The 110,289-nt window shown below is 58.9% G+C and carries 116 protein-coding genes and 1 riboswitch (2 of these 117 running past the window's edge); of the genes, 58 read left to right on the plus strand and 58 right to left on the minus strand.

Annotation, left to right across the window (positions count from 1 at the left end; all coding sequences use genetic code 11):
* A protein-coding gene (locus ACR1XU_RS17045; protein ID WP_170614729.1) for a hypothetical protein crosses the window boundary here: on the minus strand, window positions 1-194 show its beginning. It extends 268 nt beyond the left edge of the window; the window shows 194 of its 462 coding nt (coding positions 1-194); its start codon is at window positions 192-194; its stop codon lies beyond the left edge, outside the window.
* Between the two features lie 355 nt (window positions 195-549).
* Here ACR1XU_RS17045 and ACR1XU_RS17050 point away from each other — a divergent pair, with 355 nt between their 5' ends.
* On the plus strand, window positions 550-1,128 hold the full coding sequence (locus tag ACR1XU_RS17050; RefSeq protein WP_480907512.1) for a thymidine kinase: 579 nt from the start codon (window positions 550-552) through the stop codon (window positions 1,126-1,128).
* On the opposite strand, the gene ACR1XU_RS17055 is transcribed toward ACR1XU_RS17050, so the two are convergent.
* The 5 genes from ACR1XU_RS17055 to ACR1XU_RS17075 all read right to left on the minus strand — a co-directional run bounded on the left by ACR1XU_RS17055 (window position 1,125) and on the right by ACR1XU_RS17075 (window position 4,337).
* Window positions 1,125-2,075 (minus strand): 2-hydroxyacid dehydrogenase, encoded by a 951-nt coding sequence (locus ACR1XU_RS17055; protein WP_480907514.1) that lies wholly within the window; start codon window positions 2,073-2,075, stop codon window positions 1,125-1,127. The genes ACR1XU_RS17050 and ACR1XU_RS17055 overlap by 4 nt on opposite strands.
* Complete coding sequence (locus tag ACR1XU_RS17060; protein ID WP_170614732.1) at window positions 2,075-2,413, minus strand: tRNA-binding protein; 339 nt, start codon at window positions 2,411-2,413, stop codon at window positions 2,075-2,077. Before ACR1XU_RS17060 ends, ACR1XU_RS17055 begins: the two co-directional genes overlap by 1 nt.
* Window positions 2,406-3,221 (minus strand): pyrroline-5-carboxylate reductase, encoded by an 816-nt coding sequence (gene proC, locus ACR1XU_RS17065; RefSeq protein ID WP_480915639.1) that lies wholly within the window; start codon window positions 3,219-3,221, stop codon window positions 2,406-2,408. The genes ACR1XU_RS17060 and proC overlap by 8 nt, the downstream gene beginning before the upstream one ends.
* A 39-nt stretch (window positions 3,222-3,260) precedes the next feature.
* Window positions 3,261-3,761 (minus strand): type III secretion system chaperone family protein, encoded by a 501-nt coding sequence (locus ACR1XU_RS17070; protein ID WP_480907518.1) that lies wholly within the window; start codon window positions 3,759-3,761, stop codon window positions 3,261-3,263.
* 327 nt (window positions 3,762-4,088) lie between these two features.
* Window positions 4,089-4,337: an accessory factor UbiK family protein gene (locus tag ACR1XU_RS17075; protein WP_480907520.1), complete on the minus strand. Its 249-nt coding sequence runs from the start codon at window positions 4,335-4,337 to the stop codon at window positions 4,089-4,091.
* 98 nt (window positions 4,338-4,435) lie between these two features.
* Here ACR1XU_RS17075 and lgt point away from each other — a divergent pair, with 98 nt between their 5' ends.
* From lgt to ACR1XU_RS17095, 4 genes are all read left to right on the plus strand, one after another.
* Window positions 4,436-5,323 (plus strand): prolipoprotein diacylglyceryl transferase, encoded by an 888-nt coding sequence (gene lgt, locus ACR1XU_RS17080; RefSeq protein ID WP_480907522.1) that lies wholly within the window; start codon window positions 4,436-4,438, stop codon window positions 5,321-5,323.
* A complete protein-coding gene (locus ACR1XU_RS17085) occupies window positions 5,320-6,387 on the plus strand; it encodes a class I SAM-dependent methyltransferase (protein ID WP_480907524.1) in 1,068 nt (355 codons plus the stop codon). The genes lgt and ACR1XU_RS17085 overlap by 4 nt, the downstream gene beginning before the upstream one ends.
* Window positions 6,384-7,142, plus strand: a complete 759-nt coding sequence (pgeF, locus tag ACR1XU_RS17090; protein WP_480907526.1) for a peptidoglycan editing factor PgeF — start codon at window positions 6,384-6,386, stop codon at window positions 7,140-7,142. Before ACR1XU_RS17085 ends, pgeF begins: the two co-directional genes overlap by 4 nt.
* 736 nt (window positions 7,143-7,878) lie before the next feature.
* Window positions 7,879-8,661 carry a Hint domain-containing protein gene (locus tag ACR1XU_RS17095; protein ID WP_480524323.1) on the plus strand — a complete coding sequence of 261 codons (783 nt, stop codon included), beginning with the start codon at window positions 7,879-7,881 and terminating at the stop codon, window positions 8,659-8,661.
* A gap of 117 nt (window positions 8,662-8,778) precedes the next feature.
* On the opposite strand, the gene ACR1XU_RS17100 is transcribed toward ACR1XU_RS17095, so the two are convergent.
* Window positions 8,779-9,279, minus strand: coding sequence for an Lrp/AsnC family transcriptional regulator (locus tag ACR1XU_RS17100; protein WP_170619551.1), 501 nt, complete (start codon window positions 9,277-9,279; stop codon window positions 8,779-8,781).
* A 227-nt stretch (window positions 9,280-9,506) separates the two neighbouring features.
* On the opposite strand from ACR1XU_RS17100, the gene trxB reads away from it, so the two are divergent.
* From trxB to ACR1XU_RS17115, 3 genes are all read left to right on the plus strand, one after another.
* The gene (trxB, locus tag ACR1XU_RS17105; RefSeq protein ID WP_170614740.1) at window positions 9,507-10,448 is read left to right on the plus strand and encodes a thioredoxin-disulfide reductase; all 942 of its coding nucleotides are present in this window, start codon (window positions 9,507-9,509) and stop codon (window positions 10,446-10,448) included.
* Between the two features lie 124 nt (window positions 10,449-10,572).
* Window positions 10,573-12,243 carry an adenylate/guanylate cyclase domain-containing protein gene (locus ACR1XU_RS17110; protein WP_480907528.1) on the plus strand — a complete coding sequence of 557 codons (1,671 nt, stop codon included), beginning with the start codon at window positions 10,573-10,575 and terminating at the stop codon, window positions 12,241-12,243.
* A gap of 206 nt (window positions 12,244-12,449) precedes the next feature.
* On the plus strand, window positions 12,450-14,168 hold the full coding sequence (locus tag ACR1XU_RS17115; RefSeq protein ID WP_170807918.1) for a bifunctional sulfate adenylyltransferase/adenylylsulfate kinase: 1,719 nt from the start codon (window positions 12,450-12,452) through the stop codon (window positions 14,166-14,168).
* 56 nt (window positions 14,169-14,224) lie between these two features.
* On the opposite strand, the gene ACR1XU_RS17120 is transcribed toward ACR1XU_RS17115, so the two are convergent.
* The 4 genes from ACR1XU_RS17120 to ACR1XU_RS17135 all read right to left on the minus strand — a co-directional run bounded on the left by ACR1XU_RS17120 (window position 14,225) and on the right by ACR1XU_RS17135 (window position 16,738).
* A complete protein-coding gene (locus ACR1XU_RS17120) occupies window positions 14,225-15,097 on the minus strand; it encodes a glycosyltransferase family 10 domain-containing protein (protein WP_480907530.1) in 873 nt (290 codons plus the stop codon).
* Window positions 15,094-15,981, minus strand: coding sequence for a PhzF family phenazine biosynthesis protein (locus tag ACR1XU_RS17125; RefSeq protein ID WP_480907532.1), 888 nt, complete (start codon window positions 15,979-15,981; stop codon window positions 15,094-15,096). The genes ACR1XU_RS17120 and ACR1XU_RS17125 overlap by 4 nt, the downstream gene beginning before the upstream one ends.
* A gap of 113 nt (window positions 15,982-16,094) precedes the next feature.
* Window positions 16,095-16,319 carry a DUF1150 family protein gene (locus ACR1XU_RS17130; protein WP_170614745.1) on the minus strand — a complete coding sequence of 75 codons (225 nt, stop codon included), beginning with the start codon at window positions 16,317-16,319 and terminating at the stop codon, window positions 16,095-16,097.
* A gap of 5 nt (window positions 16,320-16,324) precedes the next feature.
* Entirely contained in the window at window positions 16,325-16,738 is a 414-nt protein-coding gene (locus ACR1XU_RS17135; protein ID WP_010441788.1) for an Hsp20 family protein, read from the minus strand.
* A 164-nt stretch (window positions 16,739-16,902) separates the two neighbouring features.
* Here ACR1XU_RS17135 and ACR1XU_RS17140 point away from each other — a divergent pair, with 164 nt between their 5' ends.
* From ACR1XU_RS17140 to ACR1XU_RS17150, 3 genes are all read left to right on the plus strand, one after another.
* Window positions 16,903-17,127, plus strand: coding sequence for a YdcH family protein (locus ACR1XU_RS17140; protein WP_037308505.1), 225 nt, complete (start codon window positions 16,903-16,905; stop codon window positions 17,125-17,127).
* Window positions 17,128-17,191: 64 nt separating this feature from the next.
* Window positions 17,192-17,680, plus strand: coding sequence for a 5-(carboxyamino)imidazole ribonucleotide mutase (purE, locus tag ACR1XU_RS17145; RefSeq protein ID WP_170614746.1), 489 nt, complete (start codon window positions 17,192-17,194; stop codon window positions 17,678-17,680).
* Window positions 17,673-18,740 (plus strand): 5-(carboxyamino)imidazole ribonucleotide synthase, encoded by a 1,068-nt coding sequence (locus tag ACR1XU_RS17150; protein ID WP_480907535.1) that lies wholly within the window; start codon window positions 17,673-17,675, stop codon window positions 18,738-18,740. Before purE ends, ACR1XU_RS17150 begins: the two co-directional genes overlap by 8 nt.
* Window positions 18,741-18,807: 67 nt before the next feature.
* On the opposite strand, the gene ACR1XU_RS17155 is transcribed toward ACR1XU_RS17150, so the two are convergent.
* From ACR1XU_RS17155 to ACR1XU_RS17180, 6 genes are all read right to left on the minus strand, one after another.
* Entirely contained in the window at window positions 18,808-19,959 is a 1,152-nt protein-coding gene (locus tag ACR1XU_RS17155) for an alpha-D-ribose 1-methylphosphonate 5-triphosphate diphosphatase (RefSeq protein ID WP_480907537.1), read from the minus strand.
* On the minus strand, window positions 19,956-20,729 hold the full coding sequence (locus ACR1XU_RS17160; RefSeq protein WP_480907539.1) for an alpha/beta fold hydrolase: 774 nt from the start codon (window positions 20,727-20,729) through the stop codon (window positions 19,956-19,958). Before ACR1XU_RS17160 ends, ACR1XU_RS17155 begins: the two co-directional genes overlap by 4 nt.
* Window positions 20,730-20,767: 38 nt before the next feature.
* On the minus strand, window positions 20,768-21,610 hold the full coding sequence (locus tag ACR1XU_RS17165; RefSeq protein ID WP_480907541.1) for a DMT family transporter: 843 nt from the start codon (window positions 21,608-21,610) through the stop codon (window positions 20,768-20,770).
* Window positions 21,611-21,848: 238 nt separating this feature from the next.
* The gene (gene groL / locus ACR1XU_RS17170) at window positions 21,849-23,489 is read right to left on the minus strand and encodes a chaperonin GroEL (protein WP_170614751.1); all 1,641 of its coding nucleotides are present in this window, start codon (window positions 23,487-23,489) and stop codon (window positions 21,849-21,851) included.
* Between the two features lie 55 nt (window positions 23,490-23,544).
* Window positions 23,545-23,832: a co-chaperone GroES gene (locus tag ACR1XU_RS17175; protein ID WP_170614752.1), complete on the minus strand. Its 288-nt coding sequence runs from the start codon at window positions 23,830-23,832 to the stop codon at window positions 23,545-23,547.
* 174 nt (window positions 23,833-24,006) lie between these two features.
* A complete protein-coding gene (locus tag ACR1XU_RS17180) occupies window positions 24,007-24,681 on the minus strand; it encodes a DUF2161 family putative PD-(D/E)XK-type phosphodiesterase (protein ID WP_170614753.1) in 675 nt (224 codons plus the stop codon).
* A gap of 121 nt (window positions 24,682-24,802) precedes the next feature.
* Here ACR1XU_RS17180 and ACR1XU_RS17185 point away from each other — a divergent pair, with 121 nt between their 5' ends.
* The 7 genes from ACR1XU_RS17185 to ACR1XU_RS17215 all read left to right on the plus strand — a co-directional run bounded on the left by ACR1XU_RS17185 (window position 24,803) and on the right by ACR1XU_RS17215 (window position 30,979).
* A complete protein-coding gene (locus ACR1XU_RS17185; protein WP_480907543.1) occupies window positions 24,803-25,783 on the plus strand; it encodes a TraB/GumN family protein in 981 nt (326 codons plus the stop codon).
* Between the two features lie 108 nt (window positions 25,784-25,891).
* Window positions 25,892-26,812: a manganese-dependent inorganic pyrophosphatase gene (locus ACR1XU_RS17190; RefSeq protein ID WP_480907545.1), complete on the plus strand. Its 921-nt coding sequence runs from the start codon at window positions 25,892-25,894 to the stop codon at window positions 26,810-26,812.
* 240 nt (window positions 26,813-27,052) lie between these two features.
* On the plus strand, window positions 27,053-27,928 hold the full coding sequence (locus ACR1XU_RS17195) for an HAD family hydrolase (RefSeq protein ID WP_480907547.1): 876 nt from the start codon (window positions 27,053-27,055) through the stop codon (window positions 27,926-27,928).
* A gap of 102 nt (window positions 27,929-28,030) precedes the next feature.
* Window positions 28,031-28,474, plus strand: a complete 444-nt coding sequence (locus ACR1XU_RS17200; RefSeq protein ID WP_170614757.1) for a MaoC family dehydratase — start codon at window positions 28,031-28,033, stop codon at window positions 28,472-28,474.
* A gap of 68 nt (window positions 28,475-28,542) precedes the next feature.
* Complete coding sequence (locus tag ACR1XU_RS17205; protein ID WP_480907549.1) at window positions 28,543-29,475, plus strand: bifunctional riboflavin kinase/FAD synthetase; 933 nt, start codon at window positions 28,543-28,545, stop codon at window positions 29,473-29,475.
* Window positions 29,472-29,945 carry a YcgN family cysteine cluster protein gene (locus tag ACR1XU_RS17210; protein ID WP_480907551.1) on the plus strand — a complete coding sequence of 158 codons (474 nt, stop codon included), beginning with the start codon at window positions 29,472-29,474 and terminating at the stop codon, window positions 29,943-29,945. Before ACR1XU_RS17205 ends, ACR1XU_RS17210 begins: the two co-directional genes overlap by 4 nt.
* Window positions 29,945-30,979 carry a threonine aldolase family protein gene (locus tag ACR1XU_RS17215; RefSeq protein ID WP_480907553.1) on the plus strand — a complete coding sequence of 345 codons (1,035 nt, stop codon included), beginning with the start codon at window positions 29,945-29,947 and terminating at the stop codon, window positions 30,977-30,979. The genes ACR1XU_RS17210 and ACR1XU_RS17215 overlap by 1 nt, the downstream gene beginning before the upstream one ends.
* A 35-nt stretch (window positions 30,980-31,014) precedes the next feature.
* On the opposite strand, the gene ACR1XU_RS17220 is transcribed toward ACR1XU_RS17215, so the two are convergent.
* Entirely contained in the window at window positions 31,015-31,839 is an 825-nt protein-coding gene (locus ACR1XU_RS17220; RefSeq protein ID WP_480907555.1) for an alpha/beta fold hydrolase, read from the minus strand.
* Window positions 31,840-31,841: 2 nt separating this feature from the next.
* A complete protein-coding gene (locus tag ACR1XU_RS17225; protein WP_480907556.1) occupies window positions 31,842-32,438 on the minus strand; it encodes a DsbA family protein in 597 nt (198 codons plus the stop codon).
* A gap of 107 nt (window positions 32,439-32,545) precedes the next feature.
* Here ACR1XU_RS17225 and ACR1XU_RS17230 point away from each other — a divergent pair, with 107 nt between their 5' ends.
* Complete coding sequence (locus ACR1XU_RS17230; RefSeq protein WP_170614763.1) at window positions 32,546-33,565, plus strand: ribose-phosphate pyrophosphokinase; 1,020 nt, start codon at window positions 32,546-32,548, stop codon at window positions 33,563-33,565.
* 67 nt (window positions 33,566-33,632) lie between these two features.
* On the plus strand, window positions 33,633-34,082 hold the full coding sequence (gene rpiB, locus ACR1XU_RS17235; RefSeq protein WP_480907558.1) for a ribose 5-phosphate isomerase B: 450 nt from the start codon (window positions 33,633-33,635) through the stop codon (window positions 34,080-34,082).
* 60 nt (window positions 34,083-34,142) lie between these two features.
* On the opposite strand, the gene ACR1XU_RS17240 is transcribed toward rpiB, so the two are convergent.
* The 7 genes from ACR1XU_RS17240 to ACR1XU_RS17270 all read right to left on the minus strand — a co-directional run bounded on the left by ACR1XU_RS17240 (window position 34,143) and on the right by ACR1XU_RS17270 (window position 40,515).
* Window positions 34,143-34,493 (minus strand): H-type lectin domain-containing protein, encoded by a 351-nt coding sequence (locus ACR1XU_RS17240; RefSeq protein WP_170614765.1) that lies wholly within the window; start codon window positions 34,491-34,493, stop codon window positions 34,143-34,145.
* A 117-nt stretch (window positions 34,494-34,610) separates the two neighbouring features.
* Window positions 34,611-35,021 carry a F0F1 ATP synthase subunit epsilon gene (locus ACR1XU_RS17245; protein ID WP_170817178.1) on the minus strand — a complete coding sequence of 137 codons (411 nt, stop codon included), beginning with the start codon at window positions 35,019-35,021 and terminating at the stop codon, window positions 34,611-34,613.
* Window positions 35,022-35,033: 12 nt separating this feature from the next.
* Window positions 35,034-36,458: a F0F1 ATP synthase subunit beta gene (atpD, locus tag ACR1XU_RS17250; RefSeq protein ID WP_170614767.1), complete on the minus strand. Its 1,425-nt coding sequence runs from the start codon at window positions 36,456-36,458 to the stop codon at window positions 35,034-35,036.
* An 18-nt stretch (window positions 36,459-36,476) separates the two neighbouring features.
* Window positions 36,477-37,355, minus strand: coding sequence for a F0F1 ATP synthase subunit gamma (locus ACR1XU_RS17255; protein ID WP_170614768.1), 879 nt, complete (start codon window positions 37,353-37,355; stop codon window positions 36,477-36,479).
* A gap of 12 nt (window positions 37,356-37,367) precedes the next feature.
* Window positions 37,368-38,906 (minus strand): F0F1 ATP synthase subunit alpha, encoded by a 1,539-nt coding sequence (gene atpA / locus ACR1XU_RS17260; protein WP_170614769.1) that lies wholly within the window; start codon window positions 38,904-38,906, stop codon window positions 37,368-37,370.
* Window positions 38,907-39,467 carry a F0F1 ATP synthase subunit delta gene (locus tag ACR1XU_RS17265; RefSeq protein ID WP_480907560.1) on the minus strand — a complete coding sequence of 187 codons (561 nt, stop codon included), beginning with the start codon at window positions 39,465-39,467 and terminating at the stop codon, window positions 38,907-38,909.
* A gap of 313 nt (window positions 39,468-39,780) precedes the next feature.
* Window positions 39,781-40,515, minus strand: coding sequence for a class I SAM-dependent methyltransferase (locus ACR1XU_RS17270; RefSeq protein ID WP_170807897.1), 735 nt, complete (start codon window positions 40,513-40,515; stop codon window positions 39,781-39,783).
* A 61-nt stretch (window positions 40,516-40,576) separates the two neighbouring features.
* On the opposite strand from ACR1XU_RS17270, the gene gloB reads away from it, so the two are divergent.
* From gloB to ACR1XU_RS17285, 3 genes are all read left to right on the plus strand, one after another.
* On the plus strand, window positions 40,577-41,344 hold the full coding sequence (gene gloB, locus ACR1XU_RS17275; RefSeq protein ID WP_480907562.1) for a hydroxyacylglutathione hydrolase: 768 nt from the start codon (window positions 40,577-40,579) through the stop codon (window positions 41,342-41,344).
* A 174-nt stretch (window positions 41,345-41,518) separates the two neighbouring features.
* Window positions 41,519-43,843 carry an ATP-dependent Clp protease ATP-binding subunit ClpA gene (gene clpA, locus ACR1XU_RS17280; RefSeq protein ID WP_480907564.1) on the plus strand — a complete coding sequence of 775 codons (2,325 nt, stop codon included), beginning with the start codon at window positions 41,519-41,521 and terminating at the stop codon, window positions 43,841-43,843.
* 78 nt (window positions 43,844-43,921) lie between these two features.
* The gene (locus ACR1XU_RS17285) at window positions 43,922-44,530 is read left to right on the plus strand and encodes a DJ-1/PfpI family protein (protein WP_480907566.1); all 609 of its coding nucleotides are present in this window, start codon (window positions 43,922-43,924) and stop codon (window positions 44,528-44,530) included.
* A 10-nt stretch (window positions 44,531-44,540) separates the two neighbouring features.
* On the opposite strand, the gene ACR1XU_RS17290 is transcribed toward ACR1XU_RS17285, so the two are convergent.
* From ACR1XU_RS17290 to ACR1XU_RS17300, 3 genes are all read right to left on the minus strand, one after another.
* On the minus strand, window positions 44,541-46,220 hold the full coding sequence (locus ACR1XU_RS17290; RefSeq protein WP_480907567.1) for a peptidoglycan -binding protein: 1,680 nt from the start codon (window positions 46,218-46,220) through the stop codon (window positions 44,541-44,543).
* 3 nt (window positions 46,221-46,223) lie between these two features.
* On the minus strand, window positions 46,224-47,402 hold the full coding sequence (locus ACR1XU_RS17295; RefSeq protein WP_480915640.1) for a biopolymer transporter ExbB: 1,179 nt from the start codon (window positions 47,400-47,402) through the stop codon (window positions 46,224-46,226).
* Window positions 47,403-47,471: 69 nt separating this feature from the next.
* Complete coding sequence (locus ACR1XU_RS17300; RefSeq protein WP_170680946.1) at window positions 47,472-48,002, minus strand: gamma-glutamylcyclotransferase; 531 nt, start codon at window positions 48,000-48,002, stop codon at window positions 47,472-47,474.
* A gap of 67 nt (window positions 48,003-48,069) precedes the next feature.
* Here ACR1XU_RS17300 and ACR1XU_RS17305 point away from each other — a divergent pair, with 67 nt between their 5' ends.
* Together ACR1XU_RS17305 and ACR1XU_RS17310 are read left to right on the plus strand one after the other, a co-directional pair.
* On the plus strand, window positions 48,070-49,071 hold the full coding sequence (locus tag ACR1XU_RS17305) for a DUF2125 domain-containing protein (RefSeq protein WP_480907123.1): 1,002 nt from the start codon (window positions 48,070-48,072) through the stop codon (window positions 49,069-49,071).
* Window positions 49,072-49,129: 58 nt separating this feature from the next.
* Complete coding sequence (locus ACR1XU_RS17310) at window positions 49,130-49,987, plus strand: FkbM family methyltransferase (protein WP_480907122.1); 858 nt, start codon at window positions 49,130-49,132, stop codon at window positions 49,985-49,987.
* On the opposite strand, the gene ACR1XU_RS17315 is transcribed toward ACR1XU_RS17310, so the two are convergent.
* The 4 genes from ACR1XU_RS17315 to ACR1XU_RS17330 all read right to left on the minus strand — a co-directional run bounded on the left by ACR1XU_RS17315 (window position 49,984) and on the right by ACR1XU_RS17330 (window position 54,308).
* On the minus strand, window positions 49,984-50,829 hold the full coding sequence (locus tag ACR1XU_RS17315; RefSeq protein ID WP_480907120.1) for an extensin-like domain-containing protein: 846 nt from the start codon (window positions 50,827-50,829) through the stop codon (window positions 49,984-49,986). The genes ACR1XU_RS17310 and ACR1XU_RS17315 overlap by 4 nt on opposite strands.
* Window positions 50,826-51,746: a prephenate/arogenate dehydrogenase family protein gene (locus ACR1XU_RS17320; RefSeq protein ID WP_480907118.1), complete on the minus strand. Its 921-nt coding sequence runs from the start codon at window positions 51,744-51,746 to the stop codon at window positions 50,826-50,828. The genes ACR1XU_RS17315 and ACR1XU_RS17320 overlap by 4 nt, the downstream gene beginning before the upstream one ends.
* Window positions 51,743-52,828, minus strand: coding sequence for a histidinol-phosphate transaminase (gene hisC, locus ACR1XU_RS17325; RefSeq protein WP_170614782.1), 1,086 nt, complete (start codon window positions 52,826-52,828; stop codon window positions 51,743-51,745). The genes ACR1XU_RS17320 and hisC overlap by 4 nt, the downstream gene beginning before the upstream one ends.
* Before the next feature lie 64 nt (window positions 52,829-52,892).
* Window positions 52,893-54,308 (minus strand): aminotransferase class V-fold PLP-dependent enzyme, encoded by a 1,416-nt coding sequence (locus ACR1XU_RS17330; protein WP_480907116.1) that lies wholly within the window; start codon window positions 54,306-54,308, stop codon window positions 52,893-52,895.
* Between the two features lie 103 nt (window positions 54,309-54,411).
* Here ACR1XU_RS17330 and ACR1XU_RS17335 point away from each other — a divergent pair, with 103 nt between their 5' ends.
* On the plus strand, window positions 54,412-54,873 hold the full coding sequence (locus ACR1XU_RS17335) for an Lrp/AsnC family transcriptional regulator (RefSeq protein ID WP_480524263.1): 462 nt from the start codon (window positions 54,412-54,414) through the stop codon (window positions 54,871-54,873).
* Window positions 54,874-54,997: 124 nt separating this feature from the next.
* Here ACR1XU_RS17335 and rpsD read toward each other — a convergent pair whose 3' ends face one another.
* A complete protein-coding gene (rpsD, locus tag ACR1XU_RS17340) occupies window positions 54,998-55,618 on the minus strand; it encodes a 30S ribosomal protein S4 (RefSeq protein ID WP_170614785.1) in 621 nt (206 codons plus the stop codon).
* 219 nt (window positions 55,619-55,837) lie between these two features.
* Window positions 55,838-56,290, minus strand: coding sequence for a hypothetical protein (locus ACR1XU_RS17345; protein WP_480907113.1), 453 nt, complete (start codon window positions 56,288-56,290; stop codon window positions 55,838-55,840).
* Window positions 56,291-56,633: 343 nt separating this feature from the next.
* On the opposite strand from ACR1XU_RS17345, the gene ACR1XU_RS17350 reads away from it, so the two are divergent.
* Window positions 56,634-57,056 (plus strand): hypothetical protein, encoded by a 423-nt coding sequence (locus tag ACR1XU_RS17350; RefSeq protein ID WP_480907111.1) that lies wholly within the window; start codon window positions 56,634-56,636, stop codon window positions 57,054-57,056.
* Window positions 57,057-57,272: 216 nt separating this feature from the next.
* The gene (locus tag ACR1XU_RS17355; RefSeq protein ID WP_480524256.1) at window positions 57,273-57,635 is read left to right on the plus strand and encodes a hypothetical protein; all 363 of its coding nucleotides are present in this window, start codon (window positions 57,273-57,275) and stop codon (window positions 57,633-57,635) included.
* A 115-nt stretch (window positions 57,636-57,750) separates the two neighbouring features.
* Here the strand turns inward: ACR1XU_RS17355 and ACR1XU_RS17360 are convergent, their stop codons facing one another.
* Window positions 57,751-58,554 carry a glycoside hydrolase family 25 protein gene (locus tag ACR1XU_RS17360; RefSeq protein WP_480812328.1) on the minus strand — a complete coding sequence of 268 codons (804 nt, stop codon included), beginning with the start codon at window positions 58,552-58,554 and terminating at the stop codon, window positions 57,751-57,753.
* A gap of 389 nt (window positions 58,555-58,943) precedes the next feature.
* Between ACR1XU_RS17360 and rplS the strand changes: the two genes are divergently transcribed.
* Window positions 58,944-59,327 (plus strand): 50S ribosomal protein L19, encoded by a 384-nt coding sequence (gene rplS, locus ACR1XU_RS17365; RefSeq protein WP_170328369.1) that lies wholly within the window; start codon window positions 58,944-58,946, stop codon window positions 59,325-59,327.
* A gap of 11 nt (window positions 59,328-59,338) precedes the next feature.
* On the plus strand, window positions 59,339-59,560 hold the full coding sequence (gene rpmE, locus ACR1XU_RS17370) for a 50S ribosomal protein L31 (RefSeq protein ID WP_170428949.1): 222 nt from the start codon (window positions 59,339-59,341) through the stop codon (window positions 59,558-59,560).
* Window positions 59,561-59,627: 67 nt separating this feature from the next.
* Here rpmE and ACR1XU_RS17375 read toward each other — a convergent pair whose 3' ends face one another.
* Window positions 59,628-59,999 carry a VOC family protein gene (locus ACR1XU_RS17375; RefSeq protein WP_480907109.1) on the minus strand — a complete coding sequence of 124 codons (372 nt, stop codon included), beginning with the start codon at window positions 59,997-59,999 and terminating at the stop codon, window positions 59,628-59,630.
* A gap of 367 nt (window positions 60,000-60,366) precedes the next feature.
* On the opposite strand from ACR1XU_RS17375, the gene ACR1XU_RS17380 reads away from it, so the two are divergent.
* Window positions 60,367-61,176, plus strand: coding sequence for a division plane positioning ATPase MipZ (locus ACR1XU_RS17380; protein ID WP_170614791.1), 810 nt, complete (start codon window positions 60,367-60,369; stop codon window positions 61,174-61,176).
* 36 nt (window positions 61,177-61,212) lie between these two features.
* On the opposite strand, the gene ACR1XU_RS17385 is transcribed toward ACR1XU_RS17380, so the two are convergent.
* The gene (locus tag ACR1XU_RS17385; RefSeq protein WP_170614792.1) at window positions 61,213-61,749 is read right to left on the minus strand and encodes a winged helix-turn-helix transcriptional regulator; all 537 of its coding nucleotides are present in this window, start codon (window positions 61,747-61,749) and stop codon (window positions 61,213-61,215) included.
* Window positions 61,750-61,789: 40 nt separating this feature from the next.
* Here ACR1XU_RS17385 and ACR1XU_RS17390 point away from each other — a divergent pair, with 40 nt between their 5' ends.
* Window positions 61,790-62,167, plus strand: coding sequence for a VOC family protein (locus tag ACR1XU_RS17390; RefSeq protein ID WP_170614793.1), 378 nt, complete (start codon window positions 61,790-61,792; stop codon window positions 62,165-62,167).
* Between the two features lie 34 nt (window positions 62,168-62,201).
* Here ACR1XU_RS17390 and ACR1XU_RS17395 read toward each other — a convergent pair whose 3' ends face one another.
* Window positions 62,202-63,437, minus strand: coding sequence for an adenylate/guanylate cyclase domain-containing protein (locus tag ACR1XU_RS17395; protein WP_480907107.1), 1,236 nt, complete (start codon window positions 63,435-63,437; stop codon window positions 62,202-62,204).
* Window positions 63,438-63,498: 61 nt separating this feature from the next.
* Complete coding sequence (locus ACR1XU_RS17400; RefSeq protein ID WP_170614795.1) at window positions 63,499-63,951, minus strand: MarR family transcriptional regulator; 453 nt, start codon at window positions 63,949-63,951, stop codon at window positions 63,499-63,501.
* Window positions 63,952-64,008: 57 nt separating this feature from the next.
* Between ACR1XU_RS17400 and hmgA the strand changes: the two genes are divergently transcribed.
* Genes hmgA through fahA form a run of 3 tightly spaced genes read left to right on the plus strand, consistent with a single transcriptional unit; the run spans window position 64,009 to window position 67,289 of the window.
* Complete coding sequence (hmgA, locus tag ACR1XU_RS17405) at window positions 64,009-65,364, plus strand: homogentisate 1,2-dioxygenase (protein ID WP_170807879.1); 1,356 nt, start codon at window positions 64,009-64,011, stop codon at window positions 65,362-65,364.
* Window positions 65,365-65,370: 6 nt separating this feature from the next.
* Entirely contained in the window at window positions 65,371-65,994 is a 624-nt protein-coding gene (locus tag ACR1XU_RS17410) for a LysE family translocator (RefSeq protein WP_480907105.1), read from the plus strand.
* A gap of 38 nt (window positions 65,995-66,032) precedes the next feature.
* Window positions 66,033-67,289, plus strand: a complete 1,257-nt coding sequence (gene fahA / locus ACR1XU_RS17415; protein ID WP_480907103.1) for a fumarylacetoacetase — start codon at window positions 66,033-66,035, stop codon at window positions 67,287-67,289.
* Window positions 67,290-67,388: 99 nt separating this feature from the next.
* Here the strand turns inward: fahA and ACR1XU_RS17420 are convergent, their stop codons facing one another.
* Window positions 67,389-68,270, minus strand: a complete 882-nt coding sequence (locus tag ACR1XU_RS17420; protein WP_480907102.1) for a LysR family transcriptional regulator — start codon at window positions 68,268-68,270, stop codon at window positions 67,389-67,391.
* A gap of 103 nt (window positions 68,271-68,373) precedes the next feature.
* Here ACR1XU_RS17420 and ACR1XU_RS17425 point away from each other — a divergent pair, with 103 nt between their 5' ends.
* From ACR1XU_RS17425 to ACR1XU_RS17485, 13 genes are all read left to right on the plus strand, one after another.
* Window positions 68,374-69,816 carry an aldehyde dehydrogenase family protein gene (locus ACR1XU_RS17425; RefSeq protein ID WP_480907100.1) on the plus strand — a complete coding sequence of 481 codons (1,443 nt, stop codon included), beginning with the start codon at window positions 68,374-68,376 and terminating at the stop codon, window positions 69,814-69,816.
* The gene (locus ACR1XU_RS17430) at window positions 69,816-70,793 is read left to right on the plus strand and encodes a membrane dipeptidase (protein ID WP_480907098.1); all 978 of its coding nucleotides are present in this window, start codon (window positions 69,816-69,818) and stop codon (window positions 70,791-70,793) included. Before ACR1XU_RS17425 ends, ACR1XU_RS17430 begins: the two co-directional genes overlap by 1 nt.
* Complete coding sequence (locus ACR1XU_RS17435) at window positions 70,790-72,475, plus strand: hypothetical protein (RefSeq protein WP_480907096.1); 1,686 nt, start codon at window positions 70,790-70,792, stop codon at window positions 72,473-72,475. Before ACR1XU_RS17430 ends, ACR1XU_RS17435 begins: the two co-directional genes overlap by 4 nt.
* Window positions 72,472-73,059, plus strand: coding sequence for a DUF3726 domain-containing protein (locus ACR1XU_RS17440; RefSeq protein WP_480907094.1), 588 nt, complete (start codon window positions 72,472-72,474; stop codon window positions 73,057-73,059). The genes ACR1XU_RS17435 and ACR1XU_RS17440 overlap by 4 nt, the downstream gene beginning before the upstream one ends.
* Before the next feature lie 10 nt (window positions 73,060-73,069).
* On the plus strand, window positions 73,070-74,080 hold the full coding sequence (locus tag ACR1XU_RS17445; protein ID WP_480907092.1) for an Ldh family oxidoreductase: 1,011 nt from the start codon (window positions 73,070-73,072) through the stop codon (window positions 74,078-74,080).
* Window positions 74,081-74,181: 101 nt separating this feature from the next.
* On the plus strand, window positions 74,182-75,348 hold the full coding sequence (gene iadA, locus ACR1XU_RS17450) for a beta-aspartyl-peptidase (protein ID WP_480907090.1): 1,167 nt from the start codon (window positions 74,182-74,184) through the stop codon (window positions 75,346-75,348).
* A 56-nt stretch (window positions 75,349-75,404) separates the two neighbouring features.
* Complete coding sequence (locus ACR1XU_RS17455) at window positions 75,405-76,292, plus strand: cyanophycinase (RefSeq protein WP_170614806.1); 888 nt, start codon at window positions 75,405-75,407, stop codon at window positions 76,290-76,292.
* 23 nt (window positions 76,293-76,315) lie between these two features.
* On the plus strand, window positions 76,316-79,117 hold the full coding sequence (gene cphA, locus ACR1XU_RS17460; RefSeq protein ID WP_480907089.1) for a cyanophycin synthetase: 2,802 nt from the start codon (window positions 76,316-76,318) through the stop codon (window positions 79,115-79,117).
* A gap of 15 nt (window positions 79,118-79,132) precedes the next feature.
* On the plus strand, window positions 79,133-80,869 hold the full coding sequence (locus ACR1XU_RS17465; RefSeq protein WP_480907087.1) for a Mur ligase family protein: 1,737 nt from the start codon (window positions 79,133-79,135) through the stop codon (window positions 80,867-80,869).
* Between the two features lie 108 nt (window positions 80,870-80,977).
* A riboswitch (cobalamin riboswitch) is annotated at window positions 80,978-81,180 on the plus strand.
* Between the two features lie 101 nt (window positions 81,181-81,281).
* Complete coding sequence (locus ACR1XU_RS17470) at window positions 81,282-81,638, plus strand: DUF1636 family protein (RefSeq protein WP_480907085.1); 357 nt, start codon at window positions 81,282-81,284, stop codon at window positions 81,636-81,638.
* Complete coding sequence (locus ACR1XU_RS17475) at window positions 81,635-82,420, plus strand: ABC transporter ATP-binding protein (protein ID WP_480907083.1); 786 nt, start codon at window positions 81,635-81,637, stop codon at window positions 82,418-82,420. The genes ACR1XU_RS17470 and ACR1XU_RS17475 overlap by 4 nt, the downstream gene beginning before the upstream one ends.
* Before the next feature lie 18 nt (window positions 82,421-82,438).
* The gene (locus ACR1XU_RS17480) at window positions 82,439-83,386 is read left to right on the plus strand and encodes an ABC transporter substrate-binding protein (protein ID WP_480907081.1); all 948 of its coding nucleotides are present in this window, start codon (window positions 82,439-82,441) and stop codon (window positions 83,384-83,386) included.
* Between the two features lies 1 nt (window position 83,387).
* On the plus strand, window positions 83,388-84,395 hold the full coding sequence (locus ACR1XU_RS17485; protein ID WP_170681002.1) for an iron ABC transporter permease: 1,008 nt from the start codon (window positions 83,388-83,390) through the stop codon (window positions 84,393-84,395).
* A gap of 54 nt (window positions 84,396-84,449) precedes the next feature.
* Here the strand turns inward: ACR1XU_RS17485 and tcuB are convergent, their stop codons facing one another.
* The 3 genes from tcuB to ACR1XU_RS17500 are packed head-to-tail and all read right to left on the minus strand — an operon-like array spanning window position 84,450 to window position 87,593.
* A complete protein-coding gene (tcuB, locus tag ACR1XU_RS17490) occupies window positions 84,450-85,517 on the minus strand; it encodes a tricarballylate utilization 4Fe-4S protein TcuB (protein ID WP_480907079.1) in 1,068 nt (355 codons plus the stop codon).
* The gene (gene tcuA, locus ACR1XU_RS17495; protein ID WP_480907077.1) at window positions 85,507-86,901 is read right to left on the minus strand and encodes an FAD-dependent tricarballylate dehydrogenase TcuA; all 1,395 of its coding nucleotides are present in this window, start codon (window positions 86,899-86,901) and stop codon (window positions 85,507-85,509) included. Before tcuA ends, tcuB begins: the two co-directional genes overlap by 11 nt.
* A gap of 11 nt (window positions 86,902-86,912) precedes the next feature.
* Entirely contained in the window at window positions 86,913-87,593 is a 681-nt protein-coding gene (locus ACR1XU_RS17500) for a GntR family transcriptional regulator (RefSeq protein ID WP_170681015.1), read from the minus strand.
* A gap of 122 nt (window positions 87,594-87,715) precedes the next feature.
* On the opposite strand from ACR1XU_RS17500, the gene ACR1XU_RS17505 reads away from it, so the two are divergent.
* Window positions 87,716-88,735: an AbrB family transcriptional regulator gene (locus ACR1XU_RS17505; RefSeq protein WP_480907075.1), complete on the plus strand. Its 1,020-nt coding sequence runs from the start codon at window positions 87,716-87,718 to the stop codon at window positions 88,733-88,735.
* On the opposite strand, the gene ACR1XU_RS17510 is transcribed toward ACR1XU_RS17505, so the two are convergent.
* The 5 genes from ACR1XU_RS17510 to ACR1XU_RS17530 all read right to left on the minus strand — a co-directional run bounded on the left by ACR1XU_RS17510 (window position 88,704) and on the right by ACR1XU_RS17530 (window position 94,266).
* Window positions 88,704-89,684 (minus strand): D-2-hydroxyacid dehydrogenase family protein, encoded by a 981-nt coding sequence (locus tag ACR1XU_RS17510; RefSeq protein WP_480907073.1) that lies wholly within the window; start codon window positions 89,682-89,684, stop codon window positions 88,704-88,706. The two genes, ACR1XU_RS17505 and ACR1XU_RS17510, sit on opposite strands and share 32 nt — an antisense overlap.
* Entirely contained in the window at window positions 89,681-89,917 is a 237-nt protein-coding gene (locus ACR1XU_RS17515) for a hypothetical protein (RefSeq protein WP_480907071.1), read from the minus strand. Before ACR1XU_RS17515 ends, ACR1XU_RS17510 begins: the two co-directional genes overlap by 4 nt.
* A gap of 51 nt (window positions 89,918-89,968) precedes the next feature.
* On the minus strand, window positions 89,969-91,057 hold the full coding sequence (locus tag ACR1XU_RS17520; RefSeq protein WP_480907069.1) for a 4-oxalomesaconate tautomerase: 1,089 nt from the start codon (window positions 91,055-91,057) through the stop codon (window positions 89,969-89,971).
* Between the two features lie 8 nt (window positions 91,058-91,065).
* Window positions 91,066-93,096, minus strand: a complete 2,031-nt coding sequence (locus ACR1XU_RS17525; RefSeq protein WP_480491578.1) for a tripartite tricarboxylate transporter permease — start codon at window positions 93,094-93,096, stop codon at window positions 91,066-91,068.
* A gap of 81 nt (window positions 93,097-93,177) precedes the next feature.
* Window positions 93,178-94,266, minus strand: coding sequence for a tricarboxylate transporter (locus ACR1XU_RS17530; protein ID WP_321254578.1), 1,089 nt, complete (start codon window positions 94,264-94,266; stop codon window positions 93,178-93,180).
* A gap of 139 nt (window positions 94,267-94,405) precedes the next feature.
* Here ACR1XU_RS17530 and ACR1XU_RS17535 point away from each other — a divergent pair, with 139 nt between their 5' ends.
* Together ACR1XU_RS17535 and ACR1XU_RS17540 are read left to right on the plus strand one after the other, a co-directional pair.
* Entirely contained in the window at window positions 94,406-95,074 is a 669-nt protein-coding gene (locus ACR1XU_RS17535) for a response regulator transcription factor (protein WP_480907066.1), read from the plus strand.
* A complete protein-coding gene (locus tag ACR1XU_RS17540; RefSeq protein ID WP_480907065.1) occupies window positions 95,071-96,438 on the plus strand; it encodes a sensor histidine kinase in 1,368 nt (455 codons plus the stop codon). The genes ACR1XU_RS17535 and ACR1XU_RS17540 overlap by 4 nt, the downstream gene beginning before the upstream one ends.
* 184 nt (window positions 96,439-96,622) lie before the next feature.
* On the opposite strand, the gene ACR1XU_RS17545 is transcribed toward ACR1XU_RS17540, so the two are convergent.
* Window positions 96,623-97,468 (minus strand): LysR family transcriptional regulator, encoded by an 846-nt coding sequence (locus ACR1XU_RS17545; RefSeq protein WP_480907063.1) that lies wholly within the window; start codon window positions 97,466-97,468, stop codon window positions 96,623-96,625.
* An 86-nt stretch (window positions 97,469-97,554) separates the two neighbouring features.
* On the opposite strand from ACR1XU_RS17545, the gene ACR1XU_RS17550 reads away from it, so the two are divergent.
* The 3 genes from ACR1XU_RS17550 to ACR1XU_RS17560 all read left to right on the plus strand — a co-directional run bounded on the left by ACR1XU_RS17550 (window position 97,555) and on the right by ACR1XU_RS17560 (window position 99,981).
* Window positions 97,555-98,022 carry a c-type cytochrome gene (locus tag ACR1XU_RS17550; RefSeq protein WP_480907061.1) on the plus strand — a complete coding sequence of 156 codons (468 nt, stop codon included), beginning with the start codon at window positions 97,555-97,557 and terminating at the stop codon, window positions 98,020-98,022.
* Window positions 98,023-98,035: 13 nt separating this feature from the next.
* On the plus strand, window positions 98,036-98,944 hold the full coding sequence (locus ACR1XU_RS17555; RefSeq protein WP_480907058.1) for a c-type cytochrome: 909 nt from the start codon (window positions 98,036-98,038) through the stop codon (window positions 98,942-98,944).
* A gap of 206 nt (window positions 98,945-99,150) precedes the next feature.
* Window positions 99,151-99,981, plus strand: coding sequence for a hypothetical protein (locus ACR1XU_RS17560; RefSeq protein ID WP_480907056.1), 831 nt, complete (start codon window positions 99,151-99,153; stop codon window positions 99,979-99,981).
* A gap of 75 nt (window positions 99,982-100,056) precedes the next feature.
* Here ACR1XU_RS17560 and ACR1XU_RS17565 read toward each other — a convergent pair whose 3' ends face one another.
* The 3 genes from ACR1XU_RS17565 to ACR1XU_RS17575 all read right to left on the minus strand — a co-directional run bounded on the left by ACR1XU_RS17565 (window position 100,057) and on the right by ACR1XU_RS17575 (window position 102,605).
* A complete protein-coding gene (locus ACR1XU_RS17565) occupies window positions 100,057-100,704 on the minus strand; it encodes a response regulator (RefSeq protein WP_480907055.1) in 648 nt (215 codons plus the stop codon).
* Window positions 100,701-102,104, minus strand: coding sequence for a sensor histidine kinase (locus tag ACR1XU_RS17570; protein WP_480907053.1), 1,404 nt, complete (start codon window positions 102,102-102,104; stop codon window positions 100,701-100,703). Before ACR1XU_RS17570 ends, ACR1XU_RS17565 begins: the two co-directional genes overlap by 4 nt.
* Window positions 102,105-102,206: 102 nt before the next feature.
* Window positions 102,207-102,605 (minus strand): MerR family transcriptional regulator, encoded by a 399-nt coding sequence (locus tag ACR1XU_RS17575; RefSeq protein ID WP_170807854.1) that lies wholly within the window; start codon window positions 102,603-102,605, stop codon window positions 102,207-102,209.
* 99 nt (window positions 102,606-102,704) lie between these two features.
* Between ACR1XU_RS17575 and ACR1XU_RS17580 the strand changes: the two genes are divergently transcribed.
* Together ACR1XU_RS17580 and ACR1XU_RS17585 are read left to right on the plus strand one after the other, a co-directional pair.
* Window positions 102,705-103,028: a PQQ-binding-like beta-propeller repeat protein gene (locus tag ACR1XU_RS17580; RefSeq protein ID WP_170807853.1), complete on the plus strand. Its 324-nt coding sequence runs from the start codon at window positions 102,705-102,707 to the stop codon at window positions 103,026-103,028.
* A gap of 4 nt (window positions 103,029-103,032) precedes the next feature.
* Window positions 103,033-103,251 (plus strand): GDCCVxC domain-containing (seleno)protein, encoded by a 219-nt coding sequence (locus ACR1XU_RS17585; protein ID WP_480442187.1) that lies wholly within the window; start codon window positions 103,033-103,035, stop codon window positions 103,249-103,251.
* Window positions 103,252-103,320: 69 nt separating this feature from the next.
* Here the strand turns inward: ACR1XU_RS17585 and ACR1XU_RS17590 are convergent, their stop codons facing one another.
* The 4 genes from ACR1XU_RS17590 to ACR1XU_RS17605 form a co-directional block, all read right to left on the minus strand.
* Window positions 103,321-104,358, minus strand: a complete 1,038-nt coding sequence (locus tag ACR1XU_RS17590; protein ID WP_480907052.1) for a glutathione S-transferase C-terminal domain-containing protein — start codon at window positions 104,356-104,358, stop codon at window positions 103,321-103,323.
* Window positions 104,359-104,368: 10 nt separating this feature from the next.
* Window positions 104,369-104,935 carry a hemerythrin domain-containing protein gene (locus ACR1XU_RS17595; protein WP_480907050.1) on the minus strand — a complete coding sequence of 189 codons (567 nt, stop codon included), beginning with the start codon at window positions 104,933-104,935 and terminating at the stop codon, window positions 104,369-104,371.
* 74 nt (window positions 104,936-105,009) lie between these two features.
* On the minus strand, window positions 105,010-106,542 hold the full coding sequence (locus ACR1XU_RS17600; RefSeq protein ID WP_480812359.1) for a glutamate synthase-related protein: 1,533 nt from the start codon (window positions 106,540-106,542) through the stop codon (window positions 105,010-105,012).
* 3 nt (window positions 106,543-106,545) lie between these two features.
* Complete coding sequence (locus ACR1XU_RS17605; RefSeq protein ID WP_480907049.1) at window positions 106,546-107,526, minus strand: glutathione S-transferase family protein; 981 nt, start codon at window positions 107,524-107,526, stop codon at window positions 106,546-106,548.
* A 146-nt stretch (window positions 107,527-107,672) separates the two neighbouring features.
* On the opposite strand from ACR1XU_RS17605, the gene ACR1XU_RS17610 reads away from it, so the two are divergent.
* The gene (locus ACR1XU_RS17610; RefSeq protein WP_480907127.1) at window positions 107,673-108,584 is read left to right on the plus strand and encodes a LysR family transcriptional regulator; all 912 of its coding nucleotides are present in this window, start codon (window positions 107,673-107,675) and stop codon (window positions 108,582-108,584) included.
* Window positions 108,585-108,871: 287 nt separating this feature from the next.
* On the opposite strand, the gene ACR1XU_RS17615 is transcribed toward ACR1XU_RS17610, so the two are convergent.
* Complete coding sequence (locus ACR1XU_RS17615; protein WP_170614835.1) at window positions 108,872-109,765, minus strand: LysR family transcriptional regulator; 894 nt, start codon at window positions 109,763-109,765, stop codon at window positions 108,872-108,874.
* A 157-nt stretch (window positions 109,766-109,922) separates the two neighbouring features.
* Between ACR1XU_RS17615 and ACR1XU_RS17620 the strand changes: the two genes are divergently transcribed.
* Window positions 109,923-110,289 carry the 5' portion of a GFA family protein gene (locus ACR1XU_RS17620; RefSeq protein ID WP_321254612.1) on the plus strand. Its footprint extends 44 nt past the window's final position, so only the first 367 of its 411 coding nucleotides appear in the window; its start codon is at window positions 109,923-109,925; its stop codon lies beyond the right edge, outside the window.

Below are 110,289 nucleotides of genomic sequence, written 5' to 3' on the forward strand. Positions count from 1 at the left end.
GGAAAGCCTGCCACCGTCTCAAGCCGCGCTACGGCGTCCACCGGCATGAACCGGTCGCTGTGTTCGGCGTTGTCTGAATAGTACCGCCCAAGTGTCGCTTTGGACTTGCCCGTTATCTTACAGGCAGATTCGATTCCCACATCTTTGACCAGTGCTTCGGTATGCTTTTTCAGATAGGCCCCGATATCTGCCATTGTTTTACCTTTGTTACCTGTAATCACCCTTCAGCCGACCGCATTTGGGGGAAAGGGTGGGGAAATTTCCCATATTCGATTCATAATTGAAATGTCATATATTGGCTATCCCTCAGATATGCGGGGATTTTGTGAGTGAGTGGCGGCATTTCAAGCCGGTAATGAGTGATCGCGGAGCTGATTTTTGGCTCCGCTCTGTTTAGGCCATATGTTGGCCGACGGCGTCGTTGTTGTGGGCGCGCGGGTTCCATCCCCAGAGAGCATCTGCTCGGCCCATGCAACCGCAACGGCGACGTCGCTTCCTCAATGCCATTGATGACTTGCCCCCTTGGTTCACCCGATTTAGACCCGGCCCATGGCAAAACTGTATTTCAACTATTCCACCATGAACGCGGGCAAATCGACCGTGTTGCTGCAGGCGTCGCACAACTATCGCGAGCGGGGCATGGATACCTATCTGATGACCGCCGCGCTGGACGGACGGGCCGGCGTCGGTCGCATCGCTTCTCGCATCGGCATTTCCGCCGAAGCGGATGTGTTCGCAACGGAAGACAACGTTTTTCAGATGATCCAAGATCGCCGGAACAAAGGCAAAATCGCCTGCGTCTTCGTCGATGAGGCGCAGTTTCTGACCGAGGATCAGGTATGGCAACTGGCCCGCGCGGTGGACGATCTGGATGTTCCCGTGCTGGCGTATGGGTTGCGGGTCGATTTTCTGGGAAAGCTGTTCCCGGGCTCGGCCGCCCTGCTGGCTTTGGCCGACGAGATGCGCGAGGTGCGCACCATCTGCAGATGCGGACGCAAGGCGACCATGGTGATCCGGCAGGACGAAAACGGCCAGGCCATCACCGAAGGCGCACAGGTGCAGATCGGCGGCAACGAAACCTATGTTTCGCTGTGCCGCAAACACTGGCGCGAGGCGGTGGGCGTCTAAACCGGGTTGGGCAACGGACGCCCCGCAACAAAGGCCGCGACATTGTCCAGCGCCATCTGCCCCATATCGGTACGCACCTCTTCGGTGGCCGTGCCCAGATGCGGCAACAATGTCACGTTTTCCATATTACGAAGGGCCTGAGGGACGGTCGGTTCGAATTCGTATACGTCCAGACCCGCGCCAGCGATTCGGCCGTCTTGCAGGGCCGCGATCAGGGCGGCCTCGTCCACAACCTCGCCCCGCGCGATGTTGATCAGCAGGCCGGACGGCTTCATCGCCTCAAGAACCTGCGTGTTGACCAGATGCCTCGTTTGCGCGCCGCCGGGGACGGCAAGCACCAGGAAATCGACAGACGCAGCAAGGTCGGTCAGTTTGGGGATGTAGTCCGCGGGAAAATCGACGTCCTTTGGGCTGCGGGACTGATAGGCAACCTGCATACCGAACCCGAAATGACAGCGCCGTGCGATGGCCTGCCCGATACGGCCCATGCCCACGATGCCGACCCGCTTGCCGGTCACGTGGTGGCCCAGCATCTGGGTCGGGTGCCACCCCCGCCAGCCAGCCGATCGGACCAGCCGCTCACCCTCGCCCGCACGGCGAGCAGTGGACAGCAGAAGGGTCATGGCGATGTCAGCGGTGGCGTCCGTGACAGCGCCAGGCGTGTTGGTAACGGCGATACCTGCCGACCGTGCCGCATCCACGTCGATATGGTTGTAACCCACGCCGAAATTGGCCAGCAGCTTGCATCGCGGTGCGGGCACCTCACCGATGATCTGTGCCGAGAACTGATCGCCCAGCGTCGGCACCACCAGATCGAACTCGGTCAAGGCTCGATGCATTTCGGCGCGGTCAAGCGGAGTGGTTTCAGCCCTGATCTGGACGTCGAACTCGGCGCGGGCGCGGGCTTCGACGGCGGGCGTCATCGGTCGGGTGATCCAGAGCTTCATCAGTGCATCCGCCCGCCCAGCGGGACCTTGCCGTCAGGGCCGATCAGAACGATTTCGCCATTCTCGTCCGGCAGGCCAAGCACCAGAACTTCGGACATGAAACGTCCGATCTGGCGCGGCGGAAAGTTGATCACGGCCATCACCTGTTTGCCGACAAGCCCGGCCGGGTCGTAATGGGCCGTGACCTGAGCCGAGGTTTTGCGCTCGCCGATCTCGTCGCCGAAGTCGATCCACATCTTGATCGCGGGTTTGCGGGCCTCGGGATATGGTTCCGCGCGCACCACCTGACCCACGCGAATATCGACCTTGAGAAAGTCGTCGAAGGAAATCTCACTCACGCGACAGCTCCCTTGACCGGTTGGTTGCAGCGCCGACGGCGCGGTGCAGAAGATCCGGGAACCCGGTTTCCTCGTGCATCAGAACCTCAAGCGCGGCCTGCGTTGTCCCGTTGGGCGAGGTGACATTGATGCGCAGTTGTGCGGGGTCTTCCTCGGCTGCCATGGCCAGCGCACCGGCCCCGGCCACGGTGGATTTGGCCAGCTTCATCGCCAGTTCGTGCGGCAAGCCATGCGCCTCGCCCGCCTTGGCGAGCGCTTCGATCAGGTGGAACACATAGGCCGGACCCGACCCGCTGAGGCCGGTTACGGCATCCATCTGGTCCTCACTCTCCAGCCGGACCGTCTGTCCGATGGCCGAGAGCAGGGATTCGGCCAGATCCGCATCGGCGTCTGTGGCGTTGGCGTTGCCGATCAGCGCGGTAATGCCCTGGCGGATCGCGGCGGGCGTGTTCGGCATGGCGCGGATAATCGGGGTGCCCTGCCCCAGAACGTCCTCGAACGTCGCCAGAGAGGTTCCGGCCGCAACAGAGATGAACAGGCTGGTGCCACCGCCCAGCGCCTTGATCGCGGGCAGCGCGTCGCCCATCATCTGCGGTTTGACGGCAACAAGCACCACGGCGGGCGCTTCGGGCAACGGTGTGTTGATGTTCACGCCCTGCGCCTTGAGCCAGTCGGAAGGGTAAGGGTCGATAACCCAGACCGAAGATGCGGGAAGACCATACTCAAGCCATCCGGCGAGCATGGCGGACCCCATCTTGCCACATCCCAAAAGCACAAGCCCCTGATCGGCGACGCGTGACATATCCATGATTGCCCCTCTCGTAACGTAACGATTCAGGGCAAAGCTTTACGCGCGGCCGTAGGCCTCTGCAATGGCGACCTGAATGGCCTCTTCCGGGGTACGGTTGCCCCACGTGACCAGTTGTATCGCCGGGTAATACCGCTCGGCGCTGAGTACGGCGGCGTTGATCATCGTATCGATCTGCTCGGCGCTGGCCATCTGGCCGCCCGCCAGCACCAGACCATAGCGGTAGACCATCAGTTTCTGGTTGGACCAGTAGGTAAAGGCCCCAGCCCAGCACTGATCATTCATCTTGTTGAGCAGCTCGTAAAGCTGCATTTCCCGTTCGGCCGGCGGTTCCATTTCGAACGAACAGACCATACGCAGTGTTTCGTCATAGTTGGACCAGGCCAGCGTGATCGAATAGGTCCGCCACTGGCCTTCGACGGCCATGGCAATCTGGTCATCGCCGATGCGGTCAAAATCCCAGTCGTGGTGTTCGGCCAGATGTTCAACAATATCAATCGGATGAAGGTCTTCTTCTAGAAACTGTTCGGAAAGGGCCATAATGCCACCTCGCTCCTTCTCTAGCATTTCGGGGCTGGCAGCGCCCCATTGCTAGTTGCCTGCTCTACAAGCCGGGCTTCCCCCTTGGGCCTGTACTAAATATGGTGCGATGTGGTTGATATTCTGACAACCCCCATTCTTGGGGATAACAGCAATAAGTTGTGGACAGCCTGCAACGGCATCCAAAATATTGGCACTTTGCCCAGCTTTTTCTTGATTAAATTCTGCGACGCGTCAAAATACACCGCATCGCACAACCCGTTAATTCGGATTGCGCGGCAGAAAATTTTGTCCTGAAAACTTGGTCAACGCGGCGCGAATGGAACGTTACTTGTCCAGTTTCGCCTCAAGCGCTGCAATCCGCGCTTCGAGCGCCGCATTTTCTTCGCGCGCTTTCTGGGCCATGGCACGGACGGCATCGAATTCTTCGCGGGTGACGAAATCGCGGTCGGCCAGCCAGCGGTCGATTATCGACTTCATCGCGTTTTCGGCCTCTTCCCGCGCGCCCTGCGCCACGCCCATCGCGTTGGTCATCAGCTGGGATACGTCGTCCAGGATTTTGTTGCGGGTTTGCATGTCTCTAACTCCGGTTTCGCGGTTGGTCCCTATATGGGTAAAGAATGAGCCGGACTCAAGGTTGACTTGTCCTGCAAAGCCCGGGCAATGAGACGCACATGCAGGCTGTTCTGAATTTTCCCGATCTGTCGCCCGAATTGTTCTCGATCTCGCTGTTCGGGATGGAGTTCGCGCTGCGATGGTACGCACTGGCTTATATCGCCGGCATTCTGATCGCGTGGCGGATGGCGCTGTCCGCGTTGCGTCGCCCTGCCCTGTGGCCCGGCGAGGCGCCGCCTTTGCGCAAGGAGCAATTGGAGGATCTGGTCACTTGGATCATCCTTGGCGTCATTCTGGGCGGACGGCTGGGGTTCGTGCTGTTCTATCAGCCCGGATACTACCTGTCGCATCCGCTGGATATCCTGAAAGTCTGGCAGGGGGGTATGGCCTTTCACGGCGGATTGCTGGGCGTGGTTATCGCCGCATATCTTTATGCACGGCGGCACAAAATACCGGCGCTGTCGCTGGCCGATCTGATCGCCCACACCGTGCCGCCGGGATTGTTGCTGGGGCGGCTGGCCAATTTCATCAATGCGGAACTCTGGGGGCGGCCAAGCGATGCGCCATGGGCCGTGATCTTTCCCGGCATGGCCGCGCAGGACTGCACCGGCGTTATGGCGGGCATGTGTGCGCGCCACCCTTCACAATTGTATGAGGCTGCACTTGAAGGCATCCTGCTTGGCGCGCTGCTGCTGTGGCTGGCCTATCGGCGCGGGGCGTTCCGCAAACCCGGCCTGATCATGGGCGTGTTTCTGGCCGGATACGGCGCGTCGCGTTTTATAGTCGAGTTCTTCCGCCAGCCGGATGCGCAGTTTGTTTCTCCCGGCAACCCGTTGGGTCTTGCGTGGCATGTGGGCGGCTATGGGCTGACGATGGGACAGTTGTTGTCTCTGCCGATGATCGCTCTTGGCCTGTGGTTTGCCCTGCGTGCCCGGGCGGCGAAATGACCCTGACCGATCACCTGCTGGCACGGATCGGGCAGGACGGCCCGATGACGATTGCCGATTACATGAGCGAATGCCTGCTGCATCCTGATTTGGGATACTACACAACCCGCGACCCGCTGGGCGTGCAGGGCGATTTCATTACCGCACCCGAAATAAGCCAGATGTTCGGAGAAATGCTCGGCTTGTGCCTGGCGCAAAGCTGGCTGGAACAGGGAAGTCCGTCGCGGATTGCATTGGTAGAACTCGGTCCCGGTCGCGGAACCCTGATGGCCGATATCCTGCGCGCGACGCGGGAGGTTCCCGGCTTTCATGACGCGGCGCGGGTGGTGTTGCTGGAGGCATCACCCACACTGCGCGCCATGCAGGCGGAGACTCTGAAGGACTACGCACCCGTTTGGATCGACGCGATCGATGAATTGCCAAGCCTTCCCACTTATCTTGTAGCTAATGAGTTCTTTGATGCCCTGCCCATCCGGCAATTCCTGCGTGACGGCGAGGGTTGGCGTGAGCGTCTGATCGGCGCGGATCAGGGTGCGCTGCATTTTGGTCTGGGGCCATTGGGGTCGCAAATTGCCCTGCAAGACCGGCTTGAGGATACAATGGATGGCGATTTGGTCGAGCTTTGCGCAGCTGCGGCGCCTTATCTCACCGAAATTGCCGGTCGCATAGCGGCGTATGGAGGAGTTGGCCTGATCGTGGATTATGGCGACTGGCGATCGCTGGGCGACACGTTGCAGGCGCTGCGCGGGCATCAGCGGTCAGACGTGCTGACGGATCCGGGCCAGGCCGACCTGACGGCTCATGTTGATTTCGAACCCCTTGCAGCGGCCAGCCGGACAGCGGGCTGTGCCCACACGCGCCTGACCCCACAGGGCGTTTTCCTTGAGCGGCTGGGCATAACGGCACGCGCGCAAAGACTGGCTCAATCATTAACCGGTCCGGCGCTGGATTCGCTGGTCTCGGCACATCGCCGGTTGACGCATCCCGAGGAAATGGGAAACCTGTTCAAAGTGCTGGGCCTCTATCCGGCAAACGCTTCTCCACCACCGGGACTGGAACCATGACGCTCGAGATTCTGACATCTGATCTTCTGTCCCCTGTCCGACATGGGTTTTTCAGCCGCCGCGGCGGGGCGTCATCCGGAATCTTCTCGGGGCTGAACTGCGGGTACGGGTCGTCTGACCAGACCGACGTTGTAACCGTGAACCGCAGCCGGGTGGCCGATGCGATGGCAGTTGCCCCCGACGCGCTGATCGGTGTGCATCAGGTGCATTCCCCGACCGTCCTGACGGTCGATGCCCCGATTACCGGAGAGAAGCCAAAGGCGGACGCGGTTGTGACCGCAACGCCCGGGCTGGTCCTGACGATCCTGACGGCCGACTGCCAGCCAGTGCTGTTTGCTGATCCAAACGCAAATGTGATCGGGGCCGCACATGCCGGGTGGCGCGGTGCCCTGGATGGTGTGCTGGAAGCCACGTTGGAGGCCATGGTGGCCTTGGGCGCGCGCCGCGAAGACACCATTGCGGTGATCGGCCCCACGATCTCGCAACGCGCATATGAGGTCGGGCCGGAGTTTTTGGATGACTTTGCCGCGGACTCGCCCGATAACATGCGGTTTTTCGCAAATGGGCAAGGCGATCGGCTTCATTTCGATCTGCCCGCCTTTGGCCTGCACCGGCTGCGGGCGGCGGGTATCGGGCAGGCTGAATGGACACGGCATTGCACCTATTCCGACCCCGAAAGGTTCTATTCCTACCGCCGGTCGACACACGCCAAAGAGGCGGACTACGGGCGCCTGATTTCCGCGATCAGATTGTAGTTTTAGGCAAGATTAAGGCAATTTTGCCGCTTTTCCGCCACATTTGTGGTGTTTATTCCAATCAGAATCGAACGGAAATTATTGTCCGCTGTCAAACAGTTATACGTTTTGACCTTTGATTGGCGCGGCAATGTTAACAAAAGGGAACCGCTTACCTTCAATTTGTCCTCAATTGATCCCGGATCAGCCTTATCGGTGCCGCAAATCAGCGTCACAAATGGTTCACACAAGGGAAAACGGGCCTAAGCCCCAATAATTGAGCAGGACAAAGTTATGAAGACGAGATCACGCTTTCTAAGCGCTGTTTTCGCGGCGATCAGGGATCAAAACCCTGACATGCCATGGAAGCGAGTTTCCGGCAGATCTGTCAGAGTTGCACGCCGTCTGGCGGCGCGGCGCTGATCATGAACGCCCGAGGAACCATGCTGCCGGTTCCAAGGGCTAATACGTGCAACGGGAGGGTGCTCCGGCCCGATGCACGAGCTGCCACGACCATACTGCGTGGCGCTGATACGGGGCGTGTGTGCGTGAACAATTTCAGTTTGCGTTTGTGTGAGTTTGTCTGGGGGGTCAATGTGTTGACCAAAGTTATGCGATATTGCGTCGCGACGCGCGGGAATTCCGACTGCCGTCCTGTGGTCTCTCGTTTCATTCAAGACAAAGAACGACACCGATCTGGTGGGTCTGCCCTAGGGTTCGGCCTGCATGACCGGTATTTAGAGGGGACGGAATAAATATGACTATTCCAAATTCATTGGCGCGCGCCGCCAGAAATGCCGTCGAAACGTCGGCGATGCTGCGCGAAGCCCAACAACCGCCAGTAAAGGCAAAGGCGCAGCTGCGGCGCTACGAAGTCAGCACGTTGCTGAAAAACGGTGAAGTTTCGCAAACCCGCCACATCGCACCGGCGCTGCCCATGTTCGAGGACGCGTTCTGCGCTTTCACGCGCGGTTCGCTGGTCGATACCGAACACGGACCGATTGCAATCGAAGATCTGATGCCGGGGGATACGGTCCTGACACAGGATGGCACCTCGGAAACCGTGCTGTGGAAAGGATCCGTCACGCTGATTCCAGGACGCGAAGATTCTCGCGGCCGGACGCGGCCATTGACCCGGATCATGGCCGACACGTTCGGGATGCAGAAACCGATGTCCGGTGTCATCGCCGGACCAGCGGCCCGGCTGCTGGGCTGCCCGGCCCATTTGCGCCACCTGCATGGCGGCGCGCCGATTCTGGCACCGGTTCGGGAGTTCCAGGACGGAATGGGCGTTATCGAAACATTGCCGCCCACTCCGGTCGAACTGTTTCATATCTGCCTCAAACGGCATTCGGTGATAAGTGTTGATGGGTTATCTTTTGAGTCTTATCATCCAGGTGTTAATGCTGTTCGGATGATCAGCCACTCTTTGCGGTCGATCTATTTGAACCTGTTTGCTCATATCGAGTCGCTCAACGATTTTGGCCCGCTGCTGATGCCGCGCGCCGGAGATGGAGAGGTGGACGCGATATCAGCGTGAAATGTTAACGATTACTGCATAGTGGGGGCATAATGCAGCTAATACTCAGTTGGATCTTATCTTTGGCGGTCGCCGCAATGCTGCCGCCGGTTACGGCACATCCAAAACGCGCGGGGGTTACGCCGTCCGGTTCATTCGTTCTTCCAGAACGTCGAAGGGCACGCCGGGCTCGTCTTTTGCGCCGCGGATGACAAGCGACGTCTTGACGCTGGCCACGTTCGGCGTGGTCAGCAAGTCGCCTGTCAGAAACTGCTGAAAGCTGCTGAGATCTGGCGCAACGCATTTCAGGATGAAATCGACTTCGCCGTTCAGCATGTGGCATTCGCGGACCAGTGGCCATTCCCGGCACCGATTTTCGAACGCGCTGAGTTCGGATTCGGCCTGGCTTTCGAGCCCGACCATGGCAAAGACCTGCACTTCGAACCCAAGTTCGCGGGCGTTGACGTCGGCGTGGTAGCCGTGGATCAGGCCTGATTCCTCGAGCGTGCGCACCCGGCGCAGACACGGCGGGGCCGATATTCCCACGCGTTTGGCCAGTTCTACATTGGTCATGCGACCGTCTGCCTGCAATTCCGCCAGAATTTTGCGGTCAATCTCATCCAGCCGTGTGGCGACCATGGAATGCTCCTGAATTTTCAGTTGTTATATCAGCGCCCAGCTAATGCGCAATATTATTTCACCGCCGCGCAATATTGTTTATTTGTAATGCAAAATTGATCGGCATCGCCTGAACTGCCTGCCGTACAGGAACCGTCAGGAAGGGGCTTTAAGCCCGATCAAGCGGTCGCTATATCCATCCTCAACGGGCCGAGCGCCCACATCAGGCAGATCGAGTTGGGGGTACCATGGCCGACACAAAACACACCAAGGTTCTGATCATCGGGTCGGGACCGGCCGGATACACGGCCGGCGTTTATGCCAGCCGGGCAATGCTGGAGCCGATCCTGGTACAGGGCATCGAGCCCGGCGGCCAGCTGACCACCACAACCGATGTCGAGAACTATCCCGGTTTTACCGAGGTGCAGGGCCCCGACCTGATGATCAAGATGCAGGAACACGCAGCAGCGATGGGCTGCGAGATCATCGGAGACATCATCAGCGATCTGGATATCAGCAAGCGCCCGTTCACCGCGAAGGGTGACAGCGGCACGGTTTATACGGCAGACGCGGTCATTCTTGCCACTGGCGCCCGCGCCAAATGGCTTGGCCTGCCCTCGGAAGACAAGTTCAAGGGCTTTGGCGTATCTGCCTGCGCCACCTGCGACGGGTTCTTCTATCGTGGACAGGAGATCGTGGTGATCGGTGGCGGCAATACCGCCGTCGAAGAGGCACTGTTCCTGACCAATTTTGCCAGCAAGGTCACTCTGATCCACCGCAGGGATGAACTGCGGGCAGAAAAGATTCTGCAGGACCGCCTGTTCAAAAACGAAAAGATCGAGGCGCTGTGGTTCCATGAACTGGACGAGGTGATCGGAACCGATGCCCCGCTGGGCGTGGAAGGCGTGCGCGTGAAGAACGTGAAAACCGGCGAGATCACGGAAATTCCCTGCAAGGGCGTATTCGTGGCCATCGGTCACGCTCCGGCCAACGAATTGGTCAAGGACACGCTGGAAACCCATATGGGTGGCTATGTCGTGACCAAACCGGGGTCCAGCGAAACCTCGGTTCCCGGTGTTTTCGCTGCGGGTGACCTGACGGACCATATCTATCGCCAGGCCGTCACCAGCGCCGGTATGGGCTGCATGGCCGCACTGGACGCCGAGCGTTTCCTGGCCGAACAGGAATAAGCAATTGGCTGAATTCACCAGCGACGCCCGGTGAATTCAGTCGTTCGCCCGATGGCCGTCTTGACCGCCGCCCTACCCCGTATCAGACTTTGGGGGCACGAAAGGCCGGATATGGGTGGCATCTTTGAGTAACGTTCTGTGGCGCGGCGGATGGGCTACCCGTCTTCGGATCGGCAGCGGCCTTGTCCTGTTTACCTTTGCCTTCTTTCATTTCATCAACATCGGCCTGGGCCTGTTTCACACGGATTACCTGCATGGCATGCAGGATGGGCGTCAGGCTGTAACCCGGCACGATGCCGGGGCAATCCTTCTGTATGCGGCGTTGTTCACCCATGCCGGTCTCGCGCTTTATTCCATCGCCCAGCGCAGAACCCTGCGAATGCCGTTCAGCACAGGATTGCAGGTTGTTCTGGGGTTGCTGATCCCGCTGCAGCTGATCTCTCACATTGTTCATACACGGTATGCGCACGAGATTTTCGATGTGAATGACGAGATGGGCTATATCATCATCCTGATGTGGCCCAGCATCGCGATCTGGATGCAAAGCCTGTTGCTGTTGTTGGTCTGGATACATGGCTGCATCGGTTTGCATATGTGGCTGCGCCTGACCCGTTGGTGGTCACGGGCCGTACCCTATCTGATTGGATTGGCCGTATTCATCCCGACTTTTGCGCTTGCGGGGCTGCTGACCGAGGGTCGGCGACTGTGGTTGGATTTCGCTGATGACGACCTGCGCGAGCAGTATATCGAGCACTACAACTGGCCCTCCCCCGAAGCTTTCCAAACCATGTTCGGTGTCAAGAACACCTCGCTACTGGTGTTTTGGATTGCCCTTGGGGCGACGCTGCTGATCTATTTCGGGCGCAAGATGTGGCGGCGCAGGCATTCGGTGCGTGTCCGGTATGTGGACGGCCCCGAGGTAGTGGCAGAGAAAGGCATGACCCTGCTTGAGATTTCTCAGGCCAACGGCATCCCGCACACCGCATTGTGCGGCGGCAAGGGGCGTTGCACCACCTGCCGCGTGATTGTCGAGAAAGGCGCCGACGATCTTCCGTCCCCCAGTGCAGTCGAGGCACGTAGTCTGAGCGCTGTAAATGCGCCGCAGGGCGCGCGCCTGGCCTGTCAGATTCGCCCGACCGAACCCGCAACCGTGTTCCGCATGTTCCGCCCTGAAGGCCGCCGCGGGCGCGCGCATGCCAGTCAGGGAAAAGAACGCCAGCTTGCCGTGCTGTTTCTGGACATGCGCGGGTTCACCGCGCGCACGACCGGCCAGTTGCCGTACGACATCGTGTTCCTCCTGAACCGGTTCTTTGACGCGATCGTGCCGCCCATCTCTGCCCAGGGCGGTGTTGTCGACAAATACATGGGCGACGGGCTGCTGGCCGTGTTTGAAACACCGGATACCGCAAGCTCGGCCCGGGCCGGGCTGAAGGCCGCCGCTGAAATCAGTCAGGCGCTGCAGCAGTTCAACCGTCAGCTTGAGGGCGAAGGCGCACCGGGTGTTCGGATCGGCATGGGGTTGCATCTGGGCGATCTGGTTTTGGGCGAGATCGGCGCTGCCGGTTCGGCTTCGCGTACCATTATCGGGGATGCCGTGAACGTGGCCAGCCGGTTGGAAGCCGAAACCAAGGCACTGGGTGCGGAACTGCTGGTGTCCGAGACGCTTTTGCAGGCGGCAGAGTTTGATTACAGCGTTTCAGACATCCACTTTTTCGAGTTGCGCGGCGTGAGCCACCCGGTGCCTGCCCTGACCGTCAAACGTGCATCGGAACTCGAGCTGAGCGTCGCAGCATAGGAACACATGCGCTGAAAGCGGCGGAATTGTTGCCAATTTGAAGAACCGTGATCGCAAATGCATTCCAAACATGGAAAATCCTTCCAATCCGGGAAAATTCGACGCATATCGTCCTTTGTTTCATGAAGGTATATGGACTCCGGACTTGCATCGGGGCACATGCGCCGCGACGACAGGCAACACCACACTGTAATAAGAGTATTCTGATGACGATGTTAAGCAATCTGGCACCGATCCCTGAACTGTACGTATCCTATGACTCGGCCCAGAAACTGAAGGTCGAAGCCGCCGATCTGACAAGCTGGGATCTGAGCCCGCGCCAGATCTGCGATCTGGAGCTGCTGATGAATGGCGGGTTCAACCCGCTCAAGGGTTTCCTGTCCGAGGCCGACTACGACAACGTCGTGGAAAACATGCGCCTGGCTGACGGCACCCTGTGGCCGATGCCGATTACGCTGGATGTCAGCGAAGATTTTGCCGAGAACATCGAACTGGGTCAGGACATTGCCCTGCGCGACCAGGAAGGCGTCATTCTGGGCACCATGACCGTGACCGACCGTTGGACACCGGACAAGGCGCGTGAGGCCGAGAAAGTCTTTGGCGCGGACGACGACGCGCACCCGGCCGTGAACTATCTGCACAACGTGGCCGGCAAGGTATATCTGGGCGGCCCCGTGGTCGGCATTCAGCAACCGGTCCACTACGATTTCCGCGCCCGCCGCGACACCCCAAACGAGCTGCGCGCCTATTTCCGCAAGCTGGGCTGGCGCCGCATCGTGGCGTTCCAGACCCGCAACCCGCTGCACCGAGCGCATCAGGAACTGACCTTCCGCGCCGCCAAGGAGGCGCAGGCCAACCTGCTGATCCATCCGGTTGTCGGCATGACCAAGCCGGGTGATGTCGATCACTTTACCCGTGTCCGCTGCTACGAGGCGGTACTGGACAAGTATCCCGCATCCACCACATCGATGTCGCTGCTGAACCTGGCGATGCGCATGGCCGGCCCGCGCGAGGCGGTCTGGCACGGCCTGATCCGCGCCAACCACGGCTGCACCCATTTCATCGTGGGCCGCGACCATGCCGGCCCCGGCAAGAACAGCCAGGGCGAGGATTTCTATGGCCCCTACGACGCGCAGGATCTGTTCCGCCAGTTTCAGGACGAAATCGGCGTCGAGATGGTCGACTTCAAACACATGGTCTATGTACAGGAGCGTGCTCAGTACGAGCCGAATGACGAGATCCTGGACAAGGACAAGGTCACGATCCTGAACATCTCGGGTACCGAACTGCGCCGCCGTCTGGCCGAAGGTCTGGAAATCCCCGAATGGTTCAGCTTCCCCGAAGTCGTTGCAGAACTGCGCAAGACCAAGCCGCCGCGCAGTCAGCAGGGCTTTACCGTGTTCTTCACCGGTTTCTCGGGCTCGGGCAAATCCACCATCGCCAACGCGCTTATGGTTAAGCTGATGGAAATGGGCGGCCGCCCGGTGACTCTGCTGGACGGTGACATTGTGCGTAAGAACCTGTCATCGGAACTGGGCTTCTCGAAGGAACACCGGGATCTGAACATCCGCCGCATCGGCTATGTCGCGTCCGAAATCACCAAGAACGGTGGCATCGCCATCTGCGCGCCGATCGCGCCCTACGCCACAACCCGCCGCGCGGTTCGCGAGGAGATCGAACAATTCGGCGCGTTCTGCGAAGTTCACGTGGCCACTACGATTGAGGAATGCGAGCGCCGCGACCGCAAGGGCCTGTACAAGCTGGCGCGGGAAGGCAAGATCAAGGAATTCACCGGCATCTCGGATCCTTACGACGTACCGCAGAACCCGGAACTGCGCGTCGAAACCGAGAATGTCGAGGTCGACAACTGCGCCCACCAGGTACTTCTGAAACTGGAAAGCATGGGCCTGATTGCCGCGACCTGAGCCGGTTTCAGAACCTGAACACGGAAGCCCCCGGTCTATGCCGGGGGTTTTTTCTCTCAACTTCCGGAATTCAGTTCCGCGCGCAGCGCCTCGACTGCGCGGCGCTCGAAGGCGCCAAATTCGGCGGCTTTGGCTTGAATGGCCTGCACATGCGGCAGACGGGCGGTGAAATCCTCTGGCGATGCATCCGCAATCGCCTGCTGAATCTCAACCTTGGATTCGCACAGGATCATGCCCGAAGTGTCCATGAAATCGCCGATATTCGGGCATCCCCAGTAGATCGGCACGGTCGAACACAGGATCGCATCGATCAGCTTTTCCGAGAAGTAGTTCCGTTCCCGGACGTTCTCGATAACCACCGAGTACCGGTATGGGGCCAGACCATCGGACTTGTTTTCAAACGGTTTGTAACCCCGGCCCATTACATCGACATCCGCGCCACTTTCCCGGACCCAGTCAATCAGTTCGTGCCGCAATTCATGCCCAACCTGATCCCGTTTGGCCGACGCGATGAGGGAACAGGAGCGTTTTTTTTCAGTTTTCAGATCCTGCCAGTCCAACACCTGCGTATCGCCGTAGGGCAGGAACACGGCGTTCGGGATGGTCTGCAGAAGGATGTCGTGAAAGGTGAACACCCGGAAAAAGCGGCGATGGGTCCAGCGCAGCATCCGGTCGTGCTTGGCGTGAATGGCCGAAGGTTCCCCCATCATCAACGAAATGCGCGCGCGTGTGCCGCGGCGCAGGCGCAGATGTACGGTAGAGTTGGGGTACATGATCAGGTGATCGGTGCGCTCGAGATCGCCGATGGTCTTGCCGGTCAGGCGCTCTGGGCAGCCCTCGGGCCAGATGAGATCGGACAGGGGAACTGCCCCCAGTTTCGGCCCAAGACGGTGGCCGTATGGCAAAATGGCAATCGCGGGACGGGTCATTGCAATGTCTCTGGCAGGTCGACCTGACCACGCATCAGGACATGGCCGCGACCGGCAACCCTGATCCCGGTCATCGCGTCCGGGGGGCCAATTCGCGTGACAGTCGCCTGTCCGGGGCGGCCCATGTCGTGCCCCTGCTCGGCCACAAAGGTGTCCTTCGGCATCAGGCCGTATTTCCACAGGTAAGCCGCCATGGCGCCCGTGGCCGAGCCGGTGAACGGATCCTCTGGCGGGCTGGGTGGCGCCAGCAGCAGGCGCGAGAATGTGTCACCTTCAGACGTTGCACCCTTCAGCGTCACAAGGAAGGGTTCGGCCATATCTGAGCCCGAAAAACCTGCCTTCTCGGCCACCTTGCGCAGAGGCTCTTCGGACAGTTTTGCGGCCCGCAGGGCATCATGATCGCGCAACACGGTGATGCAGAACGGCAATCCGGTCGACACGAACTGGGGCGGGGAGATGATGGCGCTTTCCGAAAGGCCGATCGCGGCGGCAACAAGTTCCGCCGGCACGTGCTGGCCAAATTGGGGGGCAACCTGCGTCATCTCAATTTCATCGCCGCTCAAGCGGATCGATACGATCCCTGCCCCGGTTTCCAGCATCAGGCAGTCACCTTCGAACAACCCGCGCGACCGCATGGCTGCTACGGTGGCGATGGTGGGATGCCCGGCAAATGGGATTTCGCGACTGGCCAGGAAGTAACGCACATGCACATCCGCGACTTCCGAAGGGCCGGTGAAGGTGCATTCCACAAGCGAGGTTTCGCGGACGTAGGCCATGCACACTTCCTGCGACAGTACAGCACCACCGTGGACCACGGCACAACCGTTTCCGCCAAATGCCCGGTCGCTGAAGGCGTCTACCCAGTCAAAATCGAACCAGCTCATGCGTCACTTTCCCCGAACCATATGAATTACGGGCGCATCCGGCCCTACCGGTTCGCATATGTCGCCGCTATGGCGGTCATTGTCACGCTAAAAACAGCCGGAGGCGGGGCCGTTCAGTGAACGGCCACCGGTGAAAAGTCATGTTCACGGGCCAGGACAAAGGCCAGTTTCCGGTCGGCGACCAGCGCCAATTGCTGCCCGTCGGAATCGTGAACCGCATAAAGCTGATCCAGATCACCAGCCTGCTCACGCACTTCCAAGGGAAGATCGGCAACATCGACCGCTTTGACATACACGATCCGGTCGCCTTCGGTGTTAATCTCAATCGGTGTATTCATTGCTCTTACCCCTTCTTTATGTTGATCGTCTGCACCACGGTTTCCGGCACGGCGCGGGTCAGATCCACGTGCAGCAGACCGTTTTCCATGATCGCCTCGCCAACCTCGACCCCATCAGCCAGCACAAACATGCGTTGAAACTGACGCGCCGCAATGCCTCGGTGCAAAAAGATACGCCCCTCGCTGTCGTCGCGTTGACGGCCCCGGATCACCAGCTGGCGATCCTCGATGGTGATCGACAGATCTTCTTCCGCGAACCCAGCCACGGCCAGGGTGATGCGATACGAAAAATCCGATGTCTGTTCGATGTTATAGGGCGGGTATCCTTCGTTGCCAGCCTTTGCAGACCGTTCCAGAAGTCGTTCCAACTGCTCGAACCCCAAAAGATGCGGGTATGAGCCAAGAGTAAGTTTTGACACGTTTTCTCGTCCTTTTATGTCAAAGCGACGGGTGGTGCGGCCCCGTTGCGGCAACCGCGTGTAATAGAATATGGGAATATGCAGGGATGTCCACAAGGTCTGGCCCGATAAACCCTGACACACTATCTTGTGTGGAAAGCACCACAACTACGACTGAGTCGCCTATGAATGCGCCTACCGATCTTTCCATGAAAACTGATGAGGTTTTGCGGGTTGAACTTGAGGTGTTCCGACGTCAGCACCGCGATCTGGACGAAGCGATCGAGGCGCTGCAGGCAACGGGTACCTCGGACCAGCTGACCATCAAACGTCTGAAAAAGCAGAAACTGCGGCTGAAGGACATCATCCGGCTGATCGAGGACCGCCTGACCCCCGACATCATCGCCTGACGCATTGCCAGACAGGTGGATTTGGCTATAGTGCGCGCTCTTTGAAAAGCCGGGGAAAATGCGGATGGGTGAGATCAAGGTAGGCATCATCATGGGCAGCCAGTCGGACTGGCCCACGATGAAGGAAGCCGCGGATATTCTGGACGAACTGGGTGTTGCCTACGAGGCGCGCATCGTGTCGGCCCACCGCACACCGGATCGCCTGTGGGACTACGGAAAAACCGCTGTGTCGCGCGGCTTGCAGGTGATCATTGCGGGTGCCGGCGGGGCCGCACATCTTCCGGGCATGATGGCTTCGAAGACACGGGTTCCGGTGATCGGGGTGCCGGTTCAGACGCGGGCCCTGTCGGGTGTCGATTCCCTCTATTCCATCGTTCAGATGCCGAAAGGGTTTCCTGTGGCGACCATGGCCATCGGATCGGCGGGTGGTGCCAATGCCGGGTTGATGGCTGCTGGTATCCTGGCCCTGCAGGATGCCGAACTGGCCGGACGGCTGGATGCCTGGCGCGAGGCCCTGTCGGCCTCTATCCCCGAGGAGCCTGCCGATGACTGAAGCATTGCAAACCGGGGCTCGGATCGGAATCCTGGGCGGTGGCCAGCTGGGCCGGATGCTGTCGGTCGCAGCGGCCCGACTGGGGTTTGTCACGCATATATTTGAGCCGGGCGCGAACCCGCCTGCTGGCCACGTCGCCGACCGCGTGACCACTGCCGCCTATGACGATGCCGACGCCCTGCGTGCCTTTGCCGAAGACGTGGATGTCATCACCTATGAGTTCGAGAACATCCCGACTGAGGCACTGGATCTGCTGGAAGCGCATCGCCCCATTCGCCCGGGCCGCGAAGCCCTGCGGGTCAGTCAGGACCGGCTGACCGAGAAGAGCTTTCTGCAGGGACTGGGCCTTAAAACGGCACCCTTCGCCGACATCACAGATCTGGACAGCCTGCGCGCAGCGATTGATGAGATCGGCACACCCGCCATTCTGAAAACCCGCCGGTTCGGCTATGACGGCAAAGGTCAAGCCCGGCTGCGCGCGCCCGGCGACGCCGAATCCGCGCTGGCCGATATGGCGGGCGCGCCTGCTATTTTGGAAGGCTTCGTGGATTTCTCGCACGAGGTGTCCGTCATCGCCGCCCGTGGTCTGGACGGTCAGGTTGCCTGTTTCGATCCCGGTGAAAACGTCCACCGTGACGGTATCCTGCATACAACGACCGTACCGGCACGGCTGTCGCCGTCGCAGCGAACGGATGCCGTGCTGCTGGCGGCCAATATTCTGAACGCGCTGGATTATGTCGGGGTGATGGGCGTTGAACTGTTTGTCACGGCCGAGGGTCTTATCGTCAACGAAATCGCCCCGCGTGTTCACAACTCGGGACATTGGACCCAGAATGGATGCGCCGCGGATCAGTTCGAACAGCACATCCGCGCTGTCGCAGGGTGGCCTCTGGGGGATGGTCAGAGGCACTCCGACGTGGTCATGGAGAACCTGATCGGCGCCGATATGGACCGTGTGCCCGATCTGGCCCGCGAACGGGATGTGGCGCTGCATCTCTACGGCAAGGCCGACGTCAAGGCAGGCCGCAAGATGGGCCATTTCAACCGGGTCATCCGCTGAAGGTTATCGGGCCGACGTGCGATGCCTCAGTCGAAGCTATTCCTGAACGATAGAAAACGCAGCGCGCTTATGCCACCAGGCGCGCCGCGATGTCCCCGGACATGTAGCTGACGCGCCCGCCTGCCAGAGTGGCCGCGACACGGTTGGTGGCGGTTTCCAGGATCACCAGATCGGCCCGTTTGCCCGGTGCAAGCGTGCCGCGATCCCTCAGACCCAGCACCTGCGCAGGCCCTGACGAGACCAGCGCCCAGGCCCCGGCCAGATCCAGCAGACCGCTTTTGGCCAGCATCAGGGCCGCGCGGCGCGGGCTGGGGTAATGGTAATCCGACGCCAGCGCGTCGCACAGCCCCATCGTGATCAGGTCAAGCGCGCTGGCATTGCCTTTGTGCGAGCCGCCCCGCACCACGTTCGGAGACCCCAGTATGACGTGATCACCGGCAGCACGGGCCGCCTCGGCGGCTTCCAGCGTTTCGGGAAATTCTGATATCCGGGCCCCACGCGCGCGCCAGTCTGCCCGGGCCCGGGCCGTGGCGTCGTCATGACTGCCCAACCGGACACCGCGATCGGACAGCGTGGCGCATAGCCGTTCCAGCGCTGCCGGTACTTCCCCTGACCGGGCATGCATTTCTTGCAGCATTTCGAGATGCGCTTCGGGGCTGCGCCCGGCCTTGAGCGCCTGCCCGGTCAGACGCGGCGGTGTGCGTCCTTGCGCCAGGCGGTCATGCGGCAGATGGTCATTGAACACCACATAGGGCACCTGCCACCGGGCAATACGCTCGGGCAGGTCCGCATAGTCGTCCAGCATGTGGGTTTCGAACCGCAATTGGGGCAACAGATCCGTCACGACGATATCCCTGACCCCGGCAATCGCGTCAAAGACCTGGCCCGCAAATCCCGGGCCGCGCACGCCGCCCTCCCAGCTATGGAACTGGGCCAGCACGGCTGTGGTAATACCATTGGCGGCCAGTTCCGCCTCGGCCGACACCAGACCTTCGGCCATTTGCTTCATCGCGCCGCGACGCGGCGCAAGATGACGCTCGAACCCGTCCCCGTGCAGATCGACGATCCCCGGCAGGATGGTGTATCCCGACAGATCGATCTGCCGTCCGGCCCCCGAGGACTGAATGATCCCGTCCGCCACGGCCAGTTCGGTTCGCGTCACTTCGTGACCCGACACAAGAACATCCGCCCGGGTGAAGGTCAGTTCAAGTGCGGTCATCGCGTCGGCTCCGACGGAGGTTCTGAACAGTCCTCTCCGATACAGATCTCGTCAATGACATTCATGACACCGTCGAGCCAGGTGATCTGCGGATCAAAGCGGCCAAATTCGATAAAATGCAGCGCCTGCGCCATGACCCGGGGGTTGTTCATCATGAAGGTATGGGTCACCGGCAATACGATGTGATCGGCCATGCCTGCGACACGGGTGGTTCGCACTGACACCTTTCCATCATCCCGCCCCTCGATCATCGACGAAAACAAAGGGTTCAGCGAGTTCTCTCCCGCGATTACGCCAAGATCGAATTCGACCGGCGGCAACTGGCCCGGAATACCCTCCGGTCCCGTTCCCAGCGCCAACCCGGCGGGACCGTTGAGCATACCGAAAACCTCCCATGAGCCTAGTTCATCAACCAGTTGGCTGCCCTGGTTTGGCGGGCCCAGCATGACCACGCGGCCCAGGTTGTCCGGTGTATTGTCCTGCAGCCAGTACCGCAGAAGAATTCCGCCCATCGAATGGGCCACGACATTTGCGGTCTCGTCCCCGCAGGCGGCAAGGGCGCCCGGCACGGTTTGCCGGGCCAGTTCGGGTATGGGCAGATCCGTTGACGGGTAATCCGGACGCACGACTTTGTAGCCGTGGGCGCTAAACAATTGCTCCATCACCGAAAACGAAGCCTTGGTGCGCGCAAGCCCATGCAGCAAAACAACGCATTTCGCGCTGGCAAAAGATGGAGCGAGGCAAAGAAGCAATACGACCAGAAATCTCATAGCCGCCAGATAAGGCTTATCGTGGATCGTGAAAACCCCTACCCGGTCTTCCGTCGCGATACGGCCATCGCAATGCCGCCCAAAACCGCGACGGTGCCAACAGCCAAACGCAGGCCTGCCGTTTCCCCCAGCAGGGCAATTCCAGCCGCGATGGCGATGATCGGAACGCTCAGTTGCACCACGGCCGCAGTCGCAGGCAAAAGCTGCGGCAGAACCCGATACCACAGCGCATAACCCAGCCCCGAAGTCACGGCGCCGGACAAAATCGCCAGCGCATACCCCGCGGGTGCCATCTGCCAAACTCCGCCCAACAAAAACAGCGCAACGGCCGTGACCGGCAGGGCCACCACGAAATTGGCAGCTGTCCCTTGCAACGCGTCGGGCTCGGACCGGCCTGCCAGCGAATAAGCGGCCCAGCCCACACCCGCCGCTGTCATCAGCGCGGCGCCGGACAAGTCGACCTGAACAGCACCAGATGGCCACAACACATACCCAAGTCCGAAAAGCGCAATCCCCGCTCCGGCCAGCTGGCGCGCGGTGGGACCCGAACCTGACACGGCGCCAAAGGCAAACATGGAAATCTGTACAACCCCGAACAGGATCAACGCCCCCAATCCCGCATCAAGCGTCAGGTACGCCATCGAAAACCCGATCATGTAAAGCGACAGTGACCCTGCCCCGATAACCCTGCGCTTGTGAAATACCGGCAGATGCCCGCCTTGTTGCCGGACCAGCACCACCAGCATCAAGGCCCCAGACAAAACCCGCACCACGGCAAATCCCGCCGGATCGGCGGCCCCGCTGTCGATTGCCAGCCGGTTCAGGATCGAGTTCGCCGCGAAGGCGCACATGGTCAGGGTGGTCAGCAGGAACAGTCTCATATCAACCGCATAGCCGGTTCGCCGCGAACTGGACAGTCCTTTCCGCAAACACCCGGCGCTTCATCTTTTCCCAAATACTCCCGCCGGAGGCATGGCCGCATCGCTGCCATCGAAACCGAAACGGGGCCGCCCGAAGACGACCCCGTTCCTTTGCACTGTGCGCCCCCTTGAAGCCGCCTGGCCATGGGGCCTGGCACCTGTCGGGGCCGTCAGAATTCGCCGGAGCGAATTCGACGTCTTACATCATGCCGCCCATGCCGCCCATGTCGGGCATGCCGCCGGCGGCAGGTGCGTCTTTCTGCGGCTTGTCTGCAACCATCGCTTCGGTGGTGACCAGCAGACCGGCAACCGATGCCGCGTCTTCCAGAGCGGTACGGACAACTTTGGCCGGGTCGATCACGCCGAACGAGAACATGTCGCCATATTCTTCGGTCTGAGCGTTGAAGCCGAAGGCAGCGTCCGAGGATTCGCGAACTTTGCCTGCAACAACCGCACCGTCGACACCTGCGTTCTCGGCGATCTGGCGCAGCGGCGCTTCGATAGCTTTGCGAACGATGTTGATGCCTGCATCCTGATCAGCGTTTGCACCCTTCAGAGCTTCCAGTGCTTTACCGGCCTGAACCAGAGCAACACCACCGCCCACAACGACGCCTTCCTGAACGGCAGCGCGTGTTGCGTTCAGAGCATCGTCCACACGGTCCTTACGCTCTTTCACTTCAACTTCGGTCATGCCGCCGACGCGGATAACAGCAACACCGCCTGCCAGTTTGGCAACGCGCTCTTGCAGCTTCTCGCGGTCGTAATCCGACGAGGTTTCTTCGATCTGAGTGCGGATCTGGGCAACACGTGCTTCGATCTCGGCTTTCTCGCCAGCACCGTCGACGATGGTGGTTTCGTCTTTGGTGATTTCGATCTTCTTGGCGGTGCCCAGCATGTCCATTGTGACAGACTCGAGCTTCATGCCCAGATCTTCGCTGATGACCTGACCGCCGGTCAGGATTGCGATGTCCTGCAGCATGGCTTTGCGGCGGTCGCCGAAGCCCGGTGCTTTGACAGCAGCAATTTTCAGGCCGCCGCGCAGTTTGTTGACAACCAGAGTTGCCAGCGCTTCGCCTTCAACGTCCTCGGCAATGATCAGCAGCGGCTTTTGCGACTGGATCACCTGCTCGAGCAGCGGAACCATCGGCTGCAGCGAGGACAGTTTCTTTTCGTGCAGCAGGATCATGCAGTCGTCGAGTTCTGCGATCATCTTGTCTGCGTTGGTGACGAAGTAGGGCGACAGGTAGCCACGGTCGAACTGCATACCTTCGACAACGTCGGTCTCGGTTTCCAGACCTTTGTTTTCTTCGACGGTGATAACGCCTTCGTTGCCAACCTTCTGCATCGCGTCTGCGATCTGCTGACCGATTTCGGCTTCGCCGTTGGCCGAGATGGTGCCAACCTGAGCAACTTCTGCCGAGTCTTTGACTTCGCGCGAAGCGGCCTTGATGCCTTCAACAACCTTGGCGGTTGCCAGGTCGATGCCGCGCTTCAGGTCCATCGGGTTCAGGCCCGCTGCAACCTGCTTCAGACCTTCTTTAACGATGGCCTGTGCCAGAACGGTTGCAGTGGTGGTGCCGTCACCGGCTTCATCATTGGTGCGGCTGGCGACTTCTTTCACCATCTGCGCGCCCATGTTTTCGAACTTGTCTTCCAGTTCGATTTCCTTGGCAACCGAAACACCGTCTTTGGTGATGCGCGGCGCGCCGAAGGATTTGTCCAGAACCACGTTGCGGCCTTTGGGGCCCAGGGTCACTTTAACCGCGTCAGCCAGGATGTTCACACCCTTCAGCATACGGTTGCGGGCATCGGTGTCGAACTTGACGTCCTTTGCAGCCATGTCGTTTCTCCTTGAGAAATATGTTGGAAATGAAGATCAGAGAAAGCGCGTGGGCTTACTCGATGATCCCCATGATGTCGCTTTCTTTCATCATCAGCAGCTCTTCGCCGCCGACGTTGACCTCGGTGCCCGACCATTTGCCGAACAGGATCTTGTCGCCGGCTTTTACGGCCATTGCGATCAGTTCGCCGCTGTCCTTGCGTGCGCCTTCGCCGGTTGCAACGACTTCGCCTTCGCTGGGCTTTTCTTTTGCGCTGTCAGGAATGATCAGGCCGCCTGCTGTTTTCTCTTCGCTTTCAACGCGACGGACCAGCACACGGTCATGAAGCGGTTTCAATGCCATCTTTGCAGCTCCTTGGGCTCAAAGTTTGTTTATCCTCCCCTCACCTAACGGCGAGGCGTTAGCACTCGGGTCATCCGAGTGATAACGACGCATAGCTAGGGAGTTGGAAAGGCCGAGTCAACAAGATGTGAGAAACTTTTTGCGTCCGGGATTCCAGCGGGGCCGTTTCGGGCTTCAGTCCTGCTGTTCCCAGCTGTAGGCCCAGTGCTTCAGCCCCTCGGATCCACAGGCCGACAATTGGTAGACCCCCTTTTCGACTTTTTCGAACCAGCCATAGTGATTGTCGCGCATGATGCGCGTCGCCCCGGTAACTCCGGTTGCGCTGGCCACGTCAGATCCCTTGGTCGCGCCGCATTCCGCCAGATGGGCCGCACATTTCAGGGCGTCTTGGCGGTACCCGGTCACGATTCCGTGCCGCGTGGCCCCGCCCGCATTCGGGTCTCCTTGCAGCCGGTCGAATTCCCGCAACAACCGCGCGGCCCTTACCTTGTTCTTGCGAGGCGCGTACGGCCCCGGGTCGCAATGCACCTCGGCCCGGCCATCTTCCCGGACGGTAATCAGGCCCAAACCCAGCCTGCGGCATAAGGACAGATTATCCCTCAGCGCCCGCCTTGCGGTCCGGCCCTTCGGTTTGCGCACACCGACATAGACCTGATCGGTTACTTTCAGGCGCGCGATCGCCTGATGAAACAGGGCCAGCGAAAACCCCAGCTTCAGCTCGACAATGACCGGATCATCGCCGTCGCGCGCGGCAACGATATCGGCTGCGCCGACCTCGCCCTTGACAGTGTATCCCTGACGCTCAAGCAACGCCTTGATCGGCGGGTATAGGTCCTGTTCGCGCTTCATCTCACCATGCTAGGCTATTCGGCCGGGATTGCCAGACGTTGCCAGTCCCTTCAGCTTGCGCATCGCCGAAAGGAAAGGCAATGTCGCGCCCGGTAGGATGACCGTCAAAGCAGGGAAAACGATGCGCCTTCTTATATTTCTGTTGTGCCTGATCTTGCCTGCCAGCCTTCACGCCGCTTGCGAAGGCCGCGACCTGAGGGCGGACATGACACCCGAGATGGCGACCCGCCTTGAACACGCCTTGGACGGCATCCCCTTTCCCGAAGGCAACCACTGGGTTGCCGTGAGGGGCGACACGGTAATGCATCTGATCGGAACCCTGCACGTCAATGACCCGCGCATGTCCGCCGTGGTCGAGCGGTTGGAACCGCTCCTGAAAGACGCCGACGCCTTTTTCTTTGAAACCTCGCAGGCCGAGATGAAAGCGTTCGAGCAGGCTCTGGCCAAGGACCCCAGCCCTTTGCTGATCACATCGGGGCCGACTCTGATTGATCTGATGTCGGCCGAGGATTGGGCCGCCCTGTCAGCCACCTTGGCCAAACGCGGCATTCCCGCCTGGACAGCCGCCAAGTTGCGCCCCTGGTTTTTGAGCCTGACATTGGGCGTGCCATCCTGCGTCGCCCAGACCCCGGACGGAGACCGCGGCATGGATGCACGCCTGTCCGAACTCGCCGATACTCACGGTATCCCGCAGCATTCGCTGGAACAGGTCGAAGATGTCATTGCGATGTTCGAAAGCCATCCGATCGAAGAACAGGCCCAGTCACTGGCCCGGCTTGCCGGCGCGCTGGAGGCCAGCGAAGACCAGTTGGCCACGATGACCAACGCCTATCTGGAAGAAAAACATGCCGAAATCATCCAGCTTTCCTTGCTGCAGGGGTTCGACGCATCAGGTCTGACGCAGGAAGAATTTGATGCCGAATGGAAGGCGTTCGAGCAGCAATTGCTGATCCAGCGCAACGACAACTGGCTGAAGCACATTCTGGAACTGAAGAACCAAACGGCCGTCATCGCCGTGGGTGCGGGGCATCTGGCAGGTCAGCAGGGGTTGCTGCATCAATTAAAGCTTGCGGGCTTCACACTGACCCGCGCGCCCTTTTGATCTGACAGTCAGGTTTGACGAACAGTCGCATCTGGCGCACAGCCGGGTGACAAGCCTGTCTGTCCACCCTATAAGGCCCGCAAAATCCCATTTCTGCAGGACACTGACATGACAATCCAGGTTTTCGGCCACAAGTCCCCCGACACTGACTCGACCGGCTCGCCCATTCTGTGGGCCTGGTATCTGAACGAAATCCAGGGCGAGAAAGCCGAGCCCGTGCTGCTGGGCGAGCCCAATACCGAAGCCGCCTTCATGCTGCGCCACTGGGATCTGCCGAAACCGCGGATCATCGATGACGTGAGTGAGGGCGCTCCGGTCGTCATCGTCGACACCAACAACCCCGCCGAGCTGCCTGCCGGTATCAACGGCGCCGATATCCGCGCCATCATCGACCACCACAAGCTGGTCGGCGGCCTGGAAACCAAAGGCCCGATCGACATTACCGTTCGCCCGCTGGCCTGCACCGCAACCATCATGATCGACCTGATCGGGGATGACGCGGCCAAGATGCCTGACGCCATCAAAGGCGCGGCGCTGACTTGCATCCTGTCCGATACGCTGGAGTTCCGCTCGCCGACCACAACACCGCGCGATCGTGCGGTCGCGGAAAAGCTCGCCGCCGAGCTTGAGCTGGATATTACGGAATACGCTGCCGACATGTTCGCCGCGAAGTCGGACGTTTCATCCTTTTCCGACGCGGAACTGATCCGCATGGACAGCAAGGAATACGAGGTCGACGGCACCAAATTCCGCGTCTCAGTTCTTGAAACCACCGCGCCCGGTGTGGTTCTGGACCGCAAGGACAGCCTGGCAGGTTCGATGGCGGAAGTCGCCAAGGAAGATGGTGTGGATCAGGTTCTGCTGTTCGTTGTGGACATCCTGAACGAAGAAGCCACCTTGTTGGTTCCGAACGATCTGGTCAAATCCGTCGCCGAAAAAAGCTTTGGTGCCTCGGTCGACGGCGATGCCGTGGTTTTGCCCGGCATCATGAGCCGCAAGAAACAGATCATCCCGAACCTCAAGGTCTGACACCGAACTCTTTACAGAAAGTCAGGCGCCTTTATCGGGCGCCTGTTTTTTTGCGAGGCTCTGCCTCGCGCTCCGGGATATTTTTGGCCAGATGAAGTTTGGATCCCCTGCTTCATCTGGCTGAAAGTATCCGGGGGGAGACGCCCGAAGGGCGGCGGTGGCAAAGCCCCTACTGGCCAAACCGGTATTCCTCTGCCATAGGCTTTGATGACTTTCCCACCGCGTCAACAGGGGCCTGACATGACACAGATCATCCAATCGCTTGCCGTGGTTTCCGACCGCTACAAAGCTCTTTTCGTCGACCTGTGGGGCTGCGTGCACAATGGCATTACAGCCTTCCCCGAAGCGGTTGCTGCGCTGCAATCTTACCGCGCGTCGGGTGGTTTGGTGGTTCTGGTCACAAACTCACCAAAACCCCGTGCCGGTGTGGCAGTGCAACTGACGCAGTTCAACGTACCGGCCGACGCCTATGACACCATCGCCACCAGTGGCGACTCGGCCCGGTCGGCCATGTTCCGCGGAACGGTTGGTCAGAAAGTCTTTTTCATGGGCGAATGGGAGCGCGACGAAGGGTTCTTTGAACCGCTCAAGCTGTTGCATCACCCAATCCAGATCGAACGGGTGCCGTTGGATGAGGCCGAAGGGATCGTTTGCTGCGGCCCGTTCGACCCCATGGCGGACCCGGCGGTCAACCGGGCCGATTTTCTGTACGCCAAACAAAAAGGGCTGAAGCTGCTCTGCGCAAACCCCGATATTGTCGTGGATCGTGGTGAAGTGCGGGAATGGTGTGCAGGGGCTCTGGCCCGCCTTTACACCGAAATGGGCGGTGAGAGCCTGTATTTTGGCAAGCCTCATCCGCCGATTTACGATCTGGCCCGGCGCAGGCTGCAGGAACTGGGCGCAGACATTGCCGATGCCGATATTCTGGCAATCGGTGACGGTCCACATACGGACATCGCCGGCGGCATGGGGGAAGGGATTGATTCCCTGTTCATATCCGGCGGTCTGGCTGCATCCGAGACAAAAACGTCATACCAGCCTGACCCGGATGCGCTAAACAGCTATATTGAAAAAGAAAAAATAAACCCAACCTATTCGATCGGCCGTCTGAGGTAATAAAAATAGGGCTTGATTTTCTGCACTTGCGAAGTAATAAAGTTGCCAATCGATGGCTACGGGCGGTTTTTTATTTCTCCGCCAACTGCAAGTGAGGGCAACATGTTGGACAATCTTCCGCGCGGAACGATCTGTATCGAAGACATTGAAATGGGCATGAGCCGCCACCTGCGCAAAGTGGTGACGGACGAGGACATCGAGATGTTTGCCCAGGTGTCGACCGACCGGAACCCGGTTCATCTGGACGACGATTATGCCCGCGACACGATTTTCGAAGGGCGCATCGCGCATGGGATGCTGACGGCCGGCCTGATTTCGGCGGTAATCGGTGAGCAGCTGCCCGGTCACGGTACCGTATACATGGGGCAGTCGCTGAAGTTTCTGGCTCCGGTCCGTCCCGGGGACATGGTCTATGCCGAGGTCAAGGTCATCGACATCGACTTTTCGAAGCGGCGCGTCAAGCTGGACTGCCATTGTTCTGTCGAAGGCAAAAAGGTTCTGGTTGGCGAAGCCATGGTTCTGGCCCCCTCGCGGAAATTCGACTGAGGCGAACTCTGACTGGTCCGGTATCGGCAGGTCTTGAACCCGCCTCTCAGTCCCGCTAGGCAGACGCCATGCGCATCATCCGGGATTTTCAGTTTGTCGAGCCTCAGGACCGGGGCGCCAGCGTGGCGATCGGGAATTTTGACGGCGTTCATATCGGCCATCAGTCGGTCATCGAACTGGCGCGCAAAGCCGCGCCGGATGCGCCCTTGGGTGTCATGACGTTCGAGCCGCATCCGCGCGAGTTTTTCGCGCCGGACAGCCCCCCCTTTCGGCTGATGCGCGGCAACAGCAGAGCGCATCGGCTGCAAAAGCTGGGGGTGCAGAAGTTGTATGAGCTGCCCTTCAACAGTGCGCTGGCCGGCCTGACCCCCGAGGAATTCGCGCGCGATGTCATTTGCAAAGGCTTGGGTCTGGCGCATGTGGTGGTGGGGGCCGATTTCTGTTTTGGCAAGGGACGCAGCGGCACAGCCGATGACATGGTCCGGTTTGGCCGGGATATGGGGTTTGGTGTCACCATCGCGCCGCTGATGGAACGGTCCGAGCATGTGGTCTCATCCACCGCGATCCGACAGGCGCTGAGTGACGGACGCTCGCGCGACGCGGCCTCGATGCTGGGTCACTGGCACCGGATCGAAGGCGAGGTCATCGGCGGGGAACAACGCGGACGCGAACTGGGTTTTCCGACGGCCAACATGTCCATCGAAGGGCTGCACCCACCGAAATTCGGCGTCTACGCGGTGCTGGTTGACGTTCTGGATGGACCCAATCAGGGCAGCTATCGCGGTGCCGCATCCGTTGGGACACGCCCGATGTTCAATGGCGCAGTGCCGAATATTGAGACCTTTCTGTTCGACTTCTCGGGCGATCTTTACGGGGCCACATTGTCGGTGGGGCTGGTGGACTATCTGCGCCCGGAAATGACGTTTGAGGGGCTGGACGGGTTGGTCGCGCAGATGAATGCGGATTGTGCCCGTGCCCGCGAGATTCTGGCGGGCCAATGAAAAAAGACCCGATCGAACGCGGCGGCCTGCCGCATCGTTTTTGGGAGCGTAAGCCCCTGCGTCGCCTGAATCAGCGCGAATGGGAGGCCCTGTGTGATGGCTGCGGCAAATGCTGCCTGAACAAGCTGGAAGATGAAGACACGGGCGAGGTCGCCCTGACCTGCGTCGCCTGCCGTCTGCTGGACGACGAAAGCTGCCGCTGCACGCAATATGAAATCCGCCATCAGTTCGTGCCGGAGTGCATCGTGATGACCCCGGACAATATTGACGATCACGCCTATTGGCTGCCGCAGACCTGTGCCTACCGGCTGCTGTGGGAAGGCAAGCCCTTGTATGACTGGCACCCCTTGATATCGGGGACGCCGGACAGCGTTCATGCGGCCGGGGTTTCCGTTCAGGGGCGCACCGTTTCCGAATTCGAGACCCCTCTGGAAGAGTGGGAAGACCATATTATCGAGGAGCCCGTCTGATGTTTTTCGCCTCTGACAATTCCGGACCAGTCCATCCCGAAGTGCTGACCGCGCTTAGTGAAGCCAATCAGGGCTATCAGATGGCCTATGGCGCCGACACGCTGATGAACGAGGTGCGCGACCGGATCCGGGGCGTCTTCGAGGCGCCGGGCGCGGCGGTATACCTGGTGGCGACAGGCACGGCTGCAAACTCGCTGGCGCTGGCGACACTGGCGAACCCTTGGGACACCGTCTTTTGCTCGCCTGTCGCGCACATTCACGAGGATGAGTGCAACGCGCCCGAGTTCTACAGCGGCGCCAAGCTGACGCTGGTGCCCGGCGGCGACAAGATGCAGCCAGAGGCATTGCGCAGCAGCATTCTGAGCGAGGAGACCCGCGGCGTACATGGTCCGCAGCGCGGCCCTGTATCAATCACTCAGGTGACCGAGCGCGGGTCTGTCTATTCGCTCGCCGAATTGCAGGGGCTGTGCGGTGTGGCACGGGAATACGGCCTGCCGGTGCATCTGGACGGGGCACGGTTCGCCAATGCTCTGGTCGCGCTGAACTGTTCCCCTGCCGAAATGACGTGGAAAGCCGGGGTGGACGCCGTAAGCTTTGGCGGCACCAAGAACGGGCTAATGGGTGTCGAGGCTGTCGTTTTCTTTGACGAAAGCAAAGCCTGGGAATTTGAGTTGCGCCGCAAGCGGGGCGCGCATCTGTTTTCCAAACACCGCTATCTGTCCGCGCAGATGGCGGCCTATCTGCGGGATGATCTGTGGCTGCGCGCAGCCCGGCAGGCGAACGCGAATTGCGCAAGGCTGGCGGCAGGATTGCGGGCGGCCGGTGCGGATTTCCTGCACGAGCCGCAAGCCAATATCGTTTTCGCCCGTTTCCCGAGGCACCTGCATCGTCGATTGCACGAAAAAGGCGCGGTCTATCACATGTGGGGTGATGAACTGGACGGGGCGGACGAAGACGAAATGCTGGCCTGCCGCCTTGTCTGCGACTGGTCCATCAGTGCGGAACAGATCGACCGGTTTCTGGCCCTTTTCTGACGGTTGTCGGGGGCGTCGCCCCCGCCGCAGCAAATTCAAACAGAAGAAGCCAACGGAATTCGGAAGAACTCCGACAGGCTGCGCGCCGTCTCTTTTGGATGGGAAATCGGCAGCATGTGCCCTGCCTCCGGGATGATTTCGGTGGTTGCCGCAGGCAGACGGCGTTGCAGGCTGTTGCATATTGCGGGGATGACCGGGTGCGTCAGCGATCCGCTGAGGATCCGGACCGGCATCTGGGCGCGTTCCAGTTTTCCCGGTTGCAACAGGCCCGCACCGTCCTCGTATAGGGCATTGTTGGAGGCCGGGACTACATGCACCCCGCGGATCATTGCGGCGCGGGTACGGTCCGGCAGATCCGCCCAGCGGGGGCTGTCCTGTGTGCTCCACATGCGGTTGAACAGGCGGGCTGCCTGCGATGCGTTGCCTGCGGCGAGCGCGGAGACAAAGGGTTCTGCATCTCGCTCATGCTGAGCGTAGAGGTCCGGGGCGTCCAGCTTTGCCAGGGCAAAAAAGACCGGCTCGATCAGGATAGCGCGGCGCACGAGGTCGGGGTGTTCGACCGCCAGACGCAACGCAATCATTGCACCAAAGGAGTGGCCGATCACATCCATCGGATTTTGCAGCTGGCTGGCCGCCAGTTCGGTCATCCGATCAAAAAAGTCGCCGCGCCCGTCCCAATCGGGGCTGCGGCCGTGTGACAGCATGTCCGGCGCAATCAGGCTTGCCGGCCCGCTCAGCGCAGTTGCAAGGCCCGACCAGGCGCCGGAATGGGCAATGGTGCAGTGCAGGGCGAGCATCTGGTGCGCGCCCTTGCCCAGTGTTCGCACAAAGACTTCTTGCGGCAGGGTACGGCCTGTCATGCCTACAGCGTCGCCAGGTGCCGGTCCAGATCGTCCAGCCTGTCCTGCCCCCAGAACCTCTGGTCATCCGGGGTGATATAGAATGGCGCGCCGAACACGCCGCGATCGACGGCCTCTTCAAGATTGGCGGCGTAGGTTTCCGCACCCACAAGCAGGCCGCTGTCGGCAAGTCCGGGATCAAACCCGGCCTGTGACAGGCAATCCCGGATAACTTCGTCCTGGGCGATGTCCTTTTCCTCGGCCCAGCAGGCACGCAGGATCGAATGGCAAAGCTGCCCGACATCGCCGGACCCATCCTGAATGGCGGCGATCACGGCGTAGGATGAGGGGGCCATATTCGTTGGCCAGTGCGCGGGTTGCAGGTTGAATTCCATTCCCAGGTTTCTGGATTGGCGCAGCAATTCCTGAGCCCGGTATTCGATGCGAGAGATGTGCCGATCCTTCGGCGGAACCCCACCAGTGCGCGAGAACAGAGCGATAATGTCCAACGGCTTGTAGTTGATCGTCGCACCGTGCTTTGCCGCGATCTCTTCCAACCGGGTTCCGGCCAGATAGGAATAGGGCGAGAGTGTCGCAAAATAGTAGTCAATCTGGGTCATGTGCACTTTCTCCGCTGCGTTACCTTTGCGGGACGGTAAGGCCATGCTAAGCGGTGTCAACATCACGAATCTGTCACATTGCCATTGCTGCCCGGGGACCTCAGCCGATGCCGACACTTCACGAACCCAAGCTAATCGCTGGGAACGCCAACCTTCCGCTTGCCAAAACCATAGCCCGCCGCATGAGCCTTTACCGCGGCGTCGATCAGGGGCTGGTCGATGCGCGGGTCGAACGGTTCAACGATGGCGAGATCTTCGTCGAGGTGTTCGAGAATGTGCGCGGCGAGGACATGTTCATCATCCAGCCGACCTCGAACCCGGCCAATGACAACCTGATGGAACTTCTGATCATCGCTGACGCCCTGCGTCGGTCGTCGGCCCAGCGGATCACTGCCGTGATCCCCTATTTCGGTTATGCCCGTCAGGACCGCCGCACAAAGGCGCGTACGCCGATCTCTGCCAAGCTGGTCGCCAACATGCTGACCGGCGCCGGAATCGAGCGGGTCCTGACCATGGACCTGCACGCGGCCCAGATTCAGGGCTTCTTCGATATCCCGGTGGACAACCTCTATGCCTCGCCGATCTTTGCCCTGGATGTGAAGCACCAGTTCAAAGACAGCCTGGATGAGATCATGGTGGTGTCGCCCGACGTCGGCGGCGTGGCCCGTGCGCGCGAACTGGCCAAACGGATCAACGCCCCCCTGTCGATCGTGGACAAACGCCGCGAGAAAGCCGGTGAAGTGGCCGAGATGACCGTAATCGGCGACGTCAAGGACAAGATCTGCCTGATCGTGGACGACATGTGCGATACCGCCGGCACGCTCTGCAAAGCGGCGCAAGTGCTGCTGGATAATGGTGCGAAAGAGGTTCACTCGTACATCACCCACGGCGTCATGAGCGGACCGGCGGTCGAACGTGTGACCAACTCGGTCATGAAATCGCTGGTTCTGACCGACACGATCCAGCCCACCGACGCAATCGCCAAGGCCAAGAACATCCGGATCGTACCGACGGCACCGATCTTTACCCAGGCGATCCTGAACATCTGGAACGGCACAAGCGTCTCTTCGCTGTTCGAAGACAAGACACTGACACCAATCTACGAATCCCTGTATCAGATGAACTGACCGGAAAGGGGCGCCTGGACAGGGCCCACCTTTCTTACACGCGCATCTCAGAACGGACAGCCTTTTCATGACTGACAACAAACGCGTCGTCCTTTCCAGTGACCATGCCGCCATCGGACTGCGCCGGGCAATCGCCGCACATATCGCGTACGCCGGGTGGGAGGTCCTGGATATCGGCCCGACCACTCCGGAAAGCACACACTATCCCCTGCATGGCAAGGCCGCTGCCGAGCGCGTCGCCTCGGGCGATTGTGCGCTTGGCATCCTGTTGTGTGGCACCGGTCAGGGCATCATGATGGCAGCCAACAAGGTGCCGGGCATCCGTTGCGGTGTGTGTTCCGACACATTCTCAGCCCGGATGATCCGGCAGCACAATGATGCCAACATGCTGTCCATGGGCGCGCGCGTCATTGGCGAAGGTCAGGCGCTGGATATCGTGGACGCGTTTTTGGGGGCCGCGTTCGAAGGTGGCCGCCACGCAACACGCGTGGACATGATCGAAGGCACCGACGCGTAAGAAACGGGCTTCAGGTGAGCAGTTGACGACAAGAGCGCGGCTTCCGTTCTGAAGGTGCGCTCAGGATATATGCCAGTCATCCTCGTGCGGCACCTCGCCAATCGCGGTCCACGAGGCGCGGATGCGGGCAACGCGCGTATCCGACCAGGTGCGGAAGACGGCGCAGAACCCTTCGGGCGTAATGTTCTCGGCCTTGATTTCGGCGCGCAGCGCCGAGGACGTGTCCACATCCCACAGCGAAATGCCGATCTGTACCATCGGCGCCGAGCGAAACGGTTGGCTGAATGCGACGGTCGTCCGGCGTTCCCGCGCCCCCTCACCTGTCCACATTTCACCGCCATTGGCAAAATCGGAAAACAGCAGGGCTTCGCCTTGGTCAATACCAATCGGATGGGTTTGAAAAGTTTTCATTCTGTCGTCGTTGTTCTTGAATTCCCGCAACTTATTCCGGCAATCGGGCAAAAGCACGACAAAAAAACGGCCCCGCAAACGCGAGGCCGTTCTAATTCATAAACGATCAAGCCCGCGTTACAGGCTCATATGCGTTCCAAGCGCTTCCATGTCGGCCAGCAGTTTGGCGGCGTCGTCGACGATGGTCTGATCGTCGCCACCTTTGGCCGCTTCGTGCGACTCGCGGGCCTCGGCGATCAGATCGTCGATATGCGCACGGGTCACTTCTGAAACCGGAATGGCCTTTTCGGCCAGAACCGACAAGCTGTCGCCGTTGATCTGGGCAAACCCGCCGGTGACCAGATATTCACTGGACCCTTCGGGTGCCTCAACCTTCAGCAGACCGGGGCGCAGTGTGGTGATGGTGGGGGCATGATCGGGCATTGCCGTCATGTCTCCGTCCGCGCCGGGAATCTGGACCGCCGTCACCGCGAGCGAAGCAAGGCTCCGCTCAGGGCTGACGAGGTCGAATTGCATCGTGTTTGCCATCAGGGTTTCTCCTTAGGCAGCCGCTGCAGCCATCTTCTCGGCCTTGGCGATCACGTCTTCGATACCGCCAACCATCAGGAAGGCCGCTTCGGGCAGGTGATCGTATTCGCCGGCCACAACGGCCTTGAACGACGAGATGGTGACATCCAGAGGAACCTGAACACCCGGAGAACCAGTGAAGACTTCGGCCACGTCGAACGGCTGCGACAGGAAGCGTTCGATCTTACGGGCACGGGCCACGGTCAGTTTGTCTTCTTCCGACAGTTCGTCCATGCCGAGGATGGCGATGATGTCCTGCAGCGACTTGTAGCGCTGGAGAATCTGCTGAACGTCGGTCGCAACCTTGTAGTGCTCTTCGCCAACGATGGCCGGGTCGAGCAGACGCGAGGTCGAGTCGAGCGGGTCAACCGCCGGGTAGATACCCTTTTCCGAGATCGCACGGTTAAGAACGGTAGTCGCGTCCAGGTGCGCAAACGAAGTTGCCGGCGCGGGGTCGGTAAGGTCGTCCGCAGGCACGTAGATCGCCTGAACCGAGGTGATCGAACCAGCTTTGGTCGAGGTGATGCGTTCCTGCAGGGCACCCATGTCGGTCGCCAGTGTCGGCTGATAGCCCACCGCCGAAGGAATACGACCCAGCAGAGCCGAAACCTCGGAGCCCGCCTGCGTGAAGCGGAAGATGTTGTCGACGAAGAACAGAACGTCGGTACCGGACTGGTCGCGGAACTGCTCGGCCAGGGTCAGACCGGTCAGAGCAACACGTGCACGGGCTCCCGGAGGTTCGTTCATCTGACCGTAAACCAGGGCCACCTGCGATTCCGACAGGTTGTCCGGCTTGATAACGTTCGATTCGATCATCTCGTGGTACAGGTCGTTCCCTTCACGGGTCCGTTCACCAACACCCGCGAACACCGAGAAGCCCGAGTGCACTTTTGCGATGTTGTTGATCAGTTCCATGATCAGAACGGTTTTACCAACGCCGGCGCCGCCGAACAGGCCGATCTTACCGCCTTTTGCGTAGGGGGCCAGCAGGTCAACAACCTTGATGCCGGTGACCAGAACTTCCGACTCGGTCGACTGTTCCGCGAAGGTCGGTGCGGGCTGGTGGATCGCGCGCGCTTCTGTCGCCTCAACCGGGCCTTTTTCGTCGATCGGCTCGCCGACCACGTTCAGGATGCGGCCCAGAGTGGCGTTGCCGACAGGAACCGAGATCGGTGCGCCGGTGTCGGTCACTTCTTCGCCACGGACCAAACCTTCGGTCGCGTCCATCGCGATGGTGCGGACAGTGTTTTCACCCAGGTGCTGAGCAACTTCCAACACCAGGCGCTTGCCGTTGTTGGTGGTTTCCAGCGCGTTCAGAATTTCAGGCAGCTGATCGTCGAAGTGCACGTCGACGACGGCCCCGATGATCTGTGTGACTTTGCCTTTTGCATTCGCCATGTTTCGTCTCCGGTTTTCTTACAGCGCTTCGGCGCCGGAAATAATTTCAATCAGCTCGTTGGTGATCACGGCCTGACGCGAGCGGTTGAACTGGATCGTCAGCTTGTCGATCATTTCACCCGCGTTACGTGTCGCGTTGTCCATCGCGGACATCCGTGCACCCTGTTCGGACGCTCCGTTTTCGAGCAGAGCCGAGAAGATCGCGGTCGCAACCCCCTTGGGCAGCAAGTCGGCCAGAATGGCCTCTTCGCTGGGCTCGTAGTCGAAAATGGCACCGCTGTCGTCACCTGCCGCTTCGTCCTCGAACGAGGCGGGAATGACCTGCTGTGCCGTCGGGATCTGGGTCACAACGTTGACGAACTTCGAGTAGAAGATCGTGGCAACGTCGAACTCTCCCCCGTCGAAACGAGACAGGACGTCCTTGGCGATGTCTTGCGCGTTGGAATACCCCAGACGCTTGACCTCGCTCAGGTCGATATGTCCAACGAACAGATCGCCAAAATCACGCTTTAGCGCGTCGCGGCCTTTCTTGCCGACGGTCAGAACTTTGACCGTCTTGCCATTCAGGCGCAGCTCTTCCGCCTTTTGACGGGCCAGCTTGGCGATGTTCGAGTTGAAGCCGCCACACAGGCCGCGTTCAGCTGTCATCACAACCAGCAGATGGACATCATCACTGCCCGTACCCCGGAGCAGCTTGGGGGCGCTGTCGCTGCCCCCGACCGAAGCCGCCAGCCCCGCCATCACGGCATTGAACCGCTCGGCATAGGGGCGCGAGGCTTCGGCAGATTCCTGGGCGCGGCGCAGTTTTGCTGCCGCGACCATCTGCATGGCCTTGGTGATCTTGCGGGTCGATTTGACCGACTCGATCCTGTTTTTAAGGTCCTTCAGACTAGGCATCGGAACCCCCTATCAAGCGAAGGTTGCGGCGTATTCGTCGATCGCTGCCTTGATCTTGTCGGACGCGTCGCCTTTGACCTTCGGATCTTCGTCGGTGATCCACTTCAGCAGGTCGGCGTGCTTGCCGCGCAGGTGCGCCAGAAGACCGGCCTCGTAGCGGCCAACATCCGATACGTCGATCTTGTCGAGGTAGCCGTTGGTGCCTGCGAAGATGACGCAGACGATTTCCGCGTTGGTCAGCGGCGAGTACTGCGGCTGCTTCATCAGTTCGGTCAGACGCGCACCACGGTTCAGCAGCTGTTGGGTCGCGGCGTCAAGGTCGGAACCGAACTGCGCGAACGCAGCCATTTCGCGGTACTGGGCCAGTTCCAGTTTAACCGGACCGGCGACCGACTTCATCGCGTTGGTCTGGGCCGACGAGCCCACACGCGAAACCGACAGACCGGTGTTCACGGCAGGACGGATGCCTTGGTAGAACAATTCGGTTTCAAGGAAGATCTGACCGTCGGTGATCGAAATCACGTTGGTCGGAATAAACGCTGAAACGTCACCACCCTGGGTTTCGATAACCGGCAGAGCGGTCAGAGAGCCTGCACCGAAGTCTTCGTTCAGCTTCGCCGAACGTTCCAGCAGGCGGGAGTGGAGGTAGAAAACGTCACCCGGATACGCTTCACGTCCGGGCGGACGGCGCAGCAGCAGCGACATCTGACGATAGGACACGGCCTGTTTCGACAGGTCATCATAGATGATCAACGCGTGGCGGCCGTTGTCACGGAAGTACTCGGCCATCGCGGTCGCGGCGTAAGGCGCCAGGAACTGCATCGGTGCCGGGTCGGACGCGGTTGCGGCCACAACGATCGAGTATTCGATGGCGCCGGACTCTTCCAGTTTCTTCACCAGCTGCGCAACGGTCGAACGCTTTTGGCCGATCGCAACGTATACGCAGTACAGCTTCTTCGACTCGTCGTCGCCTGCTGCGTCGTTGTAGACTTTCTGGTTCAGGATGGTGTCCAGAGCAACGGCGGTTTTGCCGGTCTGACGGTCACCAATGATCAGCTCACGCTGGCCGCGGCCGATCGGGATCATCGCGTCAACCGATTTCAGGCCGGTTGCCATCGGCTCGTGCACCGATTTACGCGGGATGATGCCTGGGGCTTTCACGTCTGCAACGCCACGCTTGGAAGCGTTGATCGGGCCCTTGCCGTCCAGCGGGTTGCCCAGACCATCAACAACGCGACCCAGCAGTTCGTCACCGATCGGAACGTCCACGATCGAGTTGGTGCGCTTGACGGTGTCACCTTCTTTGATGTCACGGTCGGAACCGAAGATAACGACACCGACGTTGTCGCTTTCCAGGTTCAGCGCCATGCCCATGATGCCACCGGGGAATTCGACCATCTCACCGGCTTGCACGTTGTCCAGGCCGTATACACGGGCAATCCCGTCACCGACGCTCAGCACGCGGCCGATCTCGGCCACTTCGGCTTCCTGACCAAAATTCTTGATCTGGTCCTTCAGGATTGCAGAAATCTCTGCAGCTTGGATTCCCATTTATCCGACCTCTTTCATTGCATTCTGTAGGGAGTTCAGCTTCGAACGGATCGAACTGTCGATCATCTTCGAGCCCACTTTAACGACAAGACCGCCGATGAGGCTTTCATCAACGGTCGCATTGATTGTCACAGTCTTGCCCACACGCTCGGACAGCGTCTTGGACAGTTTATCCATTTGCGTCTTGGTCAGCGCCTTGGCCGAGGCGACATCGGCGGTCACTTCGCAGCGCTCGTCCGCCAGCATGTCGCGCAGAACCTGCACCAGCTGCGGCACAACGAACAGGCGACGCTTTTGCGCCATCAGGCCCAGCGTGTTTTGCAGGATGGAGTTCAGCCCCATCTTGGCGGCGATTGCGGTAATTGCGCCTTCCTGTTCGGCGCGTGAAACCAGAGGCGAGGCGATCAGGTCGCGCAAATCTGCGCTTTCGCCCAAAGCTGCTGCCAGATCATTGATGCCGGTTTCCAGACCTGCGAGGTCATTATTCTCTTTGGCAATCTCGAAGATTGCGGTGGCATAGCGCTCGGCGATGCCTGTGGAAATCGAAGCTGGTTCGGACACGTCCACCCTTCCGATATTTTGGGCCCCGAATTCGCGTGCGGCAGCTACCCCGGGGGCGTGAAGAAACCCCGTCCTTGTAGGGCGGGGATCAAAATCACCGGGGATGTAGCAGAGGTGTTCCAACCCCGCAATATAGTATAGTGATTACGATGTTATCCACAAATTGTTTTATTTCATGCACTTACGCAAAGTGCGACCCTTTGGACACGTCTGAAGGGGTGAAAAATGTTACCAAATTGCAGCTTTTGGCGATTCCTGTGGCCTATTTCCCTCAGATTTGGGCACCAAACATGGGTGTCCATCACCCGTTCTGTCAGGCCGGCTTGAGTAGGCCGTCCAGCGCCTTGATCGGGCGTTTGACCGCATCTTTGGTCACGGTGCCACTTGGCGGCCGGATAAGCTTGGTCGCCTCGACCATGAGAACGCCGCCCGCCATAATTGTCGGCAGACGTTGCCCTGTCTTTTCGATCAGATTGCCGGATTTCAACCAGAACCGTCGATAGGATGGCGGCATGTAAAGAGCCGAGCAATGGGTTTCCGGAACGAAGTGATGGGCCTTGAGCTGGGATTCCAGCTGCGACGCGGAATACGGGCGACCAAATCCAAACGGTGTCCGGTCGGATCGCGACCACAGACCCGCCCTGTTGGGCACGACAAACAGGATACGCCCCCCCGGCCCCAACACGCGCCAGCATTCCTCCAGCAACTGGGTGGGACGCTCAGAGGTTTCCAGACCGTGCATCACCACCAGCTTGTCCACATGACCGGTTTCGATGGGCCAAAGCGTTTCTTCGGTCAGGACCGAAACGTTGGGCATTCCTGCAGGCCAGGGCATCACACCCTGCGGGCCGGGCATCAGCCCGATCACGCGCCGTGCATCCTTCAGATAGGGGCGCAGCAAGGGCACGGCGAATCCGAACCCGACAACAGTCTGCCCTTTGGCTTCGGGCCACAGCTCGACCATTCGACCACGGATCGCCGCCTGCGCGGCACGTCCCAAAGTGCTGCGGTAGTAGAAATTCCTCAGATCCTGCACATCAAGATGCATTGCGGACACCCGGTCAATCGGCTTAGCTGTCGGCAGTCTAGCAACGAAAGGGCAAAAGGCCATGCCTCTTGAGATCGTCACCATCCCATGCCTCAGCGACAATTACGCCTTTCTGGCGCATGATGCGGTCAGTGGCCAGACCGCATTGATCGATGCGCCTGAACCTGGACCGATCCTGGCCGCGCTTGACGCCCGCAACTGGAAACTGTCTCATGTCCTGCTGACCCATCACCACTGGGATCATGTGGATGGTCTGGCCGGAATCCTCGAACATCACTCTGCCAAAGTGATCGGAGCCGCCGCTGACGCCCATCGCCTGCCGCATCTGGATTTGCAGGTGCGCGAAGGCGATACTTTCGAAATCGGCGGCGAACCGGTTCATGTGCTGGACGTCTCGGGCCATACTGTCGGACATATCGCGTTTTATATGCCGGAAAGTGCGGCTGTGTTCACCGCAGACAGCCTGATGGCCTTGGGCTGCGGCCGTCTGTTTGAAGGCACACCTGCGCAAATGTGGGCTTCGCTTGGCAAACTGGCCGCCCTGCCCGACGAGACGATCGTCTGTTCCGGTCACGAATACACACAATCCAATGCAAAGTTCGCGATCACTGTCGATCCGGACAACGCGGCGCTGCAGCAGCGCATGCAGGATATCGACCGTGCAAGGGCTGCCGGCGAGCCAACCGTTCCGTCGACTCTGGCGCTTGAGAAGGCCACAAATCCGTTTCTGCGGGCCACGGATCCTGGGATCAAGACTCAACTGGGGATGGAAAATGCCGATCCTGTATCGGTATTTGCCGAAATTCGGGCTAGAAAAGACCGGTTTTAGGACCTATTTGCCCCACGTCACGGTCACGGTCACACGAAATGTGACTGTCAAGAGTAAGAAAACCCTTGAAGCCGCGCCACGATCAACCAAACTCTAATAGTATGAGGACATGGTTGGGATGGGGATCCGACCTTTAACGCGCCCCCTTCTGACCCAAGACAGAGGAGCACCCGCGTGCCTTCATTCTCGAGCACATTAGAACAAGCCATTCACGCGGCCCTGGCTGCGGCGAACGAACGGCGACATGAATTCGCAACGCTGGAGCATCTGCTGCTAGCGCTGCTGGAAGAACCCGATGCGGTGCGCGTGATGAAGGCGTGCAGCGTCGATCTGGATGAGTTGCGCAGCACCCTTGTCGAGTTCATCGACGAGGATCTGTCAAATCTGGTGACGGATATTGACGGATCCGAGGCGGTGCCGACCGCAGCCTTCCAGCGTGTCATCCAGCGCGCGGCGATTCACGTTCAAAGCTCTGGCCGGACCGAAGTCACCGGGGCCAACGTTCTGGTCGCCATCTTCGCCGAACGCGAAAGCAACGCGGCCTATTTCCTGCAGGAGCAGGACATGACCCGCTATGACGCGGTGAACTTCATCGCACATGGCGTGGCCAAGGATCCTGCCTATGGTGAAAACCGCCCCGTTTCCGGCGCAGATCAGGTTGAGGAAGAGGTTCAGTCTAGCGCCGGTGAAGGCGAACAAAAGGAAAGCGCGCTGGGCAAGTATTGCATCGATCTGAATGCCAAATCGCGGGCCGGAGATGTCGATCCGCTGATCGGGCGCGCAGATGAGGTCGAGCGCTGCATCCAGGTGCTGTGCCGCCGTCGCAAGAACAACCCGCTGCTGGTGGGTGATCCGGGTGTAGGCAAAACCGCCATCGCCGAGGGTTTGGCGCATAAGATCGTCGCGGGTGAAGCGCCGGATGTTCTGGCCAACACCACGATCTACTCGCTCGACATGGGTGCGTTGCTGGCCGGAACCCGATACCGCGGTGATTTCGAGGAGCGTCTTAAGGCGGTCGTGACCGAGTTGGAAGACCATCCTGACGCGGTCTTGTTCATCGACGAGATTCACACCGTGATCGGTGCCGGCGCCACTTCGGGCGGCGCGATGGATGCGTCGAACCTGCTGAAACCTGCACTGCAGGGCGGCAAGCTGCGTACCATGGGCTCGACCACGTACAAAGAGTTCCGTCAGCATTTCGAGAAGGACCGTGCGCTCAGCCGCCGGTTCCAGAAGATCGACGTGAATGAGCCTTCGGTCGAGGACAGCGTGAAAATTCTGCGTGGTCTGAAACCCTATTTCGAAAAGCATCACGAGATCAAATATACCGCTGATGCGATCAAAACCGCTGTGGAACTGTCGGCGCGCTATATCAATGACCGCAAACTGCCCGACAAGGCGATCGACGTGATCGACGAGGCCGGCGCGGCCCAGCATCTGGTCGCGGAAAGCAAACGCCGCAAGACCATCGGTGTGAAAGAGATCGAAGCGGTGGTCGCCAAGATCGCCCGCATTCCGCCCAAGAACGTCACCAAGGATGATGCCGAGGTTCTCAAAGACCTGGAGGCTTCGCTGAAACGGGTGGTGTTTGGTCAGGACGAAGCCATCGAGGCGCTGTCCAGCGCGATCAAACTGGCACGCGCGGGTTTGCGTGAGCCTGAAAAGCCAATCGGCAATTACCTGTTCGCCGGCCCGACCGGTGTGGGTAAAACCGAGGTTGCGAAACAGCTGGCCGATACGCTGGGTGTGGAACTGCTGCGCTTCGACATGTCCGAATACATGGAGAAACATGCGGTTTCCCGTCTGATCGGTGCGCCTCCGGGCTATGTCGGGTTCGACCAGGGCGGTCTGTTGACCGACGGCGTCGACCAGCATCCGCATTGCGTCCTGCTGCTGGATGAGATCGAGAAAGCGCACCCGGACGTGTTCAACATCCTGTTGCAGGTGATGGACCACGGTGAACTGACCGATCACAACGGCCGCACAGTGAACTTTCGCAACGTGGTCTTGATCATGACCTCGAACGCGGGCGCGCAGGAACAGGCCAAGGCCGCCATCGGTTTTGCCCGTGATCGCCGCGAGGGCGAGGACACAGCCGCAATCGAGCGCATGTTCACGCCGGAATTCCGCAACCGTCTGGATGCGGTGATCTCGTTCGCGCCACTGCCGAAAGAGGTCATCCTGCAGGTGGTCGAGAAGTTCGTCCTGCAGCTTGAGGCGCAGCTTTTGGATCGCGGCGTCTCGATCGATCTGACCCCCAACGCAGCCGAATGGCTGGCCGACAAGGGTTATGACGACAAGATGGGGGCCCGCCCGTTGGGCCGGGTTATTCAGGAGCACATCAAGAAACCGCTGGCCGAGGAATTGCTGTTCGGAAAACTCGCCAAGGGCGGTGTGGTCCGCGTATCCGTCAAGGACGGCGAGCTGGATATGGAAATCCTCGGCCCCGATCAGCCGCGTATTCCGGGCGACAAACCTCCGCTGCTGACGGCAGATTGACCCGAAGAATGAAACGACAGCCATCGCCTGCCAACCCAAATTGGCAGGCGATTTTCGTTCAAAGGACAGGAGACAGGGATGCGCAAAATCGGCGCTTTGATTTTTCCCGGGTTTGAGTTGCTGGATGTATTCGGCCCGATGGAGATGTTCGGCCTGCTCACCGATGACTTCACCCTGGAGCTTGTGGCGGAAACCAGTGGACCGGTTGAAAGCAATCAAAAACTGAAGGCTTTTGCCGACACGACGATCGACGCAGCGCAGGGCTATGACATTCTTTTTGTGCCGGGCGGAGCCGGCACCCGCAAGGAAGTCAACAACTCACGCTTGTTGGATTGGATTGCGGACAGTTCGGATAAGGCGGAATTCACCTTGAGCGTATGCACTGGCAGCGCCCTTCTTGCCGGGGCCGGGGTATTGGACAACCGGCGCGCAACGACCAACAAGGCGGCCTTTTCGTGGGTCTGCGCCCAAGGGCCCGACGTCGAGTGGGTTCCCCGGGCCAGATGGGTTGAAGACGGGCCATTCCTGACCTCATCCGGCGTTTCCGCCGGAATGGATATGGCCCTGGGTGCCATTGCCCGGATGCAAGGAATGGATGTAGCCGAAAAGGTGTCGGTGTGGTGTGAGTATACCTGGCACAAGGACAAGACCCGCGATCCGTTTGCCCGCGTTCATGGGCTGACGTGATGTAAAGGGATCAGCGCTCGGTCAGTTTCAGCTCGATCCGCCGGTTCTGGGCGCGGGCTTCGGGCGTATCTGACGGATTGACGGGCTGGAATTCACCAAAGCCGTTTGCGGCAAGCCGGTCTGGCGGGATGCCCAGCGCGTCGACCATGTAGCGAACAACGGACAAGGCGCGCCCCTGGCTGAGTTCCCAGTTGTCCTGATACCGCCCTGTCCCGGCCAACGGCACGTTGTCGGTGTGCCCGTCCACCCGGATGACCCAATTCAAACCTTCAGGAATTTCCGCCGCCACGCTGCGCAGGATATTGGCCACCTTGGCGACCTCCAATTGCCCTTCCGGGGAAAGGACGGCCGAGCCGGTGTCGAACAGAACCTCGGATGAAAACACGAACCGGTCGCCTTCGATCCGTACGCCTTCCTGATCCCCAAGAACCTCGCGCAGGCGCCCGAAAAACTCGGACCGGTACCGTTGCAGATCTTCGGCCTGCGCCGCCAGTTGCTGGTTCTGACCCGACAGCGCTTCGGCTTCGGCCTCAAGCCGTATCCGCTCGGCCTCTTCCAGCAAGCGGCGACGGCGTTCTTCCGAGGCCGCCCGCGCCAGGGCAGCGTTCAGGTCCTGCCCTAGTGTCTGGATGCGAATGTTGGCCGATGCGTTACGCTCTTCGTAGTCATCCAGCAGGGCCTGCAACGATCCAAGCTGCCCGCGCAGTGCAGCCATCTGTTGATTCAAAAGCGCCGTTTGCCGCTGCGCTTCTGCAGAGATTTCTTTTTCATCCGCAATCGTGTTGCGTGCCACCGCCAGCAGTGTTGCCCGCTCTTCTGCCAGTGTCTTCTGTGCCTCGGCATCCGCTTGCGCCTGGGTCTGCGCGGCCAGGGCAGCCTTGAGTTGCGCCTTCAATTCTTCCGGATCCAGATCGCCAAAGCGACGCTCCAGCTCGGCCTTGGCCGCCTGCGCCGCGGCGAGCAGGGTCAGAGTATCCTCGGCGTCCTTGCGCTGCGCCTCAAGTGCTAGGGTCATCGCCGTCAGCTCCGCATCGGCGTCCTGAAGACGGTTGCGCAGGTTTTCGGCGGCGGCGGCTTCGGCCAATTTCGCAGCCTCTTCCGCGCTCAGTGTTTCTTCAAGCTCAGCGATCCGGCTGCTTTGGGTTGCCTCGTTCGCCTCTAGGTCAGCAACGAGCGCTTCCAACGCTTCACGGCGGGCGGCAGCCAAACGGGCAGCCTCGGCCTGCGCGTCGATTTCTGCCCGGCGCTGGGCAAGCGCAAGGTTCAGGGCCTCCTGTTCGCTCAGCAATTCCTCGCGCTGGGATTGAAGATCGGCAATCGCCCCGCGCGCCTCTTCCTGATCAACCAGCAGAGCCGCGACCTGAGCCTCGAAATCCGTGATCCGGGTCTGTGCCTGTGACAGGTCATCTTCGGCCTGCGTCAAGGTCGCGTTCAGCGCCCCCAGACGGGCCTGCAAACGGCTGTTTTCACGCTCTTCCAGCCCCAGTGCGCCTGCCAACGCGGCGACTTCGTCGGACAGGGCCGTCAGCTCATCCTCCTGCCCCGAAATGGTCTCGCGCAGGACGAATTGCACCACCATGAAGATGGTCAGAACGAAGGTCAGAACCATCAGCAGCCCGGTCATCGCATCCACAAAGCCGGGCCAGACCGAACCCTGGAAACGTTGACCTGTGCGGCGGGACAGAGCCATGGTTTACTCGCCTTCCGGTGTGCTGCGCACGGCGCCCTTGGGCAGGGTCAGCGCCCTGACCAGCAATTCGATATCCTTGCGCATCTCGTTCATGCTTTCCTGACGGCCAGCCGAAATTTCCTCGAGGATACGCAGCAGCTGCACGTCCATCGACCGCAGGCGCATCCGGCTTTCGGCGTCGATCCCGTCGCCGGCGCCATGTTCGCGCATGTGATCCAGCAGCGCGTCCTGACCAAGGGCCACGCGTTCCAAAGCAGATGTCACACCTTCGGTTTCAGACTGCCGCTGGTTCATGTCCCCGATGGTTCGAACCAGCTGACCCATCTTGGTCGAAAGGTCGGCGCGGTCAGCTTCCTGCGCGGAAAACAGATCCTGCAGCGCATTCATCTGTTCGGACATTGCATCCAGAACCGGCGTCAGAACCGCGATTTCTGCGCCGCCTTCTTCACTTGCCGCGAACCCGACGCGGGTGATCGATGACAGCCATTCCTCAAGCTCGCGATAGAACCGGTTTTGGCCGTGCCCGGCAAAGAGTTCCAGCAGGCCAACGATCAAGGAGCCAGCCAACCCAAGCAGCGAGGATCCAAATGCGACGCCCATACCCTGCAACTGCGCCTCGAGCCCGGTCATCAGCCGGTTGAACACCGCCAACCCTTCTTCGCCTTCCTGCGGGTTCAGGCTGCGGATGGTGTCGACTATGGCCGGAACGGTGGTGGCAAGGCCAAAGAATGTACCCAGAAGGCCAAGGTAAATTAGGACGTTGGTGATATAGCGTGTGATCTCACGCTCTTCCTCGACCCGTTCGGCGACGGAATCCAGAATTGACCGGGTTGAACTGGAACTGATCTGCGACCGCGCACCGCGTTCGCGCAGCAGCGAGGCCAGCGGTGCCAAAAGCTGCGGTGTCCGGGCATCCTCGCGCACAACACCGCCGACAAATGCCTCGATCCAGCGGACTGACCCAATCAGCTGCCCAACCTGATAGAAACAGGCCAGAACGCCGATGACGAAAACAAGCAGAATGAACCCGTTCAGATAGGGGTTCGCCTGAAACACCGGCAGCACGTATGGCAGCGCCATGAACACACCCAGCCCTGACAGGCCAATCGCGATCAACATCATCACGATCTGTCGGATGGGATGCGAGAAATGGGGTCTCGCGCCCTGATGTGCCTGCGCCATGCGCGTCATTCCCGGTTTTTGCCTGCTCTGCGCTGAATCTAGCGAACTTCCGCCGGTGACGCCAAGGGTTTATGCGGTAATGCTGCGCACCCGTTGCGACAACCACTCAAGATCGGGATCGCGCAGACCGATCTCGGCCAGATGTTCGGTCGTATTGTACAGATATTCGGTGTTCGGACCGCGCCCGCCGACGGCATGGGCGATAATCTGAGCCTGTTCTTCCAAGGGCATGCCACCGCAATACTGCACATGGGCTTCGTCGATCACATAGGTCACGGCATTCACCACCGTACCGCAGTCCAGATGCACATCCAGCATCTTCTCGACATAGGCCGAGGAAATCAGCTCGCGCTCGCGCAGTTCGTGCAGGGTGCGTTCCTCGTGTCCCGTTTCGACCGCCAGTGCCAGACCCTTGCAATGGGCGTCGGTCTGCTCGTCCAGCGCCAGCACCAGACCCGGGTTGTCCTCGGTGCCGCGGTGGTGGATGGAACTCATGCAGAAAGAGCGTGCGTATCCGTGCAAGGTTGCGCGTTCGCTGCGCGCCACCGGAAACCCAGGATTCCACAGCAGCGATCCATATCCGAAAACCCACATCGTCATTACACTGGTCCTTGCCCGTTTGCGCCTATAAACATCAAATCCGACGCAGGAAAAAGGGCCATTTGTCATGCGCCGTCTGATACGAGTACTCATATTTGTTGCCGTTGCCTGGAGTGCCTATTGGTTCATCGCCGGTTATGGGCTGCGCAGTGCGATCACCGCCTGGTTCGACAAGCAACAGGAACTGGGTTGGCAGGCCGATTTTTCCGAAGTCGCAACAGCGGGTTACCCGACGCATCACGTGACCCGGCTGAACAACCCGGGGCTGGCCGATCCGGTTAACGGCACCGCCTGGAGCGCCGACTGGATCGAGTTCGAAAGCCCTGCGATCTGGCCCGGTCGGCAGGTCCTGCGGTTTGCAGATACGCCCCAGCGGCTGTCCTATTTCGACCAGACGGCGACCGTTCAGGCAACGGATTTGCAGGCAGAACTGCAATTGCAGCCGGGTGTCGCACTTGTTCTGGAAAAGATGGCCCTGACTGCAGACAAGTGGATTGTCGCTGGCGAAGCTGCTGCGGTGGCCGGTGGTGAAACCCTGGATCTGATCATGGAACAGTCCGGCCAGCCCGAAGCATACAAGGTCAGCGCCCGGATCGATGGTTTTCGTCCCGGCATGGACCTGCGCGACCTCATGCGGTCGGCCACATCGCTGCCGCAGGCATTTGAAACGCTGGCGATGGACATGACCGTCACCTTTGACAAGCCCTGGGACCGTTCTGCGCTTGAGGAAAGCAGGCCGCAGCCGGTAGCCATCGATCTGAGGCTGGCGGAAATCAGATGGGGTGAGTTGCGCCTGTTTGCTGCTGGCGAGCTGGATGTTGACGCGCAGGGCATTCCAACCGGCGAAATCGCCATCAAGGCGGAAAACTGGCGCGACATGATCGCCATGGCCAACGCCGCCGGTGCCTTGCCGGATCAGGCGGTTGATCCGGTCACGCGGGCGCTGAACTTTATGGCCGGTTTGGGCGGAAATCCGAATGCGCTGGACCTACAGCTCAATTTCCGCGACGGTTTCGTGGCACTGGGCCCCTTGCCCCTGGGACCTGCACCCCGGTTGATATTGCGGTGATGCCCGGCGATACCTTGAGCAGACACGAAACAGAATTCAGCGCTTACGGGAACGGTCAATGGGACTAAGAACACTCATTTCCAATCGGATTTCGAACTGGGCGCTGGGACACAAGAAGATCAGGCGCGAACTGCTGCGGCAGTTGTGGAAAGACGACGTTCTGTTCTTTCGCAATTTCGACGATCACAGCCTGGTTTATTACCCTCATGATGTCATTGGAGAACACCTGACGAAATTCGGCGAATTCAGTCGCGAACCGGTGCGTGAGCTGGCCGAATATCTGACCCGTTCGGGCCAGCCCCCGGAAGGCGGTTCCGTGCTGGAGGTCGGTGCAAATATCGGTACACACACAGTTTATTTCTTCAGGGATCTGCACTGCAACTCGGTCGTTGCAATCGAACCCGACCCCGAAAACCACAAATTGCTGTGCCGGAACGTTCAGATCAACGACCTGAACGATAAAGTGACCATTCTGCGCGTTGGCGCATCTGACAAAAGCGGGCAGTTGCCCTTCGTCACAAGTGAACTGAACCGGGGCGGTTCGAAAATCGGAGAGGCGCAGGATAATGCGATCATGGTGGATGTGACCACCGTAGATTCACTTCTCGAGACCCAAGCCCAATCGCTTCAGGATCTTCGTTTAATCTGGATCGACGTCGAAGGGCATGAATTGCAGGTCCTACAAGGCGCGCTGCGAACCCTGGGCGAAGTCAAACCCCCTGTCTATCTGGAATACACCCCCAAAAAGGATGCCTCCGAAAACGAAAAGCTGCGGGATATTCTGTTTGAGGCCTATGATCACGTCGTTGATTTTGCGAACGGTCAAACGGTTCTGACCCGTGAGAGTTTCAATCACATCCACGCACAGACCGATCTGCTGGCAATGAACCTGAAATCGCAAGCGCGCCGGAACTAGCGGCAGAACGTACCGCTGCGGTACCGCGCCGTGTCCAGGTGGAAATGATCGCGGTGATACCTGTCCGAGTTTGGTCCCAGCACGGTTCCGAACGGGCCACAGGCACCGCGCCAGACCTTGATCAGCTGCTTTTGCGAGGGGTTTTTTCGCCACCCGTTCAAAACCGTCACAACCTCACCATCGGCCATTGTGAAACCCGAGATGTCGATGGCACGCCCCTTGCCGTGTTCTGAAATCCGGGCACCTTTTTGGCTGTTGCGCGTGCGGCAGGCGTAATGGGCCGCCACCTGCAACTCGACCACCGGGCCACGTCTTTTGAAGGTGGGAATGACGGCCTTGTCGACCCATTTGTTGAGCGCGGTCGCCGTGCCGCAATCCATCGTCGACGGGCGGCTGAGCGCAACGCCCGACACTGATGTGATCTGGACCGCATCCTTGATCCCGCAGGCCTTGATCTTGCCCGACACCCTGCCCACCGCTTTGCCCTGAATGGCGATGTCACCGCAAACTGACCCCTTGCGCAGTTTGCGTTTCTTCAGAAAAGCCTGTTGCTCCAACTCTTTGGGGCGCAGGTACGGCATCAGTGACGTGTCCGGTCCCAGCAGCGGCAGATCCGAAGGTCGCGCAGCAGCGGCCAAAACCTGAGGCGATTCCGGACGTGTTTGGGGCCGCATCTCTGACAGCGCCGCAACGGTTGCTGCCGCCTTGGAAATCACTGCGCTTCCTGAAAAAGCCGCCGGGCGTGTCAATGGAAACAGCGATTGTTCCGGTGGCGCAGCCGTGGTTGCGGTGGCGATCAAAACCGCAGTTCCGACCAGTATGCGCCCCCAGATCTTTGTCATGAATGGGCCTTGCCACGTCCAAAGTCGGGCGCGTCCGTATCCTGACCCGCGTCGATGATGCCGCGTCGGATCGCGCGGGTGCGGGTGAAGTAATCGAACAGATGCTCGCCATCCCCGGTGCGGATCGCACGTTGCAGGGCAAAAAGTTCTTCGGTAAAGCGCCCGAGAATTTCCAGCGTCGCGTCCTTGTTGGTCAGAAACACATCGCGCCACATGGTCGGATCAGACGCTGCAATCCGGGTGAAATCCCGGAAACCGGCTGCCGAGTACTTGATAACCTCGCTATCTGTGACCCGCCGCAGATCGTCCGCGACGCCCACCATCGTATAGGCAATCAGGTGCGGCGCATGAGAGGTCACCGCCAGAACCAGATCGTGATGGTCGGCATCCATTTCATCGACGTTCGAGCCCATCCCCTCCCACAGGGCACGCAGCCGGGTAACGGCTTCAGGGTCAGCGTCTTCCACCGGCACCAATAGGCACCAGCGATTGTCGAACAGTTCCGCAAACCCGGCTTCGGGGCCTGAATGCTCGGTTCCGGCCAATGGGTGGGCGGGAATGAAATGCACGCCATCGGGAATGTGCGGTGACACGGCCTGAATAACGTGGCGCTTGACCGAACCGACATCCGTCACGGTGGCGCCCGGTTTCAAGACAGGTGCGATGTCCTGCGCAACAGCTTCCATCGCACCAACGGGAACGCACAGCACCACCAGATCGGCCCCTTCAACGGCCTCGCGCGCCGTGTCGCACACGCGGTCGCACAACCCGATGCGCCGCGCCGTATCACGGGTGGCTTCGGACCGTGCATAGCCCGTGACTTCGCCGGCCAGACCGGCGCGCTTGATGGCCCAGAACATCGAGGAAGCGATCAGACCCAGCCCGATCAGCGCCACACGGTCATATATCTGGCTCATGCTGCGCCCCCTTTGAACGCGGTGATTGCTGCCACGACACGGCGGCAGGCCTCTTCATCGCCAACGGTGATCCGCAGCGCGTTCGGCAGGTTGTAGCCTGCAACCCGCCGAACAATCAAACCCTGGGTTTTCAGGTAGTCGTCGCAGGCCTCGGCTTCGGCCTGATCAGCAAAGCGCGCCAGGATGAAATTGGTGCAAGACCGGTCTGACGGAACGCCGATCTTCGCCAGCTCACCCGACAACCAAACGCGCAGGCGGGCGTTCTCGGTCTGGCAAAACGTCATGTAATCGGTGTCCCGCACCGCCGCTTCTGCCGCGGCCAGCGCAGTCTGCGACAGGTTGAAGGGCTGGCGTACTCGGTTGAGCACATCGATGATCGGCTGCTGCGCGTACCCCCAGCCGACACGCAGCCCGCCCAGACCGTAGATCTTGGAAAAGGTCCGCGTCATGATCACATTTTCAAAACGGTCCACCAATGCCGCGCCGCCATCAAACCCATCGACAAACTCGGCGTAGGCGCCATCAACCACCATCAGGCAGCTTTCGGGCAGGTTTTCCGCCAATCTCGTCAGTTCGGCCTCGGAAATCATGGTCGAAGTCGGATTGCCTGGATTGGTGACAAAAACGATCCGTGTGCGTTCGGTGACCGCCGCCAGAATGGCATCCACATCGACCGTGCGATCCGTTTCGGCCACCATGACCGGGTCCGCGCCGACCATACGGGCGATGATCGGGTACATGGAAAATCCATGCTCGGTATGGATCACCTCATCGCCCGGTCCCGCATAGGCCTGCGCCACGAACTGAAGAACTTCGTCGCTGCCGACGCCACAGATGATCCGCGCCGCATCCAGCCCGTTCCGCTCGCCGATTGCACTGCGCAGACTGGCATGATCCGTGCTGGGATAGCGATGCAGCATGGCAGCAGTTTCCCGAACGGCCTCAATCGCCTTTCGGCCCGGACCAAAGGGGTTTTCGTTGGAACTCAGCTTGATGACATCCGCCACGCCTTTGATATGCGACTGGCCGCCCTGATACAGCGCGATGTCCATGATGCCGGGTTGCGGGGTAATCTTGGTCATGAGGGGCTCCGTTTTCCGAGCCCCTCATACCCGTCTCAACGGATTGAGAAAAGCGGCAATTCCCTTATGCCGCCCGGAAGCGGGCCGTTGCCGGATCAGCGTCGTAGAATGGCACGAATTCTTCGGTCCGGTGCGACAGGTCATTAACACTGTCGATGATGAACTGAACCGTCTCTTCGGTCATCAGGTACGAGAAGTTCAACCGCACCCAACCGGGTTTCTTCATCTCTTTCCCTGCGGACAATTCGGCATGCAATGCCTCGGATGTCGCGCGGTCTATACCCAGCAGTCGGTGCGCATAAGGCCCGGCGCACGCACATCCGCCCCGAGCCTGAATGCCATAGACATCGCTCAGCATTCGGGTGAACAACTGCTGGTGCACTGGCTGGCCAGAATTGTCGCGGACGAGAAACGAAAAGATGGGCAGGCGGTGCGAGTTGTCCACGCCCAGCAATGTCAGGTTTGGATTGCCACGCCAGCCGTCCAGCGCCATTTGATTGTAAAGCGCCTCGCGCTTTGCGATCTCCTCGGCGCCAACGACATCCTTGACGATGAAGGCCAGCGCGGCGCGGATATCTCCGATGACGTTTGGCGTTCCGGCCTCTTCCCGGGTGGCAAGATCTTCGCTGTAATCATGGCGCCAAGGCGACACGAAACTGACCGTTCCGCCACCGGGCCAGCTGGGGCAGGTGCGCTGAACCGCATGACTGTTCACGATCAGAACGCCCGACGCCCCCGGCCCGCCCGGAAATTTGTGTGGTGACACGACTATCGCATCCTTGCGCGCGTCCGCCGGCCCCATGTCCATCGGCAGGTAAGGTCCGCCACCGGCATAGTCCCAGACCGACACAGCACCATGCTCCTTCAGCAACCGTGTGACCGGGTCGGGATTGGTGATGATGCCCGTCACGTTTGATGCCGCCGAAAACGAACCAATCAGCAGATCCGCATCCTGGTTTGCAACCAGCGCCTCTTTCAGTGCATCCAGATCAAGGCCACCCTCCGGCGCTTCGGGAATTTCGATCACACGCGCCTTGCTTTCCCGCCATGGCAGAATATTCGAATGATGTTCATACGGCCCGATCAGGACAACCGGCTGGTCAGCTTGCTCTATCCCCAGCAAACTGACCAGCCGGTTGAGACCCGCAGTGGCGCCCGACCCGGCAAAAATCACCGCGTCTTCTCCCCTTGCGCCAACAATGCGGGCGATCTCTGCGCGTGCTTCGCGGCGCAAACGTGTCATATAGGATCCGCAAAAAGAGGCCTCAGTATGGCTGTTGGCATAGAACGGCAACACATGCCCGGCCACAAAGTTTTCGACCTGCCGCAACGCACGGCCGGAGGCCACGTAATCCGCATAGACAAGCGGTACGTCCCGAAGCAGACCTGGGATCAGCACGTTCTCTCCGATCAGCCCTTCACGCAGGGATGAATCTTGAGCGGCGGTCTGAAGGTTTGCTCGAAATTCGGACAAGGTCATTGCATCTGCTCCATTCCTTTGGAACCAATGTGATTGAACCCTGCTCTAAAAACTTCACCTATTTTTGCTTCATTTTCTCTTTTTTTGTGTCATATGATCAGGAATGGCCTCAAAATTAGATCAAATAGACACACGCATTCTGAAAGAGCTGCAACGGGATGCTTCGTTGTCGCAACGCGAGTTGGCCGACCGGGTCGGCCTGTCGCAGAATGCGTGCTGGCGCCGCCTCAAGGCGTTGACCGACGATGGCGTGCTGCAAGGCTCCAGTGCCCGGATCGCGCGTGAAAAGCTGGGGCTCAGCCTAGTTGTCTTTGTCATGCTGCGCACCCGGCACCATTCGACGGAATGGCTGCAGGCTTTTCGCAGCCACGTCCTGACCATCCCTGAAGTGGTGGATTTCCACCGGATCGGCGGCGACTATGACTATCAGCTCAAGGTGGTGACCCAGGACATGGCATCTTACGACAAGGTCTATCAGCGCCTGATCGAAAAGGTGGAACTGGACAGCGTGACTTCGTATTTCGCCATGGAAGCGATTGCCGAGGGGCGTCCGCTACCGCTCTGATCCGCACTTCATCTGGCCAAAAATATCCCGGGGGAAGCGCGGCCTGCCGCGATGGGGGCAGAGCCCCCAACAAAAAAAGGCCGCGCAGAACAGCGCGGCCTTTGAAACTTGGGATCGGCGAAGATCAGTTCTTCGCGTAGAATTCGACGACCAGGTTCGGCTCCATGACGACCGGGTAAGGCACATCGCTCAGGCCCGGCGCGCGCACGAAGGTCGCGGTCATTTTCGAATGGTCGGCGTCGATGTAGTCAGGCACATCACGCTCGGCCAGAGCAGCGGCTTCCAGAACAACGGCCAGTTGCTTGGACTTGTCACGCACTTCGATCACGTCGCCTTCCTTGACTCGGTAGGACGGGATGTTGACGCGCTGGCCGTTTACCTTGACGTGGCCGTGGTTCACGAACTGACGTGCAGCAAACACGGTTGCCACGAACTTGGCGCGATAGACTACAGCGTCCAGGCGACGCTCCAGCAGGCCGATCAGGTTTTCACCGGTATCGCCTTTGACACGCTCGGCTTCGGCGTAGATGCGGCGGAACTGCTTCTCGGTCAGGTCGCCATAATAGCCTTTTAGCTTCTGCTTGGCGCGCAGCTGCAGACCGAAGTCCGACAGTTTGCCCTTGCGGCGCTGGCCGTGCTGGCCGGGGCCGTATTCGCGACGGTTGACCGGGGATTTCGGACGACCCCAGATGTTTTCGCCCATCCGGCGGTCGATTTTGTACTTGGCAGACGTGCGTTTGGTCACGGCTGATCTCCTTCGTTCAGGTCGAGGCCCATTCAGGCCACTATGAAGGGCGTTGTCCTCTTGAGGTTTCCCCCATGACAGGCATCCCCTTGCGGGGGCCACCAACACCAATGAAGCCGCGCTTATATCCGTGAATTTCGGAGAGTCAACAGGTCTCGGGTCTTTGATTTTTCAACCAGCGGGGAAACAGCCGGCCCGTTGCACCAATTGTGGGGAATATTACCGTATACCGTTCCGTGCCGGAAATGCGATAACTGTGCTGTTGTTGTGATTGATGGCGTCCAGTGGCAGGCCGATTTCCCGGATTTCGCTGACCCAGTAATCCTGATCCCGCTCGGGGAAATCCTGTTCAAAAACCAGAGTCGGCGCGTCTTCACCTTCGGGGACAATCAACTCCGCTCGATATTGCTGTGCACCGTTGGTCAGAACAACAGTGCCGAACGCATCACCCGGTATCTCCGAAGAGGAATATACGCTTTCAGCAACAACCCTGCTGCCGACGCTTTCTGCCTTGCCCAGCATCATCTCGGCAGCCACGTCCAGCCGACGTGCCACGCCGCGCCAGGACCATGCCGCACCTACCGTCAACGATTCCAGAGGCGCAGCCTCAAGCCCGTCGATTTCAGTTTGTGTCCACAAGATAGCTTTGCGACCGTTTTGTCCGGTTCTCATCTGCCCGCCCGACCTTTCAACAAACTACACGTTACCGATGCGTATTTATCTATTAAGAATTGGTCGGAAAAAAGACCGAATTGCAGCATTCACAGGAATGTTGTGCTTTTGCCATTTCAAAACGACACTTCCGGACTTTTCACAGGGTTTCGACAACCGATCCCCTGACATTTTAGAATGCGATCGCCCCCCCTCCTTGGCCGTCTCATCCGCGCGATTGTGACCAGAAAGTCGCAGAAAGCAGCAATGAACCAATTCACTTTGAGGTTGCTAGAAAATGCAGGTACTCAGCTTGGAGAATACAGGTCGGAATCGACCTCCCAAGAGTGAATAAGTTTGTAAAATGAAAAAGTTATTGCTTGGTGCATTGCTTGTTTTGAGTGCTTGTGCCGCCAATCCCGGACCGTCTATCCCAGTAAAGCCCGGCTACGATCTTGCCTTTGCCCGTAGGGCGGTTCAAGGCTGCTCGGCCAATGCCGAAGCAGGCGGCACCAGTGCCGTTGTCGGTGGCTATGCAACTGGTGTCATTCTGGTTGGCGTCGTTCTGGGTCCGGCGATTGTCGGGATGAATCAGGACACCATTTATGAAAACGGCAAGATCGACGGCGTCGACCGCTGCCTGGCCAAGCACGGCTTTGAGCGCCGTGACCTGACGGATGGTGAAGTCTTCTGGCTGGGCGACAGTTACGGCACGGAACGCGAGAACAGGTTAAGCCACCTTATCGGCGGCGGTACCGTTGAAAGCTACAAACCGACTTTGAATTGATGGGTGCACTTGCCTGACGGCATCCGTGGCGGGGAACGTCTCCGCCTCGGCATGCGCGTGGCAAGTCATTGCAAGTACGGATATCCTGCCCGATCGGTACACGATATCTGACCGGATTACAAAAGTTGTCATTGCGAAATCATTGCCCGCCAGACGGTTGGTCTCTTAGCGTTTGAACAGGGTCTCAGGCCCAACAATTTCAAGCAGGAGATTACAATGAAAACTGGAATGATACTTGGAATTATCGGCGGTGTTATCGCCTTATTGGTCGGTGCGGTGGGCTACAGCGCCTCATCCGCCCTCGGTTCGTTGTCCAGCGGCATCGGGTATGAACAAGGCGCGTCATCCGCGCAGTTCTACAGCATCATGTCGCTGGTGTTGCCGGTCGCCGGCCTTCTGGGCGGAGGCATCGCCGGCAGGAACGCGCAGGTTGGAGCTGGCCTGATGGGCCTGTCCGCTGTCGGAATTTTATGGGCCTTCGGCCTGAGCTTTTTGTCAATTGTTCCCGCCGTCTTACTTGGGCTCGGCGCTTTTCTGGTGCTTTCAGAAGGCGAAAGCAGTTCGCACGAAAATAGCTGAAACACCTACCAAAACAGGCCTGCCCAGATGGGCAAGCCTGACCGGATCATCCGTGCTTTTGCTGTTACCCGGAATTCGGAAAAGCAAACGTCCGGATCTCACCCCCCAAGAAAACTCAGTTGCCTCCAGCCTTCCAGCGGGCCCAGATTTCCGGCTCTCCGTTGAATGTGTTGATATCAACCTTGCCCTGGACCCCCGGGACCAGCCCGGTGCCAGTGTATTGCCAGAAACGCCAGATCGTATTCGGATAAACGTCGCGAGGGTGCCCGGCAACCGAACGCAACCAGAACTCGGTTTTGGGCAGGCGGCTGATATTGGTGTCCTGATAAAAATCCACCGTGGTGTAGACGATCGGTCTGCGCCCGTAGTGACGCTCGAGAATATTCAGGAATTTCTCGGCCTCGGCCCGCACTGTTTTGCCATCGGGCCGCAAAGTGCAGGTCTTGGAATGTGGCGTCCATTCCATGTCGAGAACATGGGGCAGATCGGCACCCTTGGGCACGTTGCGGATAAACCAGCGGGCCTGTTCGGCAGCAGGACGGCAAAAGTAATAATAGTGATAGGCACCCCACGGCACACCCGCTGCCTGCGCGCCCTGCCGGTGCTCGTTGAAGCGCGGGTCTGCGAAATCGCCCCCTTCAGTGGCCTTGATGAACACAAAGCTGACCCCGGCAGAGCGGGCAGTGCGCCAATCGATCGAGTCCTGCCAGCGCGACACGTCCAGCCCATGGACCGGGTAGCTTCCGGGTTGCCGCCCCTCCCACTCATGAGGGTCCGCATCGCCAAAGCGAGGGTGAATAACCAATGGCGGTTTCGGGTCCGTTACCTCGAAATGCTCGACCACCTGTGGTGGCGGAGGACGCCGCCCGCATGATACAAGTGTCAGCCCGATAAGTGCCAGTAAGACCACTAAGCGCATTATTCTAACCTGCCTGAAATATCTGCTCGTATTGTTGGGTTCAGAATGACAAATCTGCGTGATAAGACAACGCTACAATTGCGTGACGGCGGAAACTTACCGCTTGCACACCGGACACTTTCAGAAATTGACAATTCATGCTTGATCCCGGGCACCAAAACGCCTAAAGCAGCGCAATCCGGTGCCGCGTCATGCGACTCCGGTGTTTTGGTTTGTTTCGCAGCGTGACGTCCCGCTTTCTTCGGCCCGGACGCGATGCGGCAAGCCAGACCAAAGGAACATTCGATCTGACCTCTGGCGGGCTGTGCGCAGGACCCGGTGAAGACCAAGAGCTCTCAGGCCGTGCCCAAACTTCGTGGACCAACCACGAGCAGATAGGAGTACCTGCGATGGACCTGATCGCACAGCTTGAGGCGGAACAGATTGCCGCCCTGGGGAAAGACATCCCCGATTTCAAAGCCGGAGACACGATCCGTGTCGGCTTTAAAGTGACCGAAGGGTCGCGTACCCGTGTGCAGAACTACGAAGGCGTCTGCATCGCGCGCAAAGGTGGCAGCGGCATCGCCGGTTCGTTCACCGTTCGCAAAATCTCGTTTGGCGAAGGCGTGGAGCGTGTTTTCCCGCTGCATTCGACCAACATCGACAGCATCACCGTTGTCCGCCGTGGCCGCGTCCGTCGCGCCAAACTGTACTATCTGCGCTCGCGCCGTGGTAAGTCCGCGCGTATCGCAGAAGTCACCAACTACAAGCCCAAGGCTGGCGCCGAGGCGTAAGGAGCGGAAAGATGAAAAAAGACATCCATCCCGATTATCACGTCATCAACGTCAAAATGACCGATGGCACCGTGGTTCAGATGAAATCCACCTGGGGCGCCGAAGGCGACCAGCTGGCTCTGGAAATCGACCCCTCCTCGCACCCCGCGTGGACCGGTGGCTCGTCGCGCCTGATGGACGCCGGCGGCCGCGTGTCGAAGTTCAAGAAAAAATACGAAGGTCTGGGCTTCTAGGCCTGACCGGTTCCGAATGCAGAAGGCCGCCCATTGGGCGGCCTTTTTTTGTGGAGCGCGTTGGGCTTTATCCGAACACGTAAAAGCACAGCTTGTTGCCGTCCGGGTCCCGCACATATGCGCCGTAAAAGCGGTCGGGCACACGCTGGCCCGGCTCGCCCTCGTCCGTCGCGCCAAGGCTGATGGCCCTGTCATACATGGTGGTGACCGCATTTTTGGATTCGGCGGCAAAGGCCAGCATGTTGCCATTTCCTGACGCGCAGGTTTCGCCGTCATAGGGTTCGCAAACCGCCAGCATGGGTGCAGTCGGATCGTTGCCGATGAACGCAATCCGACCGGCATCGATCAGAACCTGCGCGCCTTTGTCCGCGAAAAGCGCAGTATAGAACTCCTTGGCCTTGTCCATGTTGGAAACACCAATGGTAACATATCCGATCATTCAGGATGTCCTTTGCTGATTGCTTAGCTGTTTGCGACGCACTGTCCGTCAGGTGCCACAGGTATACAAGTCACGAAACCGGCATCGACTGACCTTGAAAGCCCACTGGGAAAGTGCAGGTCACGGCCTTCGCAACCACGCGCTGTTTTTGCGTGTTTGGCCCATCGTTTCCTTGGCAAATCTGAGAAACGGCACAAGCCGCCCGTCATGTTGCACGGCGTAACCCGCCCGCGCCGCGCTGTTTTCCGGTTTCCTCGCCAATAATAGGCCAATACACCGCTTGAGGTTCTTTCCTTCCCACCAAACACAACATATAGTGGCCACAAACAACGTGTGGGCAAACACGGCGGGACTTGGGAATACAAGCATGGCACATATCATTGTGGTCGGGAACGAAAAGGGCGGCGCAGGCAAATCGACCGTTTCGATGCATGTGGCGACAGCGTTGGCGCGGCTGGGGCACAAGGTCAGCACACTGGATCTGGACCTGCGGCAGCGCAGCCTTGGGCGTTACTTCGAAAACCGCCTGAACTTTCTCAGAAGTTCGGACCTGAGCCTGCCCAGCCCGCGTCATCACGACCTGCCCGAAATCGATGCGGCCACGCTGAAGCCGGGCGAGAATATCTATGACCACCGCCTGTCCGCCGCCGTTGCTGAACTGGAAAGCGACAGCGATTTCATCCTGATCGACTGCCCCGGCTCGCACACGCGCCTCAGCCAGGTGGCGCATTCGTTGGCCGACACGTTGATCACACCGCTGAACGACAGCTTCATCGACTTCGACTTGTTGGCACGGATCGACTCGAAGGGTGAAAAGATCCTCGGGCCGTCGGTCTATTCGGAAATGGTGTGGAATGCGCGTCAGCTGCGGGCGCAGGCCGGGCTGAAACCCATCGACTGGGTTGTGGTCCGCAACCGGGTCGGCACACAGCGCATGGTAAACAAAGAAAAGATGCAGCGCGCGATCGAGATGCTGTCTCAGAGGATCGGTTTCAGGGTTGCATCCGGCTTTTCCGAACGGGTGATTTTCCGCGAGCTGTTTCCGCGCGGCCTGACCCTGCTGGACCTCAAGGATATCGGGGTCAAACAGCTGAACATCTCGAACATAGCCGCGCGACAAGAGCTGCGCGACATGATGAAAGAACTGAACCTGCCGGGGGTCGAGATCGACTTCTGACGGGGCACATCTTCACCGCTGCCTTGAACATCCTGATCATTTTGCCAGGGCGATCGCCTTGTTGACTTCGATGCCACGATTGATGGCAAGGTAGGTCGGAAAGGGCGATCGGCCTGAGACATCGATGTCGCGCCTAAGCCAGTCATGCGTTTCCAAAAGATAGAGCGACTTCGACAGCGCGCGGTCGGTGATCGTGGACAGATCTGATTTTATGACAGAAAAGCGCTGGGGTTTTTGCGTCACGGCCAGAATCGGCACGGTCCAACTTCGCCTCAGAAGGGCAAAGTCGTCTTCGTCGGGCACGGCCTTAACAATTCTGCTTGCAACCTCGGCCATTTCTTTACCGCTCTGCGTTAGCCGGAATTCGGGGCGCAGTGGATGACCGTGGCCGGGGTTTTTCTCAAGAAGCCTTAACTCGATCAGGTGCCCAAGGCTCTGGGTAAACGAACTGCGACTTGCCCCCGTCGCCGCAATCAACGGTGCCTGCCGCCCCGGAACGCCCGCGTGCAGCTTTGCCAGAATGCTCAGCGACCATGCCCGCGACGTAAGCTTGACAAGTGACTTTGTGTCCATAAAGTATAGTTACTTTATTATTAGATAGTAGGAAAGACCGATGCTGCCAGTTTCTTTGGAAAACACGATCACGCTTGCGATCTCAGTCCGCGACCGTCACGCCAGCGCCAAATGGTACAGCGACATGCTTGGATTTGAGCTGATCCATCACATTGACGAGGCCGGCTGGAGCGAAATGCAGACAAAGACCGACGGCGTAACCTTGGGGCTGGGCGAGCAGACCGAACCCGCGCCCGGTAACACCGTCCCTGTATTTGGAGTAAGCGACATCAAAACGGCAAGGGGCGCGCTGGAAACGGCCGGGGTCAAATTCGACGGCGACACAGAAACCATCGAGGGGATGGTCAGCACCGCCACATTCTACGACTTGGACGGCAACGCCATGATGTTGGCGCAGGACCTGACCGGACAAGGATGACATCCTACGACCGGCGCAATCCCACGGGCCGCCGTTATTCGGCGGCCCTGTAGACAGTAAACAGCTCTTTCGGCTCGGTCACACCGCGCAGCATGTAGCGGCCCAACGATACAAGCTCGTGACTGCAAGGCTCGGCGGCCCGGGCGACGTCGTCTGATATCAGGATTCGCTGCCCCAGAGACCGGTGCATGCCGGAGATACGGGCGGCCTGATTGACCGCAGGTCCGATCACAGTGAAATCCAGCCGGTTTTCCGCCCCGATATTGCCATAGAGGATTTCACCTGCGTGCAGCGCCAGGGTGTAACCAACTACGCGCAGACCCTCTGCCTGCCGCTGCGCGTTCCTTGCGGCCATTCGATCCTGCAACAGCGCTACGGCAGCCAGCGCGGCGCGCGCGTCTTCGTCGATTTCCCCGACATCGAACATGGCCATCAGCCCGTCGCCCATGAATTTCAGGATATTGCCACCGCATTCGTGCACGACCGCCACCACAACCGCCAGATAGTCATTCAGCATTTCGATGATTTCCGGGCCGGGCAATTGCTCGGACAGGCTGGTGAAATCTTCAAGATCGAAGTTCCAGATCACGGCGTCGATCTGCTGTAGCGAACCGCGGCGAATTTCCCCTGACAGCACCCGGCGCCCCGCGTCCCGGCCCAGATAGGCGCGCATCAGATCCCTGGCCATCCGGCTATTGGACGCCGATTTGAGCGCAAGTCCCAGATGGGGCAAGACGGAATTAATCAGGTTCAGATCATGATCGCGGAACCCCTCGGGCGCGTCGCTGGTCCAGGACATCAGTACTCCGTCAACCGAGGTGTCCGGTTCTTTCAGGGCCTCGCGCATGGGACGCTCGAAAGACACGCCTGTTGCGTAATAGTCCGTGGCGCCCTGCTCGCGCAGTTCATTGAGCAACGGAAAACGGCTGGGCGTGTTCTGATCGACCAGCCGTTCACGCAGGTCCTGCATGTCCTCTGTCATCAACGCATAAAGCGGGCTTTGCTGCCATTGCGGGCTGGGTTCTTCGGAATACTCGAACTTCTGATAGTCACCGCCATGCCCGTGATACCAGCTGTATCCTGTGCCGCCATACACCGGGTGCAGGGCGGATTGCGCCGCGTGAAACCGCATGAGGGGCACGCCCAGATCAACCAGTCGCGCGCAGTACCCGTCCAGCAACTCTTCTTTTCCGGCCCCTTCCAGCCCCCGGTCGACCAGCCATTCGATCAGAGAGTCCGCTTTTGCCGTTTCGGTGTCGGGGGCCGTCATATTCAAGTCCTATATGAAGTCTCTTGATCATCTGGGGTAAGGGACGGCAAATTACCAGTGCTCAGACCATTCCCGCCAGCTTCCGAAGCATTTGCCGCAACAGGATAACCTCGTCATCGGAAAACGCATTGGCAAGCTTTGCGTCATATTGCTCGGCAATGTCGCGCAGTTCGCGATATACGCGCGTGCCGGCGTCCGTCAGCCTGAGATGCTCGACCCGGCGGTCCGTGTCGCTTTGGGTGCGCGCCAGGTAACGGCGCTGTTCCAGCCGCTGAACCGCCCGGCTGATCTTGGTCTTGTGCACCTTGGCCCTTTGGCCGATCTCCTTAGCGGTCATTTCCCCGAAGTTGCCAAGATGGAACAGCACGCGCCATTCGGTGCGCAGCATGCCGTGCCGACCTTTGTAAATGCGCTGGAACTCAAGCGAAACCTCTTCCGCAGCCATGTTAAGAAGAAACGGCAGGAATTCCTGCAGATCAAAGTCATCTTTTTTGTGTGAATCGGGCTTTGCCATACTTGTTAGTTACAAAATCAACTATTACCCGACAAGCAGCAAATGGAGGAACACAGGATGAACCGTCCGACTGATCCACACAAACTGACCCAGGCCAGCACTCCGGTCGGGACCCACGCGGGCTACATGCCCGGCTTTGGCAACGACTTCGAAACCGAGGCTTTGCCGGGTGCGCTGCCGCAGGGCATGAACAGCCCACAGAAATGCAACTATGGCCTTTATGGCGAACAGTTAAGCGGCACAGCCTTTACCGCCAACCCGCCCGAACGGACCTGGTGTTATCGCATCCGTCCTTCGGTCAAGCATTCACACCGTTACGAAAAGATCGACCTGCCGCACTGGAAATCTGCGCCCTGTGTTGATCCGGATGTGATCAGCCTGGGCCAGTATCGCTGGGACGCGGTCCCGCACTCTCAGGAAAAGCTGACCTGGCTGACCGGAATGCGCACCATGACGACAGCAGGCGACGTAAACACGCAAGTCGGAATGGCGAGCCATATCTATCTGGTCACCGAGTCCATGGTGGATGACTATTTCTATTCCGCCGATTCCGAATTGCTGGTCGTGCCGCAGGAAGGCCGCCTGCGCTTTGCGACCGAGTTGGGCATCATCGACCTGGAGCCGAAAGAGATCGCCATCCTGCCGCGCGGTCTGGTTTATCGGGTCGAAGTGCTGGAAGGCCCGGCGCGCGGCTTTGTCTGCGAAAATTACGGGCAGAAGTTCGAACTTCCCGGCCGCGGCCCCATCGGCGCGAACTGCATGGCCAATCCCCGCGATTTCAAGGCACCTGTTGCGGCTTTTGAAGATCGCGAGACGGCATCGACGGTGACCATCAAATGGTGCGGACAGTTCCACACGACAAAGATCGGGCACAGCCCGCTGGACGTCGTGGCCTGGCATGGAAACTACGCGCCCTACAAATACGATCTGCGCAATTACTGCCCTGTCGGCGCAATCCTGTTCGACCATCCCGATCCGTCGATCTTTACCGTCCTGACCGCCCCGTCCGGGCAACCCGGCACGGCCAATATCGACTTTGTTCTGTTCCGCGAACGCTGGATGGTGATGGAGGATACGTTCCGCCCGCCCTGGTATCACAAGAACATCATGTCCGAACTGATGGGCAATATCTACGGTCAGTACGACGCCAAACCGCAGGGCTTTGTTCCGGGCGGCATGAGCTTGCACAACATGATGCTGCCACATGGACCCGACAAGGATGCCTTTGAAAAAGCATCGAATTCCAACCTGGGTCCGGACAAGCTGGACAACACCATGTCCTTCATGTTCGAAACGCGGTTCCCGCAGCATCTGACACCCTTCGCAGCCAACAAGGCGCCCTTGCAGGATGACTACATCGATTGCTGGACTTCGCTTGAGAAAAAGTTCGATGGAACGCCTGGAAAGAAGTAGTCAGCCATGAGCCTGGACATCTGGATCACCTATGTCGGAACCGTCCTGCTGTTGATGAGCACTCCGGGGCCGAGCCAGTTGCTGATGCTGTCAAACTCGGCGGCCAACGGCTTTTCCCGGGGTCTGTTCACGGCAGCGGGGGATCTGACGGCAAATCTGCTGCAAATGCTGGCGGCGGGTCTTGGGCTGGCGACGCTGATTGCCACATCGGGCATTGCACTGACCGTGATCAAATGGCTCGGCGTGGCGTATCTGGTTTTTCTTGGCGCACGATCCATCCTGCGGGCTGAACGCAAGACGCTTCAGAAAGCCGTCAGAACCAGCCGGAAATCACTTTGGGCGCAAGGGTTTATCACGTCTGCGGCAAACCCGAAGGCCGTGGTTTTCTTTGCCGCCCTTTTCCCGTTGTTCATCGACGGCGCCTACCCGTTCTGGCCGCAGTTTGCCGTTTTGTCGGCGACCTATCTGGTCATGGACGGCCTGTTCCTTTCGGCCTATGGCGGCAGCGCAAGCTGGCTGGCCAGACGGCTCAGGGGACAGGCGCGGCTTTGGCTTGACCGGGCGGGCGGCATTTTCATGATACTGGCGGCAATCCTGCTTGGGTTGAAATCCCTCCGCCCGACAGCATAACGGCGGCATCACGCCACAAGACACAAAAAGGACAGACCATGCCTTTGAAAAAATCCTGGGTGGCTTCGGCCAATGACGCGACGCACCCGTTTCCGCTGAACAACCTGCCCTATGGGGTCTTTTCGACCGAGGGTGAAGAACCCCGTTGCGGCGTCGCCATCGGAGACATGATCCTGGACGTCACCTCTGCCGAGGCCGAAGGTCTGATCAACTTGGGTGACGAGCCGCTTTTCGATTTGCCCTTTTGGAACCCGCTGATGGAGGAAGGCCCGGCCGTCTGGGGCGCATTGCGCGATCGGCTGACCGCCCTGCTGGCCGACGGGTCGGACGAACAGGCAAAGGTCGAGCCACTGCTGGTGCGACAGGATGAGGCCGAGTTGCACATGCCCTTTGCGGTCAGCGAATACACCGATTTCTACGCGGGCCGGAATCACGCCTTCAACGTCGGGACAATGTTCCGTGGCCCCGAAAACGCGTTGCCGCCGAACTGGCTTCATATCCCGATCGGTTATAACGGGCGCGCCTCCTCCGTGGTGGTTTCGGGCACCGATATTCGCCGCCCCTGGGGGCAGCTCAAATCGCCCGATCAGGATCTGCCCGCATTTTTGCCCAGCCGCCGGTTCGATATCGAACTTGAAATGGGGGCAATTGTCGGCACTCCGTCCGATGGTCCGATCTCGGTTCAAGCGGCAGATGACCACATTTTCGGCTATGTCCTGCTGAATGACTGGTCCGCGCGCGATATTCAGGCATGGGAATACCAGCCGCTGGGCCCGTTTCAGGCCAAGGCCACCGCGACCTCGATCAGCCCCTGGATCGTCACCAAGGCAGCGCTTGAACCCTTCCGGTGTGACACACCGGAGCGTGAGTTCGAATTGCTGGATCACCTCAAGGATTGCGGCCCGATGCTCTACAACATCGAGCTGGAGGTCACGATGGCCCCCGAGGGCAAAGAAGCAACCACCATCGCGCGAACGAACTACAACGAGATGTACTATTCCGCTGCGCAACAGTTGGCCCATCACTCCACATCGGGTTGTCCGATGAATGCGGGTGATCTGCTTGGGTCGGGGACCATTTCGGGCGCGACAAAACCCGAACGTGGATCCTTGCTGGAACTCAGCTGGGGTGGGAAGGAACCACTTACGCTGGACGGCGGAGAGACACGCAGTTTCATCGAGGACGGTGATACACTGACTCTGAAAGGTGCGGCCAAAGGGGATGGGTATGTCATCGGGTTCGGTGATTGCGTCGGAACCGTTCTGCCGGCTTTGTCTGACCCCTATAAGTCCTGAGTATTATTGGAGACTTCCGCCGGTCCTGCAGGCAGGCATCGGCGGGGGTCTCCATTTCAAGACTGTGGTGCGTTTGTAGTCATCATGTCTTCCGTGTCATTATTGCCCGCCTCCCAGATCAAGGCCCTGAATGAAGGCACTGATTTCATCAGTCATGTCCTGAAACCGTGACCGTTCGCTGACATAAAGATAGACCTGCCTTTTGTCTGCAAGGTCCGAAATGGGCCGGAAGGCCGTCGCCTCGGGGATGAACCGGGCAACGGTTTGCGGAAGGACCGTCACCCATCTGCCTGTGCGCACCATCGTTACAAGCGAGTGTGTGTTGTGGATGGTGACATCCGCACTTTCGATGGCCTGCACAAATCGCTGCGAGCGGATCAGGCCGCACAATGCGTTCCGGATGAACGGAGCCGATGCGACATCATCGATTGTTGGTGCGGCTTCAGCTTTGATCAACGGATGATCCGACGCGCAAACCAATCCGAACAGGTCTTCGAACAGGGCAATCGCCCGGAACCCGTTCAGAGCGTGGTGGCCCGAGGCAATTCCGATATCAGCCTTGCCCTCGACCAGCGCATCAAGCACTTGCTGAGTATCCGTATCGCGCAGCTCGATTTTGAGGCCGGGAAACCGCTGCGTCATATGCGCCAGCGCCGCCGGGAAAACCAGCGCCGCAACCGACGGGACCGAAACGATCCGCAACAGGCCGTGTTCGGCATCCGCTGCCGCCTCAATGTTCTGCACGGTTTGATCGAATTGACGAACCTGTTTCAGTGCAAGCTCGAACACCTGCTGCCCCAAAGGTGAAAGACGGTTCTTGCGCTCGCCCTCGAACAGTTTTTTGCCGAGGTGTTCCTCAAATTGCTTCAATGTCATCGACACGGCGGATTGCGTCCGCCCAAGCCTGTCGGCGGCTTCATTCAGCTGACCGGTTTGGGCTACGGCGCAAAAACACCGCAAAGTTTCGATCTTGATTGCCATGGTTCAAGATTCCTGAAGTTTTCTTCACTTATTTGAGTTTGACTGATGTTGCTGCAAAAAGCCATCCTGTCAGAAATCCTGTTTTTCGACTCTGGGGCGCATTGTGACCAAACTGAACCTGATCGCCGGCGAATGGCTGGCGGGAGAAAGCGAAATTGAAAACCGCAACCCTTCGGACCTGAGCGATCTGGTCGGCATGTTCGCGCAGGCCAGCCCGGACCAGTTGGACGCGACACTGGATCAGGCGCGCGTTGCGCAGGCCGAATGGGAGGCCTATCTGCCGGAGCGCAAGCAAGCCGTTGTGATGAATATCGGGAATGAGCTGATGTCGCGCGCTGAAGAGTTGGGCACGCTGCTATCACGAGAGGAAGGCAAACCGCTTGCCGAGGGCAAGGGCGAGGTCTATCGCGCAGGCCAGTTCTTTACCTATTACGCCGCAGAATGCCTGCGTCAGATCGGTGAAAATGCAGACAGTGTCCGACCGGGTGTCGAGATTGACGTACGCCGCGAAGCTGTTGGTGTTGTGGCGATCATCAGCCCGTGGAATTTCCCAACCGCGACCGCTTCGTGGAAGATTGCCCCGGCGCTGTGTTATGGCAACGCGGTTGTCTGGAAGCCCGCGAACATCACACCGGCCTCGGCTGTGGCCCTGACCGAAATCATCGAACGGCAGGACGTCCCCAAGGGTCTGTTCAGCCTTGTCATGGGCTCAGGCCGATCCATTGGCCAACGGCTGGTGGAAAGCCCAAAGGTCAACGCTATCTCGTTCACCGGTTCGGTTCCGGTCGGAAAAGGCATCGCTGCTGCCGCCATCCAGAACCTGACCAAGGTGCAGATGGAGATGGGGTCCAAGAACGCTCTGGCGGTGATGGATGACGCTGATCTGGATCTGGCCGTCACACTGGCGCTTGGCGGCGCTTTTGGGGGCACCGGCCAGAAATGCACTGCGTCTTCGCGTCTGGTCGTTCATGCCGGTGTGCATGATGCGTTTGTCGAAAAGCTCGTGGCCGGTGCGAAGGCCTTGAAGGTCGGCCATGCCCTGCAGGATGGGGTGCAGATGGGGCCGGTTGTCAGTCAGCAGCAGCTCAAGGAAAACCTGAGCTATGTGGAGCTTGGCAAATCCGAAGGCGCCGAGCTTGCCTGTGGTGGCCAGTTGCTCGATATGCCGCATGACGGGTTCTACATGTCCCCCGGCGTGTTCCTGAACACGACCAACGATTTGCGCATCAACCGAGAGGAAATGTTCGCGCCCCTGACCAGCGTCATCAAAGTTGGCAGCTATGACGAAGCGCTTAGCGTGGTGAACGACACCAATTTTGGCCTGACCTCGGGCATTGTCACCAAGTCGCTGGCCCGCGCCACACACTTCCGCCGCAATGCACGTACCGGTGTTGTCACGGTCAACCTGCCCACCGCCGGAACCGACTATCACGTGCCTTTTGGCGGGCGCGGCGACAGCTCGTATGGCCCGCGTGAACAGGGCAAGGCGGCGGCCGAATTCTACACCACCGTCAAAACAGCCTATATCAGCGCGGGTCCCGTCTGATGCGGATTGACGGGCTGCAATACGCCAACTGGTCGGAAAAGATTTTTCGCCAACTGCGCGAAGGTGGTGTGGACGCGATCCACGTCACCATTTCGTATCACGAGAACTTTCGCGAAACGGTTCTGAACTTTGAAAAGTGGAACCGCTGGTTCGAGCAGTATCCGGACCTGATCATGAAAGGCCGTTGGGCCAGCGACATCGACACAGCCCGCGATACCGGCCGGACGGCAGTGTTCTTCGGATTTCAGAACCCCAGCCCCATCGAGGACGATATCGGGCTGGTGGAAATCCTGCATGACCTTGGTGCGCGGTTCATGCAACTGACGTACAACAACCAGTCCCTTCTGGCGACCGGCTGTTACGAGGCCGAAGACACCGGTATTACCCGCATGGGCAAACAGGTCATCAAAGAGATGAACCGCGTAGGCCTTGTGGTCGACATGAGCCATTCGGCAGACCGGTCGACCATCGAGGCCGCCGAACTGTCCGAGCGTCCCATTGCCATCACTCACGCCAATCCGCACGAATGGTCTCCGGCCCTGCGCAACAAGCGCGCGGAGGTTATTCGTGCGGTGACGGAAAATGGTGGGATGCTCGGCTTTTCGGTCTACCCTCATCACATGAAAGACAAATCCGCATGCACGATTGAAAGTTTCTGTGAGATGATCGCGCGTACCGCCGACACATACGGCGTTCAGCATCTGGGGATCGGCACCGATCTGTGCCAGGACCAGCCCGACAGTGTGGTCGAATGGATGCGTGTAGGGCGCTGGACGAAAGAGATCGATTACGGCGAAGGCTCGGCCAGCAATCCCGGCTTTCCGCCGATGCCGGACTGGTTCCGCGACAATCGCGATTTCGGCAACATCGAGGCCGGATTGCGTACCGTCGGCATGAGCGAAGACGAAATTGCCGGTATCATGGGCGTTAACTGGTATCGGTTCTTTAATGAAAGCTTCGGACCTCAACACGCATGACACCCCCGGCCTCTGATATCGCGCGACGTGATCCTGCGAAGGTGATGCGCCTTTCCCGCCTGGGCTCGCTGCATCAATGTCGCCTCAGCTTCATGCGGCAACTGACGCGGCGCATGGCGGAGGAGGCCTGGGTTTTCTCTCGCCCGGTCTTTGAGATTGATGACAACGGTGTCGGCCATGCGGTTTATACCGCTTGCGGTCCCGAGCGCGCGTATTCTCTGGTCGCGTTTGCCCATGACCTGCCGCCCGAACAACGCTCGGACCGGGTAATTGCCGAGGCGTGGGATGCCACTTTCACACTGTTTGACGGGGTTCCGACGTCCGAGGATATCGCGCGACTGTCAAGGAATGTCCCGCTGCAAGAGGCGGGGCGCGTCAGCGAAAGCGAACTGTCCTTGTCCCGGGCCAACCGGTCCGTTCGCTTGTGGGCCCATGTTGTCGACAGTCTTGCCGCCGGACAACAGCCCGAGCTGGAGCAGATTTACAAGGTCGGCTATCTGATGCGGACCACGGCGGTTTACGGTTCCGGTAAGTTCGGCGCGGCGGATCGCGAGATAACGGCAGATCGTTCCGAAGTCAGCGGTCCGTTCCAGATCGAGATGCTGTCAGTCTACCTGACCCGGGTTTTTGTGCGCGATCTGGTACAGCATATGGCGAATGTCAAAGGCAATGGACAGGCTGCGGTGCTTGACCCGCAAATCGCACGCTGGCTGGGCATCGGCAATTCCACAGGGTTGGGAATGGCGCCGTTTATCGTCAACCATCCGATCCTGTTCAACAACTGGATCATGGCACGGGAAGAGGCCATCGCCCGCGTGCGCGGCATCGAAACTGCATCCAGCGACGAAGTTCAAAAATTCCTGAACATCTTTGACCGCAGCATGCTGTCGACCTCATGGTGGCGGTCGGATCACCCGATACAGATGGAAAAACTGGCGAATCTGAACGCTGATCTGAAGGCCATCTCGGACTATCTGGAACAGGATGACCTGACGCAGAACCAACCCTGGGACCGGCTTGTGCGCTGGTCAGAGAACACGCTCAGCGAAGAAGGTCAGGAACTGGTCGTCTCGCTGATCATGGAACCCTACCCCGAGCTTGTGGATGGATTGGCAAGCTGCATGGCCGACAGCAACACGCAGGCGCATCTGATCGACGGCGCGATGACGGTGAAACAGGTCCGTTCGCTGATCCGCGAAAGCTTCGACTGGGCATTGGATGTTGATTGGACCAACCCGCAGAATTGCGCCCGGGCCTGGTATGTCTCGGAAGAAAAGCTGGAACCCAGATTGGGTGAGCGGTTCGAGGAGCCGATCTCGGACTATGAGCAACCTCTGGCACCAGCACGTGATGCGGCGCTTGCCTGCCAGCAGCTTGCCTGTTGGCAGGACAACGCACCCATCGCTAAGTTTCTGCTGCAACACCCGGAACACCGGCATACGGTTCGACGGGCTCAGATGTCATGCGTCGCGCCCTACGGTGAAATCCGTGACAATACGATCAGTGCAGAAGTTCTCCCCATCGACATGTTGCGTGCCAAACTCTCGTTTTTCGGAGCAACCCATTTCGATCCGCGGTCAGACCGATGGGTTCGCATCTGCATGTATTCAGGCGCGCCCTACCCCGAGGAATTGACGCCTCAAACGGCGGATCTGTGGGTTTACCCGGAGGCTGTGGAATGAGCTATTCCCTGAACGAGGTTGAAGCCACAGCCAAACGGGCCGCACGCGGCGCGGGCTACAGTTGGGGACTGGCCGAGGAAGCCGGCAAGGCAACACGCTGGCTTTGCGCGCAGGGGTTGGACGGTATCGAAGCGATGGCGCGGCTGCTGCAACAAGAAACGATCCGTTCAGGCGAACGCGGTCCGTGTCCCCTTTCAAACGGCGCATATCTATCCGACAGCGCGCATATTCTGAAGTCGGACCCTATAGTATTGCGGCAAGTCGAGTGCCCACTCCTTCTGGTGCCGTTTGCGGCCTATGCAGCACGTCGACTGGATTCTTGTGTTGAAATCACCTGCGATGGCGCTGAGATTGTTACTGACGGAGCCGTTGTTTCAACCTCCGATGCGCTGCCCAATCGTGCCGATCGCGTTGAAATCCGTCCAAGCGGCGATTTGACCAGCATCGCGCCACAGCGATCCCGCGCCACCCCCAACCCAGGGGATTGGGAGACCCTGAACAGGTTTGCCTACCGCACCTACGCCCCCGCCACCGAAGCCTCCCGCCTTCTGGGTGCTGGTGCCGGGCTTTCCGACAATGACTGAAGAGAAACCCATGATCGAGACCCGCACCCTGACTCTCGCAGAAATCGAAGATCTGGCCTTTCGCGCGCTTGTCGCTGCGGGCACCACCGAGGCCAACGCCCGCCCGCTGGCAGTGGCCACCGCTGCAACCGAAGCGGATGGCGTTGCCAGCCACGGCCTCGCCTATATCCCGATTTATTGCGAGCATGTGCAGTGCGGCAAGGTGGATGGTCAGGCCGAGCCTGTTCTGACCCGCCCGCGCCCCGGTGTCATCAACGTCGACGCGGCGACGGGTTTTGCACATTCCGCCATTGATCTCGGGTTCGAGGCACTGACAAAAGCTGCCCGCGAGCAGGGCGTGGCAGTGCTTGCAATCCGCAACAGCTACAATTGTGGCGTTCTGGGATATCATACATATCGGCTGGCGCAGGCCGGTCTGGTGGGTCTGGGCTTTACCAACGCCCCCGCTTCGATCGCACCATCCGGAGGATCGAAACCTGTGGTTGGCACCAACCCGTTCTCGGTTGCGGTTCCCGGCCCGGACGGGCAGCCATCGCTGCTGATTGATCAGAGCGCCAGCACCATCGCCAAAAGCGAAGTGATGAAACACGCGCGCGAAGACAAGGCCATTCCTGTCGGCTGGGCGCTGGACCCCGATGGCAACCCGACAACCGACCCCAATGTCGGCCTCAAAGGCTCGATGGCGCCGTCCGGCGGCTACAAGGGCGTGGGCGTTGCATTGCTGACCGAGGTCATGGCCGCCGCGCTGACCGGAGCCACCTTAGGCATCCATGCATCGCCGTTTTCGGGTACCGCCGGCGGCCCACCCAAGACAGGCCAGTTCTTTATTGCGATCGATCCCGCCGCCACATCGGGCGACAGTTTCGCCACTGGGATAGGCGCGCTGGTAGATGCAATCAGGGCGCAGTCGGGCGCCCACCTTCCGGGGGACGGTCGCGGCGCGAAGCGTGCTGCGGCAAAGACCGATGGGGTGGCTGTCAATGTTGCCACCCTGGACAAAATCGAAACCTTCCTGAACTGAATCTGGCGGAACATGATCCTCAGGCAATCGCACGGAACTGTTTGAGCTTTGCGAAAGGGTCAAATAAAGAACGTTCGTTTTGTATATGACGGACCGCAGATATGCTGACCCTGATCAGGAATGCCAATCTTTTTACACCCGAGCACTTTGGGATCGGTCATCTTTTGGTCGCTGCCGGACAGATCGTTTATCTGGGCCGGTACCTGCCTGATCTGGGCAGGCCGTTGCAGGTTGACGTGTTGGATGCCGAAGGCGCGCCGGTTGTGCCCGGTCTGATCGACGGCCATGCCCACATCACGGGTGGGGGCGGCGAAACCGGGCCTGCCAGCCGGGTGCCGCCGATGGTATTGTCCTCGTTCACGCGGGCGGGCGTCACCTCGGTCGTTGGGGTTTTGGGGACCGACGATCTGACCCGCAATACGCAGACACTGGTGCAGCAGGCCTACGGTCTTCGCGCAGAAGGACTTTCGGCCTGGTGCCACACGGGCGGTTATCACGTCCCGCTGACCACGCTGACCGGGTCCGCCCGTGGCGACATCGTGTTCCTTGACCCTGTCATCGGAGTCGGCGAACTGGCGATCAGCGATCATCGCTCCAGCCAGCCGACACTGGACGAGTTCCTGCGCATTGCCAGCGAGGCGCATGTTGCAGGGTTGATGACAGGCAAGGCCGGGATCGTTCATTGCCATATGGGGGATGGCGTGCGCGGGCTTTCGATGCTGGAACAGGCGATCGAGACCAGCGAAATTCCGGCCCGGGTCTTCAATCCGACCCATGTCAACCGCAACAAGCCGCTGTTCGAACAGGCCGTCGCCCTTGCCCGTCTTGGCTGTTTCATTGATGCCACGGCCTTTCCTTGCGCGCATGTCGATCCGGGCATTTCCGCTGCCGAAGCCTATGTTCAGTTTCGTGATGCCGGCGGGCGGACAGACCGCTTCACCATCAGCTCCGATGGTGGCGGCTGCCTGCCCGCGTTCGACCACGATGGCAATCTGACCCGTTTTGGCGTTGGACTGTCTGACACATTGCCCGAAACGCTGGCCGAGATGGTGGGCATGGGCGTACCTCTGGATGAGGCTCTGCGCCCGTTGACATCAAATGTCGCCGACCTGCTGAAATTGCATGGAAAAGGCCGGTTGAGCGCCGGAAAAGACGCCGATCTGGTGGTTCTTGACGAAAACCTTGGCATACGGCATGTGATGGCGCGGGGGGAATGGCATGTCCGCAGCGCCCAGATAGCCCGGCGCGGCATGTATGAACAGATATAAGCGCCTGTGCGGCCCCGGCGGCTGCACCGCATCAGGACGAAAAAGGTAATCTTGACATGTGCCCTGCACCCGTTGATGCAGACACCCCTCGCGGGTTCATCATTCCGATTGGTGGCGGCGAAGACCGCGTGAAGGAAATGCAGATCCACCGCAAGTTCGTGGAGCTGTCAGGCGGCGCAGATGCCGACATCGTTGTGATCCCGACCGCCTCGATGCTGGAAGAAACGGGGCCGGACTATAACCGCATCTTTTCCGAGCTTGGCGCGGGTCAGGTCGAATTCCTGCCCATCTCGCGCCGCGCCGACTGTGACAACCCCGATTACGCCGGAATGCTGGACCGGGCGACCGGCATTTTCATGACTGGTGGCAACCAGTTGCGCCTGTCCGCGATTCTCGGCGGAACGCTGGTAGCGCAGAAAATCCGCCGCCGGAATGCGGCGGGCGTGCCGGTTGCCGGAACCTCTGCCGGGGCGTCGATCATGTCCGAACATATGGTCGCCGGAGGCAGCAGCAACTCGGCCCCCGCCGAAGGCAACATCACGCTTGCACCGGGCATGGGCCTGACCAACGCAGTGATCATCGACCAGCATTTTACCCAGCGCAACCGGCTGGGGCGCCTTCTAACCGCCTCATCTTTCAACCCTTTTCTGATCGGCCTTGGAATTGACGAGGACACCGCCGCCTTTATCGGCCCCGACAACGTCCTTGAGGTTGTTGGCAGCGGCACGGTCACGGTCGTGGATGCCAGCCATCTGACGCATTCGTCGATGTGGGATGCACGCCGGGGCGAAGCACTGAGCCTTTTGGGTCTTCGGCTTGACGTTCTGGGCGAAGGGTGCCGTTATGACCTGATGGCTCGCCAGGCTTTTCCGCCAGATGAGCATATGGCGTTCTGCACCTTGCCCGATTTGTCCGGCGACGAGGACGCCTCCGGGGGGAAATGAACAATTAATAAACGAGGAGCCTTATGAAAATAATCTCTACCAATGTCTTCGTCGGTCCCAACGTCTGGGCAAGTTTTCCGGTTATTCGACACGTCATTGATCTGGGATTGTTGGAAGATTGGCCCTCGGCCCGAATAGGCCCCGAATTCATCGACGCATTGGTCGCGGCCCTCCCCGGCCTTGCCGAGCATGGCTGTTCCTACCGCGAGCCCGGCGGCTTTATCCGCCGTCTGCGCGAGGATGAAGGCACCTGGCTGGGTCACGTGCTGGAACATTGCGCCATCGAGGTTCAGAACGTGGCCGGCACGGATGTGACATTTGGCCGGACGCGGGGCACGGGCGAACCCGGCCAGTACAATATGGTCTACGAATACCGCCAGCGCGACGTGGGACTTGATGCCGGGAAACTGGCCATGCGCCTGCTGATGCACCTGCTGCCGCAAAACCTCAAGGAAGCCCTGGACTATGATTTCGATCCCGATTTCGATTGGGACGACGAGTTGCGCAGCTTTGTTCTGCGTGCCCAACGCAAGGAATTCGGTCCCTCGACCGGGTCGTTGGTCAAGGCCGCCGAAGAACGTGACATTCCATGGATCCGCCTGAACGAAGGATCGCTGGTTCAGTTCGGGCATGGCAAGTATCAGCGACGCATTCAGGCGACCATCACGTCCGAGACCAAACATATCTCGGTCGAGATTTCCTGCGACAAGGAAGATACCCACAATCTGCTGAACGATCTGGGCCTGCCGGTGCCGCAACAGCGCATGGTCTATTCGGCCCGCGAAGCCGCAAAAGCAGCTGGCCGGATCGGATTTCCGGTGGTGGTCAAACCGCTGAATGCCAATCACGGCCGCGGAGTATCGATCAATCTGAACTCGGAATCCGAGGTCGAGGCCGGTTTTGCCGAGGCCAAGGAACACTCGCGAAGCCGCGCCATTCTGGTTGAAAGCTTCATTACAGGATTTGATCACCGGATGCTGGTGGTCAACAACAAGCTCGTCGCAGTCGCCAAACGGGTTCCGGGTCATGTGATGGGGGATGGCAAGCATACGATTGCGGAACTGGTCGCTATCGTTAACCAGGATCCGCGCCGGGGCATCGGGCACGAAAAAGTGCTGACCATGCTGGAGATCGACAATCAGGCCAAACGCCTGATGGAAAACGCCGGTGTGACCGAAGAAACCGTTTTGCCGGAGGGCGAGGTTTTCTATTTGCGCTCTACCGCGAACCTGTCCACAGGCGGCACGGCCATCGACCTGACCGATGTGGTTCATCCCGACAACCGCGACATGGCTGAACGCGCCATCATGGCGGTTGGGCTGGATGTGGGCGGTGTCGATTTTCTGATCGACGACATCACCAAGTCCTACAAGGATATCGGCGGCGCGATTGTCGAGGTGAACGCAGCCCCCGGATTCCGGATGCACGTAGCTCCGTCCGAAGGCCAACCGCGCGATGTTGCCGGTCGGGTGATCGACATGCTGTTCCCGGTCGGGGACAAGACACGCATCCCCATTGCGGCAATCACGGGAACCAACGGGAAAACCACAACATCGCGGATGTTGAACCATATCATGAAAACCAGCGGCAAGACCGTTGGCATGACCTCGACCGACGGGGTTTATGTGGATGGCAAGCTGAGCGTCAAGGGCGACATGACCGGGCCCAAGTCGGCCCAGATCGTGCTGCGCGATCCGATGGTCGATTTCGCCGTGATGGAGACCGCGCGTGGCGGGCTGGTGCGTTCGGGCCTGGGCTATCAACGCTCGAACGTTGCCGCCTGTCTGAACGTATCGGCCGACCATCTGGGGCTGGGTGGCATCAACACGGTCGAAGAGCTTGCCGTGGTCAAACGCGTCGTGGTGGAAAGCGCCACGGATACGGCCGTTCTGAATGCCGACGACATCAACTGCCTGAAGATGGCGGATTATGCCGGGGCAAGTCAGATCTTCTATGTCACGACCAATCCCGGCCACAGTCTTGTGAAAGAACATATCAAGGAAGGCGGCAAGGCCATCGTGCTGGAAAAAGGCATGAACGGTGACATGCTGACCATCTACGACAACGGTCTGCATATCCCCGTGCTCTGGTCGCACCTGATCCCGGCGACACTGGAAGGCAAGGCGATATTCAACGTGCAGAACGCCATGTTTGCAGCCGCCATGGCCTATAGTTTTGGCGTTGATCTGGACAATATCCGCCACGGGCTGCGGACCTTTGACACCAGCTATTTCCAGGCACCGGGGCGGATGAACGTTTATGACGAACATCCGTTCAAGGTAATCCTGGATTATGGCCACAACCCCGCCGCCCTGAAGGCAATGGCGGCGCTGGCCGACCAGCTGGAGATCAAGGGCCGCAGGCTGTGCGTCGTATCGATGCCCGGTGACCGTCGTGACGAGGACGTCGAGGACGCGGGCGCGGCGCTGGCCGGTCATTTTGACCACTTCATCTGCAAGGCTGACGACCGCCGTCGCGGACGCGGGCATGACGAAATTCCTCAGATGCTGCGGCAGGCGTTGATTGCAGGCGGCACGCCGGATGAGGCGATCACAATCATCCCTGATGAGGTCGAAGCGGTGACGGCGGGTCTGGAAATGGCAGCTCCCGGCGATCTGCTGGTGATATTCGGCGACGACACCACCCGCTGCTGGAAACAGATCATCTACTTCAATTCGGATGGCGACGCACCTGAAGCTGAAGCAATCGGCAAGCCTGCCCCTGTTGAGACCTCTTTCGAGGACATGTTCGACAGCGATCAGGCCCTGATCCGGGACGAGCGCGGCGTGCGTCTGGCCCGCGAAATCAGCGAAGACGCGGATTGAGCCGAGGGCACCGGAATGGACAGGATTGAAGAGCTTGAGACCGCGCTGACCATCCCCAGCGCGACCAGTGGCGCGTTTCGGGTAGACGATGCGCGCCGGCTGACCGGGCCCGGGTTGCTCTGGGATCACCCGGGCGCAATCATGGACGTCTTTTTTGACCAAGAGCAGTCTTCGCGTGTCATTGAGCTGTGGCAGCATCATGCACGTCGTGTGCTGGATGCGCTCGGCTGGTGCCAAGAAAAGCTGACATATCGGGTATTCACCGGCGGCGTGAACCTTGCGATTTCAGCGCCGATGGATCAGCTGTATTCAGCGATCTTTGCGGTCCAGACCGCATGGCATTTCTGTGCCGCGGCGCTGGTCGGGGAAACACCCGGCGATTTCGACAAGATGATCGCCGACGTCCGCGACGTCATGGCCAAAGAGGCAAATCCGGCCCTGATCGCCCTGATCCAGGCGGCCTCGGCGCGGGGCGTCGATATCCTGTGTGACGACGACGAGATTTCGATCGGCCACGGGGTCGGAAGCCAGACCTGGGCCTGGAACGCTCTGCCTGCGCCTGATGAAGTCGAATGGGACGCCTTGCACAACATCCCCGTCGCCTTCATCACCGGAACCAATGGCAAGACCACAACGACCCGGCTGCTTGAGGCGATCGCCCGGGCGGCGGGCAAGGTTGCCGGGCTGACCTCGACCGAGTTTGTCCGCGTCGGCGACGACATCCTCGACCGTGGTGATTATTCCGGCCCCGGCGGAGCGCGCATGCTGCTGCGCGACCGGCGGCTTGAAGTCGCCTGTCTGGAGGTTGCCCGTGGCGGAATCCTGCGCCGGGGTCTTCCAACCCATGCCGCCTCGGCTGCGGCTGTCACAAATGTCGCCAATGATCATCTGGGTCAGTACGGCGTCAACACGGTTCCGGAGTTGGCGCAGGCCAAGTTCGCCGTGCATCGCACCCTTAAGAAAGATGGCGTTCTGGCCCTGAACGCGGATGACCCCTTTGTCCGGGATGAGGCGCTGAACACGTCCTGCAGGATCTGGTGGTTCTCGCTGGACCAGAAAAACGCACTGATCCAACAATCCCGCGAGCAAGGACATTGTTGTGCCTTCCTGCGGGACGAGATGATCGTGTTCTTCGATGGCTCCACGGAACAACCGGTGATTTCGGTTCACGATGTACCGCTCGCTATGGGTGGGGCTGCCAGGTACAATATCCTCAACGCAATAACTGCGCTGTGTCTGGCCTGCGCACTGGATATCCCGATGCAGGCCATTCGCACGGGATTGTCCGGTTTCAAGCCAGACGCCAAAGATAATCCGGGCCGGTGCAACGAGTTTTCCCATAGCGGCGCCCGCGTCTTTGTCGATTTTGCGCATAACCCACATTCGGTCGCAGCGGTGTGCGAGGCTTTGTCCGGACTTCCGGCAAAGCGCCGCTTCATACTGCTAAGCCATGCCGGGGACCGGTCCGATCAGGACATCATCGATGTCACGCAAACGGCCTTGCGGTTCCAGCCGGATGTGATCGTCGCTGCCGAGCTTGAGGGTTATCTGCGGGGACGCAACCTTGGTGAGATTCCAAAGCTGATTAAGCAGGCGGCAATGAACAACGGTCTTCGGGATGAGCAGATCCTGAGCGCGCCTTCCCCGGTCGAGGCGAGCAGGACAATACTGGATCAGATCGAACCGGGCGATCTTGCCCTGTTGCTGGTCTTGTCCGAGCGCGAACAGGTTCTGAAACTGCTGGAGAATTGAACCGGCACGCTGAACGCGAGGCACCCGGGCAGTTAACGATGGATGCCGCTCCGCCGCCGAACAGAGTGTCCTGGCAACAATTCTGTATTGACGCATGCTCGGGTCTGAGGCACTTAGCTAGAAGATGGTTCCCGAAGGAAGACCCGAGGGATGAAAAGGGAATACGGTGCGGCCCAGTGGGCCAAGTCCGTAACTGCCCCCGCAACTGTAAGCGGTGAGCGACGCCAAACACCCACTGGCCGAATGGGCCGGGAAGGAAGGCCAAGCAAGGACCCGCGAGTCAGGAGACCTGCCATCAATGTTCAACCAACCCGGGGCGGGGCGCCCTGGAAGGAGGCTTAGATGGCACGTCAGTCACGTGTTTACATGATCAGCACCTTCTGTCCGCGCTTGGCAACAAGTGGAGCGGACCATGTCAGACGCCACTGATCATGTTCTTCTGATCTGTTCGACATGCAACGGTGATTTGTCTGCGGACAAAATACGCTCTTCTTTGTCAGATGCGCTGCCGTCCGCGTTTGCCATTCGCACGGTCGATTGCATGGCCGGGTGTGCGCAGCCGACAACTGTTGGGTTTCAGGCCGCCGGCAAAGCCCAATACCTGTTCGGCGACATCCGGACCCCGCATGACATCGCGGCCTTGGCCGAATTCGCGTTGCAATATCAGAACAGTGCCGATGGATGGACCTGCGCGTCCGACAGGCCGAGCGCGCTTTTTGACAAAACCCTTTCCCGTTTGCCCCGAATGATTTTGGAGGAGCCTTCATGACGACCTCTGCATTTCTTGCCGTGCGTGACGTCGAATACTATGCGCTGAATGGTGATGTTCTGCTGCAAGCGGCGTCTTTTGAACTGGAAGAAGGCGCAATCCTTGCAATTGCCGGGCCGAACGGGGCCGGGAAGACGACACTTCTGAACCTGTTGTGCGGCACGGCCGAACTGGTGCTGGGCGACGTTTTGATCAATGGGCGCAGCCTGAAACACATGCCCGCCAACCAGCGCGCCCGAATGATCGCTGTTGTCAGTCAGCACGAACTGCCGGATAGCAGACTGTCTTTGCGGGAATATGTGGCCTTGGGGCAAATCCCGATCCGGGCTGATCGGTCGAAAGAGGGCCACGCCGCCGAACTGGACAGGATTTTGAACCTGACAGGTCTGAGTGATCTGGCGGACAAACGAATGGGCGTACTTTCCGGGGGTGAACGTCAACGTGCGCATATTGCGCGCGCTCTGGCACAGAACCCTTCGCTTTTGTTTCTGGACGAACCGACAAACCATCTGGACCCCGACGCCAAGGGGCGGATGCTGTCGCTGGTTGCCGAGTTGGGCATCACGGTGGTCATGATCGTCCACGACCTCGTCATGATCCCTGAATTTGCCACCCATGTGGCCATGATGAAATCCGCGCGGCTCACGGGCTTTGGTCCCGTGGCCGATGTGCTGACCTCGGACCAGGTCCGGGAAACCTTTGGCGTCGACTACCTGTACTTTCACCATGAGGGCCGCGTGATTCCGGCGCTGGATATCCGAAAAACCTCGGTCTCAAACTAACCCTAGGAGCATCTTTGAATGAAACAGATCTGGTCGGTGGTCCTGACCACAGCCTTGGCAGGCGGTGCGTCGGCACAAGACATTACCGTCGACAATTGCGGCAAGCCGCTGGTTTTTGAAACTGCGCCTGAGCGGATTGTCGTGCACGATATGAACATGACCGACATGGCCTTTGCGCTGGATCTGCAGGACAAGATCGTCGGGCTGACCGGCATCACCGGATGGTACAAGACCAGCCCGGAATTCGATACGCTGCGCGGCGACATTCCCGAGCTTGCGCCCAAATACCCAACGGTCGAGAACCTTGTGGCCGCCGAACCCGATATGTTCTTCGCGGGCTGGTATTACGGGATGAAGCCGGGCGGAGACGTGACCCCTGACACGCTGGAACCCTTTGGCATCAAGACCTTGATCCTGTCCGAAAGCTGCGTGCATCTGGACAAGGACCGCCCCGAAGCCAGCATGAACCTGCTGTTTGATGACGTTCTGCGCCTGGGCCAGGTCATGCAGGTCGAAGACAAGGCGAAGGAACTGGTTGATGGTTGGAAAGAAGAACTGACCGAGATCGAAACCCGGACCGCCGATCTGCCCAAACCGCGCGTTTTCCTTCTAGATGGTCCGGCTGATGCGCCCTTCACCGCGGGCAAGTTTGCCATTCCCGATGCGATGATTTCCGCAGCGGGCGGTGAAAACGTGACCCATGACATGGATACAAGCTGGGGCCGCACCTCGTGGGAAACGGTGGCGGCCGCCAACCCCGAATTTCTGGTGCTGCTGGATTACCAGACCGGCAACGGCGCCGAGGATACCTTCAAATTTCTGCAGGAGCATCCGGTGATGTCCCAGACCGATGCCGTCAAGAACGAGGCCTGGATTGGCCTGCGGTACGAGGAACTGACCCCGGGACCGGCAAATATCGAGGCGATCCTGAAAATGGCGCAGGCCATGCATCCGGATCTCAACTGATATGGGCCGACTTGGCCTGACACTTCTGCTGGGGGCGGTCGTTCTGGCCGCCCTTTTGCTGATCTCAACCATCTACGGAACCACATCCATTCCGGTTTCCGACACGTTCACCGCTGTCTTGCTGGGAACCGGTCTGAGTGACGGGGACATGTCGCCGTTGCACCGGATCGTGTTTGATTTGCGCCTGCCGCGCGCCCTGTTCGCGGCCGTAATCGGCGCCGGGTTGGGCATCGTCGGCGTGGTCCTGCAAACCACAACGCGCAACGATCTTGCTGATCCGTTCCTGTTCGGCCTGTCCTCGGGTGCGGCGGCCGGCGCCGTGTTTGTGATCACCGTGACCGGCGACGTGCTGGGCTTCTGGACCCTGCCGTTGGCCGCGTTCTGCGGCGGGCTTGTGGCGTCGGGCATCGTGCTGGCGCTGGTTCACGGTTTACGCACAAGCGCGCCCGAAAAACTGATCCTGGCAGGTCTTGCGGTTTCGTTCCTGTTCTCGGCCATCACCAACTACCTGATTTTTGCAGGCGACAGCCGCGCCGCGCATTCCGTGATTTTCTGGATGCTGGGCGGTCTGGGCCTGGCCCGCTGGGAGACGTTTCCGCTGGTCTGCGCAGGCCTGCTTCTGATCCTGAGCTTTTCTCTCTACCGCAGCCGCTGGCTCGACGCGCTGCTGACCGGCGATCTTACTGCCTCTACCCTCGGCGTACCCGTGCGCGGACTGCGGTTCAGCATGTTCTTTGTTGCGGCGCTGGCAACGGCGGTGTTCGTCTCGGTCGCCGGTGTCATCGGTTTCGTCGGTCTGATGGTCCCTCACATCGCCCGCGGAATCGCGGGGCCGCTGCATGGCCATCTGCTGCCGACCGCAGCTCTCGTCGGCGCGGCATTGCTGACGGGCTCGGATATTATCAGCCGTTTGTTGCTGGCCCCGCAGGAATTGCCTGTCGGGATCGTGACAACCTCAATCGGATCGGCGTTCGTGTTCCTGCTCCTGTTCAGGACCAGAGCCCGCTGACCGGACCCTTTCCACCTTCCATCCAGGGCGCAAGCAGCGGCTGGTGCGAACCATTTATGTGCCGCGCTTCCTCTGTGCATCTCTGACAAGTGCGGCGAGGCGATAGAACCCATGTGCCATCTTGGTATAGGGCATCAGCAGGAAGAAGGTCAGAACCGATCCCAGATGGATGGCCAGAAGTGCGGGCATCACTGTGGTCGAGCCGAGCACGTAGAGGACAATGCCGCTGAGGCCAACAAACCCCAGCAGCAGGATAAAGCCCATTTCTCCGCCCCACGCGGAGGTGTCGCCAAGGTCACGATCCGATTTCTGCTTCAACATGACCATGCCGCCACAGCCGATGGTCAACAGGATACCGCCTGAGACGCCAAGCAGTTTGGGTAATGACCAGAATCCGTAGGGTGCATGCAGGCCAAGGCCGTAATGCATCGCTGTCGCAACCGAGGTTGAGGCAAAGCAAAGCAGGAACCCATACATGATCGCCTGATGCATGTGTCGGCGGGCGTGGCTGAACCGGTCTTCATCTTCGAAATTGCAGCCTTCGCCGTGGCCGGCGGCAAGATCCTGCATCGTCCCGGCGCGTTTGAACGCCGCTGTCAGATCGGCCCATTGGACTGACTTTCCGTCAGCCGCACGCCAATAGCGGCGCAAGCTGATGGCGATGCTGAACAGCGGCAGCAGGAAGGCGGGCATAAAGATCGCCACCATCGCATTGTGGGAAAGAACCGCATAGAAACCGTCGCCGCCAGAAGACCCGATTGCCCGGATCGTCCAAAACAGCGTGGCAAAACCGAGGACCAGCGCAAGCGCAATTGCCCCTCCTTGGGTGTGGAAGCGACGCGCCAAAGGCTGGGGCCAGGCGAAGCTTTCCCAACTGTCCCGGCGCACTTCGGCCAAAGCAGCAGGCAGGTTCAGATCAAACTCGTGCGGTGCGGTGTACTGACAGGCATAATAGCATCCCCTGCAATTGTGACAGAGGTTGGCGAGTTGGGTGATGTCGCCATCCGAGAACGCGCGCTCGGCGTGCAATGACGGGAAAACCGAGCAGTAACCCTCGCAATACCGGCAGGCATTGCAAATCTCGGCCTGACGGCGGGCTTCCTGTATCAGTTCAGTTTGCATAAGCGGCGGCCTCACGTCCTGCGATACGTCCGAAAACCGTTCCAATGGTCATGCCGAACCCGGCCAGATACCCCTGCCCCAGGATCGAGCCGGCCATGGTTTCCCCGGCTGCCCAAAGGTTCCTGATCTTTCCGTTAGGGGTTGAACACTGTGCCGTCTCGTCGACCTTGAGCCCCAGATAGGTGAAGGTCACACCGGTGCGCAGCGAGTAGCCATAGAACGGCGGTTCCGAGATTGGGCGGGCCCAGTTTGTCTTTGGTGGTGTCAGGCCGGATGTGGAAACTCCGTCCAGCTCGGTTGGATGGAAGCCGCTGCCGTCGCCACAGGCGGCATTGAATTCGGCGACCGTCGCCTTCAGCTTTTCGGCAGGCAAGTCCATTATGTCGGCCAGTTCATCAAGAGTATCAGCCTGTAGCGGCGGGAAAACAGACGGCATGAACAGGTTCAGCGATTTGGCGTCGATGATCACGTAGCCCACCTGTTCCGGCTGAGCTGCCACCAGACGACCCCAGATCGCGTAACGCTTGGGCCAGACATCCTCGCCCTCGTCATAGAACCGCTCGGCGTTCTTGTTCACGACGATGGAGAACGGCACGCAGTCAAGACGGGTGACAATGCCACCGTCAAACTTGGGCGCGCGTCCGTCGATCGCAACGGCGTGGCATTGGGTCGGGTCGCCGACATTCTCGACACCCTGATCCAACAGATCGGCCAGCACCACACCGCGATTATAGGGCGTTCCACGGATCAGGAAGTTTTGCGCCGCCGGTCCCCAGGCACGGGTCAGCCAATCGGTGTCGGCCTGAAACCCGCCCGAGGCGACAATGACGGCCTTCGGTGCGATGCGGTGGGACTGCCCCTCGTGGGTATAGTCGACCCATTCGACCCTGTCGCTATTCAGTTCCAGATGGGTGACGGCAGCCTCGTACAGCACTTCAACACCCAGCCCTGCCGCTGTCCTGTAATACGCATTGACCAGAGACTTGCCACCACCCATGAAAAACGCATTTGTTCGCGCCAGCGACAGGGTCCCCGAAAGCGACGGCTGGAACCGGACCCCGTGTTCTTCCATCCATGGCAGGCATTCCTCGGAAGTGCGGATCGCCAGTCGTGCGAGACGCTCGTCAGTTTGTCCGTCGGTCACCTTCAAAAGATCGGACAGGTATTCGTCCTCGCCATACGCTTCGACAAGCGGACCCAGAGGGCCCGAATGCATACAGCGAAAGTTGCGGGTGTGGCGCGAGTTTCCACCGCGATAGGGTTTCGGCGCAGCCTCCAGGATCAGAACACGGGCGCCCGCCTCGGCTGCCGTCATCGCGGCGCAGAGGGCGGCATTTCCCCCGCCGATCACTGCAATATCATAAGCTTCGGTTTGAGGTGCCATTTCCGGTTGTCCTATTGGCCTTGATCGCTGGTGCGATCTCGTTCCTGCAATGCGCGAATGCGCATGCGTTGCGCAGCCTGGATATGCGCTCGCATTTCCGTCTCGGCTGCCGCCCCGTCACGTGTTTTGAGGGCGGCCATGATACGGCGATGTTCGGCCACGGCAGCCCCAGCCCGATCGCTGTCCAGCAGTTGCGATGGGCCAAGGATCAACAAAGCCTTTTGCAAGGACAGCATGGATTTTGCCAGAAACCGGTTCTTGGCCGCATCCAGTAGCGTTGCGTGAAAAATCCGGTTGATCCGCGCCGCATCCGGACCTGTTCCCGCCTCGGCCAGACGCTCATTCAAAACCTCAAGCTCGTCCAGTTCCACGTCCGACGCGGCCCGCGCAGCAAGGCGCGCTGCAGTGCCTTCAAGCACGGCGCGCATCTCGTACAGTTCCATGACCTCGGCGTAATCCAGGCTGCGGACCGTCGCGCCCAATCGTGGGACATGCGTGACCAACCCGTCGGCCTCAAGTTGACGGATGGCTTCGCGGACCGGCGTTCGGCTGACGCCCAGCCGATCGGACAGCTCAATCTCCCGCAGTCGTTCACCAGGCAACAACGACCCTTCGCGGATCTCGTCCAGCAATCTCTGATAGGCAGAGCTGCCTTGCGGGCCGGGCTGTAATGGGTCGTCCTGAATAGTCATAACACTCACACTTGCATATTGCGTCCACTTGTATACATTTGGATACATAGTGAGTCAACAGCGTCGGAAACCAACCTTTGTCCACCCCAGGAAACCAGACTTCGCTCTTCGTGAAGCGGTCGATGACCCTTGGCCTCGCGGTGTTCGGCACTGCGATCTTCTGGGCGCTGGACCTGCCGCTGCCGTTTTTGTTCGGTCCAATGACCGCTTGCCTGATTGCGGCACTGGCTCACGCACCAATGGAAGGGTTTGGTCAGGTTTCTGTCGCAGCCCGGACCATTCTGGGTGTCGCTGTTGGTGCCTCGATCACGCCTGCCCTGTTCGCCGAACTGCCCAAGATGGCGGCATCGATCATGCTAATCCCTTTCTTCATCATTCTGATCGCGCTGGTCGGCGTTCCGTTCTTCCGCAAGGTGTGGGGGTTCGATGAGAAAACCGCATTCTACGCCGCAATGCCGGGCGGATTGCAGGACATGATCATCTTCGGGACCGAAGCCGGCGCCGATCCACGCACCCTGTCGCTGATTCACGGCACGCGCGTTCTGATTATTGTCACTTTGGCACCGCTGTTTCTGACAGTGTTCTACGATGCTGAGCTGACCAACCCCATCGGGCAGCCCGCAAGCAATCTGCCGGTGCACGAAATTCTGCTCATGGTTCTGGCCGCCTTTGTCGGCTGGAAAGGCGGAGAGCGAATTGGGCTGTTCGGCGCATCCATCCTCGGGCCGATGATCCTGACCGCTGCTCTGTCCTTGGGGGATTTCATCCACTCCCGTCCTCCGCGTGAAGCTATTCTGGCTGCGCAGTTCTTCATCGGGTGCGGGATCGGAGTGAAATTCGTTGGCGTCACATGGGGCGAATTGCGCCGCGTCGTTGCCGCCGGTGTTGCCTATGTCGTTGTTCTTGCAATCTTGGCTGCGGGTTTTACGGCTGTTGTCACCGCACTCGGGCTGGGTCGCCCTGTCGAGGCGTTCCTTGCTTTTGCACCCGGAGGTCAGGCCGAGATGACGGTTCTGGCCATCGTTTCAGGCGCGGATTTGGGGTTCGTGATCACACATCACCTGACGCGGATTGTGCTGGTGATCATTGGCGCGCCCATCGCGGCCAATCTTATTTTGCGCTGGTCCAGACCTCGGGATTGATCATATGGATCGGAGCGCCTTCGGCAAAGGCGTTCACCTGATCAAAGATATCCGCAAATTGCAGGTCAAACTCATCTTCGGTCACAAAACCGATATGCGGCGTTGCGATCAGGTTGGGATGCGACAGCAACGGGTCGTCAGGATCGGTCAGCGGTTCGGTGTCAAACACGTCAATTGCCGCATTTCCGGGGCGGCCGTTATTGAGCGCCTTCAACAGCGCGCCGGGTTCGATCAGACCGGCCCGCGACGTGTTCACAAACAGCGAACCGGGCTGCATCGCCCGCAAGTCGGCTGCCGTGATGATACCGCGGGTTTCCGGTTTCAGGCGCACATGGATCGAAACGACATCGCTGCCGGAAAAAAACGCCTGTCGGCTGGATGCGACCGCCGCACCATCGGCGGCTGCGCGGGCGCGGCCATCTTCAGACGACCACCAAACAACGCTCATGCCAAACGCCTCGGCATAGCCCGCAACGGCCCGGGCAATACGCCCATAGCCATAAAGGCCCAATTGTCGCCCGCGCAGTGTCTTGCCGACCCCGGCTTGCCAGCGCCCCGCCTTGACCGATTCCATTTGCGCCGGCAGGTTCCGCATTCCGGCCATGGTCAGCGCCCAGGTCAGTTCAGCAGCAGCGTAAGACGGCGTGCCCGCGTGCATGTTCGAACAGAACAGCACTATGTTGTCAGTACATGCCTGAACGTCCACATGCGGATAGACGCTGCGCTGGCTGATCAGGCGCAAGTTGGGAAGTTTCTCAAGCAACTCACGGGTTACCCTGGTGCGCTCCCGGAACAGGACCAGCGCTTCGGCGTCCTGCAGGCGCGCGGCCAGGGTATCCGTATCTTCGACGTGATCTGTCCAGACCGTGACCTCATGGTCGGCCAGCTTTGAAAAGCAGGGCAAGCCGCGCAATGTGTCGAACCAATCATCGAGAACATGGACTTTCATCGGCTATCAATACCCTGCTCGGCTTCGAGCTTTCTTGGAGTTGGGACAAAATGCGCTGCCTCAAGCGCTGCCAATGCGTTGCGAACGCGCTCGCTCTGATCAAGCAGGTGATTGAACTGTTCATCGCAGCCCGCAATCGGTGTCGGATACTCGGTCATGTCCCGTCGCAGCGCGGCTTGCGCCAGTTTGAGTTCCTGTCGAGCAATGTCGAGGCATTCGGAATAGTGGTCCATCGTGACACCTTCTAATTGTATACCAAAGTATACCAATTTAGATTTACCCGATCAACTCCCATCCCAAACACTGCTAGGAACATAGACATGACCATCCGCCAGTTTGCGTGCGGTGCGCACCAATCCAGCTGAGTTCAGGGCAAATCCGCCCTCGTTGGAGAAATCCACAAGGACGTCGATCTTGCCCGAAGCGTGCTCCAATACCACCTCGGCCGGACTGGTTTCCATTTGCTCGACTAACCCGGCTGCAACCGTTTCCGGCGTCAATGCACAGGAGGCCATGCATTGCGCGCCCGTAACGGCCATTGTTGGATGAGTCTTCCAGGGCATGAAGTACCTGACCGCGATCGTACCCCCATCTTTCGCAGGGGCCAAGATACCAAACTTGGGCGTCACGGATTTCGACACATCGCCCATTCCCATCCTCTGACCCGCTTCGATCCGAATGGCCTCCATCCGTTCAAAGAACGCGCGGTTTGCGTCCAGTTCTTCTGCGTTTTCATATCCGGTCAAACCAAAATCCGCAGCCCGGGCGATGGCCATCGGCATCGCGACATCCATGCAGGTCAGTTCGATCCCCTGGACCGTATCACGCAGGTTACCGGTGGGCAGGAACGCGCCGGTGGATGATCCGACGACCCCCATGAAACCAAGCTGTATCGGCGCTGCGGACCCCGGGACACCGGCTATTTCAACTGCGCCATCATAGGTCAGATGGCCCGCCGGCGTTTGCACCTTTGCCACCACCCGCGCCCCGGTATTGACGGCGCGGATGCGGATTTCGGTTTCACCACCTTTCGGCGTGATCAATCCCATCTCAATCGCCGCCGGGCCGACCCCTGACAGGATATTCCCGCAAGTGGGTCTAAAATCGACCAGCCTTTCGTCAACCGACACCTGGGCAAAGAAATAGTCGACATCCGCCCAGTCATCGTCGCTGGCCGACAGCATGGCGACCTTGGTCGTAACTGCCGCGCCGCCGCCTATGCCGTCGATATTCAGCGGGTGCCCGGCACCGAGGGCGGCAATCAGAACCTCGGCCAGCAAATCCAGATTCTCGGGCAGGTCAGAACGCCGGAAATACGGGCCGCGCGAGGTGCCGCCGCGCATGAAGACAAATGGGATCGCTGTCTGGGGCATCGCGCGGCTCATTTCAGCGGCCATGGCAGATCAAGCATGTCCTGCAGCAGACCAGGCGGAAAGTCGCGGTTCAGAGCGCCCGCCATAAAGCACATGAAGCCGACACCGCAGGCGGTCAGGATCAAAGTCATCGGCCAGCTTGACCCGGCGCGCACACGTAGGAACGCGATCAGAAAGCCGATCAGGGCAAGAATAAAGCCCACAACCCATGTTGCCGCGATCAGGCTGGCAAACCAGGCCAGTGTGGACCACAGACCGTGTGGGGCGCTGGCGTCCTCACCCGCTACTTCTTTGTCCGCGAAAATCGCATCCCCCTCGGGCCGACGCATCATCTGGAGCAAAAGGATCACGCAGCAGAACAGTGAAACGCTGCCGATCACCAGCGGGATGATCTTGTCGGTCATGTTGTAGTCGGGGATCATGTTGGCATTGACCAGTGCAAAGATCAGATAGGCCATGATCACCAGCAGGAAGACCAGCGGCGCGCGCTTGGTGCCCGCCTGAACATCGCCCTCGGCCATGATCATCTTGGCCTGTCGGATGCCCAGAATGACCGAAACGACTGTGACCACGATCAGGACGATCACGATGGGGCTGAAAACATACTCCATGCCCTCACCTAAGCTCTTGCGGAAGCGGAACGAGGCGATCTGGAAAGCCTGATTGGTGAATTTCTCAACCGGGTTCGAAAGCACGAAACCGATCAGGAAGGCCGGGCGCGACCAGTCGAAGCGGCGCAGGAAAATGCCGATCAGACCTATCACGAACAGGGCCAGCAGGTCTTCGAAATTCTGACCGGACTGAAAGGCCGCAAAGCTGATCAGCATGAACAGGAACGGTGCAAGATAGGTAAAGCGGATCGTGGTCAGCTTTGCGATCCCGCCCGAGGCCGCGATGCAGAGGATCGTCCCCACAACATTGGCCAACGCCAGCAGCCAGACGATCGAATAGGTGATGTCGAGATTGTCTTTGAGCATGCTCGGACCGACTTCGATATCGCCGGACCCCAGCAGAGCGACCGCGCCGATGAAGATCGCCATGGAGCCGGAACCCGGAATACCGAACAATAAGGTCGGAACCAGACCGCCGCCCTCTTTTGCATTGTTCGAGCTTTCCGGGCCTATGACCCCGCGCACTTCGCCCTTGCCGAAGTTGCTTTTGTCCGGCGTCGATTGCACCGAATGACCATAGGCGATCCAGTCAACGACCGACCCTCCCAGACCGGGGATGATGCCGACAACCACACCGATGATCGAACAGCGGATCGACAGCCAGATATTGGCGAACCAATCCTTGACACCGTCCAGCCATCCGGCACCCAGCGAAGCCCCTTCGGCAATCGACCGGTCCTGCCGCAAGAGCGAGACAATCTCGGGTACCGCAAAGATACCCAAGCCGACGATGACCAGTTTCAGACCGTCGGTCAGATACGGGATGTCATAAGTCGCCATGCGCAGAGACCCGCCCGCGTCGGCCTCACCAATAGTTCCGACCATCAGGCCAAGTCCGGCCGCAGCAACGCCCTTTAGCGGTATGCGACCGGCCAGAATGGCAACCATAGACAGGCCGAGGATGGTAATCATCAACATTTCGGGCAGGCCAAAAGCCAGAACGATCGGTCGTGCAACCAGAATGAACATGGTCAGGAAGGTCGCCCCGACCAGACCACCAAATAGGGACGAGGCAAAGGCGGCGGAAAGCGCCCGCGCCGCTTCGCCCTTCTTGGCCATCGGAAAACCATCGAGCACCGTCGCCTGAGATGCGGAACTGCCGGGTATTCCCATAAGAACCGACGCAAAAGTGTCAGATGTCGGGACAACGGCGACCATCCCTATCATCAGCGCCAAACCCAGGATCGGGTCCATTCCGAACATGAAAGGCAACAGCAGCGACAGCCCAGCGATTCCGCCAAGTCCCGGGAACACCCCAACGGCCAATCCCATGACGACACCAAGCACCAGGTAGCCCAGAACGATGGGTTGCAGGATCAGACCCCACGCGTCACCAAGCGCAGGAAGAGCGGTGGCGAAAACCTCCATAGCGGCCGCCTTTCATATGATTTTGATGGAACTCAGAAAGCGCGCGCCTCGTAGTGAGGGCGCGCGCTGAATTGGGCCGGCTTAGTTGAGCTCGACGCCGTAGGCTTCCTTGAGCCAGTTCAGGACATATTGCTTAGCGTTGTCGTCAACGCTTGTCGCGGTTTGCAGGGCCGCTTTTGAGCCGTCACCAACAAACACCGGGTATTTGCCAACGCGTTTCGAGGAGATTTCCGCGAAGTCGCCGCGCTCGGTCACAGCCTTAAAGGCCGCAGTATATGCGTCGACAACGTCCTGAGGTGTATCACCGGGCAAAAACGCAAGCTTCTGAACCGGAAAACCGGCTACAAAGAAGGCTTTCCAGGCATCCCATGCCTCGCCGCTGGTTTCGCATCCTTCGGTTGCTTCGCAGACCTCCTTGAAGGTCGGCATGTCCGGGAAAGTCGGGTCACGCACGATGTTGCCATCCGCATCCAGGGCACCCCATGTCATCATCGGCACGGCCTGACCGGATTCGACCAACGGGGCCGAGCCACCCAGATAGCCGGACGATGTCTGGTAGTCGATATTGGCCTCGCCACGTTCAAACATCAGGCGACCGTCACCGCGACCCTTGATGCCAAAGACAGGCTCAACATTCATGCCCAGCATCTGCCATGCCAGCAGCGGCACCAGGTCCAGCCGGGTGGCGCCCTGCGATCCGTAGATGAAGTTGATATCTTTCAGCGCATTGGCGGAACCGTCAAACTTGGCGCCATCTTCAGCGTTCAGATAGGCAACACCACCGGTTCCCGACGCCATGACCGGAATCCAATCATTGTATTCATAGCGCACGCGCGGATCGCTCAGCAGATAAGGAAACTGCGTCGATCCCGACGTACCGAACAGCAGCGTGCCGTCATCATGCTTTTGCTCCTGAAACCAATTCGCGCCCTTGGTCGACCCTGCGCCCGGCATGAATTTCACAACCACAGTCGGCTGACCCGGCAGTGCCTCGGACAGAAGCGGAGCGAAAAAGTTGGCCCATTTAGCCGAACCGCCCGTTTCCGAAAACGGTATAACCCATTCAATGGTCTTGCCCGAGAAATCGACCTCGGCAGTGGCGGGTGCCGCGATACCGGCAGCGGCGATCAGCCCCACGACGGCGCGACGGGTAAAGCTGGAAATGGTCATTGGTTCCTCCCTGTTGACCAGACAACCACGCCAACGGCTCTCGCGCCACCGTGATTGCAAATAGAACTGCGGGGTTGATTCCCCCTCCCATCTGGCAATCATGAGGGGCCAACCTTGCGCGAAACTTGCAGGAGACCCGATGCGGATCGTCATTGTCGAGGACAACGAAACGCTGGCCAACGCCATTGCCTACCGGCTGCGCGATCGTGGTCACGCGGCAGATATTCTGACCGACGGCGACGCAGCCGACCTTTTCCTTGAGCAGGAGGGCGCAGATTTGGTGGTACTGGACATCAATCTACCGGGGCAGTCCGGGCTGGAAATCCTGCGAACCCTTCGCAACCGAGGCGATGGCGTGCCGGTCATACTGCTGACGGCGCGTTCCGAAACCAGCGACCGCGTGTCTGGCCTGGACATGGGGGCTGACGATTATCTGGTGAAGCCGTTTGAAATGGACGAACTGGAGGCCCGAATCCGGGCATTGTCACGCCGCAAGCAGCTTGACTATGGCGCGAAAGAGACCATCGGAGGCCTGGAATTCGATCGTGCCGCAAGACAAGCCAGTGCGCGGGGAGAGGTAATGGACATTCCGCGCAGGGAATTGGCGGTTCTGGAATGCCTGCTGGAACGACGCGGCAGAATTGTCCCCAAAAGCCAGCTGAACGACTACGTTTATGGTGTCGGTGCAGATGTCGAGGATTCGGCGGTTGAACCCCACGTGTCGCGCCTGCGCAAGCGGCTTCAGCCATTGGGGATAAGGATCAAGACTGCCCGTGGCCTTGGGTATCTGCTTGAGGTGCAACAGTGATTGGGCACGGATCGCTCAGGCTGCGATTGTTTCTTCTGATCCTGACACCTCTGGTCTTGCTTGCCGTTCTGCTTGGGTTCTGGCGCTTTACGGTCGCCCAGAAAACGGCCCAGGAATTGTTTGATGACAGCCTGCTGTCTGCCGGTCTCGCAATCTCGCGCGATGTCGCCATTTCAGGGGGGGACGCTTTGCTCCCCTCAACGCGCAGCATGATCCGCGACTCGTCGGGCGGAGAGGTTTTCTATCACGTGACAGGGCCCGGCGGCATTTACGTTACGGGTTATGCCTATCCGCCGACCTCAACCGACGCAGGCGATCAGGATCCTTATGAACCATTTTTCTTCGAAGCTGTTTATCGCGATGAACCGGTCCGCGTCCTGCGGATGACGGAACGCGTCACTTTGGAGAACCTCGCTGGTGACGCAACTGTTACGGTCTGGCAGCTCATGGCCGACCGCAACGCCTTTGCCAATCAGCTGTCGATCCGGGCCGGGATCCTAATGGGTATCCTGCTCGCCACTCTGGCAATCGTCGTCTGGTTCGGTGTGGCGCGCGGTCTGAGGCCCTTGCTGGATTTGCAGGACGCAATCGACCTGCGATCGCCGGATGACCTAAGTGAAATCAAACGCCCCGTTCCGGTCGAAGTGCTGGGTGTCGTCAAAACCCTGAACCGGCTTTTTGGTCAGGTTGAACGCAGCATCAACGCCCATCAGACATTCATTTCCGAAGCCGCGCATCAGCTAAGGAACCCAGCAGCTGCGGTCCAGTCCATGGCCGAGGCCCTGCGGGATGCAAAAACGGAGGACGACAAGGAACAGCGCATTCAGGAACTCATGACCGCTGCCAAAAACTCGGCCACTGTGGCCGAACAGTTGCTGTCCCTCGAAAGGCTCCGATATCCGGCACATCTGGAACAGGTAGCAGAATTCGACTTTCGTTCGGTTGTCGAGGAGGCCTGCGCAGAAATGGGTGTCCACATCCTGGCGAATGGGATCGAATTCGAAGTTGCCATGCCGGATACAGCCGTAATGGTTTCGGGCGATCAGGTTTTTCTGAACGAGGCTGTCAAAAACCTTCTGGACAACGCGCTGAAGCACGGCGGCGGTCTTCTCACCCGGATTTCGGTTACACTGCACCGCGATGACAAGGTCGTGAAGCTGACTGTGGCCGATGACGGAAAAGGCCTAGACCCCGACCAGAGCGAAGCAGCTTTTGGGCGATTTTCACAACTGGAGCACTCCGAAGGCAGCGGGCTGGGCCTGTCCATCGTTGCCGCCGTCTCACAGCGTCACGGTGGGCAGGTTTCAATCAACAAAGCCGCGCGTGGCGCAAGCCTTACGCTCGAGCTTCCTTGTGTTCCGTAAACTCTGACCGGGTTTCAACGTTGCCCACCCTGCCAATCTAACTGGTCCATTTCATCACCGGACATGGTTCTATCGAGATGATAGTTTCACACACAGGCGCGCGTTGGCCCCGCGTAACCGAGGTGGTTCTTTGTATGGCCGTTCTGCCGAATAGATGGCCGCAGTACTTCTTTTCGGTATGATGTCAACGTGCCAGAGCTTTGGGTAACCGTCCAGCCAACGCCCGCTGAACAACGGCAAACCTCGGGGTGTGCGCGATTTCCTCAAGTGTCGCGACCCAGAGCGGAACCTCAAAATCCGGAACCGCGTCGTCCGACCTGCGAAGCCGGGCGTCCGCGTCGCCAATGAATGTGGGCAGAAAGGTCTTGCCCACGCCCGAAGCCGCCATCTGCTGGAGGACCAGAAAACTGTCTGCTCCGTTGGTCATTTCGTCAGCATTCACGTGTTCCGCCATCCATTTAGCCGGGAGAGAGCGGCTTAATGCGCCATCAAGCCTCATCCATTTTTGATCTGGGGAACCATCATAATAAACTCCGAACGACAATGTACCCGAGCGTTCCCCAACCAGACCCTCGCCAAGCTGAACCGATGGGCGCACGGCAATGTCTGCAGTCAACCGGGGCAGATCATGGTGGCTGTTTCCACTCAACAAAGTCAGTTCCAAGCCGGGGTAAAGATTTGAAATATCAGTCAGTATTTTTGGCAGCACAAGCTGGCAGAGGCTGTCAGTGGATGCAATGCGCACGCGACCGACAGGGGACCGGTTTGCACCCACAATTGCCCGCTCCACCGAAAGGACCGCGTCTTCAACGCCTTCCATGGCAGAAAGAACTGCTCGGGCCTCGGGGAGCGCGCAATATCCCGACGGGCTTTTCTGAAAGATAGTGCAGCCATTTCGCTGTTCGAACGCGGCCACTCTGCGCAGGACCGTTGCATGTGTGACACCCAAGGCAGACGCCGCTGCATTCAACGATCCGTATTTGGAGACGGCAAGCGCGTATCGGATATCATCCCAATTGTCGTTGTTCATAAATTAACAGGGGACGACGAATAACAAACAATTACAAGAAAATTCGTTCAAGCTAACATTCGGTGTATTGAACAGGGAGAAATACCATGAAGAAGAAAATTACGATTGTCGCGGCAGGTCTTTTGTCGGTAGCCGCAATAGGAACAGCCATCGCCCAGGAAAGTCAGAACCCGGCTGTAAAAGCTCGGACCTCAATCATGAAGCTTTATGCCTTTAATCTGGAAACACTCGGCGGAATGATAAAGGGAGAGGTGGAATACGATGCCGAGGCGGCAACTCGGGCCGCCAACAACATTGTGGTTCTGACGCAGATCGATCAATCCGCAATGTGGCCGGCTGGTTCCGACAATGCGTCCGACCCCGCCACCCGTGCCCTGCCCGCCATCTGGGAAAACTTCCCCGACGTCGGAGCCAAAGGGCAAGCGATGGCTGAAGCCGCCGTTGCGATGCAGGCCGCGGCAGGACAAGATGTAGAAGCCGTGAAAGCGGCGATGGGACAATTGGGCGGAGCCTGTACGGCATGTCACAAGGCATACAGAGCGCCAGAAAGCTGATGAGGCACTGAAGGTGCGGCGTTTCTTTCGATTGGCCGCTGGTGTCGTCGTTTTGGTCGGGTTGGCCGGTGTTCTGCTGACTCGACCGCAAAGAGTGGATCCGGCGCAACTGAATGATGTCACCGCCGATCTCGTCAGAGGTGAGGCTGTTTTCTATGCAGGCGGATGTGCATCCTGTCACGCGGCGCCGGATGCCACCGGAGAGGAGAAGCTTAAACTCGCCGGAGGGCGTCGGTTTGAAACGGGTTTTGGCACATTCATAGCCCCCAACATTTCCAGTGATCGGGAAGCCGGAATTGGGTCCTGGTCTGCGCTGGATCTGGCCAACGCCCTGCTTCATGGCACGGGTCCCGAGGGGCAACACTATTACCCGGCTTTTCCTTATACGTCTTATGCCAACATGACCTTGGAGGATGTTGCCTCTCTCCATGCCTTCCTCGGCACCCTGCCAGCTGTCGCCGTGGAAAGTAACGCGCATGAGGTCGGCTTTCCATTCAGCATTCGACGCGGGCTGGGCGGATGGAAGCTTTTGTACCTGCAGCCAGGCTGGGTGGTTGAAGGCGATCTGACGGACCAACAAGCCCGAGGCCGATATCTGGTCGAGGCGTTGGGACACTGCGCTGAATGCCACACGCCGCGAAATGCCTTCGGTGGTCTGCAACGTGATCTGTGGCTGGCAGGCGCGCCAAATCCAAGCGGCAAGGGTCGCATCCCCGGTCTGACCGCCGACCAGCTTGATTGGTCTGAAGCTGATATAGCGGAATACCTGAGATCCGGTTTCACACCGGACTATGACAGCGCGGGTGGTGAAATGGCGGAAGTCATCGAGAACACATCACAGCTTACAGATGACGACCGCTTGGCGATTGCTGCCTATCTCAAAGCCGTTTCCCTGCCGTCCGCTGCGCCTGTGCCGGAGTAATTGCCGTTCGAGGAAATGGGGCGTTGGTATCGGGAAACCGTCCCTGTGATGCGCCCCGAAACTGACGGTGGTTCAAAAGGCCACAGGATCTTGGCTAAGACGTTCGGCTTGAAAATCGTCAGACCTAAGCCCGATGTGGGAAGGCCCGACCAAGGGTAGCCTGTCTTCAGTATCAAAAATCGCGTCAAACGGCATTGGAGGCGGAAATGAAAGCCCGGAAAAAGTTAGGTCAACTTCTAAGCACAGTGGCATTGGCTTCGTTGATTGCAGCGACGCCTTACGTGCCAAAGTTTGACGCCGACGGTCGCCTTCAGTTTGAACCGGTCTACGCGTTCGCCAAAAGCGGCAAGGGCAAAGACGGGGATGATCGCGACGATGACCGGGATGACAACTCGGGATCGGGTAATAGCGGCCGTGGGGGTGACCGCGACGATGGTCGTGACGACGACCGGGATGATGATCGCGACAATGACAGGGATGACGATCGAGACGACGACCGGGATGATGATCGTGACGACAATTCAGGATCGGGCAAAAGCGGTCGTGATGACGACGACGATGATGACTCAAAGCGCTCCAACAGGGGCAGCGGTAAAAAGGATCGGTCTCAGACCGGCGGCAGACCAATAGGTTCGGCCGGGATAACGAAGGTTGAGACAAATGCGAGCGGCATCGAAGTTCGTTACGCCGACGGAACCAAGGAAGAGATCGAAAACGGCCGCTATGAAAGAAAGAATGCGCAGAACCGAACCGTCGAGGAGCGTCCCGCGACTGGTGCCGACGTCTCACGACTGCGGTCTTTGGCGAACGGCATCTCTATCAACAACGTACGCTCAAGTGGCCAAGGCGGCGCATCTGGCAGTCGACCCACGAAAATTGAACGCCAAGGCGACAACATCGAAGTGAACTACGCCAATGGGTGGAAAGAAGAGATCGAGTTTGGGCGCTATGAACTGAAAGATCCGTTCAACCGGACTGTTGTTGAAAGAAACGCAACCGCCTCGGATCGACGCAGATTGCAGGCAATCGCAAATTAAACGGCGCTCCTGGCAGAAGTACCCCAGGCGGTCTCTCATAAGCAGAGACCGCCTTATTCATCGAAGACACGGCGATTAGTCTCCTCTGTTCCAAGCATCGTGCGCTATCAAAGCGGCCTCCACCCGATTTCGCGCGTGAAGCTTGGACAAGATCGCCGTCATGTAATGCTTCACGGTTTTCTCCTGAAGACCCAGCCCTACGGCGATTTCCCTGTTGCTCAACCCCTTGGCCACATGGCGCAGGATTTCCTCCTCGCGATGCGTGAGATCATTCAGGATGTCTCTGTTTTTGCGGGCACCGTTTTCGCTGTTGATCTTAAGCAGCACGCGTGAAGCCAGACCCGGCGAGACAAACCCTTCGCCCGCAGCAATGCTGCGCAGAGAAGCTGTCAGCTCGCTCGCTGTCACGCCCTTGACAATGTACCCTGTGGCTCCGGCTTCCAGTGCATCCGCAACGTCACTGCTGTTTTCCGAGACCGTCAGGATCGCAATGAAGGGTGGGTTTGTCATTGCCGCAATCTTGCGTGTTGCGCTTATCCCGCCTCCCGGCATCGAGAGGTCAAGAATGGCAATGTCTGGCTGATGCATTCCGACGAGTGCTATCGCCTCTTCCGCACTTGAACCGGCGGCGAGAACCTCGAACCCGTCGGCCTCATCCAAGGTACGCTGCAGGCCGTCCCTGAAAATCGGATGATCATCGGCTATAACGACAGATGTGGTCATAATGCACTCATCTTTCTGGGAAATAATGTCATTGCTATTGTGGTGCCGTTGCCGGGGCGCGACGATACACTGAACCTGCCACCAATGCTCTCGACCCGATCTCGCAAGCCCAATAATCCCTGCCCACCATCGTCGCGCAAAACGGTTTCGTCCGAAGTGTCAAACCCGGGTCCGTCGTCGCTGACCTGAATGACGATGCGGTCAATTTGCACTTCACTGGTGACCGTGCATCGGGAATCCGGGGCATATCTTGCTGCATTGGAGAGTGTTTCCTGCAAAAACCGAAAAACACACAACTTGTCGGACAGTGACAATTCCGGCGACTCGCGACCCTGAAACGAAATCTCCGGCCGCAACGGGCTATGTTCCGAGTGATCTTCTACAGCCCTCTTCACGACATCAATGAGCGTAAGGTTGTCGATGTCCGGAGCCGACAGCCCCCGCGACAATGCACGAATTTCTGTAAGGGACTTCTGCAAAGATTGATGAATTTCTTCAGCCTCTTTGGGCCTTGCAGACCCTTCCGGAAACGCTGCCTCCAATCGAAGGGCGGCCAGGGACAGGTACTGAGCGGGACCATCATGCAGTTCGGCACCAAGCTTCTTGAGAAACCGATCCGTTTGCGTGGCGTATCTTTCCGACGCTTCGACGACACGCGACCGCAACTGGGCGTTCTGCTCGGCCATCTGTTCGCTTTCTGCAAGGCGCTTTTCCAGAAGACGCCCCTGTCGCTGAATTGTGTTGTCGCCAATTGCAACAATCGAAAACAACACGATCGTGCTGGCCACAAATGCCGAGCCGACAACCAACCAGCTTGTTCTTCTTGCCTTGGCAAGGTCCAGTTCCAGTTGATCAGCCCTTTCGTAGAACTCGGCAACCGCAATGATTTCACCGGACCAAAGCTCGCGAATGGGGCTGTACACTTCAAGCAAAGGTATCCCAAGGGCCGCTTCGGCGGCGCTTTCGGCATGATCAAGCTCTTCGAAAGAGCCGGAGATTTTTCCGCCCCAAGCTTGCTTCAGATCGTCGGTTGGACTGAATCGGCTGCCAATTATCGCAGTATCCGAGGCGTGGGCGATGACACCTCCTTGTTTCCAGAATTTGTAGGAGACAACGCGGTCGCGCATTGGCTGGGTCATGAATATCTCGTCCAGTGCCCGGCTTGCCTGCTCTGAAATTCGGTCGCCGTGCGCCAATTCCTGACTGAGGGGGGAAACGATGCTTTCCATATAAAGCGCGGCAGAGTTGGCAGAGTTCTGGACGACAGCATTCTGAATTCGATTTGACACCCAGACCCCGACTATCGCGGTCGCAGTGCCCATCACGGCAATACTGGCCGCAAGAAAAACTCGCGACAGCGACCAATTGCCAATTGTCAGGTCAGCTATTTTTCCTCTCATTGTGAAATCGACTATGAACTACAATCTCTTAACGCACCACAGACCTTGGTCTGACGTGAACTGTCGGCTACTCGAAACCCAGGTTCTGACCCAGAAGCCAAGTCAGGTGTCTTCCATCTTTCTCAGTCTTTGCAGCATCGGGCAGTGAACGTTGCCACTATCACAATTGGCTGTAAGCTCGCTCAAGGCGCGCTCCAGGCGATTGAGTTCATCAATCTTGCTACGAACACTGACAATGTGAGCCTCGGCTAATTCTTTGACTGATTGGCAGTCATCGGTACTTCCCTCTGACAATTCCAAAAGCGCCTTGGCGTCTGAAAGCGGAAACCCCAGGTCACGGCACTTCTTCAGAAAGTGAAGTCTTCCGACATCGTTCGGTGAATAGAGGCGACGATTGTTCAGAGCTCGCGCGGGTCTTGGTACGATACCTTCGCGTTCGTAATAGCGGATGGTTTCTATTCCGACACCGCTTTGCCGGGAAGCCTCTCCTATCGAAATCATGTGAAGTGACCCCTATTGATCCTGTAGTCGCTACAGGAGTTATACAATCTGACAGTTGGTGCCTCAACTCGATCACATTGAATACCCACGGAGTGAAAGATGAAGAAATACGTGATCCTAAGCTACCTTGGATCGGTTTCCGCTCTGGGCGTCGCAACATGCTGTGTTCTTCCAATGGCCGTGATGTTGCTGGGCTTTGGAGGCAGCTGGTTGGCGGTATTCGGAAAAATTGCTGCGGGAAGTTATTACGTTCTCTCCATCTCAACAGCACTGGTCGCGATTGCGTGGTTTCTATCTCATCGAAACAGGGCTTTGGGCCAGTTGAAGTGGTGGCTAGCAGGAAGCTCGTTGATCACCGTACTGGCATGGGTCATCGTGTTCAAAGAGGCTCAGATCAACGACTATCTAATCATGAAGATGTGAGACAATGACGAAACAAACCGTGGTGCTCGACAGTACTCTGACTTGCCCTGAATGTGGGCACGTCGAAACCGAGAAAATGCCAACAGACTCCTGCCAGTGGTTCTATGAATGCAAGTCATGCAAGGCCGTTTTGAAGCCGCTGGAGGGCGATTGCTGTGTATTCTGCTCTTACGCAACGGTCCCATGTCCGCCAATCCAGTTGGGGGATGACTGCTGCAGTTAGTATCGCATATGGGGCGGCAACTTTGGGTCCGTCGATGTTGAAACGTTACATGCGCGCCCAAAATGAAGATCACTTCGCTTGGCGATGGTCCGCCAGTTCCGGATGTTTGTAGGCCTCGGGGTATGTCATTGGTTTCGAGGGGCCAAGGGGTACAACACCATTCCAGCTTCGACCAAAATACCCTTGGCGGCAGTGTTCAATTGAACCGCTGTTTTCCACGCCCGGCACGGAATGCGCGCGGCAAAGCCAGCGCCATAGGTTCCGGTAGTCAAGGATCTGGGCACCGTTGAGCTTCATACGCAGGTAATAGACCGGGTCGTGTCGATACAGCGTCGGAAACAGGCGAAGGTCTGCTTCGGTGAAATGATTGCCGGTCAGAAACATGCGACCGTCGCTGGCAAGGCGGGTGTCAAGCTGTGACAGAGTGTCAAAATAGGCGGTGAAAGCCGCCGCATATACGCTTTGATCAGACGAAAATCCGGCTTTGTAGGCACCGTTGTTGATATTGACGTAAATCAGCTCGTTCAGCTCGTCGATTTCTGTCCGAATGGCCGGATCATCCGGGTAAAGAACTGGCCGTTCATCATTGCCACGCGAACTGCCCAGTTCGACCGCATTGCGATCCAGCATGCGAATGATCTCGGCGCTTTCGTTATTGACGATGCGCTTTGACTTTTTGTCGTACAGGATTGGAACCGATTTTTCTTCAGAACTTTCCGCCAGATATATGTCGCGCACCAGCCTGAAACCCTGGCCAGTGCCGGTTTCGGCGGTGCATTCCGGAAGTGTTGTTCCAGTCAGCGAAGCCACGAGGTCAGGTGCGAATTGCCAGTGGTTCGGGCCTTCAGGGTCTTCTTCGTCTGTTCGGTTGGGAAACACCACATCCATCGAAATACTGCCCTGCAGGCCCAACACGTTGCGGGCCAGTGTAACCCGATGGCACCACGGGCAGTTGAGCGCGACAAACAGGTGATACCTGCCCGGTTCTGCGGGAAAATCAGTATCACCGATGGCATGCCGGAAACCGCTGACGCCGCGCACGAATTCCCCTCGGGCGCGGCGCAGTTCGGCATTTGACTGGTCTTCCTGTTTAGAATGGTCCGTCATTGTTCAAGCTTCACCCTCTCAGACGGTGGTGCAGAATGATAGGCACCGCAAGCTCTTCTTCATCACTTAGATGGCGTTTCAGAAAGGCCTCGATCACTTCCGACGTATCGCGCAGCGCTCCGACCTCTGAACGTGCCTGGGGCTCATCCAGATGGATCAGCTTGATCGCCCGATTGGCTGTTCGGGTGTATTGATCAAGGACCAGATCAAGATCAGCATGATCCTTTTCCAATACCTCCAGGCCAGCATCAAAACGTGGGTCCGCCGCAGAGAGTTCGGGGAAATAACTGCGGTCTTCCCAGCCGTGATGGCCGTGCAGATTGCCGACAAGCGCGTTGCCATAATAGGACAAACGGGCGGCGTACGCGTCGGGTGACACCGTTCGGTCCAGAAAATGCTCGGCATCGGTCCGAACCAATTCGGCAAGACGGCGAAACATCTGATGGGCACCCAGCCAGTGGCGCGTTTTCTCTTTGAAGCCAGGATGGGAGTCCCAACTGTCGCGCGGATATGTCTCGAGCAAGATCTGCATCTCGCCCGGCATGTTTTCGGTGCGGATATAGTGGTCATCAAGCATGAGCTTACTCCTTTCCGCAAGGATGTGTGGCCCAAATGTTCCGACCGTTAGACCCACGGCTGCACAACCGCTGTCTATGTCCGCACACCGGCAAAGCGAATTCCGCTCAAATCCGAGACACTGCGTTTCCATGTCGTGATATCGCGCAGACTGAAATCGCTCAGCGATGGGTGACCGCAGGCTCTTGCCAATACTTGCATCAGTTCGACACTCGCACCGAAGTAGCGCGCAAGCCTCTCCGCGCTGACTTGTACATCCAACCTTTTCCGCAGCTCGGGTTTCTGCGTCGCTACGCCAACCGGGCAATTGTTGGAATTACACATGCGAGCCGCAATACAGCCAACGGCCTGCATGGCCGAATTGCTGACCGCAATTGCATCAGCGCCCAAAGCCATTGCCTTGGTGAAATCCTCGGCCACGCGCAGCCCGCCGGTGACAACCAGTGTAACTTCGTGGCCTGTTTTTTGATCCAGATGCGCCCGGGCACGTGCAAGCGCCGGGATCGTGGGTACCGAAATATGATCACGGAAAATCAGCGGAGCGGCGCCAGTGCCACCGCCCCGACCATCCAGAATGATGTAATCGGCGCTGGCCGCCAGCGCAAAGTCGATGTCGTCCTCGATGTGATTTGCGGACAATTTGAAGCCAATCGGAATACCGCCAGAGCGTTCCCGCACCTCATCCGCCAGTTTGCGGAAGTCTTCCGGGCTTTCCAGATCTGTGAAGGTCGCAGGCGAAATCGCGTTTTGGCCCGGCTCCAGCCCGCGCACCTCGGCAATTTTTCCCTGCACCTTTTCGCCAGGCAGGTGGCCACCGGTCCCGGTTTTCGCGCCCTGTCCCCCTTTGAAATGGAAGGCTTGTACGCGTTCCACCAACTCCGGCCGCCAGCCAAACCTGGCCGAGGCGAGTTCGTAGAAGTAGCGAGAGTTTTCCGCCTGCTCTTCCGGCAACATGCCACCCTCTCCGGAACAGATGCCGGTCCCGGCCAGTTCGGCGCCACGTGCCAATGCGGTCTTTGCCTCCTCAGACAGGGCCCCAAAGCTCATGTCGGAGACAAATAGCGGGATATCCAGTTTCAGCGGCTTGGTGGCCCGTGGGCCGATTGTGACCGAGGTCGATACCAAGGCGCCATCCAGCAGTGGCTTTCGCGCCATCTGCGCGGGCAGAATCTGGATGTCGTCCCAATGCGGCAAATCTTTGCGCGGCACGCCCATGGCGCCCATTTCCCCGTGGTGACCCAACTTGGAAAGGCCGTCCCTTGCCAGTTCATGAATGCGGGCAACCGTTGGCTCTTCGGGGGTCGGCGTCGCCTTGGGCACATTGCTCACCGGTTCGGGTGCCGGGTCGCCCTCGGACAGGCCACCCAGTCTGGTGTGGCTGCCGTCGCAGAACGGAGCATTGGCGCTGGCTTTACAGCGGCACAAAACAGCCGGGCCGTCCTTTTCTGCCATGAACTTCAGCGGGGCAATCCCGGTTCCGGTGTGGCTGCCGTCGCAGAAGGGCTGTTTTTGTGAGCGCCCGCACCGGCACCAGAAATAGGTTTTACCTTTCTCAAGCTCGACACGTTCCGGGGTCTTAGCGGCGATGATGGGTGGTGTGGTTGTCATGTCTTAATCCAATCTGTCGCGATCATGGGGTAAGGAGTAATCAATACAGGGACCTATCGGGATGACCTGCGACGGGTTCACCGTTTCATGACTGGCATAATAGTGGTCCTTGATATGCGCCATGTTGACGGTCGCTGCGACGCCGGGCTGTTGGTACAGATCCTGTACATATTCCGACAGACTAGGATAATCCGCGATCCGGCGGATGTTGCATTTGAAATGACCCACATAAACCGGGTCAAAACGCACAAGCGTCGTGAACAGGCGCCAGTCTGCCTCGGTAGTCTTGTTTCCGGTCAGGTAACGCTGTTTGCCCAAACGCTCGTCCAGCCAGTCCAGGGTTTCGAACAAAGGGACGACCGCCTCTTCATAGGCATCTTGCGTGGTGGCAAACCCCGCCTTGTAGACCCCGTTGTTCACGGTGTCGTAAATCCGGTCATTCAGGGCATCAATCTCGGGGCGCAGCTCCTTTGGATAGTAGTCCCCCGGCTTTGCTCCGATCCCGTCGAACGCCGTGTTGAACATCCGGATTATTTCGGGGGACTCGTTCGAAACAATGGTCTTGGTCTTTTTGTCCCAGAGAACCGGTACTGTCACCCGCCCGGAATAGTCCGGTTTTGCAGCGGTATAGACCTGGTGCAGAAAATCTGCGCCGTTGATTGTATCCGGCACGGCACCTGGACCGGGTCGAAATGTCCAACCGTTCTCTGCCATGTACCAATGCACGACCGAGATCGAGATCATTTTCTCCAGTCCCTTGAGTGTGCGAAAGATCAGCGTTCTGTGCGCCCAAGGACACGCCAGAGAAACATAAAGATGGTAACGCCCGGCTTCGGCCTTGAACCCGCCTTCGCCGCTTGGTCCGGGCGCGCCGTCTGCTGTGACCCAATTCCTGAACTGTGGTGCCCGCCGCACGAACCGACCTGCGGTATCCGAGGTCTTGTACCATTGATTTACCCAGCGTCCTTCCTGCAGAAGTCCCATGAGCTGTCCTTTCCAAGCCGCAAACCGTGCCACGTGTTAAGACGTGCCGCATCGTTTCGCTTCAGACTAACTGGTTCATTTTCTTCAACCCAGAGACTAATATTAGCCCACTTTGTTCTAATTTGGAGAACGATGCCGTGGGCCAGATGGAAGACATGCGACTGTTCGTTGCAGTCATAGAAGCGGGCAGCATAACGCGGGCTGCCCAGAGCCTTGGAATTGCAAAATCCGCTGTCAGCCGAAGGGTTTCTCTGCTGGAGGGTCGCTATGAAACTGTTCTGATCGACCGGCAGCGTGGAAACTGGGAAATAACCGAGACCGGTCGCGAACTGTTTCAGAGAGCAATCCGACTGGTACAGGATATGGATGAAATCACGGATGATTTCACAAGCACTTCCGCCGTGGTCGAAGGGCCGTTAAGCGTGAGTGTTCCGCTGGAGTTTGGTGTTTCATTCCTTCAGCCCGCACTTTTTGACTTTAAGCGGAAATACCCGCAAATCCGGCTCACCGTAAACTTCGACGAACGCCAGGTGGATCTGTCCCGAGAGAATTTCGATCTGGCTATCCGGATAACGAACGAACCCGAGGCCAAGCTACTCGCAACGCGTGTCGGCTCTGTTTGGCATGGACTGTTTTGCAGCCGAGAGTATCTGGAGACTCATCCTGCCCCAAAAGAACTGCGAAATCTCCATGACCATCAGTTGTTGTTCTTTGGATCAGCCCACCGCGCAACATGGGAGTTTCTTTCAACACCCGGAAAGACGGAAGACTTTGAGTTCCAACCATACCTCAACTCCAACAGCGGGACGTTCTTGCTGAACGCCATGAAGCAAGGATTAGGAATAGCCCGCCTTCCCAATTTCATCCTTGGAGATCTGCAAGACTCAGACGACATTGCTCAGGTGCTACCTGAAGTGAAAATCGGAAACTGGGGCATTTTTCTGGTGCAGGCTGAAAACAGACGTATGAACCGCCGCATGAGGTTATTTACCGAAGCCATCAAAACCTTCTGCGCCCGGTCACAAAAAAGCATCCAGGTGTCTGACACCGCTTTTTAGGGTGGCCGCAATCTATTCGGCTTGCCCTTGCGAATTCCCGCTTCAACAGTGTGATCGTGGCTTGGAATGAGAATCCCAAATGCGCTGGACACGACAAACTCTTTCATGCCGCGCACATGAAGCTGCGACAGCCCACTCCCGGATGCTGTCTCAATCACAATGCAGGAATACGGACCTGTTCCCAATACTCTTGGTCTTATTCGGATATACGCGGCGGGCGCGGAACTCTCCAAAAGGGCCCAAACGACCAGCTTCGGCGAGCATTTGGTTTCTTTTGGCACTTCCCGCTAAACACCCGCCTCTGTTGACACGACTTCTGACTTCGATCGGAGCCACTTGAGAAACAGCATTACCTCAGGTCGATGATGATCCGGCAGAGTGTGGATGTAGTAGACGCCAAATAATGGCTCAGAAAACAACTCCACCATTCTGCCTGCCTGAAGATCATCCTGAAAAAAAGCACGCGCTGTGTAGGCAATGCCGTCGCCCCTACGAACGGCAGCCATGATCAGGTTACCCGGCATGTGATTGACTGAGAGAGGCTGCTCTGGAACGACACCGTGGAAGGTAAACCAGTCGCTCGCTTCGTTTGTTCCCAATTCTTGCAACCACAAAAACTGCGTTAATGATTCCGGACTGTTCAGGTCCTTACCTTCAACCAATTCCGGCGTAGCGACGACAATCATGTCAGAAATCAGAACCGGGTCTTCATCCGGCCTTGGCCTACGTTTGTCATGATATCGAATTGCTATGTCGATCCCACCCGGACGAGGTTCAACCAACTGTGACGTTGGATTAAGCATAAGTGTAATTTCCGGGTGTGCGCGTTGAAATTCGGCCATACGCGGAAGTAACCACTCCACGGCGAAGGCTGGTGACATCGTGACCTGTACTGGCCGGTTTGTTGCTGCCTCTGTTACGCGCTCCACGCCTCGGCCAACAATTTCAAAGCCTATACTGAGCTCACGAGCCAAACGTTCCCCCTGAGAGGTCAACGAAATACCTCGGCCACGTTTTTCAACCAAAGGTATGCCCAGGTGCTTTTCCAGGGACTTTACCTGCTGACTGACTGCAGCTTGCGTTACGTTCAAGCATTCTGCGGCCAAGGTGTAGCTGCCCACTTCTGCCACGGCAGAAAAGGCGCGGAGGGCGTTCAAAGACGGCAGGTTCAACCAATTCATATGATAGTTTTTCTAATATATGGGTAGAACAATTGACTCGCATAACGGCGACGAATTGGCAATGCTTGGGTGAAGACAGTCGAACTCTATCACGCCGACTTAGCGAAAAAACTATCGTCCGTGTCGCGCCAACTCTCGAACAAAAGGAGCTATCCAAATGCAAGGTTTTGAAGGTGGTTGCTACTGCGGTGCAGTTCGTTACCGGATTAACACGGCCCCAGTCTGGTCTGGCCATTGCCATTGCAGATCATGTCAAATGGCACTTGGCGGGGCTTTTGTCACTTGGGCAAAAGTGGCGTCCGAGGATTTTGCTGTAACAAAGGGCGAAATCCGAACAGTTCAAAAAACACCAGGTGTCACGCGCGGCTTTTGCCCGCAGTGCGGCACCACTCTGACCTATGCAGCCGAGGGGGAGATCGAAGGTCAGGACTGGAGTAAGGACGCTTGGTTTGCCGCTTCCACCTTGGACGATCCATCCGCTGCAGAGCCCAAGGCCCATATTTTCGTTTCTCACAAACAACCGT

It is taken from the genome of Ruegeria sp. D1(2025) (assembly GCF_056536425.1).

Bases quoted from the DNA above. Each gene is read 5' to 3' on its own strand.
- ACR1XU_RS17465 (WP_480907087.1), top strand. From the start codon at position 79,133: ATGGACAGGATTGAAGAGCTTGAGACCGCGCTGACCATCCCCAGCGCG.
- ACR1XU_RS17210 (WP_480907551.1), top strand. From the start codon at position 29,472: ATGAAAAAAGACCCGATCGAACGCGGCGGCCTGCCGCATCGTTTTTGG.
- ACR1XU_RS17335 (WP_480524263.1), top strand. From the start codon at position 54,412: ATGGCCTCAAAATTAGATCAAATAGACACACGCATTCTGAAAGAGCTG.
- trxB (WP_170614740.1), top strand. From the start codon at position 9,507: ATGGCCGACACAAAACACACCAAGGTTCTGATCATCGGGTCGGGACCG.
- ACR1XU_RS17350 (WP_480907111.1), top strand. From the start codon at position 56,634: ATGAAAAAGTTATTGCTTGGTGCATTGCTTGTTTTGAGTGCTTGTGCC.
- hmgA (WP_170807879.1), top strand. From the start codon at position 64,009: ATGAACCGTCCGACTGATCCACACAAACTGACCCAGGCCAGCACTCCG.
- ACR1XU_RS17070 (WP_480907518.1), bottom strand. From the start codon at position 3,761: ATGGCCCTTTCCGAACAGTTTCTAGAAGAAGACCTTCATCCGATTGAT.
- pgeF (WP_480907526.1), top strand. From the start codon at position 6,384: ATGACGCTCGAGATTCTGACATCTGATCTTCTGTCCCCTGTCCGACAT.
- cphA (WP_480907089.1), top strand. From the start codon at position 76,316: ATGAAAATAATCTCTACCAATGTCTTCGTCGGTCCCAACGTCTGGGCA.
- ACR1XU_RS17160 (WP_480907539.1), bottom strand. From the start codon at position 20,729: ATGAGATTTCTGGTCGTATTGCTTCTTTGCCTCGCTCCATCTTTTGCC.
- ACR1XU_RS17580 (WP_170807853.1), top strand. From the start codon at position 102,705: ATGAAGAAATACGTGATCCTAAGCTACCTTGGATCGGTTTCCGCTCTG.
- ACR1XU_RS17200 (WP_170614757.1), top strand. From the start codon at position 28,031: ATGTTGGACAATCTTCCGCGCGGAACGATCTGTATCGAAGACATTGAA.
- ACR1XU_RS17520 (WP_480907069.1), bottom strand. From the start codon at position 91,057: ATGCCCCAGACAGCGATCCCATTTGTCTTCATGCGCGGCGGCACCTCG.
- ACR1XU_RS17290 (WP_480907567.1), bottom strand. From the start codon at position 46,220: ATGGCTCTGTCCCGCCGCACAGGTCAACGTTTCCAGGGTTCGGTCTGG.
- ACR1XU_RS17500 (WP_170681015.1), bottom strand. From the start codon at position 87,593: ATGACTATTCAGGACGACCCATTACAGCCCGGCCCGCAAGGCAGCTCT.
- ACR1XU_RS17575 (WP_170807854.1), bottom strand. From the start codon at position 102,605: ATGATTTCGATAGGAGAGGCTTCCCGGCAAAGCGGTGTCGGAATAGAA.
- ACR1XU_RS17505 (WP_480907075.1), top strand. From the start codon at position 87,716: ATGACCCTTGGCCTCGCGGTGTTCGGCACTGCGATCTTCTGGGCGCTG.
- ACR1XU_RS17320 (WP_480907118.1), bottom strand. From the start codon at position 51,746: ATGAGCCAGATATATGACCGTGTGGCGCTGATCGGGCTGGGTCTGATC.
- ACR1XU_RS17315 (WP_480907120.1), bottom strand. From the start codon at position 50,829: ATGACAAAGATCTGGGGGCGCATACTGGTCGGAACTGCGGTTTTGATC.
- iadA (WP_480907090.1), top strand. From the start codon at position 74,182: ATGCTGACCCTGATCAGGAATGCCAATCTTTTTACACCCGAGCACTTT.
- ACR1XU_RS17530 (WP_321254578.1), bottom strand. From the start codon at position 94,266: ATGACCATTTCCAGCTTTACCCGTCGCGCCGTCGTGGGGCTGATCGCC.
- ACR1XU_RS17115 (WP_170807918.1), top strand. From the start codon at position 12,450: ATGACGATGTTAAGCAATCTGGCACCGATCCCTGAACTGTACGTATCC.
- ACR1XU_RS17190 (WP_480907545.1), top strand. From the start codon at position 25,892: ATGACAATCCAGGTTTTCGGCCACAAGTCCCCCGACACTGACTCGACC.
- ACR1XU_RS17485 (WP_170681002.1), top strand. From the start codon at position 83,388: ATGGGCCGACTTGGCCTGACACTTCTGCTGGGGGCGGTCGTTCTGGCC.
- ACR1XU_RS17095 (WP_480524323.1), top strand. From the start codon at position 7,879: ATGACTATTCCAAATTCATTGGCGCGCGCCGCCAGAAATGCCGTCGAA.
- ACR1XU_RS17595 (WP_480907050.1), bottom strand. From the start codon at position 104,935: ATGCTTGATGACCACTATATCCGCACCGAAAACATGCCGGGCGAGATG.
- ACR1XU_RS17345 (WP_480907113.1), bottom strand. From the start codon at position 56,290: ATGAGAACCGGACAAAACGGTCGCAAAGCTATCTTGTGGACACAAACT.
- ACR1XU_RS17515 (WP_480907071.1), bottom strand. From the start codon at position 89,917: ATGGACCACTATTCCGAATGCCTCGACATTGCTCGACAGGAACTCAAA.
- ACR1XU_RS17140 (WP_037308505.1), top strand. From the start codon at position 16,903: ATGAATGCGCCTACCGATCTTTCCATGAAAACTGATGAGGTTTTGCGG.
- ACR1XU_RS17055 (WP_480907514.1), bottom strand. From the start codon at position 2,075: ATGAAGCTCTGGATCACCCGACCGATGACGCCCGCCGTCGAAGCCCGC.
- ACR1XU_RS17075 (WP_480907520.1), bottom strand. From the start codon at position 4,337: ATGCAAACCCGCAACAAAATCCTGGACGACGTATCCCAGCTGATGACC.
- ACR1XU_RS17230 (WP_170614763.1), top strand. From the start codon at position 32,546: ATGCCGACACTTCACGAACCCAAGCTAATCGCTGGGAACGCCAACCTT.
- ACR1XU_RS17300 (WP_170680946.1), bottom strand. From the start codon at position 48,002: ATGACGATGTGGGTTTTCGGATATGGATCGCTGCTGTGGAATCCTGGG.
- ACR1XU_RS17430 (WP_480907098.1), top strand. From the start codon at position 69,816: ATGCGGATTGACGGGCTGCAATACGCCAACTGGTCGGAAAAGATTTTT.
- ACR1XU_RS17355 (WP_480524256.1), top strand. From the start codon at position 57,273: ATGAAAACTGGAATGATACTTGGAATTATCGGCGGTGTTATCGCCTTA.
- proC (WP_480915639.1), bottom strand. From the start codon at position 3,221: ATGGATATGTCACGCGTCGCCGATCAGGGGCTTGTGCTTTTGGGATGT.
- hisC (WP_170614782.1), bottom strand. From the start codon at position 52,828: ATGACCAAGATTACCCCGCAACCCGGCATCATGGACATCGCGCTGTAT.
- ACR1XU_RS17570 (WP_480907053.1), bottom strand. From the start codon at position 102,104: ATGAGAGGAAAAATAGCTGACCTGACAATTGGCAATTGGTCGCTGTCG.
- ACR1XU_RS17565 (WP_480907055.1), bottom strand. From the start codon at position 100,704: ATGACCACATCTGTCGTTATAGCCGATGATCATCCGATTTTCAGGGAC.
- gloB (WP_480907562.1), top strand. From the start codon at position 40,577: ATGCCTCTTGAGATCGTCACCATCCCATGCCTCAGCGACAATTACGCC.
- ACR1XU_RS17330 (WP_480907116.1), bottom strand. From the start codon at position 54,308: ATGACCTTGTCCGAATTTCGAGCAAACCTTCAGACCGCCGCTCAAGAT.
- tcuB (WP_480907079.1), bottom strand. From the start codon at position 85,517: ATGCAAACTGAACTGATACAGGAAGCCCGCCGTCAGGCCGAGATTTGC.
- ACR1XU_RS17455 (WP_170614806.1), top strand. From the start codon at position 75,405: ATGTGCCCTGCACCCGTTGATGCAGACACCCCTCGCGGGTTCATCATT.
- ACR1XU_RS17510 (WP_480907073.1), bottom strand. From the start codon at position 89,684: ATGAAAGTCCATGTTCTCGATGATTGGTTCGACACATTGCGCGGCTTG.
- ACR1XU_RS17240 (WP_170614765.1), bottom strand. From the start codon at position 34,493: ATGAAAACTTTTCAAACCCATCCGATTGGTATTGACCAAGGCGAAGCC.
- ACR1XU_RS17410 (WP_480907105.1), top strand. From the start codon at position 65,371: ATGAGCCTGGACATCTGGATCACCTATGTCGGAACCGTCCTGCTGTTG.
- ACR1XU_RS17440 (WP_480907094.1), top strand. From the start codon at position 72,472: ATGAGCTATTCCCTGAACGAGGTTGAAGCCACAGCCAAACGGGCCGCA.
- ACR1XU_RS17435 (WP_480907096.1), top strand. From the start codon at position 70,790: ATGACACCCCCGGCCTCTGATATCGCGCGACGTGATCCTGCGAAGGTG.
- ACR1XU_RS17305 (WP_480907123.1), top strand. From the start codon at position 48,070: ATGCGCCGTCTGATACGAGTACTCATATTTGTTGCCGTTGCCTGGAGT.
- ACR1XU_RS17475 (WP_480907083.1), top strand. From the start codon at position 81,635: ATGACGACCTCTGCATTTCTTGCCGTGCGTGACGTCGAATACTATGCG.
- groL (WP_170614751.1), bottom strand. From the start codon at position 23,489: ATGGCTGCAAAGGACGTCAAGTTCGACACCGATGCCCGCAACCGTATG.
- rpiB (WP_480907558.1), top strand. From the start codon at position 33,633: ATGACTGACAACAAACGCGTCGTCCTTTCCAGTGACCATGCCGCCATC.
- ACR1XU_RS17605 (WP_480907049.1), bottom strand. From the start codon at position 107,526: ATGGGACTTCTGCAGGAAGGACGCTGGGTAAATCAATGGTACAAGACC.
- ACR1XU_RS17470 (WP_480907085.1), top strand. From the start codon at position 81,282: ATGTCAGACGCCACTGATCATGTTCTTCTGATCTGTTCGACATGCAAC.
- atpD (WP_170614767.1), bottom strand. From the start codon at position 36,458: ATGGCGAATGCAAAAGGCAAAGTCACACAGATCATCGGGGCCGTCGTC.
- ACR1XU_RS17100 (WP_170619551.1), bottom strand. From the start codon at position 9,279: ATGGTCGCCACACGGCTGGATGAGATTGACCGCAAAATTCTGGCGGAA.
- ACR1XU_RS17590 (WP_480907052.1), bottom strand. From the start codon at position 104,358: ATGACGGACCATTCTAAACAGGAAGACCAGTCAAATGCCGAACTGCGC.
- ACR1XU_RS17155 (WP_480907537.1), bottom strand. From the start codon at position 19,959: ATGACCGCACTTGAACTGACCTTCACCCGGGCGGATGTTCTTGTGTCG.
- ACR1XU_RS17545 (WP_480907063.1), bottom strand. From the start codon at position 97,468: ATGAACAACGACAATTGGGATGATATCCGATACGCGCTTGCCGTCTCC.
- ACR1XU_RS17585 (WP_480442187.1), top strand. From the start codon at position 103,033: ATGACGAAACAAACCGTGGTGCTCGACAGTACTCTGACTTGCCCTGAA.
- lgt (WP_480907522.1), top strand. From the start codon at position 4,436: ATGCAGGCTGTTCTGAATTTTCCCGATCTGTCGCCCGAATTGTTCTCG.
- ACR1XU_RS17400 (WP_170614795.1), bottom strand. From the start codon at position 63,951: ATGGCAAAGCCCGATTCACACAAAAAAGATGACTTTGATCTGCAGGAA.
- purE (WP_170614746.1), top strand. From the start codon at position 17,192: ATGGGTGAGATCAAGGTAGGCATCATCATGGGCAGCCAGTCGGACTGG.
- ACR1XU_RS17150 (WP_480907535.1), top strand. From the start codon at position 17,673: ATGACTGAAGCATTGCAAACCGGGGCTCGGATCGGAATCCTGGGCGGT.
- ACR1XU_RS17610 (WP_480907127.1), top strand. From the start codon at position 107,673: ATGGAAGACATGCGACTGTTCGTTGCAGTCATAGAAGCGGGCAGCATA.
- ACR1XU_RS17380 (WP_170614791.1), top strand. From the start codon at position 60,367: ATGGCACATATCATTGTGGTCGGGAACGAAAAGGGCGGCGCAGGCAAA.
- ACR1XU_RS17395 (WP_480907107.1), bottom strand. From the start codon at position 63,437: ATGACGGCCCCCGACACCGAAACGGCAAAAGCGGACTCTCTGATCGAA.
- ACR1XU_RS17125 (WP_480907532.1), bottom strand. From the start codon at position 15,981: ATGAGCTGGTTCGATTTTGACTGGGTAGACGCCTTCAGCGACCGGGCA.
- ACR1XU_RS17390 (WP_170614793.1), top strand. From the start codon at position 61,790: ATGCTGCCAGTTTCTTTGGAAAACACGATCACGCTTGCGATCTCAGTC.
- ACR1XU_RS17050 (WP_480907512.1), top strand. From the start codon at position 550: ATGGCAAAACTGTATTTCAACTATTCCACCATGAACGCGGGCAAATCG.
- rplS (WP_170328369.1), top strand. From the start codon at position 58,944: ATGGACCTGATCGCACAGCTTGAGGCGGAACAGATTGCCGCCCTGGGG.
- ACR1XU_RS17385 (WP_170614792.1), bottom strand. From the start codon at position 61,749: ATGGACACAAAGTCACTTGTCAAGCTTACGTCGCGGGCATGGTCGCTG.
- ACR1XU_RS17525 (WP_480491578.1), bottom strand. From the start codon at position 93,096: ATGGAGGTTTTCGCCACCGCTCTTCCTGCGCTTGGTGACGCGTGGGGT.
- ACR1XU_RS17375 (WP_480907109.1), bottom strand. From the start codon at position 59,999: ATGATCGGATATGTTACCATTGGTGTTTCCAACATGGACAAGGCCAAG.
- rpmE (WP_170428949.1), top strand. From the start codon at position 59,339: ATGAAAAAAGACATCCATCCCGATTATCACGTCATCAACGTCAAAATG.
- ACR1XU_RS17175 (WP_170614752.1), bottom strand. From the start codon at position 23,832: ATGGCATTGAAACCGCTTCATGACCGTGTGCTGGTCCGTCGCGTTGAA.
- ACR1XU_RS17615 (WP_170614835.1), bottom strand. From the start codon at position 109,765: ATGAATTGGTTGAACCTGCCGTCTTTGAACGCCCTCCGCGCCTTTTCT.
- ACR1XU_RS17550 (WP_480907061.1), top strand. From the start codon at position 97,555: ATGAAGAAGAAAATTACGATTGTCGCGGCAGGTCTTTTGTCGGTAGCC.
- ACR1XU_RS17165 (WP_480907541.1), bottom strand. From the start codon at position 21,610: ATGAGACTGTTCCTGCTGACCACCCTGACCATGTGCGCCTTCGCGGCG.
- ACR1XU_RS17270 (WP_170807897.1), bottom strand. From the start codon at position 40,515: ATGCATCTTGATGTGCAGGATCTGAGGAATTTCTACTACCGCAGCACT.
- fahA (WP_480907103.1), top strand. From the start codon at position 66,033: ATGCCTTTGAAAAAATCCTGGGTGGCTTCGGCCAATGACGCGACGCAC.
- ACR1XU_RS17245 (WP_170817178.1), bottom strand. From the start codon at position 35,021: ATGGCAAACACGATGCAATTCGACCTCGTCAGCCCTGAGCGGAGCCTT.
- ACR1XU_RS17120 (WP_480907530.1), bottom strand. From the start codon at position 15,097: ATGACCCGTCCCGCGATTGCCATTTTGCCATACGGCCACCGTCTTGGG.
- tcuA (WP_480907077.1), bottom strand. From the start codon at position 86,901: ATGGCACCTCAAACCGAAGCTTATGATATTGCAGTGATCGGCGGGGGA.
- ACR1XU_RS17445 (WP_480907092.1), top strand. From the start codon at position 73,070: ATGATCGAGACCCGCACCCTGACTCTCGCAGAAATCGAAGATCTGGCC.
- ACR1XU_RS17220 (WP_480907555.1), bottom strand. From the start codon at position 31,839: ATGACAGGCCGTACCCTGCCGCAAGAAGTCTTTGTGCGAACACTGGGC.
- ACR1XU_RS17560 (WP_480907056.1), top strand. From the start codon at position 99,151: ATGAAAGCCCGGAAAAAGTTAGGTCAACTTCTAAGCACAGTGGCATTG.
- ACR1XU_RS17255 (WP_170614768.1), bottom strand. From the start codon at position 37,355: ATGCCTAGTCTGAAGGACCTTAAAAACAGGATCGAGTCGGTCAAATCG.
- ACR1XU_RS17600 (WP_480812359.1), bottom strand. From the start codon at position 106,542: ATGACAACCACACCACCCATCATCGCCGCTAAGACCCCGGAACGTGTC.
- ACR1XU_RS17285 (WP_480907566.1), top strand. From the start codon at position 43,922: ATGCGCAAAATCGGCGCTTTGATTTTTCCCGGGTTTGAGTTGCTGGAT.
- ACR1XU_RS17205 (WP_480907549.1), top strand. From the start codon at position 28,543: ATGCGCATCATCCGGGATTTTCAGTTTGTCGAGCCTCAGGACCGGGGC.
- atpA (WP_170614769.1), bottom strand. From the start codon at position 38,906: ATGGGAATCCAAGCTGCAGAGATTTCTGCAATCCTGAAGGACCAGATC.
- ACR1XU_RS17310 (WP_480907122.1), top strand. From the start codon at position 49,130: ATGGGACTAAGAACACTCATTTCCAATCGGATTTCGAACTGGGCGCTG.
- ACR1XU_RS17215 (WP_480907553.1), top strand. From the start codon at position 29,945: ATGTTTTTCGCCTCTGACAATTCCGGACCAGTCCATCCCGAAGTGCTG.
- ACR1XU_RS17420 (WP_480907102.1), bottom strand. From the start codon at position 68,270: ATGGCAATCAAGATCGAAACTTTGCGGTGTTTTTGCGCCGTAGCCCAA.
- ACR1XU_RS17185 (WP_480907543.1), top strand. From the start codon at position 24,803: ATGCGCCTTCTTATATTTCTGTTGTGCCTGATCTTGCCTGCCAGCCTT.
- ACR1XU_RS17535 (WP_480907066.1), top strand. From the start codon at position 94,406: ATGCGGATCGTCATTGTCGAGGACAACGAAACGCTGGCCAACGCCATT.
- ACR1XU_RS17180 (WP_170614753.1), bottom strand. From the start codon at position 24,681: ATGAAGCGCGAACAGGACCTATACCCGCCGATCAAGGCGTTGCTTGAG.
- ACR1XU_RS17360 (WP_480812328.1), bottom strand. From the start codon at position 58,554: ATGCGCTTAGTGGTCTTACTGGCACTTATCGGGCTGACACTTGTATCA.
- ACR1XU_RS17085 (WP_480907524.1), top strand. From the start codon at position 5,320: ATGACCCTGACCGATCACCTGCTGGCACGGATCGGGCAGGACGGCCCG.
- ACR1XU_RS17295 (WP_480915640.1), bottom strand. From the start codon at position 47,402: ATGGCGCAGGCACATCAGGGCGCGAGACCCCATTTCTCGCATCCCATC.
- ACR1XU_RS17195 (WP_480907547.1), top strand. From the start codon at position 27,053: ATGACACAGATCATCCAATCGCTTGCCGTGGTTTCCGACCGCTACAAA.
- ACR1XU_RS17480 (WP_480907081.1), top strand. From the start codon at position 82,439: ATGAAACAGATCTGGTCGGTGGTCCTGACCACAGCCTTGGCAGGCGGT.
- ACR1XU_RS17225 (WP_480907556.1), bottom strand. From the start codon at position 32,438: ATGACCCAGATTGACTACTATTTTGCGACACTCTCGCCCTATTCCTAT.
- ACR1XU_RS17130 (WP_170614745.1), bottom strand. From the start codon at position 16,319: ATGAATACACCGATTGAGATTAACACCGAAGGCGACCGGATCGTGTAT.